This is a genomic window from Luteimicrobium album, from assembly GCF_030161555.1.
In the GTDB taxonomy this organism is placed as follows: Bacteria; Actinomycetota; Actinomycetes; order Actinomycetales; family Cellulomonadaceae; genus Luteimicrobium; species Luteimicrobium album.
This window is the reverse complement of sequence record NZ_BSUK01000001.1, coordinates 738,948-852,568: the sequence shown is the minus strand read 5'-3', so window position 1 is coordinate 852,568 and position 113,621 is coordinate 738,948. Positions and strand designations below refer to the sequence as shown.

Annotated in this window: 101 protein-coding genes, 1 tRNA gene and 14 pseudogenes (2 of these 116 cut by a window edge); 54 read left to right on the top strand and 62 right to left on the bottom strand. The window is 74.1% G+C overall.

Annotation, left to right across the window (positions count from 1 at the left end; genetic code table 11):
* From QQK45_RS04255 to QQK45_RS21895, 5 genes and pseudogenes are all read left to right on the top strand, one after another.
* Positions 1–637, top strand: partial view of a hypothetical protein gene (locus QQK45_RS04255; protein WP_284292197.1) — the 3' portion only. 86 nt of this gene lie to the left of the window's left edge; only the last 637 of its 723 coding nucleotides appear in the window; the start codon falls outside the window, past its left edge; the stop codon is at positions 635–637.
* 50 nt (positions 638–687) lie between these two features.
* Entirely contained in the window at positions 688–2,445 is a 1,758-nt protein-coding gene (locus QQK45_RS04250) for a hypothetical protein (RefSeq protein WP_284292196.1), read from the top strand.
* A gap of 266 nt (positions 2,446–2,711) precedes the next feature.
* Positions 2,712–3,455, top strand: coding sequence for a glutamine amidotransferase (locus QQK45_RS04245; RefSeq protein ID WP_284292195.1), 744 nt, complete (start codon positions 2,712–2,714; stop codon positions 3,453–3,455).
* Positions 3,456–3,742: 287 nt separating this feature from the next.
* Positions 3,743–4,540, top strand: a pseudogene (locus tag QQK45_RS04240) (3-deoxy-7-phosphoheptulonate synthase); the annotation flags it as partial.
* Positions 4,429–4,899 carry a DAHP synthetase I family protein gene (locus QQK45_RS21895; protein ID WP_348525331.1) on the top strand — a complete coding sequence of 157 codons (471 nt, stop codon included), beginning with the start codon at positions 4,429–4,431 and terminating at the stop codon, positions 4,897–4,899. The pseudogene QQK45_RS04240 and the gene QQK45_RS21895, both read left to right, overlap by 112 nt.
* A gap of 68 nt (positions 4,900–4,967) precedes the next feature.
* On the opposite strand, the gene QQK45_RS04230 is transcribed toward QQK45_RS21895, so the two are convergent.
* Positions 4,968–6,164: a DUF4232 domain-containing protein gene (locus QQK45_RS04230; protein WP_284292193.1), complete on the bottom strand. Its 1,197-nt coding sequence runs from the start codon at positions 6,162–6,164 to the stop codon at positions 4,968–4,970.
* A 165-nt stretch (positions 6,165–6,329) separates the two neighbouring features.
* Positions 6,330–7,055, bottom strand: coding sequence for an SDR family oxidoreductase (locus QQK45_RS04225; protein ID WP_284292192.1), 726 nt, complete (start codon positions 7,053–7,055; stop codon positions 6,330–6,332).
* On the opposite strand from QQK45_RS04225, the pseudogene QQK45_RS22890 reads away from it, so the two are divergent.
* Together QQK45_RS22890 and QQK45_RS22885 are read left to right on the top strand one after the other, a co-directional pair.
* A pseudogene (locus QQK45_RS22890) lies at positions 6,984–7,301 on the top strand (TetR/AcrR family transcriptional regulator); the annotation flags it as partial. The gene QQK45_RS04225 and the pseudogene QQK45_RS22890 sit on opposite strands and share 72 nt — an antisense overlap.
* A complete protein-coding gene (locus QQK45_RS22885; RefSeq protein WP_284292191.1) occupies positions 7,289–7,699 on the top strand; it encodes a TetR-like C-terminal domain-containing protein in 411 nt (136 codons plus the stop codon). The pseudogene QQK45_RS22890 and the gene QQK45_RS22885, both read left to right, overlap by 13 nt.
* Before the next feature lie 11 nt (positions 7,700–7,710).
* Here QQK45_RS22885 and QQK45_RS04215 read toward each other — a convergent pair whose 3' ends face one another.
* The 3 genes from QQK45_RS04215 to QQK45_RS04205 are packed head-to-tail and all read right to left on the bottom strand — an operon-like array spanning position 7,711 to position 9,187.
* Entirely contained in the window at positions 7,711–8,253 is a 543-nt protein-coding gene (locus QQK45_RS04215; protein ID WP_284294943.1) for a sigma factor-like helix-turn-helix DNA-binding protein, read from the bottom strand.
* A gap of 2 nt (positions 8,254–8,255) precedes the next feature.
* Positions 8,256–8,609 (bottom strand): sigma factor, encoded by a 354-nt coding sequence (locus QQK45_RS04210; RefSeq protein ID WP_284292190.1) that lies wholly within the window; start codon positions 8,607–8,609, stop codon positions 8,256–8,258.
* Complete coding sequence (locus tag QQK45_RS04205) at positions 8,606–9,187, bottom strand: SDR family oxidoreductase (protein WP_284292189.1); 582 nt, start codon at positions 9,185–9,187, stop codon at positions 8,606–8,608. Before QQK45_RS04205 ends, QQK45_RS04210 begins: the two co-directional genes overlap by 4 nt.
* 371 nt (positions 9,188–9,558) lie before the next feature.
* On the opposite strand from QQK45_RS04205, the gene QQK45_RS04200 reads away from it, so the two are divergent.
* From QQK45_RS04200 to QQK45_RS04185, 4 genes are all read left to right on the top strand, one after another.
* The gene (locus QQK45_RS04200; RefSeq protein WP_284292188.1) at positions 9,559–10,275 is read left to right on the top strand and encodes a GntR family transcriptional regulator; all 717 of its coding nucleotides are present in this window, start codon (positions 9,559–9,561) and stop codon (positions 10,273–10,275) included.
* A 21-nt stretch (positions 10,276–10,296) separates the two neighbouring features.
* Positions 10,297–11,829, top strand: coding sequence for an MmgE/PrpD family protein (locus tag QQK45_RS04195; protein ID WP_284292187.1), 1,533 nt, complete (start codon positions 10,297–10,299; stop codon positions 11,827–11,829).
* On the top strand, positions 11,829–12,746 hold the full coding sequence (gene prpB, locus QQK45_RS04190; RefSeq protein ID WP_284292186.1) for a methylisocitrate lyase: 918 nt from the start codon (positions 11,829–11,831) through the stop codon (positions 12,744–12,746). Before QQK45_RS04195 ends, prpB begins: the two co-directional genes overlap by 1 nt.
* An 86-nt stretch (positions 12,747–12,832) precedes the next feature.
* A complete protein-coding gene (locus QQK45_RS04185; protein ID WP_284292185.1) occupies positions 12,833–13,969 on the top strand; it encodes a bifunctional 2-methylcitrate synthase/citrate synthase in 1,137 nt (378 codons plus the stop codon).
* A gap of 22 nt (positions 13,970–13,991) precedes the next feature.
* On the opposite strand, the gene QQK45_RS04180 is transcribed toward QQK45_RS04185, so the two are convergent.
* The 6 genes and pseudogenes from QQK45_RS04180 to QQK45_RS04155 all read right to left on the bottom strand — a co-directional run bounded on the left by QQK45_RS04180 (position 13,992) and on the right by QQK45_RS04155 (position 21,079).
* The gene (locus QQK45_RS04180) at positions 13,992–14,735 is read right to left on the bottom strand and encodes a hypothetical protein (protein ID WP_284292184.1); all 744 of its coding nucleotides are present in this window, start codon (positions 14,733–14,735) and stop codon (positions 13,992–13,994) included.
* On the bottom strand, positions 14,732–15,340 hold the full coding sequence (locus QQK45_RS04175) for a hypothetical protein (protein ID WP_284292183.1): 609 nt from the start codon (positions 15,338–15,340) through the stop codon (positions 14,732–14,734). Before QQK45_RS04175 ends, QQK45_RS04180 begins: the two co-directional genes overlap by 4 nt.
* A 297-nt stretch (positions 15,341–15,637) precedes the next feature.
* Entirely contained in the window at positions 15,638–17,659 is a 2,022-nt protein-coding gene (locus tag QQK45_RS04170) for a glycogen debranching N-terminal domain-containing protein (protein WP_284292182.1), read from the bottom strand.
* Positions 17,656–18,503 (bottom strand): annotated as a pseudogene (locus QQK45_RS04165) (carbohydrate ABC transporter permease). Before QQK45_RS04165 ends, QQK45_RS04170 begins: the two are co-directional and overlap by 4 nt.
* Before the next feature lie 74 nt (positions 18,504–18,577).
* Positions 18,578–19,717 (bottom strand): carbohydrate ABC transporter permease, encoded by a 1,140-nt coding sequence (locus tag QQK45_RS04160; protein ID WP_284292181.1) that lies wholly within the window; start codon positions 19,715–19,717, stop codon positions 18,578–18,580.
* Between the two features lie 75 nt (positions 19,718–19,792).
* Entirely contained in the window at positions 19,793–21,079 is a 1,287-nt protein-coding gene (locus QQK45_RS04155; RefSeq protein ID WP_284292180.1) for a sugar ABC transporter substrate-binding protein, read from the bottom strand.
* Between the two features lie 198 nt (positions 21,080–21,277).
* On the opposite strand from QQK45_RS04155, the gene QQK45_RS04150 reads away from it, so the two are divergent.
* The 3 genes from QQK45_RS04150 to QQK45_RS04140 all read left to right on the top strand — a co-directional run bounded on the left by QQK45_RS04150 (position 21,278) and on the right by QQK45_RS04140 (position 24,610).
* Positions 21,278–22,318: a LacI family DNA-binding transcriptional regulator gene (locus tag QQK45_RS04150; protein ID WP_284292179.1), complete on the top strand. Its 1,041-nt coding sequence runs from the start codon at positions 21,278–21,280 to the stop codon at positions 22,316–22,318.
* Positions 22,319–22,406: 88 nt separating this feature from the next.
* The gene (locus QQK45_RS04145) at positions 22,407–23,909 is read left to right on the top strand and encodes an amino acid permease (protein WP_284292178.1); all 1,503 of its coding nucleotides are present in this window, start codon (positions 22,407–22,409) and stop codon (positions 23,907–23,909) included.
* Positions 23,910–23,944: 35 nt separating this feature from the next.
* On the top strand, positions 23,945–24,610 hold the full coding sequence (locus tag QQK45_RS04140) for an NADPH-dependent F420 reductase (protein ID WP_431310220.1): 666 nt from the start codon (positions 23,945–23,947) through the stop codon (positions 24,608–24,610).
* A gap of 88 nt (positions 24,611–24,698) precedes the next feature.
* On the opposite strand, the gene QQK45_RS04135 is transcribed toward QQK45_RS04140, so the two are convergent.
* A tRNA-Pro gene (locus QQK45_RS04135) sits at positions 24,699–24,775 on the bottom strand.
* A gap of 235 nt (positions 24,776–25,010) precedes the next feature.
* On the opposite strand from QQK45_RS04135, the gene QQK45_RS04130 reads away from it, so the two are divergent.
* The gene (locus QQK45_RS04130; RefSeq protein ID WP_284292176.1) at positions 25,011–25,868 is read left to right on the top strand and encodes an SCO4651 family lipoprotein; all 858 of its coding nucleotides are present in this window, start codon (positions 25,011–25,013) and stop codon (positions 25,866–25,868) included.
* Here the strand turns inward: QQK45_RS04130 and QQK45_RS04125 are convergent.
* The 3 genes and pseudogenes from QQK45_RS04125 to QQK45_RS04115 form a co-directional block, all read right to left on the bottom strand.
* Positions 25,854–26,216 (bottom strand): aminotransferase-like domain-containing protein, encoded by a 363-nt coding sequence (locus tag QQK45_RS04125; protein ID WP_348525148.1) that lies wholly within the window; start codon positions 26,214–26,216, stop codon positions 25,854–25,856. The genes QQK45_RS04130 and QQK45_RS04125 overlap by 15 nt on opposite strands.
* The gene (locus QQK45_RS04120; RefSeq protein WP_284295144.1) at positions 26,216–26,986 is read right to left on the bottom strand and encodes an aminotransferase class I/II-fold pyridoxal phosphate-dependent enzyme; all 771 of its coding nucleotides are present in this window, start codon (positions 26,984–26,986) and stop codon (positions 26,216–26,218) included. Before QQK45_RS04120 ends, QQK45_RS04125 begins: the two co-directional genes overlap by 1 nt.
* A gap of 167 nt (positions 26,987–27,153) precedes the next feature.
* Positions 27,154–27,375: pseudogene (locus tag QQK45_RS04115) on the bottom strand (GntR family transcriptional regulator); the annotation flags it as partial.
* Between the two features lie 122 nt (positions 27,376–27,497).
* Here QQK45_RS04115 and QQK45_RS04110 point away from each other — a divergent pair.
* Both QQK45_RS04110 and QQK45_RS04105 read left to right on the top strand, forming a co-directional pair.
* On the top strand, positions 27,498–27,686 hold the full coding sequence (locus tag QQK45_RS04110; RefSeq protein WP_284292174.1) for a hypothetical protein: 189 nt from the start codon (positions 27,498–27,500) through the stop codon (positions 27,684–27,686).
* A gap of 701 nt (positions 27,687–28,387) precedes the next feature.
* Positions 28,388–29,233, top strand: coding sequence for an SCO4651 family lipoprotein (locus QQK45_RS04105; RefSeq protein ID WP_284292173.1), 846 nt, complete (start codon positions 28,388–28,390; stop codon positions 29,231–29,233).
* 69 nt (positions 29,234–29,302) lie between these two features.
* On the opposite strand, the gene QQK45_RS04100 is transcribed toward QQK45_RS04105, so the two are convergent.
* The 3 genes and pseudogenes from QQK45_RS04100 to QQK45_RS04090 form a co-directional block, all read right to left on the bottom strand.
* On the bottom strand, positions 29,303–31,108 hold the full coding sequence (locus tag QQK45_RS04100) for a glycoside hydrolase family 3 protein (RefSeq protein ID WP_284292172.1): 1,806 nt from the start codon (positions 31,106–31,108) through the stop codon (positions 29,303–29,305).
* Positions 31,109–31,118: 10 nt separating this feature from the next.
* Positions 31,119–31,679 (bottom strand): MFS transporter, encoded by a 561-nt coding sequence (locus QQK45_RS04095; protein WP_284294942.1) that lies wholly within the window; start codon positions 31,677–31,679, stop codon positions 31,119–31,121.
* Positions 31,586–32,260: pseudogene (locus QQK45_RS04090) on the bottom strand (MFS transporter); the annotation flags it as partial. The pseudogene QQK45_RS04090 and the gene QQK45_RS04095, both read right to left, overlap by 94 nt.
* Before the next feature lie 292 nt (positions 32,261–32,552).
* Between QQK45_RS04090 and QQK45_RS04085 the strand changes: the two are divergent.
* Positions 32,553–33,824, top strand: a complete 1,272-nt coding sequence (locus tag QQK45_RS04085; RefSeq protein WP_284292171.1) for a TetR/AcrR family transcriptional regulator — start codon at positions 32,553–32,555, stop codon at positions 33,822–33,824.
* Positions 33,825–33,831: 7 nt separating this feature from the next.
* On the opposite strand, the gene QQK45_RS04080 is transcribed toward QQK45_RS04085, so the two are convergent.
* The 3 genes from QQK45_RS04080 to QQK45_RS04070 all read right to left on the bottom strand — a co-directional run bounded on the left by QQK45_RS04080 (position 33,832) and on the right by QQK45_RS04070 (position 37,303).
* The gene (locus QQK45_RS04080; protein WP_284292170.1) at positions 33,832–34,830 is read right to left on the bottom strand and encodes a metallophosphoesterase; all 999 of its coding nucleotides are present in this window, start codon (positions 34,828–34,830) and stop codon (positions 33,832–33,834) included.
* Between the two features lie 143 nt (positions 34,831–34,973).
* Positions 34,974–35,276 (bottom strand): hypothetical protein, encoded by a 303-nt coding sequence (locus QQK45_RS04075; protein WP_284292169.1) that lies wholly within the window; start codon positions 35,274–35,276, stop codon positions 34,974–34,976.
* Positions 35,231–37,303 carry a transglycosylase domain-containing protein gene (locus tag QQK45_RS04070; RefSeq protein ID WP_284292168.1) on the bottom strand — a complete coding sequence of 691 codons (2,073 nt, stop codon included), beginning with the start codon at positions 37,301–37,303 and terminating at the stop codon, positions 35,231–35,233. The genes QQK45_RS04075 and QQK45_RS04070 overlap by 46 nt, the downstream gene beginning before the upstream one ends.
* A 109-nt stretch (positions 37,304–37,412) precedes the next feature.
* Here QQK45_RS04070 and sp36 point away from each other — a divergent pair.
* Positions 37,413–37,565 (top strand): annotated as a pseudogene (gene sp36 / locus QQK45_RS23570) (Sp36 family protein); the annotation flags it as partial.
* Positions 37,566–37,578: 13 nt separating this feature from the next.
* Entirely contained in the window at positions 37,579–38,049 is a 471-nt protein-coding gene (locus tag QQK45_RS04065; protein WP_284292167.1) for a RidA family protein, read from the top strand.
* A gap of 244 nt (positions 38,050–38,293) precedes the next feature.
* On the opposite strand, the gene QQK45_RS04060 is transcribed toward QQK45_RS04065, so the two are convergent.
* On the bottom strand, positions 38,294–38,929 hold the full coding sequence (locus QQK45_RS04060; RefSeq protein WP_284292166.1) for a Crp/Fnr family transcriptional regulator: 636 nt from the start codon (positions 38,927–38,929) through the stop codon (positions 38,294–38,296).
* Between the two features lie 563 nt (positions 38,930–39,492).
* Between QQK45_RS04060 and QQK45_RS04055 the strand changes: the two are divergent.
* The 3 genes and pseudogenes from QQK45_RS04055 to nth all read left to right on the top strand — a co-directional run.
* Positions 39,493–39,702: pseudogene (locus QQK45_RS04055) on the top strand (FAD-binding protein); the annotation flags it as partial.
* A 264-nt stretch (positions 39,703–39,966) separates the two neighbouring features.
* A complete protein-coding gene (locus QQK45_RS21885) occupies positions 39,967–40,632 on the top strand; it encodes a BBE domain-containing protein (RefSeq protein ID WP_348525330.1) in 666 nt (221 codons plus the stop codon).
* A gap of 9 nt (positions 40,633–40,641) precedes the next feature.
* Positions 40,642–41,352 (top strand): endonuclease III, encoded by a 711-nt coding sequence (gene nth, locus QQK45_RS04045; RefSeq protein ID WP_284292165.1) that lies wholly within the window; start codon positions 40,642–40,644, stop codon positions 41,350–41,352.
* A gap of 30 nt (positions 41,353–41,382) precedes the next feature.
* Here nth and QQK45_RS21880 read toward each other — a convergent pair whose 3' ends face one another.
* From QQK45_RS21880 to QQK45_RS04025, 3 genes are all read right to left on the bottom strand, one after another.
* Entirely contained in the window at positions 41,383–41,814 is a 432-nt protein-coding gene (locus QQK45_RS21880) for an SRPBCC family protein (RefSeq protein ID WP_348525147.1), read from the bottom strand.
* 180 nt (positions 41,815–41,994) lie between these two features.
* Positions 41,995–42,243 carry a hypothetical protein gene (locus tag QQK45_RS04030; RefSeq protein WP_284292162.1) on the bottom strand — a complete coding sequence of 83 codons (249 nt, stop codon included), beginning with the start codon at positions 42,241–42,243 and terminating at the stop codon, positions 41,995–41,997.
* Positions 42,244–42,254: 11 nt separating this feature from the next.
* The gene (locus QQK45_RS04025; RefSeq protein ID WP_284292161.1) at positions 42,255–42,644 is read right to left on the bottom strand and encodes a DUF2510 domain-containing protein; all 390 of its coding nucleotides are present in this window, start codon (positions 42,642–42,644) and stop codon (positions 42,255–42,257) included.
* Between the two features lie 74 nt (positions 42,645–42,718).
* Between QQK45_RS04025 and QQK45_RS04020 the strand changes: the two genes are divergently transcribed.
* Positions 42,719–43,225, top strand: a complete 507-nt coding sequence (locus QQK45_RS04020; protein WP_284292160.1) for a heme-degrading domain-containing protein — start codon at positions 42,719–42,721, stop codon at positions 43,223–43,225.
* 41 nt (positions 43,226–43,266) lie between these two features.
* Here QQK45_RS04020 and QQK45_RS04015 read toward each other — a convergent pair whose 3' ends face one another.
* A complete protein-coding gene (locus QQK45_RS04015) occupies positions 43,267–43,917 on the bottom strand; it encodes a DUF6318 family protein (protein ID WP_284292158.1) in 651 nt (216 codons plus the stop codon).
* The gene (locus QQK45_RS04010) at positions 43,859–44,485 is read right to left on the bottom strand and encodes a hypothetical protein (protein ID WP_284292157.1); all 627 of its coding nucleotides are present in this window, start codon (positions 44,483–44,485) and stop codon (positions 43,859–43,861) included. The genes QQK45_RS04015 and QQK45_RS04010 overlap by 59 nt, the downstream gene beginning before the upstream one ends.
* Before the next feature lie 633 nt (positions 44,486–45,118).
* On the opposite strand from QQK45_RS04010, the gene QQK45_RS04005 reads away from it, so the two are divergent.
* Positions 45,119–45,472 carry an MBL fold metallo-hydrolase gene (locus QQK45_RS04005; RefSeq protein WP_284292156.1) on the top strand — a complete coding sequence of 118 codons (354 nt, stop codon included), beginning with the start codon at positions 45,119–45,121 and terminating at the stop codon, positions 45,470–45,472.
* A gap of 18 nt (positions 45,473–45,490) precedes the next feature.
* On the opposite strand, the gene recD is transcribed toward QQK45_RS04005, so the two are convergent.
* The 4 genes from recD to recC are packed head-to-tail and all read right to left on the bottom strand — an operon-like array spanning position 45,491 to position 54,490.
* Positions 45,491–47,422: an exodeoxyribonuclease V subunit alpha gene (recD, locus tag QQK45_RS04000; RefSeq protein ID WP_284292155.1), complete on the bottom strand. Its 1,932-nt coding sequence runs from the start codon at positions 47,420–47,422 to the stop codon at positions 45,491–45,493.
* Positions 47,419–47,667, bottom strand: a complete 249-nt coding sequence (locus QQK45_RS03995; protein WP_284292154.1) for a PDDEXK family nuclease — start codon at positions 47,665–47,667, stop codon at positions 47,419–47,421. The genes recD and QQK45_RS03995 overlap by 4 nt, the downstream gene beginning before the upstream one ends.
* Positions 47,664–50,981 carry a UvrD-helicase domain-containing protein gene (locus QQK45_RS03990; protein WP_284292153.1) on the bottom strand — a complete coding sequence of 1,106 codons (3,318 nt, stop codon included), beginning with the start codon at positions 50,979–50,981 and terminating at the stop codon, positions 47,664–47,666. Before QQK45_RS03990 ends, QQK45_RS03995 begins: the two co-directional genes overlap by 4 nt.
* On the bottom strand, positions 50,978–54,490 hold the full coding sequence (gene recC / locus QQK45_RS03985) for an exodeoxyribonuclease V subunit gamma (protein WP_284292152.1): 3,513 nt from the start codon (positions 54,488–54,490) through the stop codon (positions 50,978–50,980). Before recC ends, QQK45_RS03990 begins: the two co-directional genes overlap by 4 nt.
* A gap of 192 nt (positions 54,491–54,682) precedes the next feature.
* On the opposite strand from recC, the gene QQK45_RS03980 reads away from it, so the two are divergent.
* The 3 genes from QQK45_RS03980 to QQK45_RS03970 are packed head-to-tail and all read left to right on the top strand — an operon-like array spanning position 54,683 to position 58,797.
* A complete protein-coding gene (locus QQK45_RS03980; protein ID WP_284292151.1) occupies positions 54,683–56,242 on the top strand; it encodes an amidohydrolase family protein in 1,560 nt (519 codons plus the stop codon).
* Positions 56,243–56,248: 6 nt separating this feature from the next.
* On the top strand, positions 56,249–57,982 hold the full coding sequence (locus QQK45_RS03975; RefSeq protein WP_284292150.1) for a S41 family peptidase: 1,734 nt from the start codon (positions 56,249–56,251) through the stop codon (positions 57,980–57,982).
* A gap of 23 nt (positions 57,983–58,005) precedes the next feature.
* Positions 58,006–58,797, top strand: coding sequence for a uracil-DNA glycosylase family protein (locus QQK45_RS03970; protein ID WP_284292149.1), 792 nt, complete (start codon positions 58,006–58,008; stop codon positions 58,795–58,797).
* Positions 58,798–58,815: 18 nt separating this feature from the next.
* Here the strand turns inward: QQK45_RS03970 and QQK45_RS03965 are convergent, their stop codons facing one another.
* The 6 genes from QQK45_RS03965 to QQK45_RS03940 all read right to left on the bottom strand — a co-directional run bounded on the left by QQK45_RS03965 (position 58,816) and on the right by QQK45_RS03940 (position 62,018).
* Positions 58,816–59,220: a type II toxin-antitoxin system VapC family toxin gene (locus QQK45_RS03965; RefSeq protein WP_284292148.1), complete on the bottom strand. Its 405-nt coding sequence runs from the start codon at positions 59,218–59,220 to the stop codon at positions 58,816–58,818.
* A complete protein-coding gene (locus QQK45_RS03960) occupies positions 59,217–59,510 on the bottom strand; it encodes a FitA-like ribbon-helix-helix domain-containing protein (protein WP_284292147.1) in 294 nt (97 codons plus the stop codon). Before QQK45_RS03960 ends, QQK45_RS03965 begins: the two co-directional genes overlap by 4 nt.
* A gap of 223 nt (positions 59,511–59,733) precedes the next feature.
* On the bottom strand, positions 59,734–59,907 hold the full coding sequence (locus QQK45_RS03955; RefSeq protein ID WP_284292146.1) for a hypothetical protein: 174 nt from the start codon (positions 59,905–59,907) through the stop codon (positions 59,734–59,736).
* 29 nt (positions 59,908–59,936) lie between these two features.
* On the bottom strand, positions 59,937–61,055 hold the full coding sequence (locus tag QQK45_RS03950) for a ScyD/ScyE family protein (RefSeq protein ID WP_284292145.1): 1,119 nt from the start codon (positions 61,053–61,055) through the stop codon (positions 59,937–59,939).
* 211 nt (positions 61,056–61,266) lie between these two features.
* Entirely contained in the window at positions 61,267–61,791 is a 525-nt protein-coding gene (locus QQK45_RS03945; RefSeq protein ID WP_284292144.1) for a hypothetical protein, read from the bottom strand.
* A 17-nt stretch (positions 61,792–61,808) separates the two neighbouring features.
* Positions 61,809–62,018 carry a hypothetical protein gene (locus QQK45_RS03940; RefSeq protein WP_284292143.1) on the bottom strand — a complete coding sequence of 70 codons (210 nt, stop codon included), beginning with the start codon at positions 62,016–62,018 and terminating at the stop codon, positions 61,809–61,811.
* 153 nt (positions 62,019–62,171) lie between these two features.
* Between QQK45_RS03940 and QQK45_RS03935 the strand changes: the two genes are divergently transcribed.
* Positions 62,172–63,443, top strand: coding sequence for an ATP-binding protein (locus QQK45_RS03935; RefSeq protein WP_284292142.1), 1,272 nt, complete (start codon positions 62,172–62,174; stop codon positions 63,441–63,443).
* A 158-nt stretch (positions 63,444–63,601) separates the two neighbouring features.
* On the opposite strand, the gene QQK45_RS03930 is transcribed toward QQK45_RS03935, so the two are convergent.
* The gene (locus QQK45_RS03930) at positions 63,602–64,294 is read right to left on the bottom strand and encodes a hypothetical protein (protein ID WP_284292141.1); all 693 of its coding nucleotides are present in this window, start codon (positions 64,292–64,294) and stop codon (positions 63,602–63,604) included.
* Positions 64,295–64,593: 299 nt separating this feature from the next.
* Here QQK45_RS03930 and QQK45_RS03925 point away from each other — a divergent pair, with 299 nt between their 5' ends.
* From QQK45_RS03925 to QQK45_RS03915, 3 genes are read left to right on the top strand one after another with little or no spacing between them, the layout of a single operon-like run.
* Complete coding sequence (locus QQK45_RS03925) at positions 64,594–65,286, top strand: histidine phosphatase family protein (protein ID WP_284292140.1); 693 nt, start codon at positions 64,594–64,596, stop codon at positions 65,284–65,286.
* A gap of 32 nt (positions 65,287–65,318) precedes the next feature.
* Positions 65,319–65,867, top strand: a complete 549-nt coding sequence (locus tag QQK45_RS03920) for a DUF3090 domain-containing protein (RefSeq protein ID WP_284292139.1) — start codon at positions 65,319–65,321, stop codon at positions 65,865–65,867.
* Positions 65,864–66,670, top strand: a complete 807-nt coding sequence (locus QQK45_RS03915) for an SCO1664 family protein (protein WP_284292138.1) — start codon at positions 65,864–65,866, stop codon at positions 66,668–66,670. Before QQK45_RS03920 ends, QQK45_RS03915 begins: the two co-directional genes overlap by 4 nt.
* Positions 66,671–66,678: 8 nt before the next feature.
* On the opposite strand, the gene QQK45_RS03910 is transcribed toward QQK45_RS03915, so the two are convergent.
* Together QQK45_RS03910 and QQK45_RS03905 are read right to left on the bottom strand one after the other, a co-directional pair.
* Positions 66,679–68,730: a vWA domain-containing protein gene (locus QQK45_RS03910; RefSeq protein ID WP_284292137.1), complete on the bottom strand. Its 2,052-nt coding sequence runs from the start codon at positions 68,728–68,730 to the stop codon at positions 66,679–66,681.
* Between the two features lie 11 nt (positions 68,731–68,741).
* A complete protein-coding gene (locus tag QQK45_RS03905; protein WP_284292136.1) occupies positions 68,742–70,130 on the bottom strand; it encodes a sigma 54-interacting transcriptional regulator in 1,389 nt (462 codons plus the stop codon).
* A gap of 109 nt (positions 70,131–70,239) precedes the next feature.
* On the opposite strand from QQK45_RS03905, the gene QQK45_RS03900 reads away from it, so the two are divergent.
* Complete coding sequence (locus tag QQK45_RS03900; protein ID WP_284292135.1) at positions 70,240–70,854, top strand: GyrI-like domain-containing protein; 615 nt, start codon at positions 70,240–70,242, stop codon at positions 70,852–70,854.
* Positions 70,855–70,861: 7 nt separating this feature from the next.
* Here QQK45_RS03900 and mshD read toward each other — a convergent pair whose 3' ends face one another.
* From mshD to QQK45_RS03855, 9 genes are all read right to left on the bottom strand, one after another.
* Positions 70,862–71,902 (bottom strand): mycothiol synthase, encoded by a 1,041-nt coding sequence (gene mshD / locus QQK45_RS03895; protein ID WP_284292134.1) that lies wholly within the window; start codon positions 71,900–71,902, stop codon positions 70,862–70,864.
* A 12-nt stretch (positions 71,903–71,914) separates the two neighbouring features.
* Positions 71,915–72,475 (bottom strand): GNAT family N-acetyltransferase, encoded by a 561-nt coding sequence (locus QQK45_RS03890; RefSeq protein WP_284292133.1) that lies wholly within the window; start codon positions 72,473–72,475, stop codon positions 71,915–71,917.
* A 23-nt stretch (positions 72,476–72,498) separates the two neighbouring features.
* Entirely contained in the window at positions 72,499–73,401 is a 903-nt protein-coding gene (locus QQK45_RS03885; protein WP_284292132.1) for a hypothetical protein, read from the bottom strand.
* Positions 73,402–73,403: 2 nt separating this feature from the next.
* Positions 73,404–73,661 carry a hypothetical protein gene (locus QQK45_RS03880; protein ID WP_284292131.1) on the bottom strand — a complete coding sequence of 86 codons (258 nt, stop codon included), beginning with the start codon at positions 73,659–73,661 and terminating at the stop codon, positions 73,404–73,406.
* Between the two features lie 97 nt (positions 73,662–73,758).
* A complete protein-coding gene (locus QQK45_RS03875) occupies positions 73,759–74,400 on the bottom strand; it encodes a response regulator (RefSeq protein ID WP_284292130.1) in 642 nt (213 codons plus the stop codon).
* Positions 74,397–75,683, bottom strand: a complete 1,287-nt coding sequence (locus QQK45_RS03870) for a sensor histidine kinase (RefSeq protein WP_284292129.1) — start codon at positions 75,681–75,683, stop codon at positions 74,397–74,399. The genes QQK45_RS03875 and QQK45_RS03870 overlap by 4 nt, the downstream gene beginning before the upstream one ends.
* A 79-nt stretch (positions 75,684–75,762) precedes the next feature.
* Positions 75,763–76,092, bottom strand: coding sequence for a hypothetical protein (locus tag QQK45_RS03865; RefSeq protein WP_284292128.1), 330 nt, complete (start codon positions 76,090–76,092; stop codon positions 75,763–75,765).
* Positions 76,089–76,571 carry a hypothetical protein gene (locus QQK45_RS03860; protein ID WP_284292127.1) on the bottom strand — a complete coding sequence of 161 codons (483 nt, stop codon included), beginning with the start codon at positions 76,569–76,571 and terminating at the stop codon, positions 76,089–76,091. The genes QQK45_RS03865 and QQK45_RS03860 overlap by 4 nt, the downstream gene beginning before the upstream one ends.
* Positions 76,568–77,482 carry an ABC transporter ATP-binding protein gene (locus QQK45_RS03855; RefSeq protein WP_284292126.1) on the bottom strand — a complete coding sequence of 305 codons (915 nt, stop codon included), beginning with the start codon at positions 77,480–77,482 and terminating at the stop codon, positions 76,568–76,570. The genes QQK45_RS03860 and QQK45_RS03855 overlap by 4 nt, the downstream gene beginning before the upstream one ends.
* A 131-nt stretch (positions 77,483–77,613) precedes the next feature.
* On the opposite strand from QQK45_RS03855, the gene QQK45_RS03850 reads away from it, so the two are divergent.
* Positions 77,614–78,768 (top strand): sensor histidine kinase, encoded by a 1,155-nt coding sequence (locus QQK45_RS03850; RefSeq protein WP_284292125.1) that lies wholly within the window; start codon positions 77,614–77,616, stop codon positions 78,766–78,768.
* A pseudogene (locus tag QQK45_RS03845) lies at positions 78,747–79,413 on the top strand (response regulator). Before QQK45_RS03850 ends, QQK45_RS03845 begins: the two are co-directional and overlap by 22 nt.
* 46 nt (positions 79,414–79,459) lie before the next feature.
* Here the strand turns inward: QQK45_RS03845 and acs are convergent.
* Positions 79,460–81,562, bottom strand: a complete 2,103-nt coding sequence (gene acs / locus QQK45_RS03840) for an acetate--CoA ligase (protein WP_431310219.1) — start codon at positions 81,560–81,562, stop codon at positions 79,460–79,462.
* A gap of 85 nt (positions 81,563–81,647) precedes the next feature.
* Between acs and QQK45_RS03835 the strand changes: the two genes are divergently transcribed.
* Positions 81,648–82,259, top strand: a complete 612-nt coding sequence (locus QQK45_RS03835) for a class I SAM-dependent methyltransferase (RefSeq protein ID WP_284292123.1) — start codon at positions 81,648–81,650, stop codon at positions 82,257–82,259.
* 415 nt (positions 82,260–82,674) lie between these two features.
* On the opposite strand, the gene QQK45_RS03830 is transcribed toward QQK45_RS03835, so the two are convergent.
* Positions 82,675–83,349, bottom strand: coding sequence for an HAD family hydrolase (locus QQK45_RS03830; protein ID WP_348525146.1), 675 nt, complete (start codon positions 83,347–83,349; stop codon positions 82,675–82,677).
* Positions 83,350–83,466: 117 nt separating this feature from the next.
* Here QQK45_RS03830 and QQK45_RS03825 point away from each other — a divergent pair, with 117 nt between their 5' ends.
* The 8 genes and pseudogenes from QQK45_RS03825 (at position 83,467) to QQK45_RS03790 (ending at position 89,386) form a co-directional block, all read left to right on the top strand.
* A complete protein-coding gene (locus QQK45_RS03825) occupies positions 83,467–83,853 on the top strand; it encodes a hypothetical protein (protein ID WP_284292122.1) in 387 nt (128 codons plus the stop codon).
* Positions 83,838–84,233 carry a hypothetical protein gene (locus QQK45_RS03820; RefSeq protein ID WP_284292121.1) on the top strand — a complete coding sequence of 132 codons (396 nt, stop codon included), beginning with the start codon at positions 83,838–83,840 and terminating at the stop codon, positions 84,231–84,233. Before QQK45_RS03825 ends, QQK45_RS03820 begins: the two co-directional genes overlap by 16 nt.
* Entirely contained in the window at positions 84,230–85,387 is a 1,158-nt protein-coding gene (locus QQK45_RS03815) for a TadA family conjugal transfer-associated ATPase (protein WP_431310218.1), read from the top strand. The genes QQK45_RS03820 and QQK45_RS03815 overlap by 4 nt, the downstream gene beginning before the upstream one ends.
* A 645-nt stretch (positions 85,388–86,032) precedes the next feature.
* The gene (locus QQK45_RS03810) at positions 86,033–86,818 is read left to right on the top strand and encodes a type II secretion system F family protein (RefSeq protein ID WP_284292120.1); all 786 of its coding nucleotides are present in this window, start codon (positions 86,033–86,035) and stop codon (positions 86,816–86,818) included.
* 114 nt (positions 86,819–86,932) lie between these two features.
* On the top strand, positions 86,933–88,474 hold the full coding sequence (locus QQK45_RS03805) for an MFS transporter (protein WP_284292119.1): 1,542 nt from the start codon (positions 86,933–86,935) through the stop codon (positions 88,472–88,474).
* Between the two features lie 7 nt (positions 88,475–88,481).
* Positions 88,482–88,616, top strand: a complete 135-nt coding sequence (locus QQK45_RS03800; RefSeq protein WP_284292118.1) for a DUF4244 domain-containing protein — start codon at positions 88,482–88,484, stop codon at positions 88,614–88,616.
* Between the two features lie 66 nt (positions 88,617–88,682).
* A pseudogene (locus QQK45_RS03795) lies at positions 88,683–89,000 on the top strand (TadE family type IV pilus minor pilin); the annotation flags it as partial.
* Positions 88,997–89,386: an Rv3654c family TadE-like protein gene (locus tag QQK45_RS03790; protein WP_284292117.1), complete on the top strand. Its 390-nt coding sequence runs from the start codon at positions 88,997–88,999 to the stop codon at positions 89,384–89,386. The pseudogene QQK45_RS03795 and the gene QQK45_RS03790, both read left to right, overlap by 4 nt.
* Before the next feature lie 118 nt (positions 89,387–89,504).
* Here QQK45_RS03790 and QQK45_RS03785 read toward each other — a convergent pair.
* The 11 genes and pseudogenes from QQK45_RS03785 to QQK45_RS03735 form a co-directional block, all read right to left on the bottom strand.
* Positions 89,505–92,154 (bottom strand): annotated as a pseudogene (locus QQK45_RS03785) (DEAD/DEAH box helicase).
* 150 nt (positions 92,155–92,304) lie between these two features.
* Positions 92,305–93,519, bottom strand: coding sequence for an amidohydrolase (locus tag QQK45_RS03780; protein WP_284292116.1), 1,215 nt, complete (start codon positions 93,517–93,519; stop codon positions 92,305–92,307).
* Positions 93,516–94,247 (bottom strand): VOC family protein, encoded by a 732-nt coding sequence (locus QQK45_RS03775; protein ID WP_284292115.1) that lies wholly within the window; start codon positions 94,245–94,247, stop codon positions 93,516–93,518. The genes QQK45_RS03780 and QQK45_RS03775 overlap by 4 nt, the downstream gene beginning before the upstream one ends.
* Before the next feature lie 43 nt (positions 94,248–94,290).
* Positions 94,291–95,627, bottom strand: a pseudogene (locus QQK45_RS03770) (M18 family aminopeptidase).
* Positions 95,628–95,679: 52 nt separating this feature from the next.
* Positions 95,680–97,287 carry a hypothetical protein gene (locus QQK45_RS03765; RefSeq protein WP_284292114.1) on the bottom strand — a complete coding sequence of 536 codons (1,608 nt, stop codon included), beginning with the start codon at positions 97,285–97,287 and terminating at the stop codon, positions 95,680–95,682.
* A gap of 2 nt (positions 97,288–97,289) precedes the next feature.
* The gene (locus QQK45_RS03760) at positions 97,290–98,513 is read right to left on the bottom strand and encodes a hypothetical protein (RefSeq protein WP_284292113.1); all 1,224 of its coding nucleotides are present in this window, start codon (positions 98,511–98,513) and stop codon (positions 97,290–97,292) included.
* A gap of 391 nt (positions 98,514–98,904) precedes the next feature.
* Complete coding sequence (locus QQK45_RS03755) at positions 98,905–100,128, bottom strand: hypothetical protein (protein WP_284292112.1); 1,224 nt, start codon at positions 100,126–100,128, stop codon at positions 98,905–98,907.
* 616 nt (positions 100,129–100,744) lie between these two features.
* Positions 100,745–101,128, bottom strand: a complete 384-nt coding sequence (locus tag QQK45_RS03750) for a sigma factor-like helix-turn-helix DNA-binding protein (RefSeq protein ID WP_284292111.1) — start codon at positions 101,126–101,128, stop codon at positions 100,745–100,747.
* Between the two features lie 347 nt (positions 101,129–101,475).
* Positions 101,476–103,515, bottom strand: coding sequence for a hypothetical protein (locus QQK45_RS03745; protein WP_284292110.1), 2,040 nt, complete (start codon positions 103,513–103,515; stop codon positions 101,476–101,478).
* Between the two features lie 54 nt (positions 103,516–103,569).
* Positions 103,570–103,662, bottom strand: a complete 93-nt coding sequence (locus tag QQK45_RS03740; protein ID WP_284292109.1) for a zinc-binding dehydrogenase — start codon at positions 103,660–103,662, stop codon at positions 103,570–103,572.
* Positions 103,659–103,868, bottom strand: coding sequence for a hypothetical protein (locus QQK45_RS03735; protein WP_284292108.1), 210 nt, complete (start codon positions 103,866–103,868; stop codon positions 103,659–103,661). Before QQK45_RS03735 ends, QQK45_RS03740 begins: the two co-directional genes overlap by 4 nt.
* Positions 103,869–104,106: 238 nt before the next feature.
* On the opposite strand from QQK45_RS03735, the gene QQK45_RS03730 reads away from it, so the two are divergent.
* The 10 genes and pseudogenes from QQK45_RS03730 to QQK45_RS22875 all read left to right on the top strand — a co-directional run.
* Positions 104,107–106,461 carry a sodium-translocating pyrophosphatase gene (locus tag QQK45_RS03730; protein ID WP_284292107.1) on the top strand — a complete coding sequence of 785 codons (2,355 nt, stop codon included), beginning with the start codon at positions 104,107–104,109 and terminating at the stop codon, positions 106,459–106,461.
* A gap of 55 nt (positions 106,462–106,516) precedes the next feature.
* A complete protein-coding gene (locus QQK45_RS03725) occupies positions 106,517–108,163 on the top strand; it encodes an MFS transporter (RefSeq protein WP_284292106.1) in 1,647 nt (548 codons plus the stop codon).
* 244 nt (positions 108,164–108,407) lie between these two features.
* Positions 108,408–108,878, top strand: a pseudogene (locus tag QQK45_RS03720) (M20/M25/M40 family metallo-hydrolase); the annotation flags it as partial.
* Positions 108,761–109,213: pseudogene (locus tag QQK45_RS21875) on the top strand (hypothetical protein); the annotation flags it as partial. The pseudogenes QQK45_RS03720 and QQK45_RS21875, both read left to right, overlap by 118 nt.
* 48 nt (positions 109,214–109,261) lie before the next feature.
* The gene (locus QQK45_RS03710; protein ID WP_284295143.1) at positions 109,262–109,618 is read left to right on the top strand and encodes a zinc-binding metallopeptidase family protein; all 357 of its coding nucleotides are present in this window, start codon (positions 109,262–109,264) and stop codon (positions 109,616–109,618) included.
* A gap of 9 nt (positions 109,619–109,627) precedes the next feature.
* Positions 109,628–110,347, top strand: coding sequence for an endonuclease/exonuclease/phosphatase family protein (locus QQK45_RS03705; RefSeq protein WP_284292105.1), 720 nt, complete (start codon positions 109,628–109,630; stop codon positions 110,345–110,347).
* Between the two features lie 132 nt (positions 110,348–110,479).
* Positions 110,480–111,316, top strand: coding sequence for a hypothetical protein (locus QQK45_RS03700; RefSeq protein ID WP_284292104.1), 837 nt, complete (start codon positions 110,480–110,482; stop codon positions 111,314–111,316).
* Between the two features lie 216 nt (positions 111,317–111,532).
* Positions 111,533–111,961, top strand: coding sequence for a hypothetical protein (locus QQK45_RS03695; protein WP_284292103.1), 429 nt, complete (start codon positions 111,533–111,535; stop codon positions 111,959–111,961).
* 16 nt (positions 111,962–111,977) lie between these two features.
* A pseudogene (locus QQK45_RS22880) lies at positions 111,978–112,580 on the top strand (DUF7059 domain-containing protein); the annotation flags it as partial.
* Positions 112,581–112,681: 101 nt separating this feature from the next.
* Positions 112,682–113,621, top strand: the 5' portion of a protein-coding gene (locus tag QQK45_RS22875) for a class I SAM-dependent methyltransferase (protein WP_431310355.1). 26 nt of this gene lie beyond the right edge of the window; 940 of the gene's 966 nt are visible here — the first part of the coding sequence; its start codon is at positions 112,682–112,684; its stop codon lies beyond the right edge, outside the window.

Below are 113,621 nucleotides of genomic sequence, written 5' to 3'. Positions count from 1 at the left end.
GCCCTTCTCGGTTCAGAGTGTCGGGCGCCGCATCGCGGTCGAGCAGGAGCCTGACACCGGCATCCCCTTGCGGGTGACTGGGCGACCGCTTCTGACGCTCAAGGTCGTGATGCGCCTTGAGGGCGATACGTCCGGTCAGTACCTCGCTGTTGAGAGCTCGAGCTTCGTGGTCTACGAGGGCGACAGGGCCGCTGGCGAGCCACTGTTCCGCTATGACTACGTCCGGTCGCCGGTGTCGGAGATCCTGGCCGCCCACCTCCAACTGCACGCTCACCGCGATGCGATCGCCTACGTTATGGCACAGACCGGCACGTTGTCAGCCCGTGGGAAGCGCCGAGCGAAGAAGGCATCCGTACCGCATCTTGCTGAGCTGCACTTCCCGCTCGGTGGCCATCCGTTCCGCCCCTGCCTCGAGGACCTCCTCGAGATGCTGGTCTCCGAGTTCGGCGTCGACTGCTCGAAGGAGGGACGCGAGGCGCTTCGCCGGGGTCGTGAGAAGTGGCGACGACAACAGACGCGCAGCGTCGTCCGCGACGCGCCCCAGGATGCGGTCGACATCTTGAGGGAGCTGGGCTATCGAATCGAGCCTCCCGCACCGGCGCCGGCGAGCAACATCGCTCGGCTCCGCGCATTGTAGCGTCGCGGGGCGAGGTTCCCCGCCTGATGCCCCGCTCGTAGGCTCGACCCGTGCCGAAGTCCCGCCGCAACCGTCCGCACCCGCGCCCGCAGCGCCGTCGGGAGCCCGCGCACTTGAACCGGCAGATCTCGGGCACGGAGGAGCAGGCGCTGTTCGAGTCCATCCGTCGCGGCCTGCGCGCCGACGCCCCGGGTGAGCTGCTCATGCTGGTCAGCGGGATGCTCGCGCTCCATGATCCGCGCGTCGTCGCCCCGGACCGGTCGCCCGACGACGTGGCCGCGGCCCGCGCGTCGTTCGTCACGTCGTTCATCGACCTGACCGACGCGGAGACCACCGCGGCGCTCACCGTGATGCGTGTCCTCCTGCCCGACGACGCCGCCGACCTGGTCGCCGCCGTCGACACCGAGCTCCGGACCCGACGCCACCCCATGCCGGCCTGGCTGCCGACGCTCGCCCAGGCGCGCGTCGTCGGCGACGTGTGGAAGCTCGTGGAGGACACCCGCGACGGGGACGACTACGTCATCCCGCTCGTCCTGCCCACGGGCGAGCCGCTCACGACCGTCGTGTACGTCGACCACAACATGGGCGGGCTCGTGAAGGACGCGTTCGCTCTCGACGCCCCGCTCGACGACGTTCTCGACGCGATGCGCACCAACCTCGCCCCGAGCCAGACCCTGGCGCCCACCGACGCGGCCGAGGCGCGCGCCGTCGTCGACGACGCGAATCGCCTCAGCCTCAGCACGTACCCGCAGGTCGAGTCGGAGACCTGGCCGCTGAGCCGCCCGTTCGTCGAGTGGGTCCTCACCCTCCTGCCCGACGGCGGTCGCGCACCCGAGCTGCGCGAGTGGACGCCCGCGGAGCTCGAGTCGCTCGAGGGGGAGTTCTTCGCGTCGTCGTTCGGCCAGGAGCTGGGGAGCGACGCCACCGCGCGCGGCATGCCGCGGCTGCTGTTCGAGCTCGTCAGCAGTTACACCGGTGGAGACCCGCTGCGGTGGAGCGCCGTGAACGTCGAGATCCTGCTCGCCCAGCTCGTCCCGTCCAGGGTCATGGTGCCCGACGACGTCCTCGCCGTCGTCCCCGACCTGCTGCGGGCGATCATCCCGTTCGCGCACGCACGCCGGGGCGTCGCCGCGCAGAGCACGGTCGAGGCGCTCGAGTCGGTCGACGAGTTCGAACCTGTGTACCGGGAGCTCGTCGGCTCCGAGTACCGGAGCGAGGTTCTCGCCGCGCTGCGCGATCTCGCCGACCCCGAGGGCGTCCTGCTCGACGAGCTCGCCGCGCTCGTCGGCGGGCGCGAGGCGCTGGACACCCTCGACGACGAGCCGCTCCCCGACGAGCCGTTCGCGTGGGACGGGATCCCCGACGACGTGCACGAACGCGTCGGCGAGATGCTCGCTCTGTGCGACGACGTCGCGGACCGGCTCCTCGACGTCGAGCACCAGACGGCGATGCGGCGGTTCCTCGCGCGGGTCGCCGCCGCGGACCCTGCGATCTTCCGACGTCGGGCCTCCGTCGAGCGCGGAGCCGCGGCCGTCGCGTGGGCTGTGTGCCGGGCGAACGACACCGTCGGGCCGTATCACGGGCTCGAGGCGGGCGAGCTCATCGAGGCGTTCGGGACGGGCGGGTCGGTGTCCCAACGGGCCCAACCCCTGTTGAAGGCGCTCGGCGTCAATCCCTACGCGGCGCCCTCGTGGCGAGGTGGCTACGGGCTCGGGTCCGCAGATCTGCTTGTCTCGGAGCGTCGTCGTGCACTGATGGACGAGCGGGACATGCTGACAGGGGAGGGCGAGGGCGTCGACGACTGGTGAGCGTGTCGCCCCGACCACACGATCGACGCGTTCGGCTACCGCCTCGACGAGCCCTGCGGGCGACCGCTACTGCCCGACCGGCTGATCGCCGTCGGGCTCGTTGGCCCCGCCGTCGGGCGGATCGTCGCCGACGGTGTCGCTGTAGGTGCGGGCGGACGTTCGTGGAGAGTCGAGGTCCACCAACGACGAGATGCCCGGCGAAGCCGGGTTCTGCCCGGCACTGTGCTCCTCCTGCGAGCGCCGGCCGACCCGCCTACGCTCGCCGGGTGAGGCCGTTCGTCCTGCTGGCGACGCGCGCCGACGACGCCGTCGCCGACGCGGAGTACGAGGCGTTCCGGCGCTACGGCGGGCTCGAACCGGGCGAGCTTGTGCGGGTCCGCCTGGAGGAGACCCCGCTCGAGGACGCGCTCCCCGGCTTCGACCCGGCCGACCACTCGGGCGTGATCATCGGCGGCGGACCGTTCAACGCGAGCGACCCGCCGGAGCAGAAGTCCGCCGTCCAGCTCCGGGTCGAGGCCGAGCTGGGCAGGGTCCTCGATGACGTCGTGGCCCGTGACCTTCCGCTGCTCGGCGCGTGCTACGGGGTGGGGCTGCTGGGGACGCGGTTCGGCGGGGTCGTCGACGGCACGTACGCGGAGCCGATCGGCGCGGTCCCCGTGACGCTTACCGACGCGGGGCGTGCCGACCAGTTGCTCGAGAGACTCCCGCCGACGTTCGACGCGTTCGTCGGCCACAAGGAAGCCTGCACCGAGCTGCCGGCGGGCGCGGTGCTCCTGGCGAGCTCGCCGGCCTGCCCGGTGCAGCTGTTCCGCCTCGGCCGGAACGTGTACGCGACGCAGTTCCACCCCGAGCTGGACGTGCCCGGCATCGTCGAGCGGATCCGTGCGTACCAGTACGACGGCTACTACCCGCCGGCTGAGGTGGACGCAGTCGTCGCGTCGGTCGAGGGGCAGGACGTCACCGTGCCGGGCCGGATCGTGGCCAGGTTCGTCGAGCTCTTCGCCCGTTGACCCGCCTGGGCGCCGTGCCCACACCGTGGACGCACCGGCCGCCGTCGTGAGCGTCGTGCTACGGTGCTGGACGTGATCAACCGTTGGTATTGGCGCTTTACGCCGGCTCCGGGTGGAGCCTGGCGGGCCTGCGCCTGACCAACACCCCCGGAGCCAGCACAGGGCCTTGGACGCGACGCGTCCGGGCCCTTCGTCGTTCAGACGGGCCGGCTCGGGCGAGCCGGTGAGCGGATCCCGGCTGGACGGCACACGACCGACCAGCCCTGCCGCACCCGAAGGAGCCACCGATGTCCATCACTGCCGCGAGCACGAGCGCCAGTACCACGCCCGACGGCAGTACCGTCGACGACATGAGCGCGGACCCCACCCGTCCCGAGCTGCAGGCCAGCACCAGCGACCTGCGCATCCGGGAGATCGACGCCCTCGTCCCGCCCCGGGACATGCTCGACGAGCTGCCCCTCGGCACGGCGCGCTCGGACCTCGTGACGCAGTCGCGCCGCGAGATCCGTGACGTCCTCTCCGGCGACGACGACCGCCTCCTCGTGATCGTCGGCCCCTGCTCGATCCACGACCCCGTCGCCGCGCTCGACTACGCGGGGCGACTGGCCGCCGTCGCGCACGAGCTCGCGGACGACCTCCTCGTCGTCATGCGCGTGTACTTCGAGAAGCCGCGCACGACGGTCGGGTGGAAGGGTCTCATCAACGACCCGCACCTCGACGGCTCGCACGACGTGCGCCACGGGCTCGAGCTGGCGCGGAAGGTCCTGCTCGGCGTCCTCGACGCGGGCGTGCCGGCGGCCACGGAGTTCCTCGAGCCGACCAGCCCCCAGTACATCGCCGACGCCGTGTCGTGGGGCGCGATCGGCGCGCGCAACGTCGAGAGCCAGGTGCACCGCCAGCTCGCGTCGGGCCTGTCGATGCCGGTCGGCATGAAGAACGCGACCGACGGCGACGTGCAGACGGCCGTCGACGCGTGCATCGCCGCGTCGAGCGAGCACACGTTCTTCGGGCTCGCCGCGGACGGGCGTGCCGCCGCCGTCGAGACCACCGGGAACCCCGACTGCCACGTCATCCTCCGTGGCGGGCGGGGTGGCCCCAACTACGCCGCCGACGACGTCGCGTCCGCCCTCGACGTCGCGCGCGCCTCGCACCTGGGGGCGCCGTGGAGCAGGGGGTCGTCGTCGACGCGTCGCACGGGAACTCGGGCAAGGACCACGTCCGGCAGGCGGAGGTCGTGCGTGAGCTGGCCGCGCGTCTGGCGACGGGGGAGCGCGGGATCACGGGTCTCATGATGGAGAGCTTCATCGAGGCGGGCGCCCAGGCTCCGGCGCCGAGCGGCCTCGTGTACGGCAAGTCCGTCACGGACAAGTGCATCGACTGGCCGACGACGGCGGACCTGCTCCGCGAGCTCGCGGGCTCGGTCCGCGCGCGTCGGGCGCTCTGAGCTCGCCCGCCCGTCGAGCTGTCAGAACGTCGTGCACACAGAGGGGCACCACGTTCTGACAGGTCGGGTCAGCCGAAGTGCGACGTGCCGGGCGCCCAGGCCGTCACGGTGCCGTGGCCGCCGGCGAGCAGGTCGAGGTCGGTCGGCGGGTCGCTGACGGCCCCGGGTTCCGGGGCGATCGAGGTGACGGGCCGGGTCGTCGTCGGCGCACCGGGTCCGACGGCGAGCCGGACCTCGGCGGTGGTCGCGGGGACGTGCCCGGTCGAGTCGGGCGCGGTCGACGACGCGTCCCACGACACCACCGCCAACGCCCGCCCGCGCGGGGGCACGACGACACGGTGCGCTCCCGGGTCCTGGGCCATGTACGAGTTCCCGTGGCTCACCTGTACATCGAGCTTCGCGTGGGTCAGGGTGGCGAACCCGATCTCCGGGTAGCCGTCGAGCGCGCAGGGCGCGTCCGACGCATTGGTCGCCCCGACGACGAGCGCCCGGTGCCCGAGCCCGGCGTCCTGCCCGACGAGCGTGAGGTCGAGGTCCGCTGGGCGGCACGCCGAGGCGTCTGGGTCGTCGGCCCAGCGGGCGCCCGCGTCCACGGTGGCGTGCCCGGGGGCGTCGGCGACCGGGAGCGACTTCCCGCCGCCGCGCACCGTGACCCGCTCGACAGGCATGCCGTTGGCCCGCGCGACGTCCGCGACGGGCACGAGGTCGGACGCTCGCGCGACCGCCACCTCGACGGGCCCGGTGCCGTCGGCGCGGACCCCGACGACGCCCGGCGTCAGCGCGAGCCGGTACGCGGCGCGCATCGCCTCCGACGCGAGCGGCACGCCCGCCGGGCCCGTCGTCGCGTCGCCTGTGGGGGTCCACGCCAGAACGCGCACGTCGGCACCCGCCGGGGTCGTCGGGGCCACCCAGATCTCGGGCACCTCGGGATCGGTGGTCGCCGACGTGCCGGACGGGTCGGCCGCTTCGGCGACGAGCGTGCCGACCAGCTCCGCCGTCCCCTGCGCCCCGCGGGTCGCGTCGTTGACGACGACGACGCGCGGCCGCCCCGACGGCCGTTCCACCGTCGCGTCGGTGACGCCGGACAGGGTGCGCGCCCGCGCGGCGAGCCGGTCCGCCAGGTCGGTCGGGGCGGCCTGCGCTGCGGACGGGCCGCTCACGGTCCCACCGTGCGTCGTCGCCGGCTCGGCCGCGCAACCCGCGAGCACCAGGGCAGCGACGGCGACGACGGTTCCACCTGCGAGGACGGTCGGGGAGCGGCGCACCCGCCCACCCTAGGGAGGCGAGCGCCGCCGTCGTCGGCGGGACTTGTCAGAACCTCGTGACGGTATAGCGGGTTCAGGTTCTGACAAGCCCGGGTCCCACATGAGTTGTCAGAAGCTGGTGACGGTATAGCGGGTTCAGGTTCTGACAAGCCCGGGTGGTGAGGGTCAGAGCGCCACGAGCCGCGCGCCGCCGTCCGCCTCCACGACCGTGCCGCTGAGGTTGCGGTTCGTCGCGACGAGCGTGACGACCTCCGCGACCTCGTCGGCGGTCGCGACGTGCCGCACGGGGACCGCGGCGGCGGTGGCGTCGAAGAACGCGGCGCGGGCGTCGTCGGGCAGGCCGGACCACCAGCCCGTGTCGACGACGCCGGGCGAGACGGCGTTGACGCGGATCGGTGCGAGCTCGACGGCGAGGGGCCGGACGAGCCCTTCGACCGCGGCGTTGAGCGCGCTGAGCCCTGCGGTCCCGGGCATGGCGGCGTGCGCGGAGATCGCCCCGAGCAGGGTGACGGACGCGTCGGGCGCGAGGTGGGGGAGCGCCGCCTGGAGCGTGGCGAGGTGCGCCCAGAACTTGGCGTCGAACGCCTGGCGGAGGACGTCGAGGTCGAGCTCGGCGAGCGTGCCCATGCCGAGCGACCCGCTGAGCGTGACGACGAGGACGTCGAGCGGCGCGAGCTGCGCGGCGAGGTCGGCGACGGTGGCGCGGTCGCTGCCGTCGGCCTGGTGGGCGGTGATCCGGGGGTCGAGGTCGGTGACGGCCTTGACACGTTCGGCGGACCGGCCGGCGACGTGGACGTCGTAGCCGCGGTCGGCGAGCAGATGCGCAGTCGCGAGGCCGATCCCGGAGGTGCCCCCGACGACGAGGGCGGTGCGTGCGATGCGGTCGGACATGGGGTGCTCCTGGAGGACGAGAAAGCGAGACGAACCGTCTCGGTTCGCTTTACGCTAGCATCGACGCATGGACGACGCCACCCCTCCCGCCCCGGGCGCCGCCGCAGCGAGGACAGCCGCCGCGCGATCCTGACCGCCGCCGTCGAGCTCGTGGCCGAGCACGGCTACGGGCCGCTGACCGTCGAGAAGATCGCCGCCCGCGCCGGCACCGGCAAGCAGACGATCTACCGCTGGTGGCCCACCAAGGCGGACGTCGTGATGGAGGCGCTCGTCGAGAAGGCGGACCTCCACATCCCCGTGCCCGACGACGGCTCCCTCCGCGCCGACCTGCGCGCCTTCCTCGATGCGAGCGTCGCGCTCGGCCGCGCCCCCAGGTCGTCGCCATCCTGCGGGCGCTCATGGCGGAGGCGCAGCTCGACGAGGCGTTCAGTCACCGGTTCTGGGACGGCTTCATCGAGAACCGCCGCGCTGCGCTGCGGACGGTGCTCGAGCGGGCCGCGGGGCGCGGCGAGCTCCCGGTCGGGGTGTCGGCGGACACGCTGCTCGACGTGGTGTTCGGGGTGATCTGGTACCGCGTGCTGACGGGCCGGGTGCTCGGGTCCGACGCGGTCGCCGACGAGCTGGTCGCGCTGATCACCCGCTGACGCGCACGGGCTCAGGGCGCGACGACACCGCGCAGCTTGTCCGGGTTCCGGACGACGTCGATCGCGGTGATCACGCCGTCGCGCACGGTGAGCGCCACGACCGACAGGACGTCCTGGGCGTCGCGGAGCACGAGCCCAGGGGCGCCGTTGACCAGCGCGGGCTCGACGGCGTGCGGAAGCCGCCAGCCGAGCAGGACCTGGGCGACCGCGTCCGCCCCCGCGACCGGGGCCCGTAGCGCGGGGACGCGTCCTCCGCCGTCGCCGCGCAGCACGACGTCGGGCGCCAGGACGTGCACGAGCGCGGCCGCGTCCCCCTCGGCGCAGGCGCGGACGAACGCGTCGAGCGCGGCCCGTTGGTCGGCCGCCGTCGGCTCGAACCTCGGCACGCCCGAGCCCACGTCGCGGCGCGCTCGTGCCGCGAGCTGCCGCACCGCCGCGGGCGTCCGTCCGACGATCTCCGCGACCTCCTCGAACGCGAGGCCGAACACATCGTGCAGGACGAACGCCACGCGCTGCGCCGGCGACAGCCGCTCGAGCACCACGAGCAGCGCCATGCTCACGGACTCGTCGAGGTGACGCGGTCGGCGGGGTCCGCCACGTCGGCGCCGGCTGCCGTCCCGCCCGACGACGGCGCGAGCGGCGCGACGACGGGCTCCGGCAGCCACGTGCCCACGTACCGCTCGCGCCGGACCCGCGCGGAACCCAGCACGTCGAGCGCGAGGTGCGCGACCGTCGTCGTGAGCCACGCCGCCAGGTTTTCGATCGCGTCGGTGTCGGTGCGTCGTAGCCGGAGCCACGCCTCCTGGACGCAGTCCTCGGCGTCCGACCACGAGCCCGTCGTCGTGTACGCGAGGCGGAGCAGGCGCGGCCGCTCGGCCTCGAAGGCGTGCGCGAGGTCGTCGTCGCTCATGCGCGTCCGTCGCTCGCGAGCCACTGCTCGAAGGTCGTGCGTCCGATGACGTCCGCCTCGTCCGAGGTGAGCGCCCCGTCACGGAGCGCGCGCCCGGCCGCGCCTGGAAGCACGACGGGCGTGACGAGCGAGTGCCGTCCGGTGCCGCGCTTCCAGGCCCGCGCCAGGTCGCGCAGCTCGCGGACCTCGGGTCCGGTCACGACGGTCCGCGTGCCCGACGACGCGCGCTGGGCGACCCCTGCGACGACCGCCGCGACCTCGGCGGACGCGACCGGCTGCACCCGCATGGGCGGCGCGAACGTCAGGCCCAGGTGGGTGTAGCTCGTGAGGGTCGCCACCGCGAACTCGTGGAACTGCGTCGCGCTGACGGTGCTCCACGGGACGGGGCCGGACTCGACGAGGTGCTGCTGGGCCGTCTTCAGCTCGAAGTAGGCCATGGGCACAGCCTCGCACCCGACGATGTCGATCGACACGTGGTGCCCGACCCCGGCCGCGGCCTCGGCGTCGAGCAGCCGCTCGGTGCCGTCGACGAGCGTCCCGGAGGCGCGCTTGGTGCCGCCCGCGTTCGCAGCGTCCACGACGACGTCGCAGCCCGCGAGCGCGGCGGCGAGCCCCGGCCGGTCAGGAGGTCGACGGGGTGGTCGGAGTGGCGTGAGAGCGGGCGGACGTCGTGCCCGGCGGCACGCAGGACCGCGGCGACCTGGCGGCCGAGCGTCCCGGTGCCGCCGACGACGGCGACGGTGAGGGTGCGAGTGCCCCCGGTGGAGGGCCGAGCGGTGCTGGTGGTGGTGTCGGTGGTGTCCATGCCCTTCCGACGACGCAGCCCCGGCCCGTGTGACATCGGGGGCGCGTGAACGATGGTGGTGGCGAAGAATCCCGCACGCGATGCGGGAAGATTCCGGCATCGCCTGTTGTATACACGTGCACATCACCGTGCGAGGATGGGTTCATGACGACGACGCTCAGCCCCCGGCAGTCCGGGGCGCGGGCCGTCTACGACGCCCTGCGGACCGAGATCATCGACGGCACGCTCGCGCCCGACGAGCGGCTCTCCGAACCTGCGCTCGCGGCCCGGCTCGGGGTGTCGCGAACCCCCGTGCGCGAGGCGTTGCGCCGGCTCGAGGCGGAGACGCTCGTCGTCGAGCAGCCGACGGGCGGGGTGCGGGTCGCGCCGCTCGACGTCGCCGACGCCCGTCAGGTCTACGAGGTCCGGGCGCGGCTCGAGGGGCTGCTCGCGCGCCGTGCCGCCGAGCGTGTGGCCGGCTCCATGGCCGAAGCGCCCGACGACGGTGCCCCCGACCCCGCGGACGTCGCCCGCCTGGTCCGGCTCGTCGAGCTCATGGACGCGGTCCGCGACCACGACGACGAGGTCCTGCGGATCGGCGCGGAGTTCCACGCCGTCGTCGAGCGGCTCGCCGACGACCGGCTGTGCGCCGCGCTGCTCCGGCAGATCCGCGGCCACGTGGACCGCTACCGCACGCTCGCCACCCGGGAGCGCGTCGGGACCACCGCCCACGTCGACGAGCACCGCGCGGTGGCGCGCGCCGTCGTCGGGGGCGACCCGGACGCCGCCGAGGACGCGATGCGCGCCCACATCGACCAGAGCGCCGCGATGGCGACCCGCGCGCTCGCGCGTACCACGACGCCCGACGACCCCAGGCTCTAGCACCACCGGAAGAGAGGCACCATGCCCACCACCCACACCGTCCGCGTGCACCCCAGCGCGGACGACCTGCCCCGCGAGGACCAGCTCGCCTGGAAGCTCGCGGAGCTCGCCGCCGACCCCGTCGAGGTCACCCCCGAGGTGACGGACATGGTGATCAACCGGGTCATCGACAACGCGTCGGTGGCGGTCGCGAGCCTGACCCGCGCCCCCGTCGTCGCGGCCCGCGGGCAGGCGCTCGCCCACCCGTACGTGCCGGGCGCGACCGTGTTCGGCAGCCCGCTGACCACCCGCACGAGCCCTGAGTGGGCGGCCTGGGCGAACGGGGTCGCGGTGCGCGAGCTCGACTTCCACGACACGTTCCTCGCCGCCGAGTACTCGCACCCGGGCGACAACATCCCGCCGGTGCTCGCGGTCGCGCAGCACGCGGGGACGTCGGGTCGCGACTTCGTGCGCGGCGTCGCGACGGGCTACGAGATCCAGGTCGACCTGGCCCGCACCATCAGCCTGCACGCGCACAAGATCGACCACGTCGCGCACCTCGGGCCGTCGGCGGCCGCGGGCATCGGGACGTTGCTGGGCCTCCCGGCGCAGGTGATCTTCCAGGCGATCGGCCAGGCCCTGCACACGACGACGGCGACCCGCCAGTCGCGCAAGGGCCGCATCTCCACGTGGAAGGCCTACGCCCCGGCGTTCGCGGGCAAGGTCGCGGTCGAGGCCGTGGACCGGGCGATGCGCGGCCAGACCAGCCCCGAGCCCATCTACGAGGGCGAGGACGGCGTGATCGCCTGGCTCCTCGACGGCCCCGACGCGTCGTACGAGGTCACGCTCCCGGGCGTGGGCGAACCCAAGACCGCGATCCTCGACACGTTCACCAAGGAGCACTCGGCCGAGTACCAGGCCCAGGCGCTCATCGACCTGGCCCGTGCGCTGCACGCCGAGCACCCCTACCTCGCGGACCCGGCGAACGTCGCGCGGGTCGTCATCCACACGAGCCACCACACGCACTACGTCATCGGCTCGGGTGCGAACGACCCGCAGAAGTACGACCCGAAGGCGTCCCGCGAGACCCTCGACCACTCGGTGCCGTACATCTTCACGGTCGCCCTGCAGGACGGCGGCTGGCACCACGTCGTGTCCTACGCACCCGAGCGCGCCGCGCGTCCCGACACGGTCGAGCTGTGGCAGAAGGTCACGACCGCCGAGGACGCCGAGTGGACCCGTCGGTACCACGCGACGGACCCGGCCGAGAAGGCGTTCGGCGCGCGCGTCGAGATCGAGCTCGCCGACGGCGGCCGGATCGTCCGCGAGCTCGCCGTCGCCGACGCCCACCCCCTGGGTGCGCGCCCGTTCGCCCGCGCCGACTACGTCCGCAAGTTCCGCACCCTCGCCGACGGGCTCGTCGAGCCCGAGGAGGTCGAGCGGTTCCTCGACCTCGCGCAGCGGCTGCCCGAGCTGGCGGCCGGCGAGCTGCGCGAGCTGACCGTCGTGGCGGCGCCCGGCGTGCTGGAGTCCGTCCCGAGCCCGCGCGGGCTCTTCGAGCTGGGAGGCAACTGATGCTGTACGCGACGACGACGGCGTCCGACAAGCGGGTCGCGTTCCGTGACGCCCTCGCTGCGGCCGGGAGCGAGGGGCGCGTCCTGCGGTTCCCGGGCGCGTTCAACCCGCTGTCCGCGCGCCTCATCGAGGACAAGGGCTTCGACGGCGTGTACGTCTCGGGAGCCGTGCTGTCCGCGGACCTCGGCCTGCCCGACATCGGCCTGACGACGCTGACCGAGGTCGCGCAGCGTTCCGGGCAGATCGCGCGCATGACGAGCCTGCCCGCGCTCGTCGACGCCGACACCGGGTTCGGCGAGCCCATGAACGTGGCGCGCACGGTCCAGGAGCTCGAGGACGCCGGGCTCGCGGGCTGCCACATCGAGGACCAGGTCAACCCCAAGCGATGCGGTCACCTCGACGGGAAGTCCGTCGTGGACCTGGAGACCGCGCTCAAGCGGGTCCGCGCCGCCGCCGACGCCCGCCGCGACCCCAGCTTCCTCGTCATGGCCCGCACCGACGTGCGCGGGTCGCTCGACGGCGAGGCCGGGATGCGGGCCGCCGTCGACCGGGCCCGGGCCCTCGTCGACGCGGGCGCGGACGCGATCTTCCCCGAGGCCATGAAGGACCTGAAGGAGTTCGAGGCCGTCGCGTCCGCCGTCGACGTCCCCGTGCTCGCGAACATGACCGAGTTCGGCAAGTCCGAGCTCTTCACGACGCGCCAGCTCGCCGACGCTGGCGTCCGGATGGTCATCTACCCGGTGACGCTCCTGCGGATCGCGATGGGCGCCGTCGAGCGGGGGCTCGAGGAGATCGCCGCCGAGGGCACGCAGACCGGCCTCGTCGACGGCATGCAGACCCGCGCGCGGCTGTACGAGCTGATCGACTACGCCGGCTACAACACGTTCGACACCAGCATCTTCACCTACCGCCCCTGACCCCCTGCGAGTTGTCAGAACGAGGGTCCCGTATCCAGGCACCTCGTTCTGACAACCCGGGAACCACGAAGGAGTGACCACCACCCATGAGCACCACCACCCCCGCCGACCCGCCCGCGATCCGCAAGGGTCTCGTCGGCGTGATCGCCGACGAGACCGCGATCTCCAAGGTCAACCCCGACACCAACTCCCTGCTCTACCGCGGGTACCCGGTCCAGGACCTCGCGGCCCGCGCGTCGTTCGAGGAGGTCGCCTACCTGCTGTGGCACGGCGAGCTCCCGACGACGGCGCAGCTCGCCGAGCAGACCGCCACCGAGCGGGCGTCGCGCGCCCTGGCATCGGTGGTCCGCGACGCCGTCCTCGCGCTCCCGACGACGTGCCACCCCATGGACGTCGTCCGCACCGCGGTCTCCGTGCATGGCGCGAACGACCCGCACGCCGAGGACTCCTCGCCCGAGGCCGAGCAGGCCAAGGCGCTGCGGCTGTGGGCCGTGCTGCCCGCCGTCGTCGCGCTCGACCAGCGCCGTCGGCACGGGCTCGACGAGGTCGAGCCCCGCGACGACCTCACGTACGCCGAGAACTTCCTGTGGCTGACGTTCGGCGAGGTGCCCGACCCGGTCGTGGTGCGGGCCTTCGAGGTGTCGATGGTCCTGTACGCGGAGCACTCGTTCAACGCGTCGACGTTCACGGCACGAGTCATCGCGTCGACGCTGTCGGACCTGCACTCGGCCGTGACCGGCGCCGTCGGGGCACTCAAGGGCGCGCTCCACGGCGGGGCCAACGAGGCCGTCATGGCGACCTTCGAGGAGATCGGCACCGCCGACCGCGCCGAGACCTGGCTCGACGAGGCGCTCGCGGAGCGGCGCAAGATCATGGGCTTCGGGCACCGCGTGTACAAGCACGGCGACTCGCGCGTCCCCACGATGAAGGCGTCCCTCGACGAGCTCCTCGAGCACACCGGCCGCCAGGACCTCGCGGAGCTCTATGACGCGCTCGAGTCCGCGATGACCGAGCGCAAGGGCATCCTGCCGAACCTCGACTACCCGACCGGCCCCGCTTACCACGTCATGGGCTTCGACACCCCGACGTTCACGCCGCTGTTCGTCGCGTCGCGCGTCGTCGGGTGGACCGCGCACGTCATGGAGCAGCACGCGAGCAACGCGCTCATCCGGCCGCTGTCCGCGTACTCCGGGCCCGACCAGCGCGAGGTGCCGGAGCGCTGAGCCGCTCGTCGGGCGGTCCGGGTCAGTCGGTCGGCGGGCCGCAGAGGTCGTCGGCGAACGGCCACGGCGTCCCAGTGTCCGTCTCGTTCGAGGACCGGCCCGAGTCGACCGACCCCAGCACCGCGATCCGCGTCGTCAGCGGTACCTCGCGGGTCGTCGTGACGCCGAGAGTCGTGACCCGCAGGACCACCGACGACACCCAGACGAGCCCGGAGCCGCCGCGTGCGCCGGTCACGGTCGGCCCCGTCGTCACGAGCCGGAGTCGCGCGCTCGCGCCCGCCGGGACGACGACGTGATCCGCCGTCGCGACCCGGTCCGGGCTCGGGGCGCCTGGGGCGGTCCCGACGACGACGTGACGCTCGAACGCCCCGAACGCCGGGTCCGCGAGGCGGAGAGTTGCCGTCCGGGCGCCCATGTTCGTGAGCGTGACGATGTCCTGCGGCTCGTCACCGAGGCTCGCTGCATCTGCCGGATCGCCCGTGCTGTCGTGATCTGCCGCCCAGTGCACGATCGACTGGCTGCCGCCCGAACAGCTCAGCGTGAAGCCGGACGTCCAGCCCAGGCCCGCGTCGACGACGTCGACCTCACGTCCCAGCCGCTGCCACTGCACGGCGCCGAGGGGCAGGGCGACGACCACGACCAGCGCCGTCGTCCAGCGCCACGGGTGCTTGACCCGGCGCGGGGGCGGATCCGCGTGTGTGCCGCCGTCGTCGGGCTCGACGACGACCTCGACGGTGCCGTCCCCACGGCCGCTTCTACGGCTCACGAGCAGCTGTATCCCTGGGGTGGTGTGTCGCCTGCGTAGATCATCACCTGGTCGGGGAGCTCGAACGACTGCGACGTCGTCGTGCCGAGGGTGGTGGTGTGGAGCTTGACCTGCTCGGCGACCGTGCCCCCGCCGTCCAGCGTCTCGGGGAGCGGTGACGCAGCCGAGACGACCAGGTAGGCGAGTTGTCCGGTGGGCAGCGAGAGCGTGTCGGTCGTGGCCTTCGGCACCTCGCCTCGGGGCGCCTGCGCGTCGACGACTCCGCTGAACGTCACCCGGAAACCGGCCGGTGAGTCTGTCGAGAGCTTGACGGGGAACTGCGAGGCGTTCCGGACGAGCACCGCGTAGAGCGGCGACCCGTCGGTGACGTTCTCGTCGTCGGACGCGTGGAGGGAGACGCCCCGATCGCCACAGGTGACGGTGGTGGGCGAGCTCCACGTCGTGCCCTCGGCCTCCAGCGACGGGTTGCGCGAGACGACCTGCCACCCGACCACCACGACGACGGCGAGCAGCGCGGCGAGCCACGGCGTGAACCGGCGCCAGCCGGTCCGGGGCGCGGGCTCGGTCGGGACGTCTCCGGCGAGCGGGTCGGGGGTGGTGGTCACGGTGGGTCTCCGGGCGGTCGGGCGGTCAGAACGAGGAGCTGGCGATCACCGGGACACCCTAGCGGCGCCCGTGTCGGGCTCTCGGTCTGTCGTAGCGGCACCGACCACCACAGCGCCCCCGCCGATGCACCGCCCAGCTCCCGAACTTCACTCCAATTCGGGCAAGCTCGGCAGACCGGGGGCCGGGCTGTGGTGGTGGGTGTTGCTACGCCGGGCCGACCTCCTCGACGTGCACCGCCTCGTCCGGCTCGACGCGGACCCGCACTGCCCGGCCCCCGGCGCGGAGGCCCTGAACGGTCAGCCCGTGCGACCCCCGACGCCGCCGACGGGGTCGGCGACGAGCTCCCCGGCCCCGTCGACGTCGAGCCCGAGCAGCGTGCCGAGGACCGCGGCGGACGCCGTCGCCGACCACGCCTGCGGCCGGCACGCGGCGGGGTAGGGGAGCGGCTCGGGGACGTCGGTCCGCGCGTCACCGGCGTGGAGCTCGGGCATCCGGTAGCCGAACGCCTCGGCGGCGTCGACGAGCCCTCGCGCGAGGCGGGCCGCCTCGTCGACGAAGCCCTCGCGGCGCAGCCCGGTGACGGCGATCGCGGTGTCGTGCGCCCACACCGACCCGCCGTGGTAGCTGAGCGGCCAGAACCCGGCGTCGTCCGACGAGAGCGTGCGCAGCCCGTACCCGCCCGCGAGCGGCGGCGAGGCGAGCCGCGCCGCGACGAGCCGTGCGTCGTCGGGGTCGAGGATCCCGGTCCCGAGCAGGTGCCCGATGTTGCTGGTCAGGGAGTCGACGCGGCGCTTGTGGACGTCGAGCGCGACGGCCGGGTAGGGGCCGGCCGGGTCGTCGACCCAGAACGCGGCCGCGAACCGCTCCTTGAGCAGGGTCGCCCACTCGCGCCACGCGGCGGCGCCCGGGCGGCCGAACCGCTCGAGCAGCGCCGCGCCGCCGACGGCGGCCTCGTACGCGTAGCCCTGCACCTCGCACAGCGCGATGGGCCCCTCGGCGAGCGTGCCGTCGCGCCACTGGATGGAGTCGCCGGAGTCCTTCCAGCCCTGGTTGGCGAGGGCCTGGCCGGTCGTGTCGACGTACTCGAGGAACCCGTCGCCGTCGCAGTCGCCGTGGTCGCGCATCCAGGCGAGCGCGGCCTCGAGATGGGGCAGGAGGGCTTCGACCTCGGCGTCGGGCAGGCCCCAGCGCCAGGCGTCGTGGAGCAGAACGATCCACAGCGCGGTCGCGTCGACCGTGCCGTAGTAGAGCGGCGGCAGGGTCACGCCCTCGCCGGGGATGGTCTGGGTGCGCGGGCGGAGCTCGTGCATGACCTTGCCCGGCTGCTCGCCGGTCGCGGCGTCGTCACGGGTGCCCTGGAGGCCCGCGAGCACCCGCAAGGTGCCTGCGGCGATCTCGGTCCCGAACGGCAGCAGCATGCGCGCCGCCCAGAGCGAGTCCCGTCCGAACAGCGTGAAGAACCACGGCGCGCCGGCCGCGAGGAACACGTCGGCCGGGCGGTCCACGGTGACCATGCGCAGCCCGCGCAGGTCGCGCAGCGCCGCATCGACCCAGGCCGCGAGCCGGGGGTCGCCGCCGGTGACCCGCGCGTCGTCCCAGGCGTCCGCGGCGGCCGGGTCGGGCCCGACGACCGCGTCGTCGTCCGTGGCGTCGAGCCGCCACCCCACGCGGGCGGTCCCGTGCGCGGGCACGGTCACGTCCCACCGCACGACGACGTCCGGCCCGGTCGCCTCGACCCGCGCCCCGGGTGCGTTCAGCGTCGCCCGCACGCCGCCGCCGTCCACGTGCGCGGCGCCGTCGCGCACGACGACGTCCGGCCGGGCCTGTCCGGCGCCGCCCGGGAGCCCCGCCTTGACGAGGTGCATGGGGCTGAGGTCGGCGCGGGCAACGAGCTCGAGGGTCGTGACGAGGGGCCCATCGAGTGCGTTCTCGAGCGTGACGTCCTCGCGCAGCGCGCCCGGCTCGACGACGCGTCGCCGCACGACCCGGACGCGCGGGTCGGCGGTGTGGTCGTCGACGGCCCGCGCGAGCGAGGTGAACGTCGCCGTCCCCGCGTCGACGAGCGCGTGCCCGATCGCCTCGAGCCCGGCCCCGCCGACGGTCAGCGCGAGCCGGTCGAGCACCCGCACGTCGGAGTGGTAGAACCCGTGGATCGCGCGCGTCCCCGCGTCGCCGTCGTCGGCGGACCACGCCTGGCTGGGCGCGGCGAGCAGGACGACGCTGTCGTGGAGCAGGGGCTGGAGCGGGCGGGGGTCGGGCACGGGCGGGGTTCTCCTCGGAGTGGTGGCGGTCGGGTCGTCGTCGGGCCGGGTGCTCATTCCTTGACCGCCCCCTCGCTGGTGTTCATGATCCGGCGCTGGAACACGAAGAAGACGGCCGCGACGGGGATGGTCATGATGAGCGCGGCGGCGAGCTTGAGCGGGTACTGGTTGCCCTGCCCGAGCTGGCCGGCGGTGAGCGACGCGACGCCCTTGGTGAGCGTCGTGAGGGCCGGGTTCTGCGCCGACACGATGAAGTGCGACAGCTCGTTCCACGACCCCTGGAACGACAGGATGATGATCGTCACGAGCGCGGGCCGGGCCATCGGCAGCACGACGGACCAGAACACCCGGAACGTCCCGGCGCCGTCGATCCGCGCCTGCTCCTCGACGCTCGCGGGGATGGACTCGAAGAAGCCCTTCATGATCACGACGCCCGCCGCGTCGACCAGCAGCGGCAGGATCATGCCCGCGTACGAGTCGTAGAGGGCGAGCTGGTTGAGCACGAGGAACTTCGGGATCAGCAGCACGACCGCGGGCACGCTCATCACGGCCAGCAGCCCGGCGAACACGACGCTGCGCCCCTTGAACGGCAGCCGCGCGAGCGCGTACCCGGCGAGGAGTCGAAGAACACCCGGCCCGCCGTGACGAACAGGGTGACGATCACCGAGTTCTTGAACCACGTCGGGAAGTCGGAGTTCTGGAAGAGGTCGTGGTACGCGGCCGTGGTCCACGTCGTCGGGACGAGCGACAGCGGGTGCGCGGTCGCGTCCGCGTTGGTCTTGAACGACGTCGCGATCTGCACGAGGAACGGGAAGATGTACACGATCGCGGTGACGACGAGCACCGCGTAGAGGAACGACCGTCCCGCGAGGCGCCCCGGCGTGGTCCCGCGCCCGCGCAGCCGCGGCGGCTTCGTGGTCCGCTTCCCGCCGCCCGACGACGTCGCGAGGGTCGGGGTGGGTTCGGTCGCCGTGGTCACGGGGTCACCTCCGAGGCGGTGGCGGGCGCGGCAGGGGTCGCACCGGGGGTCGCGGGGCCGGGCGTCACGGGTCCGAACCGCTTGCGGCGCGGTACCCCGCGCTCGCGCAGCACCCAGCGCTGCAGGAGCGTGAATGCCACGATGATGACGAACAGGATGAACGCGATCGCGGCGCCCTGACCCCACTGCTGGTTGGTGAACGCAGTCTGGTACGACAGGTACGCGGGCGACAGCGTCGTCTTCGCGGGGCCGCCCTGGGTGCCGGTGTAGATCTGGTCGAAGATCTGCCAGCCGCCGATGAGCCCGAGCGTCAGCACGGTGAAGAGCGTGGGCCGGAGCTGGGGGAGCGTGATGCGCCAGAACCGCTGCCAGCCGTTCGCGCCGTCGACCATCGCGGCCTCGGTGACCTCGGACGACAGGTTCTGCAGCGCGGCGAGGAACACGAGCATGAACGTGCCGCTCGTCGTGAAGATCGCCATGAGGATGAAGGCGGTCATCGCGACGGACGGGCCGCCGATCCAGTCCCACCACGAGACGCCCAGGAAGCCGTGCTGGGTGAGCGCGGCCGGGCCCTGGTCGACGCCGAGCGGCTGGAGCGCGTCGTGGATCACGCCGCTGGGGTCGCTGAACCAGTTGGGCCCGTGGACGCCGAACCACGAGAGCACCTGGTTGACGGCCCCGCTCGCGCTGAACAGGAACAGCCACAGGACCGTGATCGCCACCGAGCTCGTCACGGACGGGAAGTAGAACGCCGTGCGGAAGAACCCGCGGCCGCGCAGCATCCGCCGGTCCACGAGGACCGCGAGGTAGAGCGAGAGCGCGGTCTGCAGCGGGACCACGAGCACGACGTACCAGGCGTTGTTGCGCAGCGCGGTGCCGAAGTCCTGCTCGGCGAGCCCGCCGCCTGCGAGGATCGCGTGGTAGTTGTCGGTCCCGACGAAGCTCACGCCCGACGCGAAGGGGCTGCCGTTGCCGTTCCAGTCCGAGAAGCTCACCCACAGCGCCATGAGCACGGGGATCACGAGGAACAGGCCGAGCAGCACGATCATCGGGGCGGTGAAGAGCCAGCCGGAGGCGGCCTCGCCGCGGTGGATCCCACCGTGGCGACGGCGCAGGGCCGGAGCGGTCGTCGTCATGACGTGCCTTCCTGACGTGTCCTAACCGGGGCGGCCGGGCGGAGTGCCCGGCCCGACCGCCGTCCGGTGGTCTCGTTACGGGCCGAGCGCCTCGAGGTTCTTCTGGACGGTGTCCAGGATCGTCTTCGGGCCGCTCTTCGCGAGGTTCGTCAGCTGGGAGTTGAAGTCGGCGACGACGTCAGAGGCGCCCTTGGCGGTCGGGACGCCCTTCGCGTAGTTCGCGCCGTCGAGGAAGGGGACGAGCGTCGGGTTGTCCGTCTTCCAGGCGTCGGCCGCGGACTGGATGGACGGCAGCACGCCGAACGCCTTCGAGAACGCGAGCTGGTCGTCGGTCGACGTGAGCTGCTCGACGAGCTTGAGGGCGGCCGCCTGGTTGGGGCTGTCCTTCGCGATGCCCCAGCAGTTGGAGAACTGGAGGGTGCCCTGGCCCGCGGGGCCGGACGGCAGCGGGACGACGGTGTACTTGACGTCCGGGAAGTCGTTCTTCAGCTCGCCGGTCACCCAGTTGCCCTCGATGGTCATCGCGGCCTTGCCCGAGCCGAGCGCCTGGCCGCCGTCGCCCTCGCCGAGGCCTTCCTTCGCGTACTTGTAGACGCCCTCGTCGAGCAGCTTCTTGACGAAGGTGAGCGCCTGCACGTTGGCGTCGCTGTTCGCGGTGGCCTGGGTCGAGTCGTCGTTCATGAGGTTCCCGCCGGCCTGGACCATGAACGCGCCGATGCGGGCGTACTCGCCGTTGGTGCTGAGGCCGACGGTCTTGCCGGTCGTGAGCTTCTTGGCGAGGGCCTCGAGGTCGTCCCAGGACTTCGGGTAGTCCTTGTCGGTGAGCCCGGCGGCCTTCCAGTCGTCGTCGCGGATGACGAGCTGGAGCGTCGAGAAGTCCTTGGGTGCGCAGTAGAGCTGGCCCTGGTAGGTGAACGAGCTCACGAGCGACGGGTAGAAGTCCGCCTTGTTCTGGAGCAGGTCGCCGTAGGGGAGCAGCGAGCCGTTGGAGGCGTAGCCGGCGAGCGCGTCGGTCGACAGGTAGAACACGTCGGCGGGCTTCTTGGCCGCGAAGCCTTGGGCGAGCTGCTGGTTGAGGTCGGTGGCCGCGACGACGCTCGCCTTGGTGCCCGACGACGCCGACCAGTCCGAGACGGCCTTCTTCACCGCGGTGGCCTCGGCGTCGCCGCTCGAGCCGATCATGACGGTGAGGGCGCTGTCGGACGACGTGAGGTTCGCGGTCGAGGTCGCGCCACCGGTGCTGCCGCCGGTGGTGTCATCGTTCCCGCTGAACCCGGATCCGGACCCGCAGGCGCTGAGGGCGAGGGCGGCGGTCGCGGCGACGGCGCAGCCGCCGAGCCAGCGCGAGGTGCTTCGTTGCATCGTTGTCTCCTCGTTCGGGTGGGCACCGGTGGTGGAGTTTGGATCGATCAAACCGTCGGGCACCCCGGTGGGTTTGATCGATCAAATGCCCATGCCTGCCACCGTAGGCAGCGTCGTCCGACGGTGTCAACCGGTTGCGGCGGCGCTAGGGTGGGCGCGTCTTTGAACGATCCATCCGCGCGCCGAGGGGAGGCCCGCATGACCCGTCTGCCGACGGTGTCCGACGTCGCCACCGCGGCCGGCGTCTCGCGCCAGACCGTCTCCAACGTGCTCAACGCCCCCGACGTCGTGCGGCCCGAGACGCGCGAGCGCGTCCTCGCCGCCGTCTCCGAGCTCGGCTACCGCCCGCACGCCTCGGCCCGGCGCCTGCGCACCCAGCAGAGCTCGACCATCGGCATCCGGCTGGACCCCATGACCGACGGTATCTCCGGCGTCGTCCTCGACCGGTTCCTCCACGCCCTCACCGCCCAGGCCGACGCGCTCGGGCTCCGGGTCATGCTGTTCACCGCGGCCGGGCCGGAGGAGGAGATCGCGCAGTTCCGCCGCCTCTCGGACGGTGCCGACGTCGACGCGTTCGTCCTCACCTCGACGTTCGAAGGCGACCCCCGCACCGAGTGGCTCATCGAGCACGGGCAGCGGTTCGTGACCTTCGGCCGGCCGTGGGGCGTCGACGACATGGAGGACCCGCAGCACCTCTGGGTGGACGTCGACGGGCGTGCCGGCCTGCGGGCCGCGACGCGGCACCTGCTCGACGAGGGGCTGCGCCGGATCGCGTACGTCGGGTGGCCGAGCCCGTCGGGCACCGGTGACGACCGGCACGCCGGCTGGCGGGAGACCATGCGAGAGGCCGGCCTCGACGACGACGAGCTCGACGCCCTCGAGGCACGGACGCCCGAGGGCGTGCCGCACGGGGCGGAGGCGCTGCGAGCCGTCGAGGCGGCGACCGGCGGCGCCGTCGAGGGCGTCGTCTGCTCGAGCGACTCGCTCGCCCTCGGCGCGCTGCTCGCCGCGCGCGGCCGGTACCCCGTGATCGGGTACGACAACACGCCCGTCGCCGCGTCGATCGGCATGTCGAGCGTCGACCAGCCGCTCGAGCAGGTTGCGACCGGCGTCCTCGAGCTCCTCACCGGCGCGCACGGCGGGCGGGTCCGGCACGACGGCGAGCCCGTCGGCGACCCGCGGCACCGGCTGCTCGAACCCCGGCTCGTGCCCCGCGAGCTGCAGGTCGCCCCCGCGTAGCGCGCCGCCGAGCGTTTGCCGACGTCAGGCGTCCGCGTGACAGTGGAACGGCAGGACACCGTCGACCGGCGCGGTTCGAAGGAGTGCCATGAGCGTCTTCCGCACGAAGTCCGTCGAGGCGTCGATGGCCGACGCCGACGATTCCGAGCACCAGCTCAAACGTGACCTGTCCGCCCTCGACCTCACCGTCTTCGGGGTGGGCGTGATCATCGGGACCGGGATCTTCGTGCTCACCGGCCTCGCGGCCAAGGAGCACGCCGGCCCCGCGGTCGCGCTGTCCTTCGTCGTCGCCGGGATCGTGTGCGGGCTCGCGGCCCTGTGCTACGCCGAGCTCGCCTCGACGGTGCCCGTCGCCGGCAGCGCGTACACCTTCGCGTACGCGACGTCGGGCGAGATCGTCGCGTGGATCATCGGCTGGGACCTGCTGCTCGAGATGGCGTTCGGTGCGGCGGTGGTCGCAGTCGGCTGGTCGCAGTACTTCTCGAGCCTCCTCGACACGATCGGGTGGCACCTGCCCACCTCGATCGCGGGCGGTGACGACGCGTTCATGGACCTGCCCGCCCTGCTCGTGGTCGCGGTCCTCACGGTGGTACTCGTGCTCGGGGTGAAGCTCTCCGCGCGCGTCAACTCGGTGATCGTCGCGATCAAGGTCGCAATCGTGCTCTTCGTCATCGTCGCCGGCCTGTTCTTCGTCAAGGCCGCCAACTACCACCCCTTCGTCCCGCCGTCGAAGCCCGCCCCCGGCACCACCGGCCTCCAGGCCACGCTCTGGCAGACGATCCTCGGCAGCGCGCCCGCGAACTTCGGGATCGTCGGGGTCTTCACCGCAGCCGCGATCGTGTTCTTCGCGTTCATCGGGTTCGACGTCGTCGCGACCGCCGCCGAGGAGACGCGCAAGCCCCAGCGCGACGTGCCGCGCGGGATCATCGGGTCGCTCGTCATCTGCACGGCGCTGTACGTCGGGGTGTCGCTCGTCGTCGTCGGCATGCAGAAGTACTCCGAGCTCGACCCCGACGCGCCGCTCGCCCAGGCCTTCAAGGCCGTCGGCGCGGACTGGGCCGCCACGATCATCACGATCGGCGCGCTCGCGGGCCTCACGACCGTCGTCATGATCCTCATGCTCGGGCAGTCGCGCGTGCTGTTCGCGATGTCGCGCGACAACCTCGTCCCGCGCGGCCTGGCCGCCGTCCACCCGACGTTCCGCACCCCGTACCGGATCACCATCCTCATCGGCGCGGTCGTCGCGGTGCTGGCAGCGTTCATCCCGCTCTCGGCGCTCGCCGAGCTCGTCAACATCGGCACGTTGTTCGCGTTCGTCGTCGTGTCGATCGGGGTCATCGTGCTCCGGCGCACCCGGCCCGACCTCGACCGTGCGTTCCGTGTCCCGTGGGTGCCCGTGCTGCCGATCGCGTCCGTGCTCGCGTGCCTCTACCTCATGCTCAACCTGCCGGTCGAGACGTGGCTGCGGTTCCTCGTCTGGATGGCGATCGGCTTCGTCGTCTACTTCTGGTACGGGCGGCGGCACTCGCGCGTGCCCGACGAGGCCGAGAGCGAGGACGCTCCGATCGGAACATCGCCGCGCCTGTCGTGATTGCAGGAGGTGACCTCGACGAGAAGGAGCGCATCATGCGGATCGGCATCATCGGAGCAGGCAAGATCGGCGGGACCCTCACGCGGAAGCTGACCGCGCTGGGGCACGACGTGCGGGTCGCGAACTCGCGCGCGCCCGAGACGCTGGCCGAGCTCGCGGCGGAGACGGGCGCCACGCCCGTCTGGGCGAAGGACGCGGCCGACGACGCCGAGCTGGTGATCATCAGCATCCCCGAGCGGGCCGTACCGGACCTCGCACCGGGGATCGTCGACGCGCGGCGCCCGGACGCACCGGTGATCGATACGAACAACTACTACTGGCAGCGCGACGGGCGCATCGACGGCATCGAGGACCCCGACGTCCCCGAGAGCGTGTGGGTGTCGTCCGTCATCGGGGCACCGGTCTTCAAGATCTTCAACGGCATCAACTGGACGCACCTGCGCGACCGCGGCACCGCGCCCGGGACCGAGGGCCGGATCGCCCTGCCGATCGCGGGCGACGACGACGCCGGGAGGCGGCTCGTCTCGGAGGTCGTCGACGCGCTGGGGTTCGACCCCGTCGACGCCGGCCCGCTCGCCGAGTCGTGGCGCCAGCAGCCTGGGACGCCCGTGTACGGGGCGGACCTGGACGCTGACGGCGTCGTGCGGGCGCTCGCCGACGCCCCGCGCGAGCGACCCGAGCAGTTCCGCGCGCCGCGCTGAGCCGGCCGCGCCGCGTCGTCGGCACCGGACCGGACGGCGCGGGAAACGGCAGAAGGCCCGGAACCGTTGCGGTTCCGGGCCTTCCGGCTGGTCGGGGTGACAGGATTTGAACCTGCGACCTCCTCGTCCCGAACGAGGCGCGCTACCAAGCTGCGCCACACCCCGAGGTCGTGCGCCGGGCGCGCGTCGCGAACGACGAACCGCTTCCGGAGCCTGCTCAGGATAGCCGACGCGTGACCGCTCCGCGAAATTCGCTCCGACGGGCGAATCGCGGGTGATTCGACCGCGGACAGCGGACCAGGAGCAGACGAGTCGGTTCGCGGCACGATATCTTCGTGTCAACCCACTCGGAGTTCGCCTGGAGGTAGCTGTGCGTCGTGGTCCCCTTTCCGGTTTGGTCGTGACTGCGGTCGCTGCCGCGCTCACCGTCGCCGGCTGCTCGGGTGGTGACAGCGACTCGCCGAAGAGCTCTGCGCCGTCCGCCGCGGCCGCTTCGGACGCCGCCACGACCTCGGTGGACACGACGGCCCCCAGCGCCGCCGCGAACGCGGACGACCAGTCCGAAGCGGGAGCGGGCTCGGGCGGTGACCTCACTGCGGAGAACTTCGCCGAGCGCACGGCGACCGCCATGCGGGATGCGAAGACGGCGAAGATCTCGATGACGACGACGGCCGCCGGGCAGAAGATCTCCGTCGAGGGCGCGATGAAGATGACCGGTTCCACGCCGGAGGCCACCGAGAAGGTCACCGCTGCGGGCAAGGGCTTCGAGATCCGCATGGTCGACGGACTCATGTACATGAACCTCGGGGCCACATCGAAGAACAAGTGGATCAAGATCGACCCGTCCGACACCAGCAACCCGCTCGCCGTGCAGTTCGGGTCGACCGCGCAGAGCACCGACCTCGCGGCGCAGGTCGACCAGCTCAAGAAGGCCATCACCTCGGTCAAGAAGATCGGCGCGCCGGCGACGGTCGACGGCGTGAAGGCGCAGGAGTACGACCTCGTCGTCGACACCGCCAAGGTGACCGGCGAGGCCAAGGAACAGCTGGACGCGGCAGGGTCCGCGGTGCCGGACAGCTTCACGTACAAGTACTGGGTCGACGACAAGGACCTCGTCCGCAAGGTCTCGACATCGGTGGCGGGCTCCGACGTCGAGATGAAGTTCTCCGACTGGGGTGCTCCGGTCGAGGTCAAGGCTCCGGCCGAGAGCGAGCTGCTGCCGGGCGGTCTCGGCGCGCTGTCGTCAGCGGCCGGCTGACGCCGACCGGAGCTGTCGGGCGGTGAGAGCCAGTCGGCTGATTCCCTCGTCGACCCTGCGTGCCCCCGTCGCTCCGTAGCCGAGGACGACGCCCGGCGTCTCCGGCCGCAGACGGTGCCACGAGAGCGGATGGAGCGCCACGCCATGGTTCAGGGCGGCGCGCGCCAATGCCACGTCGTCGAGGCCGGGTATGTCGTCGAACGTCGCGGTGAGGTGCAGGCCCGCGGCTGCCCCGTGCACCCGCGCGCGGGGCAGCTCGCGCGCGAAGGCGGCGACCGCGGCGTCCCGACGGCGACGGTACCGTGCACGGGCGAGCCGCAGGTGCCGCTCGAGCTCGCCGGAGCGCATCAGCGAAGCGAGAACCAGCTGCGGGACGACCGGGTTGCCGAGGTCGGTCTGGCGCTTCGCCTCCACGACGGCCTCGTGCCACCGCGGCGGGACGACCAGCCACCCGAGCCGTAGCGCCCCGGGGCGAGGAGCTTCGACACGCTGCCGGTGTAGAAGACCGAGCCGGGGAGAGTGGCCGCGACGGCGGCTACGGGGCGACGGTCGTAACGGTGCTCGGCGTCGTAGTCGTCCTCGATGACGAGCCCGCCGCCCGCAGTCCAGGCCGCGAGCTCACGTCGCCTGCCGCCGTCGAGCACGACCCCGAGGGGGAACTGGTGCGCGGGGGTCGTCAGCACGACGTCGGCCCCGGTCGGTCGCAGCTCGTCGACCCGGAGGCCGCGGTCGTCGACCCCGACGGGTGGGGTGGCGAGACCCCACGAGGTCAGGAGCTCGCGCGCACCGAGTGAGCCCGGGTCCTCGACGGCGACCGTGCCGTGTCCTGCTGCCTGCAGGACACGGGCCAGCAGTGAGAGCGCCTGAGCGACGCCCTCCACCACGACCACGAGCTCGGGGTCGACCCGCAGGCCCCGGAAGCGTGCGAGCCAGGCCGCGACCTCGCTCCGGAGCGCACGCTCGCCGCGCGGGTCGCCGTACGCGAGCGCCCTCGCCGGAAGGTCGGCGAGCACACGACGTTCCGCGCGCAGCCAGGCGGAGCGGGGGAAGGCGGCGACGTCGGGCACGCCGGGTGCGAGCTCGATCTCCGCATGCGCAGCGCGCAGCTCGTCGAACACGGAGCCGTGCCATGCGCGGGCGTCGTCGGCCGGTCCCCGAGCCGCGAGCGCGCGCGGCCTCGGCTGCGGCGGCCCCGAGGTGTCCGCGGGGGCCGTGCGGCACCGACGACGACGGTCCCTGCCCGTCCGCGGCCCTCGACCTCGCCGGTCTCCTCGAGCCGGCGGTAGGCCTCGGTCACCGTGCCGCGGGCCACGCCGAGCTCGGCGGCCAGCGTGCGGGTCGCGGGGAGGGTCGCACCTGCGGGGAGCCGCCCGTCGAGGACCGCCTCCCGGACCGCCGCGGCGAGCCAGCCCGCGAGATCGCCGGGGCGGGCGGCGGACCGGTCGAGCTGGAGGAAGTCCGTCGCACCATTGGACCAGTCCGCGGGCGCGTCTTTGGACCTGTTCACCGGTCCATCCTGCCCGCAGGCTCGAAGCGTGACCACGCAGAGCACCGGCCCCCACGTCGGCCGCCCCTGGGCGGGCGACGTCGCCCGACACACCTCCTCGCGGCCGGCGACGGCTCGGGCCGGTGACGTCGGGCGCCGTCGCGATGGTGTTCGTCGGAGGGAGTGCGGCCGTCTCGCACGTCCTCGTCGACGCACCGCTGTTCACGGCGCAGGCGCTGCGGTACGCGGCTGCGGCGGTCGTGCTGCTCCTCGTGGCCCGGGTCCGGGGGTCCGGGTCGTCCGGCCCCGGGGCGTCGAATGGGTCTGGCTGACTGCGGTCGCCGCGACCGGCCTCGTGCTGTTCAACGTCGCCCTCGTTCGCGGCAGCGCCCACGCCGAGCCCGCCGTGCTCGCGGTCGCGGTGGCCTGCGCACCCGTGCTGCTCGGCGTCGTCGGCCCGTTGTTGGAGCACCGCAGGCCGCGGTCCCGGGTGGTGCTGGCCGCCGTCGTCGTCACCGTCGGCGCCGTGGTGGTGGAAGGGACCGGACGAGCCGACGCCGTCGGGGTGGGCTGGGCGGTGGTCGCGCTCGCCTGCGAGGGGGCTTCACGCTGCTCGCCGTCCCCGTGCTCGGCAGGCACGGCGCGTGGGGCGTGTCCCTCCACGCCGTCTGGATCGGCGCAGCCCTCTTCGCAGCCCTCTTCGCGGCGCTCGCGGTGCCGGCGGAGGGCTGGGCCGCGGCCTCCCGGCTCGACGCGCGCCACCTCGCCGCCGTCGCCTTCCTGGCCGTCCTCGTGACGGCCGCCGCCTTCGTGCTCTGGTACGGCGCGGTCGGTGCGCTCGGCGCCGACCGAGCCGGGCTGCTCACGGGGATCGCTCCCGTGTCCGCCGCGCTGGCCGGGGTGGTGGCGGGCTCGGTGCCTCGAGCGGCGGGGTGTGGGTCGGTGTCGCGGTCGTGGGTGCCGGCCTGGGCCTGGGGCTGCGCGCCGGTAGGGTGTGACGACCATTCCGCTCCGTGCTTCCCCGGAGGTCCCTGTGCGTCGTCGTTCCTTCTACGGCCTGACTGCCCTCGCGCTCGGCGCGACGCTGACCCTCGCCGGCTGCGCCGGGAACACCGACGACGGCGCGTCCCCTGCGGCGTCATCGGCCGCGTCGGTGAACGGCAAGACCCCGGCCGCCGGTGGCGGCACGGCGGCGACGACCGCTCTCACCGCTGACAACTTCTCCGTGCGTCTCACGGCCGCGCAGCATGCGATGAAGTCCGTCGAGCTGGACATGATGACCGTCGCAGCGGGCCAGCAGATCAGCGTGCACGGCTCGGTCGACATGGGCGGCTCGTCGATCGCCATGGACGAGGTGGTGAACATGCCGGGCACGCTCTCGGAGATGAGGGTGAGGACCGCCGACGGCCTGGTCTACATGAACGTCGGCGAGGCCTCTCACGGCAAGTGGATCGAGTTCGATCCCTCTGACGCCAGTGATCCGATCGCCTCCCAGTTCAAGGGTCTGCTCGACGGCGGTGATCCCACGCAGCAGGTCGAGGCGCTCAAGGGCGCTGTCACGTCGCTCGAGCCGAGCGGCTCGTTCGAGACTATCGACGGTGTGAAGGCGCAGCGGTACGCGGTGACCGTCGACTCTGCGAAGATCGGTGCCGCACTGAAGAACCAGATCGGTGCGGCGGCGGCGAACCTGCCGAAGTCCGTCACCTACACCTACTGGATCGGGGACGACGATCTCGTCCGAAAGATCGAGTCCGACGTCTCCGGGACGCAGGTTCGGGTGACCTTCAGCCACTGGGGCGAGCCGGTCACGATCGCCGCGCCGCCGAAGAGCGACATCCTCCCCGGTGGGATCGACTCGCTCACGGCGCTCGAGAGCTGACGCGGACGCGCTCCGGCCTGCCACCCGTACGGGGTGACGAGCCGGGGCACGGCGGTCGACTGACCGGCGTCAGAGCGTGAGGCCGTGACCGAAGCGGAACAGCGGGTCCGCGGTGTCGAACGGGACGTCGGGGCGTGACGCGTCGACGGCCGCGGTCGAGCGGGGGACGTCGAACGGGAGCCGGCCGCCGGCTGGTGAGGCACCGCTGAGGACGTCGAGCAGCGCGGGACCGCTCACGCCCCAGGTCGCGACGACGGACGCCGCGGCGTCCACGACCGGCGCGAGGATCGCCGGCCGGTCGAGGAACACGTCGACGACCGTCGGCACCGCGGCGGCGACCTCGCGGACGTGGTCGAGCACCTCGCCCGTGAACTCGAGCGAGCCGGCGTGGAAGAAGTTCTCGAACACCGAGCCGCGGTCCTCGTAAGGCGCCTGCACGCGCAGGATCGCGAGGTCGGCCTCGGCGGGCGTCGCGACGACCGTGCCGTACCGGCCAGCGACCTCGGGGTCGACGCCCTCCACGTAGAGCCTGGTCGTGGGCGCGAACGGCAGGACGCCGCCCGCGTTGGTGAGGACCGTGACGGACGCGCGCTGCGCGGCCTCGCCCGCGGCGACGAGCTCGGGCGCGCCGACGACGGCGGCCGCCGCCTCGACGTCGACGTACGGGTTCTCGAAGAGCCCGAGCTCGAACTTCTCGCGTAGCAGGCGGCGGGCGGACACGTCGAGGCGGTCCTCGGTGACCCGGCCGTCGCGGACGAGCCCCACGAGCAGCTCGACGCACGACTCGCCGCCGAGCTGGTCGGCGCCGGCGTCGAGGATCTTGACGATCCGCTCCTCGGGGGTGAGGTGCTCGACGCCCCACGCCCGCGCAGGGAAGGGCGTGCCGAAGATCTCCGCGTCGGTGACGAGGCCCCAGTCGGTGCAGACGATGCCGTCGAAGCCGAGCTGCTCGCGCAGGATGCCGGTCAGGACGGACCGGTTGAAGCCGAAGCCGACCTCCTCGTGCTCGGTGCCGACCGGCATGCCGTAGTAGGGCATGACCTGGCGGGCGCCGGCCGCGAACACGGCCTTGAACGGCTCGAGGTGCAGGTCGAACTTCCCGCCGGGGTAGACCTGCTCGCGCCCGTAGGCGAAGTGCGGGTCCTCGCCGTCCTTCTGCGGGCCGCCGCCCGGGAAGTGCTTGACCATCGTCGCGACGGAGCCCGGCCCGAACGTCTCGCCCTGGAACCCGCGCACGTAGGCGGCGCCGAGCTCGCCGGTGAGGTCGGCGTCCTCGCCGGACGTCTGGAGCGCGCGCGACCAGCGGGGCTCGGTCGCGAGGTCGACCTGGGGGTGCAGGGCCACACGGATGCCGACGGCGGTGTACTCGCGGCGGGCGACGTCGCCGTGCTGCCGGACGAGCTCGGCGTCGCGGGTCGCGGCCAGGCCGAGCGGCTCGGGCCACTTGGAGAACGGGCCGGCCATGAGCGCGGCGCCCGGGTTGTCGGTGAACGAGTGCCGCGGGTCGGTCGAGATCGTGACCGGGATCCCGAGGCGGGTGGACGCCGCGAGCTCCTGGAGCCTGTTGTGCCAGGTGGCCATCGTCCGGCCGTCGGGTGCCACGCTGAGCAGGTTGAAGTGCGTCATCTGCTTGTCGACGACGTACTCGCGGTTCGAGGGGAGGCCGAACTGCGGGTTCGCCTCGGCGAGCTCGCCGTCGGGGCTCATCGTGATCATCGTGTGGAAGAAGAGCCCGGCCTTCTCCTCGACGGTCATCGCGTCGAGCAGGAGCTCGACCCGCTCGGCCACCGGAAGGCCGGCGTCGAGCCAGGGGCGCGCGGGCCCGGCGACGTCGTCGGACACGGGTGTCTCAGCGGCGGTGGCGGCTGTGGGCATGGTGGTCATCTCACTTCACTCCCTTGATGCGGTAGACGAGCACGGCACCGGCGAGCGCGACGACCGCGCCCACGAGGTACCAGAAGGTGTAGCCGCCGAGGCCGATCGCGTTGCCGACGGCGAGGATCGCGGGGGCGATCGCCGGGGCGATGGACTGCGGCAGGGCGTTGGCGATGTTGAGGACGCCGAGGTCCTTGGCGGTGTCGTCGGGGTTGGGCAGGACCTGCGTGGCGAGCGCGAGGTCGACCGACAGGAACGACCCGGCGCCGAAGCCGATGATCGCCTCCGCGAGGACGAGCGTGCCGATGTTCGGCGCGAACGCGAGGACGGCGAGCCCGACGACCATGACGAGCCCGGCGATCGCGACGAACGGCCGGCGCTTGCCGAATCGGTCGGACAGGACGCCGCCGAGGGGCTCGAGATCATCATCCCGGCCATGGACGCGACGTTGGCGACGAGGATCGTCGAGATCGTCTTGTCCTCGCTGAGGCCGAAGTCGTCCTGCAGGTAGTACGGCAGGTACGTCGCGACGCCCGCGTAGCCGAAGAAGATGAGGAACTTCGTCAGCCACGTCCACCCGAAGTCGGGGTGCTTGCGCGGGTCGAAGACGAACGAGCCGAAGAACTGGCGGACGGTGAACCGCTGCGCGGGCTTCTCGGCCAGGACGCGGTCCTGGAGGCGGACCACGAAGACGACCGCCAGGACGGTCGCGATGAGCGCCGGGACCACGAACCGCAAGAGGTCGCTCGAGATGAAGTTCATGAGGAAGCTGCCGGCCAGGATGCCGATCGGGGTGGTGATCCCGACGATCCCCGAGACTTTGCCGCGGCCCGCGACGGGCACCTGGTCGGGCAGGGTCGCGTTCGCGGCCGCGAGGAGGGCGTTCATGGCCGTCTGAGCGAGGCACCACCCGACCAGCACCACCCACACCGAGGTGGCGGCGCCGATCAGGACGAACGAGCCGAGCCCGACGAGCGCGCCGCCGAGGATCCACGGCCGGCGCATGCCCCAGCGGGACATCGTGCGGTCGGACAGCCGCCCGACCAGCGGGTTCGCGACGAGCGCGAAGAACGCGCCCACGCCGAGCACGAGGCCGAGCTGGCTCGAGGCCTCGGAGTCGGTCGACGTGAGGTGCTGGATCTTGAACGCCATCGAGACCAGGACGGGCGTGAGCAGCGCGAGGTAGACGCCGAAGTTGGCGCTCGCGAGGGCCGGGGCGTAGCCCCGAGGTGTGCGCTCGGGTGCCCCGCCGGGAGCGGTGGCGCCGGCCGACACGGGGTCGGTCGGCAGGGGGTCGGCGTAGGCCGGGTGTGGGGAGACGTCGTCGTCATGGTGGTTCCTTCGTCCGGTGCTGCGGGTGCGTGCGCAGCGTCGCGGTCTGACGGTACCAGCACATCCCGACCGATCGGTAACACAAGCCCGACCTCTTGGTAACATCACAGGTGTGGCGACGGAGGCAGCAGCACCGACCGGCGAGCGACACGCTCCACGGAGCGCGCGCGGCGCCGTCACGCGGAGCGCGATCCTCGACGCCGCCCAGGACCTCTTCGTCACCCCCGGCTACCGGGCGACCTCCCTGCGCGACATAGCCGCCGCCGTCGGGCTGTCCCACCAGGCCGTTCGCCGTCACTTCGAGTCGAAGGACGAGATCCTCCTCGCCGTCGTCGAGCGGTACGGCAGCATCGACCTCGACGCTCCCGCGGACGTCTCCGAGGGCCTCGGGGTCGTCACGATCGCCGAACGCAACGCCGCGCGACCCGGGTATCTCGAGCTGTTCTCGGCGCTCGCGGGAGAGGCCGCCGTCGCGACGCACCCCGCCCACGAGCGCATGCGCGCCCGGTACGCCGAGATCGTGAGCGTCGCGACGGACTGGCTGGCCTGGTCGCAGTCCGAGGGGACGGTCGGGGCGGGACGCGACCTGCGTGCGGAGGCCCTCCGGCTCACCGCCGCCTGGGACGGGCTCCAGCTCCTCCAGCTCTACCTCCCGGAATGCGTCCAGGTGGTCCCCGCGCTCGCCCGGCACGAGACGCTGCTGGCGTGGCCGCCGGGCTTCGGGGCCGCCACCGCACCCCGTCCCGACGCCCCTGCCCCGCTCCCGGCGGTCGGACTCGTCGCCGAGGACGACGTCGTCGAGGGGTATGCGAAGGGGCGCGAACGGCGGGCGCGGATCATCGCCGACGCCACGCGGCTGTTCGCCGCCGTGGGCTACGGCGACACGAGCATGCGGGACGTCGCCGAGCGCGTCGGGGTGTCCAAGTCGACGCTGTTCCACCACTTCGCGTCCAAGGAGGACCTGCTGGGCGCGGTCCTGACCGCGCGCGACGCCCAGATCGCCGACTCGGTGGCCCTCGCGTCCGCGGGATCGGCGCGCGAGCTGCTCGAGTCGATCGCCGACGGCGCCCGGTCCAACGCGGCCGACGAGCCCGGGCTGGTCGAGGTGTACGCGGTCCTGTCGTGCGAGGCGACGGCGTCGGACCATCCGGCCCACCCCTACTTCCGGCGGCGCTACAGACGCACGCTCGACGCGTTCACCGGTGTGTTCGAGGCGGCGCAGACCGACGGCGACCTGCCCGCGCACCGCGACCCGGTCGACGAGGCGGTCTGGCTCGTCGCGCTCTGGGACGGCCTGCAGATCCAGTGGATGTACGACCGGACGCTCGACGTCGGCGCGCACCTCGCCGCGCACGTCGCGGACGTGCTGCCGCCCCGCCCCTGACGGGCGCTCAGGCGCGGGCGGTGAGCCGCAGCAGGACCGCCTCAGGGCGGCAGGCGAAACGGACCGGCGTGTAGGGGCTCGTGCCGAGCCCCGCGCAGACGTTGAGCCACGTCGAGCCGGCACCCGCCGGGGTGTCCGGGCGGGCCCCCGGCCAGCCGTGGAGGCCCTTCGCGCGCTCGCGGTCGACGTCGCAGTTGGTGACGAGCGCGCCGTAGCCCGGGACGCAGAGCTGCCCACCATGCGTGTGGCCGGCGAGGATCAGCTCGGCGCCGTCGTCGTACATCTGGTCGAGGACCCGCGCGTACGGCGCGTGCGTCACCCCGAGCCGGACGAGGGGCTCGGCGTCGGGCGGCGAGTCAGAGCCGGGCGCGTCGGTCCACGCGTCGTGGAGCAGCTCGGCCGGCACGCGGGGCGGAAAGACGTCGCGGTCCAGGTGCGGGTCGTCGACGCCCACCAGCTCGATCCGGCGCGCGGCGCCCTCGGGCCGGCCGTCCAGGTCGACGACGTCGCGCCGGTTCGTCAGGTCCTTCCAGCCCGCTCCCCGCAGGGCCGCGGCCAGGGCGGCTGCCGGGAGGTTCGGCGGGTTGACGACGGGCCCCTTGCGAGCGTCCCGCTTGAGGTACCGCGCCGGGTTCTTCGGCATGGGCGCGTAGTAGTCGTTCGAACCCATGACGAACGCGCCGGGCGTCCCGAGAAGCGGTTCGAGCGCGTGCAGCAACGGTCGCAGCGCGTCGCGGTGCGCCATGTTGTCGCCCGTGTCCACGACGAAGTCCGGGCGCAGCGCCGCCAGGTCTCGCACCCACGCGATCTTGTCCGCCTGGCTGGGGACCAGGTGCAGGTCCGAGAAGTGGAGGATCGTCAGGTCGGGCTGGCCCGGCGCCAGGACCGGGACGGTCCTGTCCCGCAGCGTGTACTGGCGCGCCTCCCACAGCGCGTACCCCAGCCCAGCCGCCTCCGACGCCGCCACGAGCCCCAGCGCGCCGAGCGCGCGTCGTCCCGTGGTCACCGGCTACTTGCCCCCGCCGTGCTTGTCGCCATTGCCGGGGCTCGACGTGCTGCCACCACCGGATCCGCCGCTGTCGCTGCCCGACTTGTCGCCGTTGCCGTTGCCGTTGCCGTTGCCGTTGTCGTCCTTCGATCCGCCGCCGTTCAGGAGGTCCTTGATGCGGTCGCCGAGATCGCTCTTGTCGTCGCCGCCCTTGCTCGAGTCCTTGCCCTTGTCGTCGTCCCCGGACGTCTTGGGGGCGTGACCTTCTTCGGCTGGCCGACAAGGGACTGGTCGGGCGACGGGAACGCCTCGTTCGGCTCACCCTTGAGAGCCTCATCCATGTAGGCCTTCCAGGTGGGCGCGGCGAGCGTGCCGCCGTAGAGCCACTCCTGCTTGGTCGGCGCGTACTTCGAGCCCTTCACGGTGACGTTGTGGAGGTCGATGTCGCCTTCGGCATTACCCACCCAGACGGCTGTGGAGAGCTGGGGGTGTAGCCGACGAACCAGGTCTGCCGGGACGACTGGGCGGTACCCGTCTTGCCGACCGCGGGGCGTCCGCCGTCCAAGCCCTGTCCGGGTGCGGTACCGCCCGGCTGCAGGACGCCCTTGAGCGCGTACGTGATCGTCGAAGCGATCCTGGGGTCGAGCGCGCTGGAGTCGCAGTGAGCGCTCGGGACCTGGATCTTCTTGCCCTTGGCGTTCTTGATCGACGTGATGGCGATCGGCTCGCAGTAGGTCCCGCCCGACGCGAACGTGGCGTACGCCGCGGCCTGGGAGAGCGGCGACGTCTGCTGGGGGCCGAGGATCATCGACGGGTAGACGCCGATCTTGCCCTTGAACTGGTCGTTCGGGTTCGACCCGCGCCAGCCGATCGACACCGCCATCTTGCCGATCTCGCACAGGTCGAGCTTGGTAGCCATCGCCGCGTAGGCGCGGTTCACGGAGTCCGCGGTCGCCTGCTCGACGGAGATGTTGCCCTTGGCCCCGCCCTCGGAGTTGCTGACGGTCCACGTCTTCCCGCCGACGGACCCGCACGTGGTGTGGAAGGTCGACGGCGCGAACGCGGGGATGTCACCGCTGATGCCCTGGTTGAGAGAGTGCCCGGTCGCCAACCACTCGGCCAGGACGTACGGCTTGAAGCTCGAACCAGGGGAGAACCCCTTCGAGCCGCCGTGGTTGTAGTCCGCGCTGTAGTTCAAGGACGTGGCGCCCTTGATCGGATCCGACGACGCATCGAACGGGCGGTTCTGGGCCATCGCGATGATCTTGCCCGTGCCGGGCTCGACCGACGAGATCGCGCTCTCCATCTGGAGCTTGACGTGATCGCCGTTCTTGTCCGTCGTGGTGCTGAGCTTGTTGATGGGTACCGCGTTCCGCGCCTTCTGGGTCGCGTTCTTCTGGTCGGCGAGGTCAAGCGTCGTGACGATGTCGAAGCCGCCGGTCTTGAGGGTGTCGAGGCGGGCGGTGGAGGTCTTCCCCCAGGCGGTGAACGCGCCGTCGTCGTTGTTGGCGATCACGCGCGTGACGTAGTCGCAGAAGACGGCCGAGATCTGCGCAGGCTGGCAGCCGTTGGTGATCGCCGTGTTGTCGATCTTCAGCGACTTCTCGATCGGGGTCGCGACGGCTTCGTCGTACTGCTTCTTCGTGATGTACGACTGCTGGTACATGTCGTTGAGCACGACGTTGCGGCGACGCTGCGACTCCTTCGGGTCGACGGTCGGGTCGTAGTCGCCGGGGCGCTGCGTGATGCCTGCGATCGTCGCCGCCTGGATCGGCGTGAGCTTCGCGGCCGTCGTCGAGAAGTAGTACTCGGCCGCCGCCTCGACGCCGTAGACCTTGAGACCGAACTGGGCGATGTTGAGGTAGCCCTCGAGGATCTGGTCCTTGGTCATGTTCTTCTCGAGCGAGATCGAGAGCTTCGCCTCGCGGAGCTTGCGCTCGTTGGTCTTGCCGCGCGCGGCCTCGAGCGCGGCCGCCTTCTTGGCCGGGTCGGTCTCCGCGAGCGCGTTCTGGATCAGCACGTTCTTGACGTACTGCTGCGTCAGCGTCGACGCACCCTGCGTGTCGTCCGACGTTGCGTTGTTGACCAGGGCGCGGAGCGTGCCCTCGACGTCGATGCCGCCGTGCTGGTAGAAGCGCTTGTCCTCGATCGCGACCATCGCGTGCTGCATGTACGGCGAGATCTGCTTGAGGGAGACGTCCGTGCGGTTCTGGTCGTAGAACCTGGCAAGGACGGTCTTGCCGTCGCTCGCGTAGACCGTCGAGGTCTGCGGCAGCGGCTTCTGCTCGAGCTCCGTCGGGAGGTCGTTGAAGACCTCGATCGACGTGTCGGTCACGGCCTTCGCGCCTGCCACGGCGGGGATGAACAGCCCGGCCGCGAGCACGCCGCCGACCGCCGCGACGAGCACGAAAGCGAGCAGCAAGGCGATGAGCTGGAAGGCGTTGACCTTGTGGCCGCGGGGGCGAGGAGGCGGAGCCGCAGGAGAAGCCATAATGCCTAGGCTACGTGAGGCACCTGCGCCTCCCCGGGCGGTGAACGCGACGGGGTTGTGCGGGTTTCGTGTGAGGCGCGTCCTGGCACGGCGCGGCTACGCTCGGGTCATGGCGAAGACCTGGGAGTACGCGACGATCCCCCTCATCATCCACAACACCAAGGCTGTGCTCGACCAGTGGGGCGCGGACGGGTGGGAACTGGTCCAGGTGGTGACCGGCCCCGACGGCAACGGCCTGGTCGCCTACCTCAAGCGCCCGACGGGGAGTGAGCCGCGTGGCGTCGGTCGAGGCCCGCCTCGCGGAGCTCGGCATCACCCTGCCCGTCGTCGCCCCGCCGGTCGCGGCGTACGTCCCGGCGGTCCGCAGCGGTCACCACGTGTACGTGTCCGGCCAGCTCCCGTTCGTGGACGGCGCACTACCGGTCACGGGGAAGGTCGGCGAGGGCGAGGGCCTGGTCCCGCCCGCCGACGCCGCAGCCCTGGCCCGCGTGTGCGTCCTCAACGCGCTCGCCGCGGTCCGGTCGATCACGGGCTCGCTCGACGGCGTCCGCATCGTCAAGCTCACGGGTTTCGTGGCGTCCGACCCGTCCTTCACCGGGCAGCCGGGCGTGATCAACGGCGCGAGCCTGGCGCTGGGCGAGCTGTTCGACGACGCGGGCATCCATGCCCGCAGCGCGGTCGGCGTCTCGGTCCTCCCGCTCGACTCCCCGGTCGAGGTCGAGCTGATCGCAGAGCTCCCGGCCTGACCGGCCACCGGCTCCCCGAGCACCCCAGCGAGAGACGGCGGTCGCCCACGAAGGGCGACCGCCGTCGTCGTGCGTGCAGAGAGCCGCAGAGGTGACCGGACCGCAGAGCCGGGAGCCGGGAGCCGGGGAGTGTTGTCGCGGATCGTGGCGGGTCTGGCGGGAGCGGCCCGAGGAACGAGGGACGCGGATGGAAGATCCGCGACAACACTCCCCGGGGCCCGGTGGAGGCGACCCGAACGACGACTCAGCGCGCCCGACGCTCCAGGCGGTCCACGTCGAGGAGGACGACCGCCCGGCCCTCGCGCCTCACCCAGTGCCGCTGCGTGAAGTCCGCCAGGGCCTTGTTGACGGTCTCGCGGGACGCCCCGACGAGCTGCGCGAGCTCCTCCTGCGTGAGGTCGTGGGCGACGCGGACGCCGTCGGCGGTGGGTTCGCCGAACTTGCTCGCGAGGTCGAGGAGCGCCTTGGCGACGCGGCCGGGGACGTCGGAGAAGACGAGGTCGGCGAGGGAGTCGTTGGTGCGGCGCAGTCGCTGCGCGAGGGCGCGGAGCAGGTGGCCGGAGACGCCGGGGTGCTCGGTGAGCCACGCGATGAGCTGCTTGTTGTGGAGCTCGTAGAGCAGGGCGTCGGACACGGCGGACGCGGTGGCGGTGCGGGGGCCGGGGTCGAAGAGCGAGAGCTCGCCGAACATCTCTCCGGGGCCGAGCACGGACAGGAGGTTCTCGCGCCCGTCGGGTGCTCGGCGTCCGAGCTTGATCTTGCCTCGCGCGATCACGTAGAGGCGGTCGCCGGGTTCGCCCTCGTGGAAGAGGACGTCGCCACGACCGAGCGTGACCTTCTGCATCGACTCGAAGAGCTTGCGCGTCTCTTCGGGTTCCATGGTTGCGAAGAGGGGGCTTTGAGAACAACCTCGTCGTCCACGCCGTTGGTCCTTCGTCGTCGTCGCCGGTGCTTCTGGGGGCCGGCTGGGGGTGGCCGCTGTCCGGCGCGACGCCGTCGCGGTCACCTACAGTCTGCCGCATCCTGCGAGGTCATGCGGCCAGGCGGGAAGCGAGGAGTGTCGGGTCGGGTCGGTCGGTCGGCCTGGTCGGTCGTCACGTCGCACGGCTCGCGCGCGTCATCCTGGCATCGGACGCACGCCTGCGGCCGAAGCCCGCGCACCACCGGTGGCGGGGTGACGACTCTCAGGAGCGAACTCATGGATCTGCCGCTCGAATCCTTTGGCCGTGACTTCCCGGGCGTGGTCGCCGCACCCGGCTCGCCCGAGTACGAGACCGGGCGTCGTGCGCTGCTCTCGCTGGGGAGCCCCGCGGTCGTGCTCCGGCCCCGTGCCGTCGAGGGGGTGCGGGCGGCGCTCGGTCTCGCCTCCGACACCGGGGTGCCGTTGTCGGTGCGCGGGGCGGCCACGGCTTCGCCGGGCTCTGCACGAACGACGGCGGTGTCGTCGTCGACCTGGCGGACTTCGGGGACGTCGAGGTCGTCGACGTGGAGCGGCACACCGTCCGGGTCGGGGGCGGCGCGACCTGGGGTGCGGTCGCGGACGCGCTGGCGCCCTACGGGTTGGCGATCTCGTCGGGCGACACCCGGTCCGTCGGCGTCGGCGGTCTCACCCTGGGCGGCGGGATCGGCTGGAAGGTCAGGAACCGGGGGCTGGCGCTGGACAGCCTCGTCGCGGCGGACGTCGTCACGGCGGACGGGCGTGTGCTGCGCGCGAGCGCGACGGACCACCCGGAGCTGTTCTGGGCTCTGCGGGGTGGTGGCGGGAACTTCGGGATCGTGACCGCGTTCGAGTTCCGGGCTCACCCGTCGACCGAGGTCTTCCACGGGACGATCCGCTTCCCCGCGGCAGAGGCGTACGGCGTGCTCTACGGCTGGGCGGAATACCTGCGTGATGCTCCGTTCGAGCTGACGTCGATCATGGAGCTCGCGAACCCGTTCGCCGGTGGTCCGGACGCGCCGGTCGCCGTCGGTGTGGTGTTCGACGGGGACGACACGGACCTCGCGGCGGAGGCGCTCGACCCCATCCGCGCGCTCGGCACGGTGCTCGCGGACGACGTCGCGCTCGTGCCCTACGGGGAGGTCCTGGTCGACGGTGTGCTGCCGCCGCTGGGGGTGCGGTTCGTCAGCCGGAACGCGTTCGTCGACCGAGCCGGGGTCGACGAGGTCGTGCGGGTCCTCGCCGATGCGGCGACGTCGCCCGGTGCGCCGGCCGTGTCCGTGCGGAGCATCGGGGGAGCGGTGTCGAGGATCGCCGACGACGCCACGGCCTACGCGCACCGTGGCGCCGAGCTCATGGTCGCCACGACCGTCGGCGGCCCGCCCCCGATGGTGGAGGCTGCCGTCCCCGGTCTCGACTCGCTGTGGGCGACGCTGGCACCGCACGTCCGCGGGTCGTACGCGAACTTCCTCACGGCCGCGACCGAGGGCGACGTGTCCGCCTCCTACCCGGGGGCGACCTACGAGCGGCTCGCGCAGGTCAAGCGCCGCTACGACCCCGGCAACCTGTTCGCGCGGAACCACAACGTCCGGCCCGCCGAGGAGCACCGAGCCGCCCGACGGGAGGCGTCGGAGGTCGCACCGTAGGGTGACGCCATGGCCGCTTCCCCGAAGGGTTCCTCGTCCGCCGCGGTGCCGCGGATCGTCCCGGCCAAGCCGCCGACGACGCACCTGGGCCTGGTGCGTCGGGCGCGGCGGGTGGACCGGGAGCTCGCGGAGACGTACCCGGACGCGCGGTGCGAGCTGGACTTCACGAACCCGTTGGAGCTGCTGGTCGCGACGGTGCTGTCGGCGCAGACGACGGACGTGCGGGTGAACCAGGTGACGCCGGGTCTGTTCCGCCGGTATCCGGACGCGGCGGCGTACGCGGCCGCGGACCGGGAAGAGCTCGAGGGGATCTTGAAGCCGCTGGGCTTCTTCCGGGCGAAGTCGGCGTCGCTCATGGGGCTCGGGCAGGCGCTCGTCGAGCGGTTCGGCGGCGAGGTGCCGGGGCGGCTGGAGGACCTGGTGACCTTGCCCGGGGTGGGTCGCAAGACGGCGAACGTCGTGCTGGGGAACGCGTTCGGGGTGCCGGGGATCACGGTGGACACGCACGTGAAGCGGGTGTCGCGCCGGCTCGGCTGGACCGAGGAGACCGACCCGGTGAAGATCGAGACCGCCCTGGGGGACCTGATCGAGCGACCGGAGTGGACGATGATGTCGCACCGGCTGATCTTCCACGGGCGGCGGTGCTGCTTCGCGCGCAAGCCGAACTGTGGTGGGTGCTCGGTGGCGGCGTGGTGCCCGTCGGCGGGGACGGCAGGCTGAGCCGGTCTGTCCCCGGCCGGCCCGGCCTCGTCAGGCGTCGGTCCGGGCGACCGGCTCGTCCGTGCGCAGGAGGTCGGCGAGGCGGCCGGTCGACGTGACGAGCTGACGACGCAGGGCGCGCGCGACGAGGGGGCGCAGGACGGTCTCGAGGGCGCCGCTCGGGCGCGAGACGGTGCGGAGCACCACGCGGCAGCGGCCCGGCCCCGACGGCACGACGGTCCGTGTACCGTCGGCGTCCGTGCCGCTCACGGTGCGCCACGCGAAGCTGCGCCCGGGGTCGACGTCGAAGATGCGCGCGACGTTCACGGTGCGGGTCCCGAGGATCCGGTAGTGCTCGACGGTGCGGGTGCCGTCGAGGACGGTGCCCCCGTTCGCCCCGACGCCGCGGGCAGCTCCTGGGTCATGGACCGGACGCCGGCCCGCCAGGCGGTGTCGTACCGGTAGTTCGCGACGACCTGCCACGCGCGCTCGGCCGGCACGTCGACGTCGACGGACACCTCGATCTCGATCGGTCGCGCCACGGGGGCTCCGTCCTGTAGGAGGGCGCCGGCGTGGAACAGCCGACCTGGGGAGGGAGGGCGGGCGGCCGGGTTCCTGACGCGCCGGTCGACGCGGGCCGGCTGCTGGGACCCGTCCGGTCCTTCAGTCGACCTGGACCTCGAGGCCGCCGTCCGGGTACAGCAGCACTTCCGCCCACACGTCCGCGGTGCGCCCGGCATTGAACGTCGCGTCGAACCGGCAGTCGAGCACCCAGACGGGAGGCTCACCCGGGGCCGGGACGTCGGTGGTGAGCTGGCGATCCTGGACGACCTCGGGGTTCGTCACGGTCAGCGGGCGCAGCTCGGGCTGCTCCCAGTAGTCGTCGGCGTGGTTCACGATCTCGGAACGCACGTCGTCGCACGTCACGATCCCGACGTCGGCCGGGGACTCGGGTTCCGGGCTGTCGGCGCCGTGGGGGCGCCGCCCTGCTGGTCCTGGGCCGTGACGACCGCACGATCCCATGCCTGGCCGAACTCCCTGGCCACGACCGCCCCGAGCGCGCAGACCAGGACGACGACCGCGAGCGCGCCGAGGGCGATCAGGGCGCGGACGTGGTCGGTCAGGCGCCTCGGCGTCGGGGAGACGGTGGCTGCGCCGCCGGGCGGGATCGGTGGGCTCTCGAACGGATCCGCGCCGGGGTGCGAGGCGGCTGGAAGGGGAGCGACGTGCTCGGTCCACCCGTGACCGTCGAACCAGCGCAGCATCCCGGGGCGGTAGGGGTCGGGGTACCACCCCGGTGCCGGGACCGTCATGTTCCTCCGTCGATGCTTCGCTGGAGCGAGTGGTCGGAGCATACCGGTGTGCCGACCAGTGGCACGATGCGTCCATGACCACGGACGCGCACGCCACCCCGATGCCCGACGCCGACCTGTCCGCGACGATCGCCGCGCTGCAGGAGCAGGAGCGCGAGCTGGTGTTCCGGACCTTCACGAACGACGACGCCTGGCGCCTCGGCTGCCTGCTCGTCGAGCGTGCCCGCGCCGAGGGCCTGGCCGTCGTCGTGGACGTCCGGCGCGGGGAGCAGCAGCTCTTCCACGCCGCCCTCGAGGGCACGAGCGCGCACAACGACTCGTGGGTCCAGCGCAAGGCGCGGGTCGTCGCCCGGTTCGGCGTGTCGACGTACCTCGCGAACCTGCGCGAGGTGGCGCGCGGTCGCACGTTCGGGCAGGCGCACGAGCTGCCGTTCCTCGAGTACGCGGCGGCCGGCGGCGCCTTCCCGGTGCGGGTGGCCGGGGCGGGCGTCGTCGGCTCGGTCGCCGTCTCCGGGCTCACGCAGCACGAGGACCACGAGCTCGTGGTCGCCGGGATGCGTGCGTTCCTCGCCGCCGCCTGACGTCGGGCTCCCGCGGGTCACGCGGTCACGCGGTCACGCGGTCACGCGAGGCTTGCGCGCACCACCTGCCAGCCGTCGCCACCGTGCCGCACCGTGATGTCGAGGAGGTCGGGCGGGGAGTCCGGGTCGTCGTTCCCGCCGTAGACGTCGACGCCGTCGCCCCCGGGTACCGGGTCGCCGGTCGGCGGGTCGGTGCTCGGCCTGCTGCTCGCCGTCTCGTGCCGCACGCAGGCCTCCTGCCGCTGAGCCACCGTCACCACGAACGTGTCCGGCGCGTCGGTCGGGGTCGTCCGCACCGCCTCGGCCCGCATCGCGCACCCCGCGTACCGCACCGTCCCCGCCTCGACCAGACGCATCGACGTGGTCTTGTCCCGGCACCAGCCGCTCGCGGTCGAGCACAGGGCGGCGAAGTCGTGCCAGTCGCCGCTGAGCAGGCCGTACGGCTCGAGCTCGAGCACGTAGACGGCGGCCGCTGACGCCCCGCGCTCGTCGGAGCGTTCGAGAGCCGCTGGCCGTGCCGGGGCGGAGACCGCCACGGTCGCCGGCCGTGCGGGGCCGTCGTGCGCCGCGAACGCCGCCACCGTCAGCACCCCTACGACGAGGGCCGCACCCGCAACGCCGGCGGCCAGCCGGTCACGGCGCCGCGCTCGCCCGGTGAGCCCCCGCCACGTCGTGCGCGTCAGTCCCACCACAGCCGCCACCACCGCTCGTCGTCCGCCCGGTACACCGAGGAGATCTCGTCCGGGCGGCGTGCGCCGTCGAGACCCAGCTCGTCGACCACGTACGACCACAGGCGCTCGCAGTCGCACCCGTCGTCGTGGCGGCGGGGAGCCGGACGTCGTCGTCGAACCGGACGTGGACGCCCTCCGCAGTCAGGCGCTCGTCGCAGCGACCGGGCCCGACGGCGTAGCCGTGCACGTCCAGACGGTCGGGGTGGCTGGCGGTCGCCTCGAGGATCGCGCGGAGCGTCGGGGCGTCGTTCTGCCGGCCGTCGAGGTCAGGCGGGGCGAGCACGTCGAGCAGCTCGGCGGCCGCGTCCCCGTCGAGCCGGGTGAAGGGGACGATGTCCGTCGGGCCCGGCAGGTCGACCAGCAGGCCGCGCACGAACGGCTCGACGAGCTCGGGGACGGTAGACCCGAGGAGGTGCCCGTGGTGGTGGTCCGGCGCGGGCGTCCCGAAGCGGCCGCAGTCGTCGGGGTCGTGCTCGTCGAGGTGCGACTGCCAGACCGCCCGGAGCGAGGGCACCCGTGGTGCGTGCATGGAGCGATGGTCGGGGCGGCCTGTGCCGCGGTCGGGCGGCCGGCGCCGCGCGGCGGGCCTCGTCGTGGTCGGTGTCATGCGGGGAGTCTGGTGCGCCACGGCGGTGCGTGCGTCGGGCCGGACGGGCGTTGTGCAGAGCCGCCCCGCGCGCGGGTCGGTGGGTGGCGCCCGAACGTTGTGCGCGCTACGTTCGCGCCGTGCCACGGGAGCTCGTCGAGGTCGCGCCCGGGGTGCTCGTCGCGACCAGTCGGACCATGACGACCACCTCGACCGTCGTCGCGCGTGGTCACGACGCGCTCCTGGTCGACCCCGCCTGGCACCCCGACGAGCTCGGGGGCTCGCCGACGCGCTCGACGCGCGGGGACTCCGCGTCGTCGCCGGGATCGCGACCCACGTCCACCACGACCATCTGCTCTGGCACCCGCGGTTCGGTGACGTCCCGAGATGGGCGTCGGCCCGGACGGTCGAGCTGGCGCGAGCGGGCCGTGCCGAGATTCGGGCCGCGGTCGCCGACGGCGAGGGTTCCGAGGACGTCGGCTCCCAGCCCTGGACGCCGGAGCTGCTGGCCCTCGGCGGGGAGGTGATCCCGGCGCCCTCGCCCACAGCGGGGCTGCCGGGGAGCCGGAGCTCGTCGTGCACGACGCCCACGCACCCGGCCACGCGGCCGTCTGGCTCAGCGGCGCCCGGGTGCTGCTCGCCGGCGACATGCTGAGCGACGTCGAGCTGCCGCTCCCGTTCGACCCCGACGACCTGCCCGCCTACCTCGCCGGGCTCGACCGCCTCGCGCCGTACGTGGCGCGTGCGCGCGTCGTCGTGCCGGGGCACGGGCGCCCGACGTCGGACGGTGCGGCCCGTCTTGACGCCGACCGCCGGTACCTCGACGCGCTGCTCGCCGGACGAGCCCCCGAGGACCCGCGGCGCGCCAACCCGGGGATGGCCGAGGTGCACGCTCGCCTCACGGCGCTGGCGGCGGCGCTCTGCGGCTGACCGCTCGTCGCGGCTCCGTCAGCGGGCGAACCGCAGGCCGCTCGCCCGGCGGACGGGCCGCGCCACCGCCGCCCGCACGGCGTCGGCCGTCCCGACGACCCGCACCAGCTCCTGCGCACGCGTGACCGCCGTGTAGAGGAGCTCGCGGGTCAGCAGGGGCGAATCGGCGCCGGGCAGCACCACGGTGACGCGCGTGAACTGGCTGCCCTGCGCCCGGTGCACCGTCATCGCGTGCACCGGTTCGACCGCGGGCAGCCGGTGCGGTCGGACCAGGCGCGGGTTCCCGGGCTCGCCGAACGCGACGACGACCCCGCCCTCGCCGTCGTCGACGACCACCCCGGTGTCGCCGTTGGAGAGACCCGTCGTGCGGTCGTTCGTCGTCACGAGCACGGGGCGACCGACGGGCCAGGGACCCGTCTCGCGCAGCCCTGTGGCCTCCGCGACCCAGCCCTGCGCGAGCGCCGCCCACCGGACGACGCCCGCCGGGCCGCGCCGGTGCGCGACGAGCAGCCGGTGCGTACCCAGCGCGGTGAGCGCCGCGGCGGCGTCGCCCGCCTGGGCGGCCGAGGTCAGCGCGGACCCGGCGGCGGCGACGTCGTCCCGCACCTGCGGCATGTCCGTCTCGCGGACCACGTCCTCCACCACCTCGACGAGCTCCACGTGTGTGCCGCCGGCACGCAGCAGTGCGAGCGCGTCGTCGGCGCGGCCCGCGTTGATCGCGTCGGCGAGCGCCCCGAGCTCCTCGCCGAACCGGTGCCGCACCACCAGCTCGACGACCGCCCCCGGATGCGCGCCAGCTGCCGGGGTGCCCGGCTCGAGGTCGAGGTCGGTCAGCGTGCCGGGCACGTGGGCCGTGTCGACGGGCGACGCGAGCCGGTCCACGAGGTCACCCAGGACGGCGCCGACCTCGACCGACGCGAGCTGATGACGGTCGCCGACGAGGACGAGCCGCGCGTCGGGCCGCAGCGCCTCGAGGACGCGCGCGAGCAGCGGCAACGACACCATCGACGCCTCGTCCATGACGACGACGTCGTGCGGGAGGCGGTTCGTCCGGTCGTGCCGGAACCGGGTCCGGAAGCCGGGCCGTGACCCGAGCAGCCGGTGGATCGTGGTCGCATGCACCGACCCGGCGCCCAGCCGGGCGAGCTCGGTGTCGACCGCCTCCTGGAGCCGCGCGGCCGCCTTGCCGGTGGGCGCGCAGAACGCCACCCGCAGCGGGGCGGGGGCGTCGCCGCCGCGCGCGGCCGGCTCGTCGAGCACGTCCCGGAGCGTCGCGACCAGGCGCGCGACCGTCGTGGTCTTGCCCGTGCCGGGACCACCCGTCAGGACGGTGAGCCGGGACCGGGCGGCCGTGGCGGCGGCGAGCCGCTGCCGGTCGTCGGCCTCGCCCGGGAAGTACCGCGTGAGCGCGGCCTGGAGCGCAGGCTCGTCGACGGGGAGCGGAGACGCCAGCCGCTCCTCGACCGCCGCGCGGACGACCTGCTCGTCGCGCCAGTACCGGTCGAGGTAGAGGCGGTGGTCCACGAGGCGCACCGGCCGGTCCGACGGGCCGTCGACGCCGTCCGCGACCATCGGGCTGCGCCGCAGGGCGGTCTCCCACGTGGCGTCGTCGGGCCAGGGGAGGTCTGCAACGGCAGGCGCGTCGTCATCGGCGGTGGCGCCGGAGCCCGTGACGCCGCTCTCGCCCGCGTCGTCGGTGACGTCCTCGGCGACGAGCGTCCGCACGTCGCGGACGTCCACGCACGCCGACCCGGACCGCACCGCCCGGACCGCGAGGGCAGCGGCCAGGTGCACGGCCTCGTCGGCCTCGCCCGTGAGCCGCCCGAGCCGTTCGGCCGTGCGGACGTCCGCGGACGTCAGCACACCCGCCCGAGCGAACTCCCCGAGCAGCGGACCCGCCCGCCACGGGACGCGGGGGTCGCCGTCGACCTCGGCCGTGACCACGCTCATGACCGTCCTCCGTCCAGCAGCGCCGACAGCGCGACGACGAGCGAGGTCGGCGGTCGCCACGACAGCACCCCGCACGGCCAGCCGTCCACCACGGGCGTGTCCGGCCCGCACATGCCGCGCACGTACAGGTAGACGCCCCCTCCGAGGTTCCGGTCGGGGTCGTAGCCGGGCAGCCGCCAGCGCAGGTACCGGTGCAGCGCGACCGTGTAGAGGAGGAGCTGCAGCGGGTAGTGGGAGTCGATCATCCCCGCCACCAGCGCACCCGGCCGGTAGTGCCACGCCGTGACCGGTTCGTCGGGCGGCGCGAGCCGGTTCGTCTTGTAGTCGACGACGACGTAGCGGCAGTCCGCGGGGTGCGTCGCCCCGGGCGGGGTCCGGTGGGGGCGCCGGTGGCCGGTGGCTCGGCGGCGACACGCAGGACCGCGTCGATGCTTCCGGTGAGGTAGCCGCGGACCTCCTCGGTGCCGAGCTCGTCGAGCCGCTCGGCGTAGGGCGCGAAGACGTCGTCCGGGTCGAGGTGGGTGCGCAGCAGGTCGGCGACGTCGCGCAGCCGCGGGGCGCGCTGGCCCCCGGCACCCCGGGGACTCGCGGCGTCCCCTCGACCGCCCAGGTCGCCGCCCGCGAGCGGCAGCTCGAAGTCGAGCTCGGCGAGCCGGTCGGACGGCGCGAGGTCCGCGAGCGACCGCCCGCCCAGCAGCGGACCGCACGGCGTGTGCAGGACGGGCAGCAGCGCCTCGGCGAGCCGCGTCGGCTGGACGCCGATGCCCGGCGCGAGGCCGGTCTCCTCGCAGCGCGCGCGGACCTCGGCGAGCAGGTCGGCGGCGGTCGTGTCGGTGTGCTCGAGGACGGCGTGGACGAGCGTCCCGAACGCCGTGCCGCCGGGGAGGTCCGTGAGCGGCGAGGGCACGGAGCGCAGGGCCCCCTCGGCCTCGTCGCGGGCCTCCGGCAGCCCAGGGACCAGCGCCTCGACGGCCTCGGTCGGCTCGTCCGGCTCGTCGGTGATGCCGGGGTTCTCGGGCTCGTCCGCGACCCCGGCCCGCGCCGGTGTGCCTGCTCCCGCGGGACCGGCGTCGTGCGCGGCGGCGGTGAGCCCCGAGTACGAGGTCCGCCGCCACGCCGTGTCGACGGCACGCCCCAGGCGGCCCACCGCGAGATCGGGACGGTCGCTCGCCGGCGGCGCCCAGTGCGGCGCCGGAGGGCGGGCGTCCACGGTCTCGTGCCGGACGGTGCCGCCGCTCGCCGCGGCGAGGGCGTCGAACGCCCGCCCCGCGTCCGCGTCGGAGGGCACCGGCGCGGTGGCTGCGGGGGTCCCGTCGAGGTCCCGTTCGGCGAGCACCAGGCGCCCGACGGCACCGGCCCCCGAGACCGTGCTCGGCGCCCACCACACCACCACCTGGCTCGACGCGCGGGTCAGCGCGACGTACGCGAGGCGCAGGTCCTCGCCGGCCTCCTCGGTGCGGTGCAGGCCCAGAGCGTCGTCATAGCCGGAGCTCCCGCTCCCTCCCACGTGCAGGCGCCGCGTTCCTTCGGCGTCGTGAAAGTGCAGGACGTCGGGGTCTCGCTTGACGAACCTGTCCCACCCGAACGGCACGAGCACGACCGGGTACTCGAGGCCCTTCGCGGCGTGCACGGTCACGACCTGGACGGCGGCCGCGTCCGTCTCGAGGCGGCGGCTGCGCTCCTCCGCGTAGTCCGACGACGCGTCGTCGATGCGGCCGCGCAGCCACTCGACGAGCGCCGCCGCGCCGAGCCCTGCGTCGCGGGCCGCGGCGTGCAGGACCTCCGCGACGTGCCGCACGTCGGTGAGCGTGCGCTCGCCGTCGACCCGGCGCAGGAGCCGCTCGTGGAGCCCGTGCGCCGTCGTCGCCTCGACGAGCGCTGCGACGCCCTGCTCGTCGAGCACGTGCGACCACGCCCGCAGGAGGTCGGCGAGGTCCTCGCGGGCCGCGTCGTCGGCCGAGGCCAGCCGGTCCGCGTCCCACCCGACGAACGGCGTGAGGGCCACGGCCGCGACCTTCGCGGCGTCGCCCGTGCTTGCGAGCGCGCTGAGCAGGACGAGCCAGTCCCGTGCCGCCGGCGCCCCGAAGACGCTCGACAGGCCGGAGATCACCGCGGGCACCCCGGCGCCCGTCAGCGCCTCGCGCACGGCCAGCGCCTGGCCGTTGGTGCGGACCAGCACGGCCACGTCCCCGGGGACGGTCGGCCGCCAGCCCGTTCCGGTCGGGCCGCTCCCGTCCGCCGGGCCGGTCGTCCCGGCGTCCCGGAGGTGCGCCCTCTCGAGCGTCCGCACGACCTGCGCCGCCACGTCGGCGACGACGAGCTCGCGCAGAGGGTCGACGCGCGGCGCCTTCCCGCTCGGGCTCGCACCGACCGCCGTCCGGGCTACGCGCCGCACCAGGACCGGCGGGCCGCCGTCGAGCCGACGGCCCTGACGTGCAGCATCGACCGGGTGCACGACGATGCGCGGGTCGCCGAGCGCGGCGCCCCCGAACAGGTGCGACAGTCCCTCGAGCACCGGCGCGTCGGTGCGCCAGTTCCGCCCGAGCGTCGACGTGGTCGCGTCGGCGCGTGCCGCCAGGTACGTGTGGACGTCGGCGCCGCGGAACGCGTAGATCGCCTGCTTGGGGTCGCCGACGAGGACGAGGGCGCTCGCCGTCTCGGGGCGCTCGTGGAACGCGGCGCGCAGGATCTCCCACTGCACCGGGTCCGTGTCCTGGAACTCGTCGACGAGCACGATCCGGTACCGGTCGCGCACCCGTTCCACGGCGGCCGCGCCCGAGACGGGGTCGGTGAGCGCGTCTCGCAGAAGCACGAGCAGGTCGTCGTAGTCGAGGAGATGGGCGACCCGCTTGCGTCGGTCCAGCTCCCTGCGCGCGGCCCCGGCGATGCCGAACCGGTCGGCAGCCGCGCTGCCCGGCGGGGCGTCGTCGGGCGCGAGGACGGCCGCATGGTCCGAGATCGCGTTCCGCACGACGGCGCGCGCGTCCTTGACGGTGAGCGCGGCCTGGTCCGTGCCCGCGTACTTGCGCAGGTACAGGTCGTCGACGACCTCGGCCTCGAGGTCCGCGACGTCCGGCAGGAGCGGCGTCCCGGGCTCGACGACGCCTCCGGACGTCGACGTCCCCAGGGCGGCGAGCATCTGTTGGCAGAACCCGTGCGTCGTCGTGATGGTGGCCGCGTCGACCTGAGTGAGCGTGAGCGCGAGCCTTGCCTGGCGCCGGGCCAGCTCGTCGTCGTCGACGTCGGCGAGCAGCCGCACGACCGGGTCCTCGCTCGTCCGCGCCCTCGGGTCTCGCAGGGCGCGCTCGGTGGCGACGAGGCGCTCGCGCACCCGGTCCCGCAGCTCGCTCGTCGCCATCCGCCCGAACGTCACCACGAGGAGCTGGGGGAGCTCCGCGAGCCCCTCCGCGACGTACCGGGTGACCAGGGCCGCGATGGTGAAGGTCTTGCCGGTGCCCGCGCTCGCCTCCAGGACAGTCGTGCCGCGGGGCAGCGGCCCGCACACGTCGAAGACGTCCGGGAGGCCCACGGAGCCGAGCCCGGTGGTCGGGTCGCTCATGCCGACCCCTCCGCCCGCTCGTGCGCCAGCAGCGGGTCCCACACGGCGCGCGCGAGCGTCCCGAACCGGGTCGGCTCGCCACGGACGAGTCCGCTCTCGGCGCCGGACGAGAGCCCCGCGACCGTAGTCAGCCGCCAGCCGTCCCCCCAGGCGAGCACCTCGTACGCGTCGGGTTCCCGGAACCGGCGGTCGCCGACCATCCGGTCGTCGAGGTCGCGCAGGAGCACGCCCGGTTCCTCGCCGTCGGCGCGGCGGCTCGCGTACCGCTCCGCCTGGTCGACGGGCAGCGGCAAGGGCTCGCGGAGCGCGAGGTCGCGCACGGCGACGAGGCGTGCGAGCAGCTCGCGAGCCTCGTCGCGGCTCGGGGCGACCAGCCGTCGCGCGACCGCCGACGGCCGACGACCCTGACCACGGCCGATCGTGACCGCGGAGGTCACGGGCGCACCGCTCGCCACCAGGGCGAGGAGCTGGACCCAGGCACGCAGCCGGTGCTTGGCGGCGAGGCGCGAGTACAGCGCGCGCACGACCGTGCCGCCGCCCTCGCCGGCCCTGACCCCCGGCACCGTGCCGACGACCGTGCGGCCATCGGGCAGCGACGCCGTGACGTCCAGCGTCGCCGCCGTGGCACGCACGAACGGCGTCGCCTCCGCGGCGACGGCCGCCACGTTGTCCGCGATGCCCTGCAGCGCCGCCGAGCCGAGGCGCCCCGGGGGCATCCGGCCGCGCAGACGCTCGGCGCTCGCGGCGACCGCGAGGTCGGCGCCGTCCAGGACGGCCGCGAGGATGCGGTCACCCGCGACCCACCCGTCGAGGCCGTCGAGCTCGAGCGGCAGCCGGTCCTCGAGGTCGTCCTCGTCGCGGGGGAGCGACACCCCCAGCCGTCCGCGGACGAAGGCCCTCACGGGGTGCTCGAGAGTCGGGACCAGCCCGGTCGTGCCCTCGAGACCCACCGTCGCGTCGTCGTCGAGGACCGGAGGCAGGGGTGACTCGAGCAGCGGCCGACGGCCGGTCCGCTCACGGCGGCCCACGAGCGCCGCACGCCGTTCCAGGTCGTCGAAGCTGAACGGCCCACGACGCCCCAGCGCGCCGGGCACGAAGTTGCGCTCGTCCACGGTCTGCAGCGGGTGGTGCACGACGAGCGCCGCGCGCGCGTCGCGCGTCGCGCCGCCCGGTCCCGCGGGGAAGACGACGCACTCGTCGACCGCGTCCAGCAGCTCGCCCACCGGGACGGCCGGCGGCAGTGGGCGGCCGGTCCGCTCGTCGGCGCCCGAGTGGACGACGACGAGGTGGTCCGTGGCGGCGAGCACGGCGTCGAGGAAGAGCTGGCGGTCCTCGGACCGGCGGTCACGCTCGCCGACGAGGGGATCGCGTGCGAGCGCGTCGTCGCCGCTGACCGCGCCGACCCGCGGGAACGCGGTGTCGTCGAGACCCAGCAGGCACACGACGCGGTGCGGGACGGCGCGCATGGGCTCGAGCGAGCACACCGTGAGCGCCCCCGTGCGGAACCCGGCCCGCGTGGGGCGCCCAGCGAGCCGCCGCTCGAGCAGTGCGACGACGTCGGGCAGGCGCAGGAGCGCGCCGCCGTCCGACGACGCGGCGCCCGTCGACACGGTGCCCGCCGCCGCGCGAGCGTCCGCCAGGACGCTGCGGGCCTCGACGCGCTGCCACTGGTCCGCCGGAACCGTGTCGGTGAGCAGGACGAGCGCCCGGTCGAGCGCGTCGAACCACGCCGCCGCGGGCCGCGGACCCTCGAGCTCCGCCAGCAGGCCCGTGAGCCGGTCGACGAGCTCCGCGAACCGGCCCGCGAGGTCCACCTCGGTGCTGCCGACGTCGTCGAGCGGGAGCGTCGCGTCGAGGTGGCGGTAGTCGTCGTCGGACATCGCGACGCCCAGCAGCAGACGGTCCATGGCCGCCGCCCAGGTCCCCTGCCCGACGCGCACCCCGAACCGGCTGCGTCGGCCCGCGTCCTCACCCCACCGCACCCCCGACTCGAGGGTCCACGCGCGGAGCCGCTCGAGGGCGTCGTCGTCGAACCCGAACCGGCGGCGCACCGCGTCGAGGCCCGCGAGGTCGACGACCGCCGACGCCGTCACGCGCGACCCCGCGAGGGTCAGCAGGTCCGAGACCACGCGCAGCAGCGGGTTGGTGCGTGCCGGTGACCGGTCCGCGATCCGGACGCGCAGCGTGCGGCCGGGGTGCGGGTCGGCGTCGTCGGTCGCGGCAGCTCCGAACGTGGCTGTGACCAGCGGCGCGAACGCCTCGACGTCCGGGCACAGCACGACGACGTCGCGCGGCTGGAGCGTCGGGTCGTCGGCCATCAGCCCGACGACCGCCTCGCGGAGCACCTCGACCTGCCGCGACCGGCCGTGGCACGCGTGCACCTGGACGGTCCGGTCGTCGGCGGCGGCGAGGGACCGTGACCCGGGCGCGGGGCGCTCGTCGGCGCGGAGCGCGCCCTGGAGAGCCCCGAGGACCGTCGCCGGGGGCACCGGCGCGGGGTGGTGCGTCGCCTCGACCCCGCGGGCGGCCAGCCGCAGGCTCAGCTCGGTCGCGTCGCGGCCCAGCGAGCCGAGCAACGGGTGCGACGCCGAGACCGTGACGTCGGCCCGGCGCGGCGCCGGGTGCGACCCGTCCGGCGCGTCGTGGCCGAGGTCCGCGGTCGCCCGGCGCCACAGCGCCGGCGAGGGGTGGGGGAGCCACAGGTGCACCTCGCGGTGCGCGGCGAGCGCATCGAGGACGTCGAGCTCCGCCTCCGGGAGCCGCGTCGGTCCGAACACCGACAGCCGCGCCGGCAGGTCCACGACCCCCGGGTCGTCGCGTAGCACGGCCGTCGCGGAGGCCAGCCGCTCGGCGGGGCTGGGCACCCCGGTGGCCTCGCGCACCGCACGCCAGAGCGGTGGCTGCCACGCCAGGTCCGGCGGGAGCGGCCCGCCCGCGCCGTCGTCGTCGAGCCTGTCGGCCCACGACGCGACCAGGGACGGGCGCTGCGACCCGTATGCCGCGAACAGGGCGGCGACCCGCTGGGCGAGGCGCATGCGTCGGGCCTCGCGGACGCCGTCGGACGCCGACTGCCCCGGCGGGTCCGTGAGGAAGCGGGCCAGCGGCGCGGCCCACGCCTCACCCGACGCGACCGCGGCGTCGACCACGCGCAGCACGTGCCACGCGAGGCGCTCGCGGTCCCACGGGTCGGCGTCGGGGTCGATGCCGCTCGCGGTCGCCACGACCCGGTGCAGCACGCGCGACGGCGAGTCGAAGACGACGTTCGCGCACACGCCCGCCTCGGACCCGAGCGCCCCGAGCCGGTGCGACAGCCGCTGCGCGACCCACCGCTCGACGCCCCGCGTCGGCACGGCCACGACCTCGGCCGCGAACGGGTCGGCGGGAGGATCGGCGGCCAGGACCGCAGCCAGCTCACCGACCAGCACGTCTGCGCGCTCCGACGTGTGGACGAGAAGACGACCCGCGCGCGGCACCTCGAGGAGAGGCGGGGGCTGCGCCGTGGTCGTCATGTCCCGGACCGTAGCAGCGACCGCCGACGCGTGGCTGCGGGACCCGCGCGAGAACCGACCCCTGTGCACAGGCCCCCGCCGGGCGGTCGTGTGGACGGCCTGCGCGCGCCTGTTTCACCCGCAGCAGCGGTCCCGAGCGCGTCCGTGCACGACTCTCTCCCCACAAGGAGTGCTGTGCCGAAGGAGGCGCACATGTCGGGCTGGGCGATCCACGGACGCATCGTCACGATGGCCGACGACGGCCCCGCCGCGTTCAGCGGCCGCGTCTGGGTCCGCGACGACGGGACGATCGCGGCCGTCACGCACGGCACCGCGAAGGGGCCGGCGGAGCTGAAGGGCGCGCCCGTCGTCGACGTGGGGCACTCGCTCGTCCTGCCCGGCCTCGTCGACCTGCACAACCACCTCGCGTACGACACCCTGCCGCTGTGGGCCGAGCCGACCCGCGCGACCCCGTGGGCGCACCACGACGCCTGGCCGCGAGCCGCGTCGTACGCCGCGTCCACGACCTGGCCCGCGTACGCGTTCATCACGGCCTGCCCCGCCGAGCTGCTCGCGTACGTCGAGGTCAAGGCGCTCGTCGGCGGCACGACGTCGACCCAGGGCTCGCCCCCGAGCAACCGCCCGCGCGACGGCTGGCTCGTGCGCAACGTCGACGACGAGTCCTTCGGCACGGGGAACCGCAACCTCGTCCTCGCGTCCGTCCTCACCGCGACGCCCGCCGTGCTCGCGGACCGCGCGAACAAGATGCGTGCCGGGTCGGCGTTCGTCTACCACTGCGGCGAGGGTCAGCAGGGCAGCGTCGTCGCGCGCGAGTACGACGACGCCGAGGCCGCAGGATGCCTCCAACCCCGGTTCGTCGCGGTGCACGCGACCTCGGTGCCCGCCGGCCGCTTCGCCGACTGGACCGACGCGGGCGCCGTCGCGTGGAGCCCGTTCTCCAACCTCTGGCTCTACGGCCAGACCACCGACGTCCCCGCCGCACGCGCCGCCGGGCTGAGCGTCTGCCTCGGAGCCGACTGGGCGCCGTCGGGCAGCAAGAACGTGCTCGGCGAGCTCAAGGTCGCGCGGCTCGTGAGCGACCACCTCGGCTGGGGGCTCACCGACGAGGACCTCGCCCGCATGGTCACGTCCGCACCCGGCGACGTCCTGTTCCGCGCGTGGGGGCGGCAGGTCGGGCGGCTCGAGCCGGGGGCGCTCGCCGACCTGCTGGTCCTCGACGCGACGGCCCGCGCCACCCCGTACCGGGCGCTCGTCCGCGCGACCGAGGACGACGTCCGACTCGTCGCCGTCGCGGGCCGTCCCGCGTACGGGGAGCCGGCGCTCCTCACGACGGCGCTCGCGGCCGCGGGCCCGGCCGGTGCGCCCGCGCCCACCACGGTCCGCGTCGGCGCGCGCGCCATGGGCCTCGTCCTCACCGACCCCACCGACGGCACGACCCCGTGGACGTGGGACCAGGTCGTCGCGCGCCTCGAGGCCGTGCGTGTCGACCCCAAGCACGAGATCGAGGTGGCGCAGCAGCGCGGGTCGGCGTTCGGGGCCGACGGCCTCGACGCGACCCCCGACCTCGGCCTCCAGCTCGCCCTCGACATGCCGACGGGCGTCGGCCCGGTCGGCGGCCTCCCGCACGACCTCGGGCAGGTCGTCGTCCCGCCCCTGCAGTCCCTCGTGCACGACGCCGACTGGCTGGCCTCGGTGCACGGCCGCGGGTTCCACGGTGGCCTGCTCGACGGGCTCGGGACGTTCTACGGGTGACCGGCCATGACTGCCACCACCCACGCCCGTGCCGTCCGCAGCGCTGATGCCCTGCGCGGCACGCTCCTCGCCGACGCCGCCCCTCGCCTCGCCGCCGCGGCCCACCTCGACGGCGGCGAGCGGCTCCAGGTGATCGACGCGCTCGCGACCGTCCTCGACGGCGTCTACGCCCACCTGCCGGCCAAGCGCGCCGCGTACGCGACGGACCCGGTGCAGGCGCTCACGCTGCTGCGCCGTCGGGCGGGGGACCTGAGCGACGCGGAGTTCCACCTGGCCCTGACGCGCATCGTGGCGGGGCTGCGCGACCGGCACACCCGGTACACCGGCCCGACGCCGCTCCACGGCCGGGTCGCCGCGCTCCCGTTCCTCGTCGAGGCGTACGGGGCGGGGCCGACGTTCGTCGTCTCGAAGGTCACGTCGCCCACCCCCGCCACCTCCGCCGAGTCAGCGGGTTTCCCGCGAGTCGGCGGCGAATCCCCGCTGAGTCGCGGGGAAGGCGCTGACTCGGCGGGTCGGGCGGTGGGCGAGCTGCCGGGCGACTTCCGCGCCGGCGCCGAGATCGTGTCGTGGAACGGGGTGCCGATCGCGCGCGCCGTCGAGCTGCACGCCGACGTGGAGACGGGTGGCCGGCCGGACGCGCGCCGCGCTCGGGCGCTCGAGTCGCTCACGTTCCGGGCGCTCGACTTCGGTCCGCCGCCGGACGAGTGGTGGGTGGTCGTGGGGTACCGGCCGGTCGGTGCGCGCGGCGGGCTGGGCGCCGTGCGCGAGGCGCGGTTCGACTGGCGCGTGCTGGCCCCGGGCCGCGCGGCGACGGCCGTGAGCGACGCGCGGCTGGCCCGCAAGCTCGCCGTCGACCCGGCCGGTGAGGCCGTCCGCCGGGCGAAGAAGATGCAGTTCTCGACCGACCTCTGGCTGGCCGACGCGGGCGACGCCGCGACGGCCCCGATGCAGGACGCCGTGTCGGCCCGCGCGCTCGACGACCGCACCGGGTACCTGCGCCTGTGGTCGTTCGACGTGCAGGACGACGACGCCTACCTCGACGAGGTGAGCCGCCTCCTGCAGGGACTCCCGCAGGAGCAGGTGGTGGTCGACCTGCGCGGCAACCCGGGCGGGCTCGTGTGGGCGGCCGAGCGGCTCCTGCAGCTCTTCACGGACGGCCCGGTGCTGCCGGTCCGGTTCAGCCTCGTCGCGACGCCGCTCACCCGGCAGCTCGCCGACAGCCCCTTCAACCGCCTCGAGCTCGAGGCGTGGAGCCCGTCCCTGCAGGACGCCGTCACCACGGGCGACGTGTACGCGCAGCCGCTGCCCGTGACCGACCCCGGCTGGTGCCGCGACCGGGGGCGCGTGTACCCGGGGCGCGCGGTCGCCGTCGTCGACGCGACGACCTACTCGTCCGGCGACCTGTTCGCCGCGGGGTGGGTGGACAACGGCGTCGGACCGCTCGTCGCGGTCGGCGCCGGGCCCGGCACGCACGCCACGGGCGGCGGCGGGGCGACCGTCTGGACGTACGCGCAGCTCCGCGACGCGTCCGCCGGGACGGACGACCCGCTGCCCGCGCTCCCGGCCGGCTGCGGGCTGACGGTCGCCGTCCGACGCGCCGTACGGTCCGCCGCGGGCGACGGGATCCCGCTCGAGGACCTCGGCGTCGCCGGACGGCCCTACACGATGACCAAGCGGGACCTGCTCGACGGCAACGTCGACCTGCTGCGCTTCTGCGCCCAGGTCCTCGGCGACGAGTGACCCCGCGAACCCGAGGAGGAACGATGACCACCCCGACCTTCGACCCCGGCCCGCCCAGCGCGGTGGCCCGGCACTTCGCGGCGCTGCCGTCGTACGCGGCGCACGCCGGCCTGTTCTGGTACGACTGGGGGCCGATCCTCTACCGCGGCCGCCTCAACGGCTCGGCGCGCGTGCTGTGCCTCGCGTCCGACCCCGGCCCGACCGAGCGCGTCGCGCACCGCACGCTCGTCGGCGACGCCGGGCAGCGCGTCCAGGGCTTCCTCGCCAAGCTCGGGCTGACGTCGTCGTACGTGTGCGTGAACGCCTATGCGTACGCGCTGCTGCCGTCGAAGGCGTCGCGCGCCCTGACGGAGGTGCTGCCCCTGCCCGAGCAGGTCGCGTGGCGCGCGACGCTCCTGTCGCTGATCACGGGACCGAAGCTCCAGGCGGTCGTGGCGTTCGGTGAGCAGGCCCAGGGCGCGCTCGACCTGTGGGCCGGGCTCCCCGCCGGGGTCCACGTGGAGCGCGTGCCGCACCCGTCGTCGCGGAGCGCGTCCGCACTGCTCACGGCCTGGCGGGCGGCGGTCCTGCGGCTGCGTGCCGTCGTCACCCCCGATCCCGACGGCGCCGCCGGGCTCGCCCTCCCGAACTACGGCACGTCGTTCCTCGAGTCGGACTACGCGCGGATCCCGCGCGGCGACCTGCCGTTCGGGGTGCCCGACTTCCTGGGCGACGACGCGTGGGGGAGGAAGGCGAAGCCGCGGCACAACAACGGCGTCAGCCGGTCGTCGAAGGACCTGCTCCACACGATCGAGTGGATCGCGCCGCGGTCGTGACCACGCCCCGCTCGGACCTCAGGACCCCGGGACGACCGTCGGCACGTCGAGGTCGGACGCCGCACGTGCCAGTCGCGAGTCGATCGTGACGAGCGCCGCGTCGAACCGTCGGGCCAGGACGACGTACGGAGCGTCGTACGGGCTGACGGTGTAGCGCAGCTCCCACACTTCGGCGAGAAGCCAGGGTTCGGGCCCGACGACGCGAAGCTGGGTCGCGACGACGGCGTCCCCGAACGACTGCGCGGCGTCCCGGCCGAGCACCCCCGCCTGCTCGTAGCGTCGCACGGTCCGCAGCGTCTCGATCGGGCCGTGGGCCGGGACCAGCCAGTCGGGGTCGGCCTCGAGGACGGCGCGCGACGCGTCGCCCTGGTCCCCGGCGTCGACGAGGGCACACACCCAGGCGCTCGCGTCGAGGACGATCACCGTGCGGACCGGCGGCGTCCACGCGGTGCCGGGAGGTCGTCCCCACCACGATCCACCGTGAAGCCCCCGTCGCGGCCCTCACGGACGACGTGCGCGAGCGTCGACGCGTCAGGGATCTCGACGCGGAGCCCGGCGGTCGCGTGGAACAGGTCGATGTTCCCGACGGCCCGCGCTTCGCGTCGCACGACGTCGAGGAGGTACGCCTGGAGCGACTGCCCGCGTGCGGCCGCGGTGCGGGCGAGGACGTCGCGGACGTCGTCGGGCACGTCGCGGATCTGCAGAGCCACCATGCATGCAGTTTACATGCACGTGCCACGCGACTACGCGACGGGCAGGTCGTCGGGATAGACCACGTCGACCTCGGTGATCGAGCGAGGGAAGTCCTTGCGGTTGTTCGTGAGGACGGCGCCGTCGTCGGGCGGGGGTCGAACAGCGGCGCGATCCGCGCGCCGAGCGGATGCGCGGGGGCCGCCGCATAGACGAGGACGTCGGCGTCGAAGGCGGTCGTCATCCTCAGCGGGCGTCGCGGTCGGCGCGGATCCGGGTCACGAGCTCGTCGGCGCGCTCGGGTGTGAGCCCGGCCGTCGCGACTTCCGGGGTACGTCGATGGACAAGCACGTACATCAAGGGGAGTGCCGAGACGGGGAATCCGTTCTTCGGGAGGTTCCCGAAGAACGGATTCCCCATCTCGAGGAGCCGGTCGGCCCGACGAGCGATCAGCGGTGGACCGAGCCCCGCCAGTGCGTGTGACCCTTCGTGATCTGGACGATCGTGCCGGGGGCCGGCGGGTCGTCGTTCGCCAGGGTCGCGGCCCACACGGACCCGTCCTTCGCCGTCTCGACGGCGACGACGCCCGGCAGCGTCACGAACGAGGACACCCGGCCGTGGTCGACCTTGGAGATCTTCCCGCCGAACAGCTCGGCGACGTAGACCTCGCCGCGCGACCCGATCGCCAGGTTCGTCGCGCCGAGGAACCCGCCGGCGAGCTTCGTCACGTGGCCGGTGCGCGGGTCGACGCGCCACAGCGCGCCGCGGGCGCCGAGCTGCGGGCCCTCCGGCCCGCCCGGCAGCGTGGTCACGTACAGCTGGCCGTCGCGGCCGACCTCGACGTCCGTCGGGACCGGCTCGAACGCGTACGTCACGCCGGCGACGCACGACGGCAGCCCGAGCGCGGCCGCCGCGGCGGCGGTGACCCGGTGCGGCTGCGGGGGCAGGACCGCGAGGGTCCGGATCGTGCCCGTCGAGCTGATCTTGAACAGCACGTTCGCGCCGGCGTCGGCGACGACCCAGTCACGCCCGTACGACGCCACCGAGTAGGCGTGCGAGTCGACCTGCCCCGTGTACGAGACGGGGAGACCGGCGGCCGTCAGGGCGTCGGTGACGCACTGGCTCGGGTTCGTCACGCCGTAGTGGTTGACCTTGTCCGGGTTGTTCGCGACCTCGAACGCGTGGGTGTCCGCGTAGAGGCGGCTGCCGAGCGGGCCCCAGATGTCGAGGCCGCTGGCCGAGTTCTCGAACGTCTCCTCGTTCGTGACGGTCGTCGTGAACGCGAGGTAGTCGGCGGAGCGTGCGACGCCGGACGCGCCCGGCTGGTCCGCGGCGATCGTGACCGGAGCCCCGCCCTTGCCGAGGCTGCCGACCAGGTTGAGGCCGCCGTCGGCGAAGTAGACCTTGCCGGACGAGAGGTCGAGGTTGAAGGGTGCCGCGAGCTGGTCGGACTGGACCACCGGGTTCGGCGTGTGCACGGGTTTGCCGTGCGCGGACGCGACCGCTGCCGGGGTCGCGAAGGCGAGCGCGACGACGCCGAGCGCCGCCAGCTTCTTGGAGGTACGCATGAGCTCTCCCCGTCGAGAGTGTGACGAGATGCAGGGATGGCGGCGCGCCGAGACGCGCGGGACGCGTGAGAGGCGCGAGAGGGGGCGCGTCGTCCATGCGGGATGGTTGCCAAGTGTGACTCAGATCACCATGGGGCAGGCACTCATCGTGCGGCGGGCGCTCAGCGGTGTCAACGCGGGGTCACAGGCGTGACGGATGAAGTCGGCGGGCTCAGTCACCCGTCGTCACGACGCGCACCTGGCGCGTGACCCCGGCCTGCCGGCCGACCAGGATCATCGTCACGGCCTCGTCGGGCAGACCGCCGGCGACGGCGCGGTACCGGGGCCGGACGAGGTCGACCACGAGCTGAGGGCTCGAGCCGTCCGCGAGCCGGAAGCCCCGGTCCGCGACCGCCGACGCCGCGAGCGCGAGCGCCAGCCGCGGCCACCGGGTCAGCGGGGTCGACGCCGGGTCGACGGGCTGGAGCGCGAGCATGAGCGCCGCGGCGCCGCCGCCCGCACCGGCGACGGCGAGGCCGCTCGGCCCGCTCGACAGCGGCCCGGCCGCGGCGATCGCCCCGGCGAGCGCCCCGTCGGAGGGCCACGCGGTGGCGCCGCTCGTCACCGACTCGAGGCGGCGGACCTCACGCTCGAGCGTCGCCGCGACCGTCAGCACGTGGCCCGCGCCCGGCAGGCGCACCTCGACGTGAAGCCGCACGTCCGTGAGCGGCGCCGACGCGCGGTCCAGCTCGGCCACCGCGGTGAACGCCTCGCTCAGCAGGAACCGGTCGACGCCTCGCGTCGTGAACGCCGAGTCCGAGCCGCGCAGCGCCAGCGGCTCGGGCTCCGCCGTGCCCGACGGCGCCGGCGCCCCCAGGCACTCGCCTCGCCGCCGTCGGCGGCGAGCACGTCGAACAGGTCGAGCTGGGTGCCGTCGAGGGCGAGCGCGCCCTGCCCGACGGGCGCCCCGTGCGTCGTGCTCACCCTCGACCCTCCTCTGCTCGTTGCGCGGTGACAGTACAGGGTGCGCGTGAGGCACAGTGCGCCGTGCGCGCGAGGGAAGTTTGGCGATGCGCGTCAGGTATAGTAGAGGGTGCGCGCCAGGTATGATGGAGTCCCGCACACCGGAGGTCCGACGTGTCTCCCTACGCCCCGCGAGTCGTCGACGAGCTGCTCGACGAGCTGCAGCCGCATCTTCCGGCCACCTCGATCTATGGGCCCAAGGGCGTCGGCAAGACGGAGACCGCTCGCCGACGGGCGACCTCGGTGCTTGCTCTTGACGAGCCGGCGGACGCCGAGCGGCTTCGTGCGGCCCCGCAGCTCCTCCGCGATCTTCCCGGCCCGCTCCTCGTCGACGAGTGGCAGCGCTGGCCCTCCTCGTGGGACCTGATCCGGCGCGCCGTCGACGACGGCGCAGCACCCGGGCGCTTTCTGGTCACGGGCAGCTCGGCACCGCGGGGCGTGGCGGTGCACTCGGGCGCCGGGCGGATCGTCGGGATCCGGATGAGGCCGATGAGCCTGTCGGAGCGCGGGGTCGAGATCCCGACGGTCAGCCTCGGTGCGATGCTCGCCGGGACTGCGACGATCGACGGAGAGACGGACGTGGCGCTCGCCGGCTACGTCGAAGAGATCACTGCGTCCGGCTTCCCCGGCATTCGTGGGGCGGCGACCGCGAGGCTCCGACGGTTCGCGCTCGACACCTACATCGACAACATCGTGCAGCGAGAGTTCCCGGAGGCCGGTTATCCGGTGCGCCGTCCGGAATCGCTCCGGGCCTGGCTCGCGGCCTACGCTGCGGCCAGCTCGACGACCGCGAAGTACTCCGAGATCCTCGACGCCGCCACACCCAACCAGGGCGAGAAGCCCACCAAGGTCACCACCCTCACCTACCGCGACGCGCTGTCGGGTCTGTGGCTGCTCGACCCCACGCCGGCCTGGATGCCTGTCTCCAACCACCTGTCGCGGCTCGGTCAGGCGGCGAAGCACCAGCTCGCCGACCCCGCGCTCGCGGCCCGGCTGCTGAACCTGGACGCGGACGCCCTGCTGGCCGGCCAGCAGGGCTCCCCGGCGATCGACCACCGCACGATCCTCGGGGCTCTCTTCGAGTCCCTGATCACGCTCGAGGCCCAGGTCTTCGCCCAGGGCGCCGAAGCGCGGGTCCACCACCTGCGCGACCGCGACGGTCGGCACGAGGTCGACCTCGTCATCGAGGGCCGCGGCGGTCGGGTGGTCGCTCTCGAGGTCAAGCTCGCCGCGGTCCCGACGGACAAGGACGCGCGTCACCTGCTGTGGCTGAAGGAACGACTCGGCCCCCAGCTCGTCGACATGGCGGTGATCTGCACCGGACGGCACGCCTACCGACGCCGTGACGGTGTCGCGGTCGTACCGGCTGCGCTGCTCGGTCCGTAAGGCCGCAGGGTTCCGCCGGGACAGTTGCTCCTGTGCCACTATCTCGCGGGGCGACGAGGTCCCCCGCTGGAGTGCTACTCGCCGAGGACCCGGAGCTGCACATGAGCACGTGCGTGCGCGACCTCGAGCGGTGTCGTGGTCTAGGCCGCGAACGAGCCTCAGCGTGCGCGAATGTCCCTGTCCTTCGCCCACCAGAGGAACTTGGCGGCATGGTGGACTGTCGCGAACCCGTCGCCCGCGAGCACGAGCAGAAGGCGGTTGCTCCACACGATCAGCCGGCCGATCGTCCAGGTGACGCGATGGGGATCAGGAAGAGCGAGCCCCCACACGTCCTGGGCGACCTCACGCTTCCCGGCGCTCGCTGGGCTGGTGTAGGTGAGGATCGGCAGGTACTCCCTGTCCTCCACCACGCAGAGCACTTTGGTCAAGAGCGACTCCCTGAAGCCCTTCATCCCGGCGTCGCGGTCGGTGATGAGGGTCGTGAGGCGATCCTCGAGGGGGACGTCCCGAGGTCCGCGAAGGAGGTACTCGATGACGCCGCGGAGCTTGTCGGCCGCGTCGGAGTCGCCCAGCTCGTTCCAGGCCCGGTTGAAGACGGACATGTTTCCGGGGTGCGCGCCGAGCCGGATATTGGCGAATGCCTTGAGGTCCGCGGGGCTCGCTCGGACCGGACCGTCTGCGCTGAAGATCTGCTGATACGTCGCCCAGTGCCGTGCGACGGCGGGGTCGGGGTGCGGCTGAACCCGTTCGAGGAACTCGTGCTTGAGCTGCTCGACCCGGGCGAGACGCGCGGGCTCGACGTCGCCCGGTCCCGGGAACCTCTCCCTGAGCTGCTCCAACGTCGGCAGCACGGGATGGTGATCGACGCGTCGTTCCGTAGCCCTGCCGCGTGTCCACTCGCCCCCACACCGGGTGCAACGTACCTGGATACGTCCGTCCTCGGCCCGACCGACCGCCTCGACGTCCGCGTCCGTCGAGCAGGTGCTGCAGATCAGATCGGCGATCATTCGACGCTCCATAGTCCGGCTCTGGACGGGTCTGCCTCACCGTGCGGTCGCCGTGCGCCGGTTGTCACGGCTGTGCTCGCACCATTCTCGCGCCGGCGGCTGCACGCGCGCGGCGACGGTCGACGACGTGGCAGGCTCCACCCATGGCCACCGTCCTCCTCGTCCGCCACGGCCGCACCGCCGCGAACACCCAGGGCATCCTCGCGGGCCGCACCCCGGGCGTCCGGCTCGACACGACCGGGCGCGCCCAGGCCGAGGCGACGGCGCGCCGCCTCGCGGCCGTCCCCCTGGTCGCGGTGGTGACCAGCCCGTTGGTGAGGTGCCGGGAGACCGCGCGGGCCGTCGTCGGGCAGCAGGAAGGGAAGCCGTCGCTCACCGTGGAGCCCGGGATCACCGAGTGCGACTACGGCGACTGGCAGGGCCGTGCCCTCGCGGAGCTCGCGAAGGAGCCGCTGTGGACGGTGGTCCAGGGCCAGCCGTCGGCGGCCGCGTTCCCGGGCGGCGAGTCGCTCGCGGCGATGCAGGCACGGTCGGTGGAGGCGGTCCGCCGGCACGACGCCGACCTCGAGGCCCGGCACGGCACGGGGGCGGTGTGGGCGGCGGTCGCGCACGGCGACATCATCAAGGCCGTCCTCGCCGACGCGCTCGGCATGCACCTCGATCTGTTCCAGCGGATCGCGGTCGGTCCGGCGTCGGTCTCGGTCGTGCGCTACGGGCCGCACCGGCCCGAGGTGGTCGCCGTGAACACGGACGCGGGCGACCTGTCGTGGCTGCGCGCCGCGGCACCGGTCGGGGACGCGCCCGTCGGCGGCGGTTCCGGGCACGCACCCTCCTGACAGCGGGCGCGTCCGCTCCTTAGGGTGGAGGCATGCCCACCCTCGTGCACGAGTTCGACTGGCCCGACCGGGTCGTCGTCGGGACGGTCGGCCGACCCGGCGAACGCACCTTCTACCTCCAGGCGCGCACCGGTACCCGCACGACGAGCGTCGCCATGGAGAAGCAGCAGTCCGCCGTGCTCGCCGAGACGATCGACGAGATGCTCGACGAGCTCGCGACGCAGGACGGGCTCACCGTCCCGGCCGAGGTGCCGCCCGAGCTCCTCGACGAGGACCCGCTCGACCAGCCCGTCGAGGAGGACTTCCGCACCGGGGCGATCCACCTGGGCTGGGACCCGCGGACCGCGCAGGTGCTCATCGAGGCGTTCTCGCTCGACGACGACGCCGACCCCGACGAGGGGGACGAGCCGAGCGAGATGCTGCGCGTGCGGATCCCGGTCGGTGCCGCACGCGCGTTCGTCCGGCGCACCATGGCCGTGGTCCAGGCGGGGCGGCCGACCTGCCCGAGGTGCGGCGAGCCCATCGACCCGGAGGGTCACGACTGCGCGGTGCCCGACGACGCCCAGCCGGGCGCTGCGTGACCGACCAGGACACCGGGGTCGGGGCAGGCTCCGACGAGCTCGAGTCCGCCCCGCTCGAGGTCGTCGGCCGCATCCAGGTGGCGTCCAACGCGACGTTCTTCGCCCGGATCGGCGAGGTCGACGTCGTCTACAAGCCGGTCGCCGGCGAGAAGCCGCTCTGGGACTTCCCGGACGGGACGCTCGCCGACCGGGAGGTCGCCGCGTACCTCGTGTCGGAGGCGACGGGGTGGAACGTCGTGCCACGCACGTGGCTGCGGGACGGCCCGCTCGGGCCCGGCATGGTGCAGCTCTGGCAGGTCCAGGACGAGGGAGCGGACCCGGTCAACGTGGTCCCCGCTCGGCGGGCGGGTCGGGACGGCTGGCGCACCGTCCTCGAGGGCGCCGACGAGGACGACCGGCCCGTCTGCCTGGTCCACGAGGACTCCGCCGCGCTGCGCCGGATGGCGGTGCTCGACGTCGTCCTGAACAACGCGGACCGCAAGGGCGGGCACGTGCTGCCGATGCCCGACGGCCGCCGGCTCGGCGTCGACCACGGCGTCACGTTCCACGTCGAGCCCAAGCTCCGGACGGTGCTGTGGGGCTGGCTGGGCGAGAACCTCGACGCGTCGGAGCTGGCCGGCGTCGAGCGGGTCCGGACCGGGCTGGGCCCGGACCTGGACGGGCCGCTCGCCCGGGCGCTCGGCCCGCTGCTGAGCGACGACGAGCTCGTGGCGCTCGCCCTGCGCTGCGAGCGGCTGCTCCGCACCCGGACGTTCCCCGCGCCGGAGGGCGACATGCCGTCCGTGCCCTGGCCGTTGTTCTGACCCGGTCCTCACCAGGGCCGGTCGTCGTCGCCCCAGCCGCCGAACGCGCCGCCCTGCCGCGACCCCAGGTACGACTCGACGACGGCGGCACCGAGGTCGTCCGCCTCGGGCGCGACGACCGTGCCGTCGACCCGCCGGGCCATGGCGTCGACGAACCGCGCGAGCCCGGGGTCGTCGCCCAGCCGGAAGAACGTCGTGCGCGCGCCGAGGCGGGCCGAGGCGTCGAGCTCCTGGACCGTGCGGGCGATCGTCACCGGGGCCGGCGGGTAGTCGAACCACGGCTCGCCGTCGGGCTCGAGGTGCGAGGTCGGCTCGCCGTCGGTGACGACGAGGAGCACCGGCTGCGCGTTCGGGTGCCGCCGGAACAGACGGTTCGCGAGCAGCAGCGCGTGGTGCAGGTTGGTGCCTTTCTCCCACAGCGCGTCGAGGTCCACGAGCTCCTCGATCTCCATCGCCTGCGCCGTCCGTCCGAACGCGACGAGCTGGAGGTCGTCACCGCGGAACCGGGTCGAGACGAGCGTGTGCAGCGCGAGCGCGGTGCGCTTCATCGGCACCCAGCGCCCCTCCATCGCCATCGAGAACGACGTGTCCACGAGCAGCGCGACGCACGCCTGGGTCCGCGCCTCGCTCTCCTGGACCTCGACGTCGTCCAGCCCGACGACGACGCGCGGTCCGCTCCCGGCCGTTCCCCCGGGCGCGGTCCGCCCCGCGTCCGAGGCGGACCGGCGCGTGAGGGCGTTCGTGAGCGTGCGCGTGACGTCCCACGGCTCGGTGTCCCCGAACGACCACGGCCTCGTCGCGCCGGACAGGTCGCCCGCGGAACCGGCCCGCCGCAGGTCGTGGGCGCCGGCCCGGCCGGACATCCGCTCGGCGATGTCGCGCAGCAGGGTCCGGCCCAGCCGGCGCATCGCCTGCGGCGTCAGCATGAGCCTGCCGTCGCTCGCACGCCGCATCGTGTCCGAGTCGCGCAGCGCGCGCTCGAGCCGCTGGAGGGCTCGGGCGTCGACCGCGGCGTCCGGGCCGAGCTGGCGCACGAGCGCGTCGAGGTCGACGTCGTCGAGCTGTGAGCCGGGGTACGACTGCGCGAGCTGCTCGGCGAGCGCGTCCAGGTCCGCGAGATCCTGGAGGACGCCCGTGCCGTCGCCCAGCCCGAGGCCCTCCTCGCCGTCGAGCCGCTCCGAGCCGCCCCAGTCCTCGCTGGGGCGCAGGGTCTGCAGCGCCTGGTCCAGCCGGGCGAGCGAGGACATCAGCTCGGGCGAGCCGAACGCCTGCTGGGCCAGCGCGTCCAGCTCGCGCCGCTGGTCCGGACTCAGCGAGTTGCGCAGGCGCTGCGCCGCGGCCGCCCGGCTCGCGAGCGCGTCGAGGAGCTCGTCGACGTCACGCGGACCCTCGGGGAAGAAGTCGCCGTGCCGCTCCATGAACGCCTCGAACTGCTCCGGAGTGTCCTCCCCGCGGGCGTGCGCCTCCAGCAGCGCGTTCAGGTCCTCGAGCATCTGCCCGACGGCGGCCCGGTCGGCGTCCGTCGCGCCCTCGAGCGCCTGCTTCATGCCCGCGAAGCGCTGGTCGAGCAGCTCGCGGCCGAGCAGGTCCTTGATCCGCTCGAAGTCCGCACGGGCCTCGCTCGAGCGCCACGGGTAGTCGTTCAGCTCGCCGACTGCCGCCGCGGGCGAGGACGGCAGGGCGTCGAGCCGCAGCTGCGAGAGCGCCCGGTCGCCCTCGTCCAGGTCGATGTCACGGGCCAGCTGCTTCCGCTCGGCGAGCACCGCCCGGTCGAGCAGCTCCTTGACCTCCTGCAACGTCCCGTCGAGGTGGTGGCGGTCGGTGAGCTCACGGCGGCGCTCGGCGACGCGGCGGGCCAGGTCGTCGAGACCGGCGCGGTCGCCCGTGCCGCGGCGCAGGAGCTCGCGGAGCGCCGCCTCGGGCGACGACCCAGCCATGACGTCCTCGCCGATCGCCTCGAGCGCCGACGACAGGTCGACCGGGGGAGCGAGCGGGTCGGGCCCGTCCGTGTACGCGACGTAGCGCGTGCGGCGGGTGAGCCGCCGGTTCGGCCTAGCCATGGAGCGGCTCCCTAGCCGTAGATCGTCTCGCCGTCGCCGGCCTCCTTGCTGATCCGGCGCGCCAGGTACAGGCCTTCGAGCGCGAGCTCGATCGCCCCCGCGCGCTCGCCGTCCGTCGTCGCGCCCAGGCGCTCGCAGACGTCGTCGTACAGCTCGGACTCGCCCAGCGCGGGCAGGCTCGCGAGGAAGTCGCGCGCCGTGACCTGCTCGCCCGTGGTGACCATGCGGCCGCCGGCGAGCGCGTCCACGAGCAGCCCGAGGTCGACGCCGCGCAGGTGCGAACGGACCGTCTCCGCGGTCGACGTCCGCAGCAGGTGGTCGAGGATCTCGTCCTCGCGGCCCTCCTCGGCCGCCTCGAACTCGACCTTGCCGCCCAGCACGTCGACCGCCGTCTCCAGGTCGACAGGCCGTGCGACGGCCTCGGCCTCACCCTGCCGGGTGGCGCGGTGCAGCGCAGCCGCGGCGATCGTCTCAGCGCCCGCGATCGTGAAGCGCGCACTGACGCCGCTGCGCTGGTCCACGGCGCTCGACTCGCGCAGCGCGCGCGTGAACCGGGCCAGGATCTCCAGCAGGTGGTCGGGCACGTCCGCGACGAGGTCCGCCTCCTGCCGGACGATCGCCACCTCGTCCTCGAGCCGGACCGGGTAGTGCGTGCGGATCTCCGCGCCGAAGCGGTCCTTGAGGGGCGTGATGATGCGCCCGCGGTTCGTGTAGTCCTCGGGGTTCGCGCTCGCGACGACCAGCACGTCGAGCGGGAGACGCAGCACGTAGCCGCGAACCTGGATGTCGCGCTCCTCCATGACGTTGAGCAGGGCGACCTGGATGCGCTCGGCGAGGTCGGGCAGCTCGTTGATGGCGACGATGCCGCGGTGGCTGCGCGGCACGAGACCGAAGTGGATGGTCTCGGGGTCGCCCAGGCTGCGGCCCTCCGCGACCTTCATCGGGTCGACGTCGCCGATCAGGTCCGCGACCGAGGTGTCGGGGGTCGCGAGCTTCTCGACGTAGCGCTCGTCGCGGTGACGCCACGCGACGGGGAGCGCGTCGCCCAGCTCCGCCGCGCGTCTCCGGCTCGCCGCCGTGATCGGGTCGTAGGGGTGCTCGCCGAGCTCCGAGCCCGCGATCACGGGCGTCCACTCGTCGAGCAGGCCGGCGAGCGTGCGCAGCACGCGCGTCTTGCCCTGGCCGCGTTCGCCCAGCAGCACGACGTCGTGGCCCGCGAGCAGGGCGCGTTCGAGCTGGGGGACGACCGTCGACTCGAAGCCGTGCAGGCCTGGCCAGGGGTCGCGGCCCTCACGCAGCGCGGAGAGCAGGTTGGTCCGGATCTCGTCACGCACCGACCGCTGGACGTGCCCGGAGGCACGGAGCTCACCGACCGTCGTGACGTCAGCTGGAAGCGTCATCCCTGCGAGCCTACGCGCGCCGAGGTCGCCCTGGGGGCGAGACGTTCCGGTGCTCGTCGTCCAGACTGTGGTCCACCCGGCGCGCGGACCGACCCGACAGGAGCGACCCATGAAGGTGGACCTCAAGCGCGAGCTCCCGACCTACACGGCCCGGCGCGGACGGTTCGACGTCGTGACCGTCCCGCCGCTGTGGTTCCTCATGGTGGACGGTCACGGCGACCCGAACACGGCCCCGGCGTACCGGGACGCGCTCGCGTCGCTGTACCCGCTCGCGTACGCGCTGAAGTTCCTGAGCAAGATCGAGGTGGGCCGCGACTACGCGGTGATGCCGCTCGAGGCGCTGTGGTGGGCCGACGACCTGGCGACGTTCACCTCGGCCCGCGACAAGTCCCGCTGGGACTGGACGCTGATGATCCTCGTGCCGGACTGGCTCGGGCCGGGCCACGTGGAGGCCGCACGCGCCAAGGTCCGCTCGAAGGGCGGCGCACCCGTCCTCGACGAGGTCCGTCGTGAGCGTCTCGACGAGGGCCTGTGCGTTCAGACCCTCCACGTCGGTCCGTACGACGACGAAGGTCCGGTCCTCGCGGACCTCCACGACCGGTTCGTCCCCGAGCAGGGGCTGCGTCCGACCGGCAAGCACCACGAGATCTACCTGAGCGACCCGCGCCGCGCGGACCCGGCGAGGCTCCGCACGATCCTGCGCCAGCCGGTCGCCCCGGCCTAGCCGAGCGCTACCCGACGGCGAGCTGCACGTCGGCGGCGGCGCGCTTGAACCCGGCGCGCTCGTAGACGGCGACGGCGGCCTCGTTGTCCCCGTCGACGTACAGCTCGACCGTGGTCGTGCCGCGCCCGGCGAGCTTCTCGAGACCGGCCCGCAGCAGCCACCCGCCGAGTCCGGTCCCGCGCGCGGACGCGTCGACGCCGAGCACGTAGATCTCGCCGGTCCGCGGGGTCTCGGGTGGGACCTTGGTCCAGCAGTAGCCGACGAGCTCACCGTCGGAGGCGCGCTCGACGAGCACGAAGCCGTCCGCGTCGAACCAGTCCTCGGCCTCCCGGGCCCGGACGTCGGCCATCGTGACGCGGCCCTGCTCGGGGTGCTCCGCGAAGACGCGCGAGTTGAGGCGCACCCAGGCCGGCTCGTCCTGGCCGGGAACGAAGGCGCGTGCCCGGTAGCCGTCCGGGGCGTCGCCCGCCGCGAGCCCCTCGGCCGCGAGATCGTCGAGCGCCGGCAGGGGCCGTTCCATGCGCCACAGCTCGCGCACGACGGCGAGGTTGCGGCTCCGCGCGAGCCGGCGCGCGGCGGGAAGGTCGCCGTGCGCCCAGAGTGCGAGGCTGCGGTCACGCGCCGCGGCGACGTGCATGGCGCGCGAGAGGACGGCGAGACCGATGCCGCGCCGCCGGACGAGCGGGTGCACGACTAGCTCCGCACCGGCGCGCGAGGTGCCGCCGAGGTCGACCTGCGCGTAGGCGAGGAGCGCAGGGAGCCGTTGGCCGCGCGGGCCGCGGGCACCCCGCTGCCCGGCGGGCCGGTTCTCCGCGGACGACGACGCCCGCGCGAGGACGTGCCGCACGGGAGCCTCGGCGGTCTCGAGCGAGAGGAGGGGCTGTTCGGAGAGGGGCGCGACGCCGTCGTTGGACTCGGCCTCGCGGGCGAGGGCGCGCACCGCCAGCGCGTCTTCGGGGGACAGGGGGCCTCGCCGGTCCTCGACGGTGAACTCGAGGGTGCGTCCGACCGCGAACATCGAGGCGACGGCGGACGTGAAGTCATTCATGTCACGATTCCATCACGATTCGCTGTGAATGCGGTCCCCCTGGGGACGGACTTCGCCCTGCCCGGTTCCCACCCGCCGGTAGTAGACGACGGTGGCGTGGAGCGTCCCGTCCGTCTGCACCGAGAAGTCGGGGATCGCACCCACGCGCTGGTAGCCCGACCGGACGTACAGGCGCTCGGCGTCGCTGCCCTCGTTGGTGTCGAGGACGAGGAGCGACCGCCCGGCCGCCCGGGCACCGTCCTCGACCGCGCCCAGCAGCGCCCGGGCGAGCCCGCGCCGTCGGGCACGGGGATGCACGAGGACCTTGACGACCTCGGCCCGGTGCAGGCCGTTCTCCTGGCCCGCCAGGACGAGCGACGCGGTCCCGACGACCCGGCCGGCCTCGTCGCGGGCGACCCACGTCCGGGTCGACGCGTCGGCGAGGAAGGCGTTCCACCATGCCGCGGCGGCGTCCGGTCCGGGAGGTGCGACCCACCCGACGCTCGCGCTGTCCGTCACGCATGCGATCAGGACCTCGCTGAGCTGCGCGACGTCGTCGGGGGTGGGGAGGACAAGAGGCTCGGCGTGGGTCACGACGCGAGCCTAGGGGTCGTCGCTCAACCGCGGTGGCAGACCTGGCAGGTGCCGCGGCGGCGCAGCCAGTACGCGTAGGTCGCGGCGCCGAGCAGGACGCTCCAGGCAGGCCACAGGAACGCGGGCCCGAACGCGGCCAGCCCGCCGCCGCCGAGCTTCAGCTCGGCGTCCAGGACCCCGCCGATCAGCGTGAACCCCGCCGGCATGACCGCGACCGCGACGGCGGTCGCGGGGACGACGGCGAGCGAGACGGGCACCCGACGGCCGGCGAGGCCGACCGCCCAGCGGGGGAACCGCTCGCCCCAGCGCTGCGTGAGGCCGAGCGTCAGGACCGCACCGACCACGGCGAACGAGCCGAGCCCGAGGGCGGCGATCCAGCCGTCGGAGTTCCGCAGCTCGCCGAGGTCGTCGAATCCGAGCGAGATCCCGAGGACCCACGCGAGTCGTGTCGCCGCGTACACCAGGGGCACCGCGGCAGCGGCGACCGTGACGCGTCGGCCCCACCGGGCCGCGGAGGCGGGCGTCGTCCAGGCGGGGTCACGGCCGTCGTCGTGCCTGCCGCACGACGCGCACGCGGCCCGCGCGGCCCGCGCGGCCCGGTCGAACCGCACGACCGCGACGGCGAGGAGCGCACCTCCGACCAGGACCGCCGTCTGGAACACCGACACCCCCGTGACCGTCTTGTGCAGCAGGGCGTCCCGGAAGTCGTCGTCGAACGGCGCGAGGATCAGCATCGCGGGGAGATAGCCGAGGCGCGCCAGGACGGTGAGATCGGTGCTCGCGACCACCCCGGCCAGGACGGCGCCGCCGGCCGCGAGCACCGCCGCGCGAGTGCGCCGGGTCACCACGGCGCCGGGGAGCCCGGGCAGGCGCAGGGACGCCGTCGCGACGAGCGCACCGACGACGGCCAGCACGCCGGTCCACACGGTCAGCGTGCCGCCGTCGAGGTGCGCGAGAGGGTGCCTTCCTCGCCGCTGGCAGCGCCCACGGGCAGCGAGTGCCCGGTGAGCGCGACGACGAGCGCGACGGCTGCCGCGGCGGCCCACCACCCGGCGGCGACGCGGGCGACGACGGCGCCACGGCCGATGCGCAGGGACCCGGGGTCCGGCGTCGGGCGCGGCGGGTCCGGTGGGTCGGTGTCGGAGCGGAGGACGGGTGCGGGGGAGGAAAGGGTTCGGGTGCTCATGTCTCGACCCTCGTCGCGGCGCGGTGCCGCCGGATCACCCGCGGCGGGGAACTCTCCCGAGGGGACGTCACCCGCGCGGGTGAGCCGGCACGAGGGGTCAGCCGGGGACGACGAACCCCGACGCGTACGCCCGGACGACGGCCTGGGTCCGGTCCCGCACCCCCAGCTTCGCGAGGACGTTCGCGACGTGGGTGCGGACGGTCTCGACGCCGAGGAACAGGTCGTCCGCGATCTCCTGGTTCGACCGGCCCGTCGCGACGAGCTGCAGCACCTCGGCCTCGCGGTCGGTGAGCCGGGCCTCCGCGCGCAGGTCGCCCGACGGCGGCCGGCCGACCGCGAGCCGGCGCACCGTCGCGGGGACGACGAGCGAGTCCCCGCGCGCGACGACGCGCACCGCGTGCACGATCTCCTCGGGGCGGGCGCGCTTGAGCAGGAAGCCGTGGGCGCCCGCCGCGAGCGCGTCGAGGACGTGGTCGTCGTTCTCGAACGTCGTCACGACGAGGACGCGCGCGTCCGGGTACCGGGCGAGCAGCGCCCGCAGCGCGGTGATGCCGTCCACGTGAGGCATCCGGACGTCGAGGAGCAGCACGTCGGGCCGCGTCTCGGCGACGAGCGCGAGCACCTCCGACCCGTCGCCGGCCTCGCCGACGACCTCCAGGTCGTCCTCCGCGACGATGATCGCGCGCAGGCCCGCGCGGACGAGGGACTCGTCGTCGACGAGCGCGACACGGGTCGTCATGGTGCCTCCGGGACGCGGAAGGTGGCGCGGACGACCCATCGTCCGCCACCGGCGTCGTCGGGCTCGGGTCCCATGCCGAGCCGGCCGCCGAGCGCCTCGACGCGGGCCGCCATGCCGGTGACGCCGCGGCCGCCGGCGCTGCGGCTCCGCGACCGGTCCTCGCCCGCGACGCCGTCGAGCGTGTTGGCGACCTCGACCACGAGCGCGCCGCCGTCGGACGTCGCCCGGACGGCGACCGCCGCTCCGGGCGCGTGCCGGACGGCGTTCGTGAGGGCCTCCTGCACGACGCGGTACGCCTCGTGCGACACGGCCCGGGGCGGCGCCGACCGTCCGGGAGGCAGTCCGTCGAACGTGACGTCCGTCCCGCCCGCGCGCACCTGCGCGACCAGGGCCGGGACGTCGTCGAGGGTGCCGGGCGTGCGCCGGGTGTCGGGCGCTGGCGTGCGCGGGTCCGCGCGGAGCAGCCCGAGGACGTGGTCGAGGTCGGCGAGCGCCGACCGCCCCGTCTCCTCGATCGCGGTGAGCGCCCGACGCGCGGCCTCGGGGTCGCGGTCGAGGCTGCGCGCGGCCGCGGCCGCCTGGAGGGTGGTGACGGTGAGGGCGTGCCCGACGCTGTCGTGGAGCTCCTGCGCGAGCCGCCCGCGCTCGGCGAGGCGGCGCCCGCCCGCCTCGAGCTCGGCGATCCGCTCGGCCTGGTCGGGGCCGAGGAGCGCGGGGGCGGCCTGACGCAGGACGGCGGCGCTCGCGACCGTGACGAGGGGGACGGCGAGGACCATCGCGGCGGCGACCGCGACCAGTCCGGCCGGCGGGAGCGAGTCCCAGGGCAAGGTCGTGTCGTCGCCGAGCAGGTCGACGCCCAGAGCGCTGAACCCGAGCTCGAGGGCGATGGGGACCAGGATGAGCAGCCCGCCCACGACGGCGGCCCCGAGGACCAGATGCAGCCCGTACCAGCAGGCGGCGCGCCACCGGGTCGCGGGGGTCGGGGTGCCGGACGGGACGGGGACGTCGACGTCGAGGAAGGTGCGGACCGCCATGACCTCGAGCGTCCGGACGGACGCGAGGAACGGCGGGACGGCCCCCAGCACGGCGGTGACCGCGGCGAGGACGGCGACCGCGACGACGGGGTTCTCGGGCCGGGACAGCATCGAGACGAACGCCTGCGCGAGCAGGACGTACGCGGCCGCGACGATGCCGCCGAGCAGCAGGAGCACGCTCGCCCGCACGGTGCGCGCTCCCCACCGCGGGCGCGCGGCGGGCGCGGCGTCAGGCGGCGCGGTGGGCATCGTCCCAGTCTGCCGACGACGACGGCCGCACGTCATCCCCCAGCGGGTGGCGTGCGGCCGTCGTCGGGCGGGCACGGATCTACTTGACCTCGGAGCGCAGGACGCGCCAGGTGCCGATCACGCCCGGCACGACGATCCACAGGAGCGCGCCCGTCCCGATGTGCGCCCAGTCGGAACCCGTCATGGAGTCCGTCCCGTACAGCGCCGAGCTGGACTGGTTCAGGTCGAACCAGATGATCTTGTCGCTGAGGCTGCTCCAGATCCCGCCTACGATGCTGATCAGGGTCGGCACCAGGAAGTAGGCGACGATCGCCAGCGCTGAGTTGAGCAGCGCGGCACCGAAGGCGAGGCCCCAGGCGACGCCGAGCACGAACGCCAGCAGGACACGGCCCAGCATCCCGACGCTCACGTCGGCCCAGGGTCTGCCGCGCCGCCGACGAGCGCGAGGACCGCAGCAGGGATCGCGGCGACCACGATCGCGCTGAGAGCGAAGAGCAGGGCTGCGGCGACCTTGGCGCCGAGCACGCGGCCCCGGTGCGGGGTGAGCGTGAACGTGACGAGGGCCGTCCGCTGACCCCACTCGGAGCAGACCAGCAGGATGCCGAGGACCGGGAGCATGAAGCTCAACGGCACGGACGCGACACCGAGCAGGTTGAAGAACGTCCGGTCCTCCTCGTCGCCGAAGACGAAGACGCCCACCATGACGGCGACGGCGACCACACCGACGACGGCCAGGAGCCACGTCCCGGCTCGGGTGTCCCGCATCTTGCGCATCTCGACCCGGATGAGACGGGTCAGCGGAACGGTGGGGGTCGAGGACAGGTCGAGCGTGTCTCGGGCCCCGCCGTTGGTCGCGGGGAAGTTCGGGTTGGTGGCGACGGAGGTCATGCCGAGGCTCCTTGGGTGGTCACGGACTCACGGGCGTCGGACGCGGTGAGCTGGAGGAACATCTCCTCCAGACCGGCGCCCTCGGCGGGGCGCAGCTCGAGGAGGACGGCTCCCACGGCAGCAGCCGCCCGGCCGACTGCGATCGGTTCGGCATCGGTGCGCAGCCCGCCGTCGCCCGAGGCCGAGGCGGAGATGCCGGCACCGACCAGCGCCTTGGCCAGGAGCGCCGGGTCTTCAGCGCGGACGAATGTCCCCGCCGTCCGCAGCAGCTCGTGCTTCGCGCCCTGCGCGACAATGCGGCCGCGACCGATGAGGACCATGTCGTCTGCGATCATCTCGACCTCGTGCAAGAGGTGCGACGACAGCAGGACCGTCCCGCCGTCGGCGGCGAAGTCGCGCAAGAGGCCGCGCATCCAGTGGATGCCGGCAGGGTCGAGCCCGTTGGCCGGCTCATCGAGGATGAGGACGGACGGCTTGCCGATGAGGGCGTTCGCGATGCCGAGCCGCTGCCGCATGCCGAGCGAGTAGTTCCTGACGCGGCGCTTGGCCTCAGCGGGCGTGAGCCCGACGGTCTCGAGCATCTCGTCAACGTGGGACTCCGGGAGGCCCATCGTCATCGCCGAGATGGTCAGGACCTCGCGGCCCGTGCGGCCCACGTGCTGGGCGGACGCGTCGAGCAGGATGCCCACGTGCCGACCGGGATTGGGGATGTCGGCGTACTTGTGCCCGCCGATCGTCGCGATGCCACGGTCCGGCAGGGTGAGTCCCGCCATGATGCGCATGCTCGTCGACTTCCCCGCGCCGTTCGGGCCGAGGAAGCCTGTCACCCGACCTGACCGGGCGACGAACGAGACGTCGTCGACGGCGGTGAAGCCGCCGTATCTCTTGCTCACGTTCTCGAAGCTGATCATGCGTCCAGCCTCGTGGCCCGGCACGGGTCGGCGCATCGGACCACGGGCTGGACGTGTCCGATACCAAAGTCGCAGCCCTCCCGAGACCTGCGATCGCTGCCGCGGGCGGACGGCGCTCCTAGGGTGTGAGGGTGCCCGCCCCTCCTGACCAGTACGCCCCGCCGCTGACGCGGTGGGGTCAGACGTGGCGGCTCGTCCTTGCGTTCCTCGTCTCGCTCCTGACCTGGTCTCAGGTCGCCGACGCCGAGGCCACGCACCGGCCGTGGGTGTTCTGGGCCGACCTCGTGCTCGGGCTCTTGTCCTTCGTCCTCGTGGTGAACCGGCGACGGAACCCCTTCGCCATCGCGCTCCTGCTGGCCTGCTTCGGAGTGCTGTCGGCGTCGTCCGTCGGTCCTGCGTCGCTCGCGCTCGTGTCGCTCGCGACGCGGCGCGAGGTCCCGCGCCTCGTCGGCGTCGGTCTCGTGAGCGTCGCCTCCGGGCTCGTGTTCAACCTCGTCGTGCCGCACACGACCGACGACTCCTGGTGGGTCAACCTCGTGTTCGCCGTCGTGGTGACCGCCGCGTTCGTCGTCTGGGGTCTGTACGTCGGTTCGCGGCGCGAGCTTCTCTGGTCGCTGCGGGATCGCGCCGACCAGGCCGAACGCCAGCAGGAGCTGCAGGTCGAGCGGGCGCGCGCCCTCGAGCGCGAGCGGATCGCGCGCGAGATGCACGACGTCCTCGCGCACCGGATCTCGCTCATCAGCATGCACGCCGGGGCGCTCGCCTACCGGACTGACCTGCCGCCCGAGCGGGTCCACGAGACCGCGGCGCTGATCTCCTCGACCTCCCACGAGGCGCTCGTCGAGCTGCGGGAGGTGCTCGGCGTGCTGCGGGAGAGCGAGCCGACCCGCCCCCAGCCGACCCTCGCCGACCTGCGCGAGCTCGCCGACGAGGCCACGGCGGCCGGGGTCCGGGTCCTGCTCGACGTCGACGTCCCCGACGGGCCGGCCGTGCCCGACCGCATCGGCCGCACCGTGTACCGGCTCGTCCAGGAGGGGCTGACCAACGCCCGGAAGCACGCGCCCGGCTCGCCCGTCACCGTCGCGGTCGGCGGGGCACCGGACGGCTGGCTGCGCGTCGTCGTGCGCAACGGCCGCAACGGCCTCGCCGACCCGACCGCCGCGACCGGCGCGGGGCTCGGGCTCGTCGGCATGCGCGAGCGCGTCGAGCTCGCGGGCGGGCGGCTCGAGGTCCGGGAGGACCCCGGGGCGTTCGTCCTGGAAGCATGGCTGCCGTGGCAGCAGTGATCCGGGTCGTCCTCGTCGACGACGACCCCCTCGTCCGCAGCGGTCTCGGCCTCATCCTCGGCGGGGCCTCCGACCTGGAGATCGTCGGGCAGGCCGACGACGGCCGCGCGGCACTCGCGCTCGTCGAGCAGCAGCGGCCCGACGTCGTGCTCATGGACATCCGGATGCCCGTCATGGACGGGATCGAGGCCACCGCGCGCCTGCGGTCGGTGCCCATGCCGCCGCGCGTCATCGTGCTCACGACGTTCGGGGCCGACGACCACGTCGTCCGGGCGCTCAGCGCCGGCGCCGCCGGGTTCCTGCTCAAGGACACGCCGCCCGCGGACATCGTCGACGCCGTGCGTCGGGTCGCCTCGGGGAGCCGATGCTCTCGCCCGCCGTCGTCCGGACCCTGATCGAGCGGGTCACGACGCAGCAGGGGCCGGGCCGGGCCGCGCACGCGCGCGAGCGGCTCGCCCTCCTCACGGACCGCGAGCGGGAGATCGCCGACGCCGTCGCCCGGGGCTCAGCAACGCGCAGATCGCGCAGGAGCTGTACCTGAGCGTGCCGACCGTGAAGGCGCACGTCGGGCACGTGTTCACCAAGCTCGGCGTCGACAACCGGGTGCAGGTCGCGATCTGCGTCCTCGACGCCGCGGGGAGCTGAACCGCCGAGGACGCGGATCCCGTGGTCGGCCAGGGGCGGGGAGCGGTCAGTCCTCCGACGACGCCGCGGGTCCCGCGAGCCCGGCCGAGATGAGGTCCATGACGGACGAGTCGGCGAGGGTGGTCGCGTCGCCGACGGTGCGGTTCTCCGCGACGTCGCGCAGCAGGCGGCGCATGATCTTGCCGGACCGGGTCTTGGGGAGCTCCGGGACGACGAGGATGCGGCGCGGCTTCGCGATCGGCCCGATCTCCTTGGCGACGTGGTTGCGCAGCGCCGTCTGGACCTCGGTCGAGCCGTCCTCGGTCGCGGCCCGGTCGGCGTGCTCGCCGCGCAGGATCACGAACGCGACGACGGCCTGGCCGGTGGTCTCGTCCGCGGCGCCCACGACGGCGGCCTCGGCGACGATCTCGTGCGACACGAGCGCCGACTCGATCTCGGTGGTCGAGAGCCGGTGCCCGGACACGTTCATGACGTCGTCGACCCGGCCGAGCAGCCAGATGTCGCCGTCGTCGTCCTTCTTGGCGCCGTCGCCCGCGAAGTAGATGCCGGGGAACCGCGACCAGTACGTGTCCTTGTAGCGCTCGAGGTCGCCCCAGATGCCGCGCAGCATGGAAGGCCACGGCTCGGACAGGACGAGGTACCCGCCGCCGCCGTTCGGGACGGAGTGCGCCTCGTCGTCGACGACGTCCGCGACGATGCCGGGCAGCGGCACCTGGGCGGAGCCGGGCTTCGTCGCGGTGACGCCGGGGAGCGGGGAGATCATGATGGCGCCGGTCTCGGTCTGCCACCACGTGTCGACGATCGGCGCCTTGTCGCCGCCGATGACGCGGCGGTACCACATCCACGCCTCGGGGTTGATGGGCTCGCCCACCGAGCCGAGGACCCGCAGCGACGACAGGTCGAACTTCGCGGGGATGTCCTCGCCCCACTTCATGCACGTGCGGATGGCTGTCGGAGCCGTGTACAGGATCGAGACCTTGTACTTCTCGACGAGCTCCCACCAGCGGCCGCGGTGCGGGGTGTCGGGGGTGCCCTCGTAGATGAGCTGGGTCGCGCCGTTGATGAGCGGCCCGTAGACGACGTACGAGTGGCCGGTGACCCAGCCGATGTCCGCGGTGCACCAGTAGACGTCGGTCTCGGCCTTGAGGTCGAACACGTTCTTGTGCGTGAACGCGGCCTGCGTGAGGTAGCCGCCGGTCGTGTGGAGGATGCCCTTCGGCTTCCCCGTCGTCCCCGACGTGTGGAGGATGTACAGCGGGTGCTCGGCCTCGACCCACACAGGTTCGTGACGCACGTCGGCGGACTCGAGCGCGTCGTCCCACCAGATGTCGCGGCCCTCGGTCCAGGCCGTGTCCTGGCCGGTGCGCTTGACGACGAGGACGTGCTCGACGGTCGTCGGTGCCTCGCCGTCGCGGGGCTCGAGCGCCTCGTCGACCGCGGGCTTGAGGGCGGACGGTGCGCCGCGCCGGTAGCCGCCGTCGGCGGTGATGACGAGCTTGGCCTCGGCGTCGGCGATGCGGCTGCGCAGGGCGTCCGCGGAGAACCCGCCGAACACGACGGAGTGCGGGGCGCCGAGGCGCGCGCACGCGAGCATCGCGACGACCGACTCGACGAGCATCGGCAGGTAGATGACCACGCGGTCGCCCGACTCGACGCCCAGCGCGGCGATCGCGTTCGCGGCCCGCGAGACCTCGCGCTGCAGGTCGGCGTAGGTGACGGTGCGGGTGTCGCCGGGCTCGCCCTCGAAGTGGATCGCGACCCGGTCGCCCCGGCCCGCCTCGACGTGCCGGTCGACCGCGTTGTACGCGGCGTTCAGCGTGCCGTCGGCGAACCAGCGTGCGACGGGCGCATCGGACCAGTCGAGGGTCTGGGTGAACGGGGTCTTCCAGGTGAGCAGCTCGTTGGCCTGCTTCGCCCAGAACGCGAGCCGGTCGGCGCGCGCCTCGTCGTACATGCCTGCCTGGGCGTTCGCCTGCGCGGCGAACTCGGGGCTGGGTGGGAAGCTCCGGGTCTCCGTGAGCAGGTTCTCGAGGCTCGAGTTCTCGGGCACGTCGTCCTCCGTATTCGCATCGACTCTGGTGCGGTCGTCGTCCCGCGAGCGTAGTGCGCCCGGGTGACGGCGGTCACGTCGCCTGCACTGTACCTGCATTCGGTCGGGGTGGTCGCAAATGCCGGTGGTCGACGGACCGCGCCTCATCGCGCGACGATGGTCGCGTCACGGGCGAGGAGGCCGCATGGGATGGTGGGACGACCAGGTCGTCGCGCGCGTCGCCGCGCGGCTGCTCGGCTCGCGCACGGTGTCGTCGTACCGCGAGCGTGTGTGCGCGGGGCTGGCGGGAACGGTCCTCGAGATCGGGTTCGGGACCGGGACGAACGTGCCTTGGTATCCGGCGGGCGTGCGGCGCGTCCTGGCCGTCGACCCCTCGGACGCGGCGTGGAGCCGGTCCGGGACGCTGCGAGCAGCGTCCCCCGTGCAGGTCCTCCGGGCCGGAGCGGACGCCCAATCCATCCCGCTCGACGACGCGAGCGTCGACTTCGCGCTCACGACGTTCACGCTGTGCACGGTCCCCGATCCCGTTGCCGCGCTGTGCGAGGTGGCAAGGGTGCTCCGACCGGGCGGGACGCTGCACCTGCTCGAGCACGGTCTCGCGGGTGAGGAGCGGGTCGCGCGTCGGCAGCGGAGCACCACCAGGTGGTGGCCCCACCTCGCCGGTGGCTGCCATCTGGACCGCGACGTCCCGGCTATGTGCGAGGAGGCAGGGCTGCACGTCGTCCGCATGGCAACGTCGGAGCCTGCGATGCCCCGGGTCTTCTTCCACCTCTATGAAGGCGAGGTCTCCGCCTGAGACACGAAGGCGGCGCCCCGGACCGGGGACGCCGACGTCGCCAGCGTTGCGGGGCGGGGATCAGGCGCCGTGTCGTCGAAGCCGTCGCGACGGGTGGCCGTGGAACGTGTCCTGGCGTCCCGGTCGACGTGTCACGTAGACGGACAGGTCGGGCGTGGGTCCCGCTCCCGCTCTGTGGTGCTGTCCCTCCATGGGACGCCGACGGCGCGCGGAACTCAACCCGTGGCCGGGTGGAAGCACGAACGTGCACACCGTGTTCGAGCGCACAGCGTGTTCGACCGTTGCCCAGGCGTCCCGGTGCGGTCTCAGGCGCTCCGTCGGCGCAGCGCCCGCCAGACGACGGCGCCCACCCCGGCGAGCGTCATCGCTCCGGCCACGGCGAGCGCGGGTCGGGACGTGAGGGCTGACCGGAGGGTCACGGCACGCCCGAACGCGAGGACCCCCAGCCACGTTCGAGCGCGGCGGCCCGCAGCGCCTTGTCGGGGTTCACGGCGAACGCGTGCCCGACGACGCCCAGCATCGGCAGGTCGGTGATGGAGTCCGAGTAGGCGTAGCTGGCGCCGAGGTCGTAGCCGCGCCGCGCGGCGAGCTCCCGGATCGCCTCACCCTTGTGCTCGCCGTACGCGTAGAAGTCGATCTTGCCGGTGTAGTGGCCGCGGGCGATCTCCATGCGGGTCGCGACGAACCCGTCCGCGCCGAGGACCGCGGCGATCGGCTCGACGAGCTCCGACGCCGACGCGGACACGATGATCACGTCGAGCCCGGCGTCGTGGTGGCGGCGGATCAGCTCGACGGCCTCCTGGTAGACGTGCGGGTTGATCGTCGAGTCGAGGGCGTCGGCGACGATCTCCTTGACCTGCGCGACGTCCCACCCGGCAACGAGGGTGCTGAGCTGGGCGCGCAGGCGCTCGGTCTGGTCGGCGTCTGCGCTCCCGACGAGGTACAGGAAGTGCGCGTAGGCGCTGCGCAGGGCGTCGGCGCGCGAGACGAGGCCGTGGGCGTAGAAGTCACGGGCGAACGCCGAGGTGGAGGTCGTCGCGATGATCGTCTTGTCGAGGTCGAAGAACGCCGCCGCCGTCGCTTTCGTCACGATGCGAGGGTATCCGGGTACCCACCGTCGACCACAGGGCGAAGCGCGGGGGATCCTGTGCACATCCGTGCGCCGACCTGAGGAGGCGGCGGGGCTGGGTGGGTCAGGCTGTCGCGCATGGTGCTCGCTCCCGGAACCGTCTCGTCGCTGCTCGGCCGGTCGTCCTCGACGCGCGGGGAGCCGAGCGGCGGGCTCGTCCTCGCGGTCGTCGGTGCGGTCGGCGGGGTCGGGGCGTCGAGCCTCGCCGTCGCGCTGGCGGTGGCCGCGCGCGACGGCGCCGCGCTCGTCGACCTCGCGGGGGCGGCGGGATCGACGTCCTCCTCGGGCTCGAGGGCAGCGAGGGGGCGCGCTGGCCCGACCTCGCGGCCGCCCGCGGCGACGTCGACCCGGACCTGCTGGCGTCGTCGCTCCCGCACCGACGCGGCGTCGGCGTCCTCAGCGCCGACCGCCGGCGCCCTGCGCCGCCTGACCGAACGGTGGCCGCGGACGTGCTCCGTGCTCTGACCGCGCGGCACCGGACGGTCGTCGTGGACGCCGGCCGGGGCGAGGTGCCCGACGCCGCGACGCACGTGGTGCTCGTCGTGCCGTTGACCGTGCCCGGGCTCGCCGGAGCGCTCGCGTGGCGCGCCGTGCGGACGGGTGCGCCCGTCGGTGCCGTCGAGCCGGTCGAGCTCGTCGTCACCTGCGGGCCTGCGCCCGGGCGCCTCGCCCCCGACGACGTCGCCACCGCTCTCGACATCCCCGTCGCCGCGCACGTCGGCCGGGTCCGCGGGGCGCGGGCCGCCGTCGAACGGGGTGACGGACCGCCCGTCGGGCACGGCACCGCGCTGCGTCGTGCGGCCGAGCGGGTGCTGGACGTAGCCGTCGCGAGGGTGGACCGGTGAGCGTGGACACCGGGCCGGACGGGGCGCTCGTCGACCAGGTGCGGGCAGCCCTCGGCGACGCCGGGGGCACACCCACGCTCGGCGAGGTCGAGGACGCGCTGCGCCGCAGCGGCCGGGTCGTCGGGTCCCAGGTGCTCGCGGGGCTGGCCCGGCAGGTGCGGGCCGAGCTCGTCGGGGCGGGCGCCGTCCAGCCGCTGCTCGACGACGCGGACGTGACCGACGTCCTCGTCAACCCCGACGGCACGGTCTGGTTCGACCGCGGCGCAGGCCTCGCCCGCTGGGCGCACCGCCTCGGCGGGCCTCGGGACGTGCGGGCGCTCGCGGTCCGGCTCGCGGCGGCGTCGGGGACGAGGCTCGACGACCAGCAGCCCACGGTCGACGCGCGCCTGCCCGACGGGACGCGACTCCATGCGGTGGTCGCGCCGCTGTGCGAGGACGGCGCCGCGATCTCGCTGCGGACGCACCGGCCGCGGTCGTTCACGCTCGACGAGCTCGTCGCCCGAGGCGCGCTGCCGTGCTCCTGGGCGCCCGCGCTGGAGGGGCTCGTGCGGCGTCGGGCGAACGTCCTCGTGTCCGGGGCGACCGGCACGGGCAAGACGACGCTGCTCGCCGCGCTCCTCGGGCTCGTCCCGGCGTCCGAGCGGGTGGTGTGCGTCGAGGAGGCCCGCGAGCTCGCGCCCGGGCACCCGCACGTCGTCCACCTGTGCACCCGGCGCGCCAACGTCGAGGGGTCGGGGGCCGTCGGGCTCGACGAGCTCGTGCGCAACGCGCTCCGGATGCGGCCCGACCGGATCGTCCTGGGCGAGTGCCGCGGCGTCGAGGTCCGGGACGTGCTGCTCGCGCTCAACACCGGGCACGACGGCGGCATGGCCACGGTGCACGCCAACACCGCCGCCGACGTCCCCGCACGCCTCGAGGCGCTCGCCGCGCTCGCAGGGCTCGGCCGCGACGCGGTGGCCGCGCAGGCCGCGAGCGCCCTCGACGTCGTCGTGCACCTGCGCCGCGACCCCGTGACGCGGGTGCGCTACGTCGCCGAGCTGGGTGCCGTGGGGCGCGACGGGCGCGGGGAGCTCGTCGTCGAGGCCGCCGCGACCTGGGGCGGCGGCGCGAGCGTCCCGCGGCGCGGCCCGCGGTGGGAGGTGGTCGAGCCGTGACGGCGGTGCTCGTGGGGGTCCTGGTCGCCGTCGCGGTCCGCGCCCTGCTCGGGAGGCATGGACGCGGGGCGGACATGCTCGTGGACGACGCGACGCCGGGGGCGATCGGTGCCGTCCGGCGCCGGCGGCGGGTCGACGCGACCGCGGGTGACGCGGTGGTCGTCGTGACCCAGGTCGCCGCGCTGCTGCGGTCCGGGCTGCCGCCGGGTCGTGCGTGGGACGCCGTCGGGGTGCGGTGCGACGCGCAGGGCGTCCCCGACGCCCGGGACGCGGTCCGCGTCCTCGGGGCGCCGCGCGTGGTGCCCGCGGTGGTCGCGGGGGTGCGGCTGGCCGTCGACGTCGGGGCACCGCTCGCCGCCGTGCTCGACGACGTCGTCGAGGCGACCCTCGCCGAGGACGCCGCACGGGTCGCGCGAGAGACGGCGCTCGCCGGGCCGCGGGCCACGGCGCGCGTCCTCGCCTGGCTGCCCGGCGCGGGGCTGCTGCTCGGATACGCGCTCGGCGCCGACCCCGTCGGGGTGCTGCTCGGGGGCGGGATCGGGACGCTCGCGCTCCTCGCCGCGGCAGCGCTCGTGCTCGTCGGGCGCCGGTGGACCGGCGCGCTCGTGGGGCTGCGCGCGCGGCGGGCGAGGAGGCGTGAGCGGGATGGGGGCGGGTGTCGCGACCGCTGTCCTCGCGCTCGTGGCGCTCGCGCCGTGGTGGGTGCGCGGCGACGCCGCCGTGGAGCGTGCGAGAGCGTTGGTCGGCGGCGGGCCAGACGGCGGCGTGCCCGACGGCGGCGTGCCCGACGGCGGCGTGCCCGACGGCGGCGGGTCAGGTGGCGCCGGCGGGCCAGGCGCGCGGGGGCTGGGCGGGGGACGTGGGGCGGACGGGGTGCGTGGCCCGGGCGAGGTGGGTGGGCCGGACGGCCGGGTCGACGGCGAGGTCGTGCTCGCGCTCGTCGCGGCCGCGTGCCGGTCGGGTGCGAGCGTTGTGCGGGCCCTCGACGCGGTGGGGGCAGCGCTCGTCGGGCCGGACGGGGAGGCCCTGCGGTCCGCGGCGTCGCGGCTCGCCCTCGGCGCCGGGTGGGACGACGCGTGGTCGGCGGACCGGCCGGTCCCGCGCGGCTCTGTCCCGCGTGGCACCGGCCCGCGGGGCGCAGGTCGAGGCGGAGCGCACCCTGGCCGGCGAGCCGCGGGGGCCGGAGTCGCGCGCGTGGTGTGCGACGCGTTGCGCCCCACGTGGGAGCACGGGTCGCCGCCCGAGCCTGCGCTGCGCGCGGCGACGGATCGGCTCCGGCGCGACCGGGCCGAACGGTCCGCGACGGCGGCAGGCCGGCTGGGGGTCCGTCTCGTCCTCCCGCTCGGGCTCTGCTACCTGCCGGCGTTCGTGCTCGTGGGGCTGGTGCCGGTGCTCGTGTCGTACGGCGCCGGGCTGCTGCGGAGCGGGTGAAGCGAGGATGTTTCGCTCGTCAGAAGGCCCGAGATTCCGCGGGCCCTTCTCCTGGCGTCTCACATAGTGAGCGTAAATGTATCGCCACACGGACGGCGGGTGTAGACAAGGGGAGTGACCGCACCGAGCCTCGAGACCCCCACCGCTGAGCATCCCTCCTGGCGTCGCAACCTCGCGGTCGCGACCGTCGGCGCGTTCACCACGATCGTCGCCATGACGCTCCTCGTGCCGTTCCTGCCCGTCTTCGTGCGCGAGCTCGGGGTCGAGAGCGACGCGGCCGTCGTGCGCTGGTCGGGCATCGCGTACGGGGCGTGCTTCCTGACCGCCGCGCTCACCGCGCCCCTCTGGGGCAGGCTCGGCGACCGGTTCGGCCGCAAGTCGATGCTGGTCCGGGCCAGTCTCGGGATGTCCGTCGCGATCTCGCTGCTCGGGTTCGTCCAGACCGTCGACCAGCTCGTCGCGGTCCGCCTGCTCGTCGGTGTCCTCGGCGGGTACGCGTCGGGCGCCACGATCCTCGTCGCTGCGCAGACCCCGTCCCACCGCAGCGCCTGGGCGCTCGGCGTCGTGTCCTCGGGCGTGCTCGCGGGCAACGTCGTCGGGCCGCTGGTCGGTGGGTTCGTGCCCGGCTGGGTCGGGGTGCGGCCGACGTTCCTCGTCGCGGGAGGCCTCATCTTCCTCGCGTTCCTGGCGACCCTCTTCCTGCTCCGCGAGGACCGGCCGGCCGCCCGTGCGCCCCGGGTGCGCGGGCGCCGTCGGGCCGGGGTCTGGGCGCAGGTCGACCACCGCGGCGCCGTCCTCGTCCTGCTCGCCACCTCGAGCCTGCTGCTGCTCGCGACGATGTCGATCGAACCCGTCGTCACCGTGTACGTCGGGGACCTGGGGCAGCGCACCCACGCCGCAGGCGTCGCCGGGATCCTCGTCGCCCTCACCAGCGTGGGCAGCATCCTCGCCGCACCCCGGGTCGGACGGCTCGCCGACCGCATCGGCCACGTGCGCGTCGTCGTCGGCTGCCTGCTCGCGGCCGGGCTGCTCGCGTTCGTGCAGGCCGTGGTGACGAACGTCGTCGAGCTCGGGGTGGCGCGGGTCCTGCTGGGGCTGAGCCTCGGCGGGCTGCTGCCGTCCGTGACCGCCGCGGTCCGGCACCTCGCCCCACCCGACGCCGTCGGCGGACTCCTCGGCTACGGCGTGTCCGCGCAGTACGTGGGGCAGGGCGCCGGGCCGGTGCTCGGGGGATCGTCGCCGCACAGCTCGGCCTCCGGTCCGTGTTCGTGGCCACCGGCGTCGTCCTGCTCGCGGCCGCTGCGCTCAACCTCGTCGCGCTCCGGCGCGCCCACAGCCCGGTCGCCGCCGTCGGGGAGCCACCCACAGTGCCCGCCTGACCGGCGTCGTGCACAGCGGCCGGTCGCCCGCACGCAGGGGGTGCGGGCGACCCGCCAGTCTGGCCGTCCCGCGGCACGCCGTGCCGCCCGACGGAAGGACACCCATGCACGCCCTCGACACCCCGCCCACACGGCGACCACGGCCGGCGGTCGACGCCGCGCGTCGAACCCGGACCCCGCTCGAGACGCTCACGGCGGCCGTCCGGGCCCGGCTCACCCGCGCCCGCAGGAGGCTCGCCATACCCACGTCGGGCCGCCTGCGCGCCGCCGGTCGTGAAGCCGGGATGGCGACCGCCGAGTACGCCATTGCGACCCTCGCGGCCGTCGGCTTCGCCGGTCTGCTCCTCGTGATCCTCAAGTCCGCCGAGGTGCGCGGACTGCTCCTCGGCATCATCACGTCCGCCCTGTCGGTCGGCTGAGGCGGGCGCCATGACGGGACGAGCGGCCACGACACGAGCGCCGGGGCGTGAGCGGGGAGCGTCACCGCGGAGCTCGCGGTGGCGCTGCCCGCGGTCGTGCTGGTGCTGGCGCTCGTCCTCACGGTCGGCGCGGCGTCCGTCGCGCGGCTGCGCGCGGTGGACGCCGCGTCGGCTGCCGCCCGCAGCGCCGCGCTCGGTGAGGACGCCGCCGCCCAGCGGGCCGCCGCGGTGCGGGTCGGCGGCTCAGGGACCTCCGTCCGTCTCGCGCACGACGGCGACTGGGTCACGGCCGACGTCGAGGTCCCGGTCGTCGGACGCCTGGGTCCCCTGGGTGCCGGGCCGCTGCGCGCGACGGGGCACGCCGTCGCGCGGGTCGAACCATGACCGCTCCCCGATCCTCCGGCCCGGTTGCCGAGCGCGGATCAGGCACGGTGCTGATGCTCGGGCTTGCCGCCGTCGTCGTGCTGCTCGGCACGGTGCTCGCAGGTCTCGGCCAGGCTCAGGCGGCGCACGCCTCCGCTCAGGGCGCGGCCGACCTCGCGGCGCTCGCGGGCGCCGACGCGCTGCGGCACGGTGCGGACGCGTGCGCCGTCGTCCGGGACGTGGCAGCGCGCAACGGCGGGACCGTCGACGCGTGCGTCGACGAGGGCGGCGGCGTCCTGCGGGTCGGGGTGCACCGGGACGTTCCCGGGGTGGCTCGGCTCGTCGGCTCCGGTGCCCGCGCGACCGCCGCAGCCCGCGCCGGCCCCGCCTCCGCCCGTTGCGCGTGACAGGGACCGGCGACCTCGGTGCCTTCGGCCTGGCGGATTCCGTTGCCGGCTCGGCGTCTCGGCAACGGAATCCGCCAGGTCGACGTGATTGCAGGCGAGAGCTCGAGGACGTCGAGGGTCAGTCTGGCGGCGCGAGGGCGAGGACGGCGTCGAGGAGGCGGAGCGCACCGTGCTTGTCGAGGGGGTTGTTGTAGTTCCCGCACTTGGGGGACTGCACGCACGCGGGGCAGCCGTCGGGGCACGGGCAGGACCGGATCGCGTCGCGCGTGGCGCGGAGCCAGGTCGCCCCGAGGTGGTAGCCGCGCTCCGCGAATCCGGCACCGCCCGCGAGGCCGTCGTAGACGAAGACCGTCGCCCGCTCGGTGTCCACGTGGAGCGCCGTCGACACGCCGCCCAGATCCCACCGGTCGCACGTCGCGAGCAGCGGCAGCAGCCCGATCGACGCGTGCTCCGCCGCGTGCAGCGCTCCCGGGACGCTCTCGTCCGTGAGGCCGGCGTCCCCGAGCAGCCCGGTGGGGACCGACCACCACACCGCCATCGTGGGCAGCGTGCGCTCGGGCAGGTCGAGCTCCTCGGTCGACAGGATCCGCAGGTCCGGGAGGTGTCGGCGCTGGAAGCTCACGACCTGGCTCGTCACCTCGACCGGACCGTAGCCCCAGCGAACGTCACCCCCTGCCGACGGTGCGTCACCGTCGACAGAGGGCGGCGCGGGGGCCCAGGTGCGGGCGAGCAGCGGCTCCTCGGTCGCGAGGCGGATGGTCGTCGTCGTGCGGGACCACGTGCCGTAGTCGACGGTCCCGGGCTCCGCGATCGCGACCTCCAGGTCGCCCGACGGCCCGGCCTCGAGCGCCGTGACGACGAACGTCCTCCCCTGGTGCACATACACGGCGCCGGGGTGGACGGACCCGTCGGCCGACGCCGCGTCCACGGTGCCGAGCAGCCGTCCGGTCTCCTCCTCGACGACCCGCACGGGCGGGCCGCCGGACCCCGCAGGTCGGCCATCGCGGCGGCGGAGCGTGCGTGCGTCCAGTACCACCCGGACGTCCGACGGCGCAGCGCGCCCCGGGCGACCAGGACGTCGAGGAGCTCGCGCACGTGGGCGGGGTCGCCGAACCTCATCAGCTCGTCGGCGCGCAGCGGGAGCTCCGCGGCGGCCGCGCACAGGTGCGGCGCGAGCACGTACGGGTTCGAGGGGTCGAACACCGTCGCCTCGAGCGACGCGTCGAAGATCGCCTCGGGATGGTGCACGAGGTAGGTGTCGAGGGGGTCCTCGCGCGCCACGAACGCGACGAGCCCCTCGGCGCCGGCCCGCCCCGCGCGGCCGGCCTGCTGCCACAGCGACATCCGCGTCCCGGGCCACCCCGCGACGAGCACCGCGTCGAGGCCCGACACGTCGACGCCCAGCTCGAGCGCGTTCGTCGTCGCGAGCCCGCGCACGAGGCCGGTGCGGAGCGCCTCCTCGAGCTCGCGCCGCTCCTCGGGGAGGAACCCGCCGCGGTAGGCGGCGACGGACGCGGCTGCCACCTCGCCGTCGCTCCCCGACCCGCTCCCCAGTGCGTGGCGGAGATGGTCCTGCGTCGCGGACGCGACGGACTCCGCGCCGCGGCGTGACCGCGTGAACGCGAGGGTCCGCGCCCCGGACGCCACGAGGTCGGCGAGCAGGTGCGCGGCCTCGGCGGTCGCGGACCGTCGCGGCCGGTCGGGCGCGTCCCCGACGACGGCGGGCGCGTCGGGCTCGTCGACGAGCCCGAGGTCGTCGTGCGCCGTCGGGTCGACGACGAGCGACTCGACGAGCGCCGCATCCGCTTCGCCCGCGTGCCGGAGCGCGGCCGCGGCCTCGAGCGGGTCGCCACCGGGCAGCTCGGGCGGCTCCCACAGGACGAACGTCTTGCGCCCGACGGGGCTGGCGTCGTCGTCGACCGTGAGCACGTCCTCGGGGGCGACGCCGATGAGCCGGGCGGCGGTCGCGGACGGGTCGGCCGTCGTCGCCGACGCGACCGCGAACGTCGGACCGGAGGTGCCGGGCGCGCCCGGGACACGCGTGTAGTACGCGGCGAGCCGCCCCAGCCGACGCAGGACGAGCGCCACGTGCGCCCCGAACACGCCGCGGTACGCGTGCCCTTCGTCGACGACGACGTACCGCAGGCTCCGGAGCAGACGCGCCCACCGCTTGTGGTCGGGCAGGAGCGCGAAGTGCAGGAAGTCGGGGTTGGTGAGCACGACGTCGGCGTGCTCACGCACCCACTGCCGTTCCTCGAAGCCCGTGTCGCCGTCGCACGTCGCGACCCGCAGGTCGACCTTGGCCCCGCCCCCGGCGCGGCGCGACGCCTCGAGGACCCGGTCGAGCGCGGACAGCTGGTCGGCGGCGAGCGCCTTGGTCGGGCAGAGGTAGAGCACGGACCCGCGGCGGGCGGCGGTCTCGATCCGCCCGGCCTCGAGCACCGACGCCGCAGCCCGGTCGAGGGCGTCCTCACGGACGGCGGTCAGCGCGGGCAGCCAGAACGCGAGCGACTTGCCCGACCCCGTCGACGTCGCGAGCGCCACGTGCCGACGGTCGTGCAGGGCGTCGGCAGCGGTGGCCTGGTGCGCCCACGGGCGTTCGACGCCGAGCTCGCGGTATCCCGCGACGAGCTGGGGTCCGCCCAGGAAGGCCAGTCGGCGCGCACGCCCTCGCGTGCCGGCAGCACTTCGACGTGACGCACCGACTCGGCGCGGCGACCCCCGCCGAGGAGCACGTCGAGCAGGGGGCTGGGGGCGCCGTCGGGCATGGTCTCGACCCTACGTGAGCCGGTAGCGACACCCAGCACCACAGCCCCGGCCGCAGGGCGTCGAAATGTCCGTTGCATCCGCGTGTCGCCCGAGACGCGCCGCCTGCTCCAGGGCGCTGTGGTGGTGGGTGTCGCTACGGCGAGCCGCCGTCAGCCCAGCCACTCCTTCGCCGCGACGACGAGCGCCTCGACCCCGTGCTCGAGCGTCGGGTGGAGCTGCGGCGCGAAGTGCGGGGAGTGGTTGGAGGGGATGTCGCGGTCCAGGGTCCCGGCGGCGAAAGCGGCCGCGAACTTCTGCGGGTCCTCGCTGCCCAACAGCCAGAACACGAGCGGCACACCGGCGGCGGTCGCGAGCGCGGGGACGTCCTCGCTGCCGGTGACGAGGCCGGGGTCGGTGACGCCCTGGTCCCCGAACGCGGCGCGGAAGGCGGCACCCGTGCGGTCGGTCGCCGCCGGGTCGCTGACGAGCGCGGCGAGCGAGTAGCGGACCGTGACCTCGGGGGCGGTGGGCGCGCCCGCCGCGGCGGCCTCCCCGGCGGTGATCCGCCGGATCGCGCCGAGGAGGCGCTCGCGGACCTCCGGGGTGTAGCTGCGGAGGCTGAGGCCGAGGGTGGCCTCGTCCGGGATGATGTTCTCCTTGGTGCCCGCGTGCACGGTCCCGACGGTCAGCACCGCGGTGTCGGTCGCGGCGATCTCGCGGGCGACGACGGTCTGCAGCCGCATGATGATCGACGCCGCGAGGACGACGGGGTCCACGGTCGTCTCGGGCCGGGACCCGTGCCCGCCGCGCCCGAAGATCCGGACGCGGACCGCGTCGGCGCCCGCGAACGACGGCCCGGGCCGCAGCCCGATCACCCCGGCGGGGAGCGGGGAGACGTGCTGCCCGAGGACGACGTCGGGCCGGGGCGCGTGCTCGTAGAGGCCGTCGTCGACCATCGCCTGGGCGCCGGTGCCGAGCTCCTCGGCGGGCTGGAACACCGCGACGACGGTCCCCGCCCACGACGCGCGGTCCGCGACGAGCGCGTCGACGGCGCCGAGCAGACAGGTCACGTGCACGTCGTGGCCGCACGCGTGCATGACGGGGACGTCGTTGCCGTCGGGGTCGGTGCCGCGCGCGGTGCTGGCGTAGGGGAGGCCGGTCTCCTCCTGGACGGGGAGGGCGTCCATGTCGGCGCGGAGCAGCACGGTGGGTCCGTCGCCGTTCGCGAGGACCCCGACGACGCCGGTGCCGCCGACCCCGGTGCGTACGTCGAGGCCGAGCGCGGTCAGGTGGTCGGCGACGACGCCCGCGGTGCGGTGCTCGGCGTACGAGAGCTCAGGGTTGCGGTGCAGGTCGGTGTAGATCGACTCGAGGTCCAGGGTCATGACGTGACAGTAGCTGCACGCTCCGGGTGCACGTGGAACACCTGGCCGTCGGGGTCGGCGAGCACGACGACGTCGCTCGCCGGGTCGGGGTTGGTGTCGACCCGCGACGCGCCGAGAGCCACCAGACGGTCGACCGCGGCGGCGAGGTCGCCGGTCGTCGCCACCTCGAGGAGCTGCCGCTGCGGCGGCGCGTCAGGGTCGACGGGCTCGCCGCCCCAGGAGACCTTGGTGCCGCCGTCGGGCGACTGGACGGCCGTCTCCTCGTCGTGGTCCCACACGAGCGGCCAGCCGAGCGCCGCACTCCAGAACAGCCCGACGGCGCGCGTCCCGCGGCAGGTGACCTCGCCGAGGAACCCGGTCCCGGCGAGGAACGCGTCGCCCGGCTCGATCACGCACAGCTCGTTGCCGCCGGGGTCGCCGAGGACGACGTGCCCCTCCTCGGGTCGCTGTCCGACGTCGACGTGCCGCCCGCCGAGCTCGAGCGCCCGCGCGACGGTCGCCTGCTGGTCGGCGAGGCCCGTGCTCGTCAGGTGCAGGTGGGCGGGGTTCTGCGTGACCTTCGGCTCGGAGCTGGGCACGAACCGGAGACCGACCTGCGTCCCGTCGCCGGGCAGCAGGGTCCCCGCCGGCTCGACGACGGCCGCGCGCCCGAGCAGCCCAGACCAGAACGCCGCGGGCACCGACGGGTCCGGCGCGTCGAGCTGGAGGGCGAGGAGGCGGACGTCCATCTTCCCGACAGTACGCGCGGGCGGCGGCGCACCGACAAGGAATTCAGACGAGGCTGACGTCGAGCGCCGCACGCATCGCGCGGCTCAGGTACCACGGGTCGACGGCTGCGCACAGCTCGCGTGCCGAGTGCATCGAGAGGATGGCCGCGCCGACGTCGACGGTGCGGATGCCGAGCCGCGTCGCGGTGATCGGGCCGATCGTCGAGCCGCACGGCACCGCGTTGTTCGACACGAACGCCTGGCTCGGCACGCCGGCCGTCCGGCAGGCGGCCTGCCACAGCGCGGACCCGACGGCGTCGGACGCGTAGCGCTGGTTCGCGTTGAGCTTGAGGATCGGCCCGCCGCCGGCGACCGGGTGGTTGGCGGGGTCGTGACGCTCCGGGTAGTTGGGGTGGACGGCGTGCCCGACGTCGCTCGACACGCACCACGACGCCGCGATCGCCCGGTGGCGGTCCTCGGCGGTGGCGCCGAGCCCGGCGTAGACCCGGTCGAGGACGTCCGCGAGGAACGGTCCCGCCGCACCCGAGCGCGACTCCGACCCGAGCTCCTCGTGGTCGAACGCCGCGACCATCCGGATCCGCGCGGCGTCACCGCCGGCGAACCCGGCGTCACCGCCGGCGGAGAGCAGCGCCGTCAGGGCCGCGTGCGTGGAGAGCAGGTTGTCGAGGCGCCCGGACGCGAACAGGGCGCCGCGCGCCCCGAACCGGCGCGGCGGCTGGGTGTCCGCGACGACGACGTCGAACCCGTCGACCGCGTCCGGCGCCACGCCCGCGGCCTCGGCGAGCGCCGCCACGACGTCGCCCTCGGGGTCGGACCCGGGGACGCCGGGCGTCGCGAGCCCCCAGACGGGCTGGGTGTGGCGCTGCTTGTCGAGCGCGAGCCCGTCGTTGACGGCGCGGTCGAGGTGTATCGCGAGCTGCGGGACCCGCAGCATCGGTCCGGTCCGGACGAGGTGCTCGGTGACCGTGCCGTCGGCGCCGCGCACCGCGACCCGGCCCGCGAGCTCGAGCTCGCGGTCGAGCCACGAGTTGAGAAGCGGCCCGCCGTAGACCTCGACGCCGGCCTGGAGCCAGCCGTGCGCGCTCGTCGTCGGGCGGGGCTTGAGCTTGAACCCGGGGAGTCGGTGTGGGTGCCGATCACGGTGACGGGCGTCGTCGGCGTCGCTCCCGCGGGGACCGTCCAGGCGATCGCGGCCCCGTCGCGCACGACGACGTAGCGCCCGCCCGCGGCCGGGTCCGGCCACGCGTCGGTCTCCGCGAGCCGCACGAACCCGGCGGCCTCGGCGCGCCGGGCGACCTCCTCGGCGGCGTGGTACGACGACGGCGACGCGACGACGAACGCGGCGAGGTCGTCGAGGTGGGCGGTGGCGTCGGGGCTCAGGACGGTGGGGGCGGGGCTGTCGGGCACCCCGATCCTCGCACCTCGGGCGCCGTCAGCCGTCCTGCGCCGGGGCGTCGTGCACAGTGCCGTCGGGCCGGACGACGACGGCGCGCGGTACCCCGACGAGCCAGCCCAGCGTGCTGCGTGCGCGTTCGGCGGCGGAGCCCGACGCGACCGTGCGGTCGGTGACGACCTGCGCGTACGGGACCGCGAGGTAGGTCCCGGCCGGCAGACGGCGCGGCGAGCGTCCGTCGTCGGGCCCGCAGCTGTCCGTCGGGTCGAGGCGCGCACGGATGGTGATCTGGCCTCCGACGGGCACGACCCGGGTGACGGGGTCGGCGAGGACGTCGGGCCCCACGCTCACGACCCGGCCGTCCCGGACCCACGCGACCGCGGCCCGCCGTCCGGTCGTGACGGGCGCCGGGCCGCCCGCAGCGTTGAGGACGACGATGCCGAGGGGCTGGTCGGCCGGCGTCGCGAGGTCGTCGAGGTACTGCGGGAAGTAGCCGGGAAGGTCCGCGAGCGACGCCGCCGGGATGCCGCACGCGAGGGCCGTGCCCGCGAGCCACGACGGTTGTCCGGCTTCCGCGTCGGCGCTCGGGGCGGCCGCGCGGGACACCGTGAGCCGGACCGGCGGGCTCGTCGCGGTGAGGACCGGGCCGTAGGGTCCGTCCGACCGGTCCTGGTAGCTCTGGACCGCGACCAGGTCGTAGGTGCCGGGGCGGAGCTGCTGTGGCCCCCCGCACTCCGTGAACCGGACCGCCGCCTGCACGGTTGGCCGCGTGCTCAGATCGATCTTGGGTACGTCGCCCGCTCCGACGGCCGCGACCGAGGCGCCGTGCACGTCCACGAGGACGACCTGCGGCGGCCCGGCGAGGACGGCGTGGGATCGGATCGAGTCGTTCGTCTCGATCGACAGCCGGCCCGTCCAGAGGTCTGAGGGCCTGATCTTCGGCGCGCTGTCGCGCACGTGCAGCGGGAGAGCGCCGGTGCCCGAGCCACGCACGGCCAGCTCGGACGTGCACCCGACCGGAGTCCACTGCGGGTAGGCGGGCATCGCGGCGAGGTCGGCCACGTCCTCCGCGACGGTCGCCGTCGGAGCCGGTGAGCCGTGGCCCGGCCCGTACCCGGCACCCCAGACCAGCCCGGCGACGAGCGCCGCAACCGCGCCGGCCGCCGCGAGGCCGAGGACCCGTCGCCGCCCGGCCCGTCGACGCCGCTCGGCCGCGACCCTCGGCTCGACCGCGGCGGCCACGTCGGACGGCGCCGGCCGGTTCGCGTCCGAGTCGTCCGGGGCGCCGTCGGACGGGTCTGGTTCGTCGGCGTCCGTGCCGGTCGGCGCTCCTCGCTCAGCGGGACCGGCCCCGGCACGATTCCGGGCCCAGGACGCGAGCACCGCCGTGACCGCGGTCTCGAGGCCGTCGAGGTCGGCGTCGTCGTCGACCACGACCACCGTCTGCGACCCGCGGACCGCACCGTCGCCCGGACGCGTCGGCCGGTATGGGACGAAGACCTTCACGAGCGCCTCGACGAGCGTGGTCTCGGCCGCGTCCGGGTCGTCCCCGCCGTCCGCCGCCCGCACGGCGAGCGCCCACAGCTGCGCGCCCCGGCGGTCGAGCAGGGTGTGCAGGTCGTGGCGCCACGCCTCGTCGTCGGGCACGGTCACCTCCCGAGCACGGCGCCGTGCGCGTCGACGCGGACGTAGGTGGGACCGGTCGTCTGGACGAACCAGGCGGTGCTGTCGGGGAGGTCGCTCGGCGGTGTGATGCGCGCGTACACGTACACCTCGTAGGCGCCGGCGGGCAGGTGGTGCGGGTAGGTGCGCCCGTCGGCCGCGGGGCGGCAGTAGTCCGTCGTGTCCCAGCGGGCGGACAGCCGCAGCGTCGTCTGGCCGTGGACCGTCACCGTGCCGTCGCTCGGGGACAGGTCGTGCCCGACGGACCGCACGACGCCGTCCTGGAGCCAGAGCAGGCCGAGCTCCCGGTTCCCGCTGTAGGTGACGTCGGCGGCGCCCGGGTTGCGGAACGCCCACGTGATGCCCGTGGCGTCGACGTAGGCGCTGTCGACGAGGAGCCGAGCCGGGGTGGTCCCGCCAGCACGCACGCCGAGGTCCTCGAGGGTCGACCCGCACGCGATCGGGCTGCCGTCGAGCCACGCGGGCCGGTACCCCGCGGGCTTCGCGGTCACGACGTGCACCGGGACCGTGTTGCTCACGACCCGGTACGTGGCGCCGCCGACCTGGACCGGCTGGTCGACGACGACCTCGTAGGTCCCGGGCGCGAGCGACGCTCCCGGGCAGGGCGCGAAGGGAGCCTCCGCGAACGAGGGACCTTCCGCGAGCGGGCTCGCCGGGTCGGCCGCGGTCCCGACGACGACCCCGTCCCGGAGGAGCAGCGGCCGGGGCGCGAGCCGCCCGAGGTCCACCGTCGTGTCGTCCGGCGGCGCGGCGCCCGCGATGACGGTCCCGACCCAGGTCGCGCCCGGGGTGAGCACCTCCGTCTGGCTGGTCAGGCTCACGGGCAGGGTGCGGGCTCCGTCGTCGGGAAGCGTCGTGCCCGACGACGTCCCGCACGGCGAGGAGGTGAGCGGCACCGCGGTCGGGGAGGCGTCGGTGACGGTGGGGCCCGCAGCGGACGGGCCGAGGAGTGCGGTGAGCACCAGCGCGACGACGGCCGCCGACGTGACGCCCGCCGCCGTCCACCCGACCACGGCACGGCGGTGCCGGGCGCGGACGACACGTGCCTCGACGGCGGCGACGTCGACCGTCGCCGGCTCCTCCGTGTCCGCTCCCTGGTCGTCGGACGCGGGCCCGTCCGGCTGGATGTCGGGGGGCGTCTCGGCGTTCCGGGTACGGCTCTCCGCGGCACGCGCGAGCGCCGCCTCCACGAGCGTCGCCGGACCGTCGAGCTCGTCGTCGATCTCGAGCGCGACCTGGCCCGCCGACGCGCGGCGCCCCGCGAGGCGAGGTCGCTCGCGGGGAGTCGGGGCTCCCGGTGCGGCGCGGCCGCGTACACCTCGACCAGCGCGTCCTCGAGCGCGGCCACGTCGCCGTGGGCGGCGTCGAGGAGCACGCCGGAGCGCTCGTCGACCAGCCGTCGCAGCTCGTCCTGCCACCGCGCCATGGCGCCTCCACGACCGTCCGGACCGGCGGGCGCCGCGCGGCGTCCCCGTGGTCCGACGATGCGGACCGCCCGGCGGTTCACCGGGCGGTCCGTCTGGCTCCGAGCCTACTGAGCGCGTGCGTGCTCGGCTCGGCGGCCGGGCGTCGCGTGGCCGCTCAGCGCTCGGTGGCCGCCCCGTCCGCGTCCACCGTGACGCCCATCGCGGCGCTGTCGGTCAGCCACGGGTGTCCGCCGTCGGCGGTGGTCAGCCGGACGTAGAGCTCGATCCAGTAGTCGCCTGCGGGCAGGTGCTGCGTGTACGCGCCGTCGGCGTCGGGTGCGCAGCTGTCCGGCGCCTCGAGGGAGCCGTCGAGCACGAGGCCCTGCTTCGTGACGGTGGTCGTGCGGTCGGGCCCGGGGTCCGCGCCGAACGACACGAGCTTTCCCGGCTCGTCGTCCGGCGTGGTGGTGAACCAGGCGATCCCGACGTCGCGCGACGTCGTGACGCGCGCGCTGCTGCCCTCCGTGAGGCTCAGCTCGCCACCGACCTGCCCGTCCCCGGGTCGGACGAACCCCGAGATCGTCAGAGGTTCGTCGGGCCAGGACTGGCCTGCGAACGACGACGCCGTCATCCCGCAGCTGAGGCCGCTGCCGGTGCCCTCGATCCACGAGGGCTGGTGCCCGGTGGTCGTCAGGGCGAGCGCCGCGGCCGCGTCGCCGACGTCGCCCAGGTCGGTGGTCACCGACCCGTCGTGACGCACCCGCACCTCGGGCCCGGAGCCGTAGAGGAAGGCGATGGAGCCGTCCGCCGCGCCCTCGGGGACCCGCGTGTAGACCACGAGCTCGTAGAGCCCGGGCGGTACCGGCGGCGAGGCGCCGTCGTCGGGTGTGGCGCAGTAGTCCGTCGGGTCGTAGCCGGTCGTCCGGTAGTCGAGCGCCCCTCCGCTCGGGACCGTCAGCGTGCGCGTGGAGGCGAGCTCGTCCGGGCCGAACGTGACGACCTTCTTCGTGCTGGCGTCGATCCACGCGATCACCGGGTGCTTGCCGACCGTCACGCTGGCGTCGTGGGGGCCGAGGTTCTGCAGCCTGATGCCCGGCCGTGCGAGGTCGCTCGGGTCGTCGACGTCGCTCACGGGTGACGGGCTCATGGTCACGGAGGCGTCCGTGAGGACGGGCATCGCCCGGAACAGGTCCGTCTCGCTCATGCCGCACCAGAGCGACGTGCCGTCGAGCCAGGCCGGTCGGGTGGTGCCCTCGGGTGTGCTCTTCGGCTCGCGGACGGTGAGGGGGAGCGCCTGCGACGTCCGCTCGACGCCCTTGAGCCCGGTGAGCCGCGTCGCGGCGGCGCGCACAGGGTCGACGAGGTCCACGACGACCGCGCGGTACTGCCCGGCGGGCACGGGCTCGCCGTCGCAGCCGACGAACCCCGTCGAGTTGTGGGCGCGCACGCCCCCGTGCCGTCGGCGGTGTCGAAGCCGCCGCCCCGCTGGAGCGGCACGCTCCCGACACCCACGACGCGGCCTGCGTCGGCGCCCTGCGTCGCGAGGAGCGTGAGCTCGGTGTCGCCCCACGTCAGCGTCTCCGTGACCGACGTCGGGTCGTCGCCGGGAAGGACGCCGTGCGTGACGTCGGCGGACCAGGTCTCGTCGGTGGTCACGGTCGTGCGTTCGCCGGCGACGGAGAGCGCGATCGGCGCCGAGCCCGGCGCGTCGTACCCGGGGGTGAGCGCGAGGCCGCACAGCCCGTCCACGCCGACGCCCGCCGTGGTGGCGGGCTGCGGCGCGGGCCGGTCGAGCAGCGCGGCGGGCGAGCCGGGCACGAGGACGAGCGCGGCCGCGACGGCGGACGCGACGGCCGCCCCCGAGCCGAGGGCGCGCTGCCGACGGCGACGACGCACGCGCGCCGTCAGACCGGCGGTCACGCCCGCGAGCGGGCCGTCGGTCGTGTCGTCGGCCGAGCCGAGCCGGTGGAGCCGTGTCGCGAGGTCGCCACGGCGGGGGTCGAGATCGTGCGGGGTCATCGGGCGCTCCCCTCGGTCGGTGCGGGCGAGGCGGTCAGGTGCGCCGCGGCGCGCCGGCCGGGCGGGTCGTCGTCGAGGACGCCGAGCCGGCCACGCAGCGTGGCGTTCGCGTCGTGCAGGTGCCGTTTCACGGTGCCCTCGGCGCACCCGAGCTCGGCGGCGACCTGCGGCACCGTGAGGTCGGAGTAGAAGCGCAGGACGACGCACGCGCGCTGCGTCGGGGTGAGCGCGGCGAGAGCCGCGGTGACGTCGGCGCGGTCGCCGACGCCGTCCTCGGTCCCGGCGACGTGGTCCGGGCGGGCGGACAGGTGCCGGATCCCGGCCCAGCGCCGTCGGCGGCGGTAGGTGTCCAGGTAGCCGGTGAGGATCGCGCGCCGCACGCCTCGAGGTTCGTGAGCGCGGTGTCGGTGACGAGGGTGACGGCCCCGGGCTCCGCGTGCCCGTCGGAGCGCCCGGCGGGCCCGCGCAACCGCGAGAAGACCTTCACCACGGCGTCCTGGACGAGGTCCTCGGCGTCGCGCGGGTTCCCGCACAGCATCGTCGCGTACCGCAGCAGCGCGGCGCCCCGGTGCTCGACCAGCCCGGCGAGCTCCGACTCCCAAGCCCTCATGGAACCCCTTCGATACCTACCTCACGGCGTCAGCGGCTCCTGTGAGCACGCTTCGACGTCGTCATGCTGGGTGACGCGCGACGGTACCGGATCGTTGGGGGCGGGCTTCTCAGCGGCTCACGACCGAGCCGTCATCGCGGACGGTGACGCCCTGCATGCCGTCGTCGACGAGCCACTGGCGTTCGCCGCCGGGCTCCGCGACCCAGGTGTAGTGGGCCAACAGGTAGTTCCCGGCGGGCAGCTTCCGCGTGGAAGTCCCGTGGGCCGCTGGTGCGCACGAGTCGGTCGCGTCGAACATCGCCTGCTGCTCGGTGTCCCCGTCGAGCTTCGTCCGGCGCCCCGGCCCGGGGTCAGCGCCGAAAGAGACGAGCCGGTCGGTCCGGCTCCCCGGAAGTCCGTGAACCACGCGAGGCCGGCTCTCCGAGGGGTGGTGACCGTCACCGTCTTCCCGTCCCGTTCGGCGAGCAGCACGCCGGTCGAGCCCTCCTCGTCCACGCTGAAGGTCCCGTCGATCCCGACCACCGCGTCAGCGGTGGCCGCCTCGGTGAACTCTTCGTCGGTCATCCGGCAGACGAGCGGGCCACCGCGTACCCACGAGGGCTGGTAGCCGGTCTTCGCCAACGCGAGCGCCTCGGTGCTGGTCGAGTCGTCGTAGCCGACCGTGCCGTCGTCGTGGACGAGAAGGTCGTTGCCGCGATCGTCCTCGACGACCCACTCGTCGGGCTGTGACGGGTCGTCTGCGGGGATGCGGCCGTAGAAGATCGCCTGATACGTGCCCGCGGGCAGATGCCCGGGCTCGCCCCCGGACGTGGGGGCGCAGTAGTTCGTCGTGTCCCATCGCCGCACCGAGACCTCGACCTGCTTGCCGCGACCGATCGTGGTGGCGGTGGTGGCGCGCTCGTCCGGCCCCACACCGACGATCCGGCCGTCCTGCACCCACGCGACGGCGCCCCGCGGCACCTTGACCTTGCGCGCCGTCCTGCCGTTGTTCCGCAGGAGGACGGCCTCGCCGTCGTCGTAGAGGGCGCTCCCGGTCTGGTCGAGCTGGTCGACCGGGTACGCCGCGGCCCGCGCGACGAAGTCGTCGGCCTTCTCGCCGCACGCGAGCGGTGAGCCCGCGAGCCATGTCGGCTGGTATCCGTCTGCCTCGGCGGACGGGTCGAGGACGGTCAGCGTCGTCGCGTCGGAGAGGACGTGGGTGCGCTGGTCGTCCGTGGTCGCGAAGGCGTAGGCCTGGTAGGTGCCCGGCTCGACGTCGCCCCCGTCGCAGGCCGCGAACCGGACCGGGACGTAGAGCGGCGAGTCCGGCGCCAGGTCGGCGAAGGTCGGCCGTGCGTCGCCGGTGCCGCCGTCGCCGGAGGACGCTGTCGCGTCGACGCCGAGGGCGACGATGGTGCCGTCGCCGGAGGACGCTGTCGCGTCGACGCCGAGGGCGACGATGGTGCCGTCGCGCACCAGCACGACCTCGGGCTTGAGGTGGTCGAGCACGTCGAGCTCGTCGCTGGTGGGGTCCGTTAGACCGCCGACGTAGGCGGGTGCCCACCAGCCGTCGGGAACGACCGTGTTACCGGTGACGCTGGCAGAGCTGTCGTAGGTGACGGGGGCGAGCGATCGTCCGCTGGGCAGCCGGGAACCGCACGCCCCGGCGTACGGGGTGGTGGTCGGCGCGGGGTCGGGCGTGGGTCGGTCCCAGGGGCGCGCGGCGAAGGCGGTGGTCGCCAGGGCCGCGACGACGACGACGGCCGCGGACCCGACGAGCCCGCGTCGCCGTCCGCGTCGCCGAGCCTCCCGGACGTGGGTGACCATCGTGGCAAGGTGTGCGGTGAGAGCTTCGGACGGGCCGTCGTCGGGCCTCGAAGCGGAGGGTGCGGGGCCCGCCGCGTCGCCGCGGGAACGCGCGAGGCGCTCCTGCTCGCGCCGGACGAGCGCCGCGAGGGCGTCGAGCTCGTCGTCGGAGACGAGCCGCACGCTCCCGTGCTCACCGGTCGGCCTGCGCCCGCCGCGCCGGAACGCGGCTTCGAGCGCGGCGGCGGTGAGCGCCACGGCCGGGTCGGGCCCGTCCGGCTCGGGTGCCGCGACGAGGCCGCGCGCGTGCTCCACCAGGGCGGCGCCCCGGTGCTCGACGACGACCCGGAGGTCGTCCTCCCACTGCGCCACGCCGCCCCCCTCACCTCGACCTCAGGCACGGGAGTCTACGGGCGGACGCGGGGTTCACGGCACGACGACGACCTTGCCGCGCGTGTGCCCGTCGCAGCCGGCGCGGTGCGCGTCGGCGGTGCGGTCGAGCGGGTAGGTCGCGGTCACGGCGACGCGCAGCCGGCCTTCCCCGCGAGGCGCAGCAGCACGGGGACGGAGGCCTGTCGCACGTCGGTGCCCGGGTCGGAGCCGGGCCCGCCGCCGAGCGCCCGGACGCCCGCCTCGCGGGACGCGGCGCCCTGGACGATCGTCACGACCCGGTCGTGGTCCGCGACGAGGTCGAGCGACGTCGCGACCGCCTCATCGGTGCCCACAAGGTCGGCCGCCGCGTCGACGCCCGACGGTGCGTGCGCCCGTCCTCGTCGAGCAGCTGCAGCACCTCGGGTCCGCCGAACGTCGTCGGCCGCACGATCCTCATGCCGGTCGAACCGTGCCGCGACCGGACGGATTCCCCCGCTCCCTCTGTTACCCCTCCTACCGATCTGCGTACACTCGGCGCACATGCGGGGGCAGCGAGGCCCGCCGCTTCTCAGCAGTCGTCGAGGAGGACGGATGCTCGATCTGGGTTCTTCCAGCGTCACGATCGTCGTCGTGATCGGGGTGATCGCGCTGGCGTCGCTCGCTGTCGCGTACACGTTGCGCAGACAGGTCCTCGAGGCGGCCGAGGGCACCACCAAGATGCAGGAGATCGCGCAGGCGGTCCAGGAGGGCGCCAGCGCGTACCTGAGCCGGCAGTTCCGGACCCTCGCGATCTTCGCGGTCGTGGTCTTCGGGCTGCTGTTCCTGCTGCCGGGCGACGCGGGCATCCGGGTCGGCCGGTCGGTCGCGTTCCTGTTCGGCGCGTGCTTCTCCGCCGCGATCGGCTACCTCGGCATGTGGCTCGCGACCCGCGCCAACCTTCGGGTCGCGGCCGCAGCCACCAAGCCCGGCGGACGCACCGAGGGCGCGCGCATCGCGTTCCGGACCGGTGGGGTCGTCGGGATGTCGGTGGTCGGCCTCGGGCTGCTCGGGGCGGCGGTCGTCGTGCTGATCTTCCAGGGCGACGCACCGAGCGTCCTCGAGGGCTTCGGGTTCGGTGCCGCGCTGCTCGCGATGTTCATGCGCGTCGGCGGCGGCATCTTCACCAAGGCCGCGGACGTCGGCGCCGACCTGGTCGGCAAGGTCGAGCAGGGCATCCCCGAGGACGACCCCCGCAACGCCGCGACCATCGCCGACAACGTGGGCGACAACGTCGGCGACTGCGCCGGCATGGCCGCCGACCTCTTCGAGTCGTACGCCGTGACCCTCGTCGCGGCGCTCATCCTCGGCAAGGCCGTGATGGGGGAGAAGGGGCTCGTCTTCCCGCTGATCGTCACCGCGGTCGGGGCGTTCGTCGCCGTCATCGGGGTGCTCATCACGCGCGTGCGGGGCACCGAGAACGGGCTTCGGGCCATCTACCGCGGCTTCTACATCTCCGCGCTGGTCGGCGCGGTCCTCGCGGCGGTCGCCGCGTTCGTGTACCTGCCCGACTCGTTCGCGGGCCTCGGCGGGACCGCGGACCTTACCGGCGTCACCGCCGACCCGCGCATCGTCGCCAGCCTGGCGGTCGTCGTCGGGGTCGTGCTCGCTGGCGTCATCCTGTGGCTGACCGGGTACTTCACCGGCACGACGTCGAAGCCCACGCTCCACGTGGCCGCCACCTCCCGCACGGGTGCGGCGACCGTCGTGCTCTCGGGCATCGGGGTCGGGTTCGAGTCCGCCGTCTACACGGCGGGCGTCGTCGCGGCCGCGATCCTCGCCGCGTTCCTGCTCGCCGGCGGGTCGGTGTGGCTCGCGCTCTTCCTCGTCGCGCTCGCCGGCTGCGGCCTGCTCACCACGGTGGGCGTCATCGTCGCGATGGACACCTTCGGCCCCGTGAGCGACAACGCGCAGGGCATCTACGAGATGGCTGTCGGCACCGACTCCGAGAACCCCGAGGCCGCGGAGGACAACGACGCCGCCCAGACCCTCACCGACCTCGACGCCGTCGGTAACACGACCAAGGCGATCACCAAGGGCATCGCGATCGCGACGGCCGTCCTCGCCGCGACCGCGCTCTTCGGGTCCTACGCCGACGCCGTCGGGCGGGCGCTCGCGGACGACAAGGTCGACGTCGGCGGGCTCGGGAGCATCGTGTCGTCGATGCTCAGCTACGAGATCATCTCGCCGGTGACCCTCGTCGGGGTCATCCTCGGAGCCGCGACGGTCTTCCTGTTCTCGGGTCTCGCGATCGACGCCGTCACCCGGGCCGCGGGGGCGATCGTCTACGAGGTGCGCCGCCAGTTCCGCGACCACCCCGGCATCATGACGTTCGACGAGCGCCCCGAGTACGGCAAGGTCGTCGACATCTGCACCCGTGACTCACTGCGCGAGCTCGCCACCCCCGGCCTGCTGGCCGCGTGCGCGCCGATCGCCGTCGGGTTCGGGCTCGGCGTCGGGCCGCTCGCCGGCTTCCTCGCGGGGGCCATCGCGGCGGGCGTCCTCATGGCCGTGTTCCTCGCCAACTCGGGCGGCGCCTGGGACAACGCGAAGAAGATCGTCGAGGACGGCAACCACGGCGGCAAGGGTTCCGAGGCCCACGCCGCGACCGTCATCGGCGACACCGTCGGCGACCCGTTCAAGGACACCGCCGGGCCCGCGATCAACCCGCTCATCAAGGTCATGAACCTGGTGTCGCTGCTGATCGCGCCTGCCGTCGTGATGCTGAGCGCGGGGCACGACGCGAACCACGTGCTCCGCATCGGCATCGCGTGCGTCGCGGCGATCGTCGCGTTCGGCGCGATCATCATGTCGCGGCTGCGGGCGTCCAGGGCCGACGAGGCCGAGCTCGCCGAGGCCGAGGCGCAGGACGCGCGGGACGCGGAGCCGGAGGTCACGCGCGTCCCCTGAGGTCGTCCGGTCCAGCAGCGCCGAACAGGGGGTCGTGCACCGTTCTCTCCTCGAGATGGTGCACGACCCCTGGTCGACGCCGGTCCGGTGCACCGCAAGAAGATGGAACCCGGGGTCTCAGGTACTCTGCTCGCGTGACAGAGAGGTCCGCGCCCGTGGCGCCCCCGACCCCGCGGGTCCCCGCGCGCCCGGCGACCGCCGCAGCCGCCTCGCCGCGCTGGGCGGGATCGTCGGCTTCCTGGTGTTCGTCGAGCTGACGAGCGGCATCATCCAGGGCTACTACACGCCTCTCCTCACGGACGTCGCGCGCCACCTCGGCATCCACGACGCCGACGTCAACTGGTTCCAGGCCGCCCAGCTCCTCTTCTCGGGGCTGTGCGTGCCGGTCCTCGCGAAGGCGGGCGACGTCGTCGGGTACCGGCGGGTCCTCCTGTGGACGACGGCGGCCACGGCCCTCGCGGCGTGGGGCGTCGCCTTCGCGCCGTCGTTCGTGACCTACCTAATCGCCTGGACGCTCATGGGCACGTACACCGTGTGGCTGCCCCTCGAGGTCGCGCTCATCCACCACCGCGCCCGCGGCAAGGCCGACGCCCGCGGCCTCACCCGGCGGGCCACCGGGCTCATCGTCGCCGCGCTGCAGGCCGGGGCGATCGTCGGGGCGCTGCTCGCGGGCCAGCTCGGCGACGCGCTCGGCCGCGACCGGCTGTGGATCACCCTCTCCGTCCCCGCGCTCGCCGTGACCGCGGCGTTCGTCGTCGTGCTGCTCAAGGTGCCGGAGAGCCCAGACGTCGCGGGCGGCCGCATCGACACGGGCGGCGCCGTCCTGCTGACGCTCGCGCTGCTCGGTGTGAGCGCCGGGCTCATGTACCTGCGGGTCGAAGGCCCGGGGACGTGGTGGGTGTGGGCGTTCATGGCCGTCGGGCTGGCGCTGCTGTGGCCGTTCGGCCGCTGGGAGCTGCGCCAGGACGACCCGCTCGTCGACCTCCGCGTGATGCGTCGGGCCACCCTCTGGCCCGTGCTCGTGACGTCGGGCCTCTTCGGCATCAGCGTGCTCGGCGCGCAGGACGCCCTCTCGACGTTCGCGCGCACCGACCGCGCCGACTACGGCTACGGGCTCGGCGCGGACGCCGCGACTGTGTCCTACCTGATCGGCGGGTACGTGATCTCGTGCCTCGTCGGCGCTCTCCTGTTCGCGCGGGTCTCCGCGGTCCTCACGCCGCGTCGCACGCTCATCGGGGCCGCGCTCCTCGTCGCCGTCGGGTACCTGCTGTTCGTGCCGTTCCACGACTCGGTGGCGCAGGTCGTCGTCAACATGGTCGTCGCCGGGCTCGGGTCCGGGGCGCTCGTCGCGGCCCTGCCCGCCGCGGCGGCCGCGGCCGCACCCCGCGAGCGCACCGCCGTCGCGACCGGCCTCACCAACACGACCAAGACCATCGGCGGGTCGTTCGCGTCCGCGGTCTTCGCGCTCGCGCTCGTGACCGGCACGACGGCGACGCTCACCGGCGGCGAGGGGACCGCCGGCTCGCTCGGCGGGTACCACGCCGTGTGGCTGATCTGCGGGCTGACCGCCCTCGTCTCGGCCGTGCTGCTCGCGTTCGTCCCGCGCCTCGCGTTCAGCGACACCGACCCGGCCGACGACGCCGGGGCGGGCGCTGTCGCGGGCCCCGGCCCCACCGTCCCCGTCCCTGGAGCGACCCCGTGACCCAGCCCGCAGCGTCTGCCGAAGCACCCGTCCTGCCCGCCGCCGACGACGTCGCCGCCCGCCTGTCCGCCCTCGTCCGCGTGCCGACGGTCTCCTCGCGCGTGCCGGACGAGGTCGACGGGGCGCGGTTCGACGAGCTCGTCGCGCTCCTCGAGACGCTGTACCCGCACGTCCACCGCGTCCTCGAGCGCGAGCTCGTCTCGCGCGCGCCCGACGTCACCGACGGCCGGAGCGTCCTCTTCCGGTGGCGCGGGACCGGCGGCGAGGAGGGCGAGCGGCACCCCGTGGTCCTCATGGCGCACTACGACGTCGTCGCCGTCCCGGGGCTGCCCGTGCCCGTCGACGACGTCGAGACCGCGGTGCCGGGCTGGAGCCACCCCCGTTCGCGGGCGTCGTCGAGGACGGCGTCGTCTGGGGGAGGGGCACGCTCGACGACAAGGGGGCGCTCGTCGTCGTGCTCGAGGCCGTCGAGGCGCTCGCGGCGTCCGGCTGGACCCCGCCACGCGACGTGTACCTGTCGTTCGGGCACAACGAGGAGACCGCCGGCGACGGTGCCCGGACCGCCGTCTCCCGCCTCGCCGGACGCGGGATCAGCCCGTGGCTCGTGCTCGACGAGGGCGGCGCCGTCGTGCAGGGAGCCATGCCCGGCGTCGCGGCCCCGACGGCCGTCGTCGGGATCGCGGAGAAGGGGATCCTCGACCTCGAGCTGTCCACGCGCGACGACGGCGGCCACGCGTCCACGCCCGCCGCGAACGGCGCCACGGTGCGCCTCGCCCGCGCGATCACGCGCATCGACGACCACCCGTTCCCGCCGCGGCTGTCCGAGCCGGTCCGCGCGCTCCTCGCGACGCTGGCGGACCACGCCGACGGGCCCATGCGTCGCGTGTTCGCGAACGCGGGCCGGCTCGCCCCCTGGTCGCGAGGGCCTTCACGCGCCTCGGCGTCGAGCCCAACGCGCTCGTCCGGACGACGGTCGCGGTCACCCAGCTCGAGGGCAGCCCCGGCGCGAACGTCCTCGCGCAGACGGCCCGGGCCAACGCGAACGTCCGGATCCTGCCGGGCGAGACCGTCGCGTCCGTCGTCGCGCGCCTGACCCGTGTGATCGACGACCCGACCATCACGCTGCGCGTCGTCTCGGGCGAGGACCCGTCGCCCGTCTCGCCTGCCGAAGGCCCGCAGTGGGAGCTGCTGCGCACGGCGCTGGCCGCGTCCTACCCGGACGCCGTCCTCACCCCGTACGTGCAGCTCGGGGCGTCGGACTCGCGGCGCTACTGCGCGATCTCCGACCACGTGTACCGGTTCTCGCCGTTCGACCTGACGACGGCGCAGCGTGGGTCGATCCACGGCATCGACGAGCACGTCACGGTCGCCGCGCTCGGCCGCGGCGTCGCGTTCACGGCCGCGCTGCTCGAGGCGGTCCCGGCGCCGACAGCAGCCCCGGCCTCGCATCCCTAAGCTGGCATCGTGCGGATCCTCAGCTACAACGTGCGCTCGCTCAAGCAGGACCGGCACGCCGTGCTCGGCGTCCTGCGCGACACCGAGGCCGACGTCGTCGCGCTCCAGGAGCCGCCCAAGTGGTGGGCGTCGACCGTGCGGCTGCAGGCGCTCGCCCGCGACGCGGGGCTCAAGGTCGCGGTGCCCGGCGGGATCGCAGGCGCGCGCACGACGGCGCTCCTCGTCCGCCCGGGGGTCGAGGTCCTCGGTGCACGGGCGCTGCGGCTCCCGCTCCGGCTCGTGCGGCGCAGCCACTGGTTCCCGACGCTCCGGGGCGTTGCCGTCGCGCGGCTGCGGTTCCCCGAGACGGAGCACGGGGGCGCCTTGGAGGCGACCGTCGCCTCCGTCCACCTGTCGCTGGACGTCGACGAGCGCGCCGGGCACCTGCCGCGCATCGAGGCCGCGGTCGCCGGACTGGCACCGGAGGGTTGGGGCGACGTCGTCGTCGCGGGCGACCTCAACGAGGAACCGGGCGGACCCGCCTGGCAGGCGCTGGAGTCGCACGACCTCGCGGACGCCGGCGCCGGTGACGGACGTCCCACCTTCTCGACCACGAGCCCGCGCAAGCGGCTCGACGTCGTCCTGACGGGGGAGCGGCTGAGCGCGGTCGCGCGGCGTGTCGACCTCGACGGCGTCGCCCGGGCCAGCGACCACTTCCCCGTCGTGGCGGAGGTCCTGCCGCTCGGCTGACGCCGGCCCGCAGACCCGGGACGGGGAGACCTCCCCGTCTCGGACGCTGGACGTGCAGCGTCCTCACAGGGAATCATGCGAGGCGCGTCGTGCGTCCGCACGGCTGACGCGCTTCACGAGGAACGAGCACGCATGTCCCAGCAGGACCCGAACCAGCCGGCCCCCGACCCGTACGCCCCGCCCACACCCGAAGGGACTCCCGCCGGCGGAGCCGCGCCGACACCGCCGCCCTACGCGGGCTACGAGGGCGGCTACCCGGGCCAGGAGGGCTCTGGTCAGCCGGTTCAGCCCGGATATCCGACACAGCCCGGATATCCCGCGCAGCCCGGCTACCCGGGTGCACCCGTCTACCCCGGCCGGCCGGGTGACGTCGACCCGGGCCGCGGGATCGGGATCGCCGGCTTCGTGTGCGCGTTCTTCGTGCCCGTCGTGGGCATCATCCTGAGCGCGATCGGCCTCTCGAAGTCCAGGGGTGCCGGGCGGAAGAACCCGCTCGCCGCCTGGGGCCTCGGGCTCAGCATCTTCTTCACGGTGGCCTTCGCGGCGATCGTCGTCAGCGTCTTCGCCAGCCACGGGGACGACATCGCCGACGCCGTCAAGGGCGCCAACGACCCGACGACCCGTAGGTTCTGCCAGGCGGACGCCCGGCTCACCAAGGAGATGAACGTGCTCCAGGACCCGTCCTCGATGGAGACCCAGGACTACGCCCAGGGGCTCCTCGACGCGAAGGACGACCTCGACGGCGTCGTGGCGCCCGACGAGATCGCCACGGACTGGAAGGCCGTCGTGTCGTTCTTCGACAAGATCGTCGCGCCCCTTGAGGGCGTGGACACGAGCGACGAGGCGGCCGTCAAGCAGGCACTCGGCTCGTCGGGCCTGACGCAGGCCGACCTCACGACCGTCCAGGGCGCGGGCTCGCGCGTCGACGACTGGGCTTCCACGCACTGCGCGGCCGTCCCGGTCGACTGACGCTGTTGGGTCCGTCACGGCGCCTGTCCCGGTCGTCCGGGACGGGCGCCGTCCCGTCGGATCCGTTCGGTGGGAAGCCCTCCGAGGGGGACGTGCACCGTGCCGTGGGGTGGACACGTAGCAGCGGGGCGGGGCGGGGTCGATGGGGAGGTCTCTCCGGGTGAAGGTGCGTGTCGGTGGTAGACCCACGCCGTCGTCATAGGGAACCATCAGGTCGTGATCAGCAACCGCATCCTCCGTACTGCACTTCCCGTCGCCGTCCTCGCGCTGAGCGCGCCGCTCTTCGCCGCGTGCTCGTCCGGCGGCGACGACGCCAAGTCGCAGTTCTGCAACCTCAACAAGGACGACAACCTCGAGAAGACCCTGAGCGGCGCCGACCTGGACGACCCTCAGGCCGCGGTCGACGCGATCGCGAAGGTCAACGACAAGATCAAGGACGTCGACGCGCCCGACGAGATCAAGACCGAGTGGACGAACGTCAAGAAGTTCTTCGGCGACTACGTCAAGGCCCTCGACGGCGTGGACGTCAGCGACACCGCCGCCTACGCGAAGGCGCTGACCGACTCGGACATCCAGTCCGAGGCAGCGGACATGTCGAGCGCGTCCACGAAGATCTCGTCCTACGTGTCGAAGAACTGCAGCTGACCGGGAGGATGGGGGCATGAGCCCCCGCACCGCCCCCAGTGCCGAATCGCGTCTGCTCGACGCGCTCCGTGCCGACCTCGACGCCGCCCACTTCACCGTGGGCGGCGTCGAGTCGGTCCTGGGACCTCTCGCCGCGGCCGCGCTGCACCGTGAGCAGGACGTCCCCGCCGTCCGGGCGACCACGGCCGCCCTGGCCCGTCCACGCCCCGACGCAGTCGCCGTCCTCACCCACGCGTTCGTCCTCGGCCGTCGCGTCCCGCGGCGCCTGCTCGACGACGCACTCCCGGGTCTGGGCGTCGAGGGTGCCGTGCGGCTGGGGCTGGCCGCGGCGTCGGGCGCGGACGCCGACGACGAGGTGCGCGCCGCCGTCGACCTGCGGCCCTACGAGGCCGTGGACGCGGCCGGTGACGCGAGGTGGTGGCTCGCGTCGGACCTCGGCGAGCTCCAGACGGGCGAGCGGCTCGCCGGCGACCACGTCCTCGGCGCGGGCGGAGCGTCGACGACGCTCGCCCAGGTCACGATGCGCACCCCCGTCGGGCGCGTGCTCGACCTCGGCACCGGCTGCGGCATCCAGGCGCTCCACGCGGCCCGCCACGCGCGTCACGTCGTCGCGACCGACATCTCGACGCGGGCGCTCGCCTTCGCCGCGTTCAACGTCGCCCTCAACCGCACCCCTGCCGCCGAAGTTCCCCGCCCGGAGGCCTGCTTCGGCGAGGGGGCGTGGCCGACGTCGAGCTGCGCGAGGGCTCGATGCTCGAGCCGGCCGCCGGCGAGCTGTTCGACCTCGTGGTCTCCAACCCGCCGTTCGTCATCACCCCGCACGCCGGCTCGCCGCTGCCCGACTACGAGTACCGTGACGGCGGGCGCGCGGGGGACGCCGTGGTGCGGGACCTGGTGCGCGACGTCGGGAGCGTGCTCGCCCCCGGTGGCGTGGCGCAGCTCCTCGGCAACTGGGAGCACCGGCGCGGAGAGCCCTGGACCGAGCGGGTCGGCGCGTGGTTGGACGAGGCGGGGCTCGACGGCTGGGTCGTGCAGCGCGAGGTCCAGGACCCGGCTGAGTACGCGGAGACGTGGATCCGCGACGGCGGCACCACGCCCGAGCGCGAGCCCGCGGCCTGGGCGCAGGCCTACGGCGCGTGGCTCGACGACTTCGCGAGCCGCGACGTCGAGGCGATCGGCTTCGGCATCGTGACGCTGCGGCGCCCCGACCCGGCCGGGCCGGCGGGCGGGCGCGTCACGCTGCGTCGTCTCGAGGAGCACACCGGCTCCGTCCGCCAGCCGCTGGGCGGCCACCTCGCTGCGACGCTCCGGGCGCACGACTGGCTCGTCGGGCTCGGGTCGGCCGGGACGCCGTCGGGCGGGCCCGACGACGCGGCCTCGCTCGCGGCTCTCGCCGGCGCGCGGCTGGTGGTCGCCGCGGACGTGACGGAGGAGCGCTACCTGACGCCCGGCGCCGCCGACCCGAACGTGGTGCTGCTGCGCCAGGGCGACGGCTTCGGGAGGGCGGTGCACGCCTCGACGGCGCTCGCCGCCCTGGCCGGTGCGTGCGACGGCGAGCTCACGGTCGGGCAGATCGCGTCGGCGATCGCTGCGCTCTTCGACGTCCCGGCCGGCGACCTCGCGGGTGAGCTGTTCCCCGCGGTCCGGGGACTCGTCGAGG

Coding starts and splice junctions, on each gene's coding strand:
- QQK45_RS04225 (WP_284292192.1), bottom strand. CDS start 7,055: ATGTCCGACCGCATCGCACGCACCGCCCTCGTCGTCGGGGGCACCTCC.
- QQK45_RS04215 (WP_284294943.1), bottom strand. CDS start 8,253: ATGGCGCTGCTCGTGGTGCTCGAGCGGCTGTCGCCGGCGCAGCGCGTG.
- QQK45_RS04210 (WP_284292190.1), bottom strand. CDS start 8,609: ATGAGCGACGACGACCTCGCGCACGCCTTCGAGGCCGAGCGGCCGCGC.
- QQK45_RS04200 (WP_284292188.1), top strand. CDS start 9,559: ATGACGACGACGCTCAGCCCCCGGCAGTCCGGGGCGCGGGCCGTCTAC.
- QQK45_RS04195 (WP_284292187.1), top strand. CDS start 10,297: ATGCCCACCACCCACACCGTCCGCGTGCACCCCAGCGCGGACGACCTG.
- prpB (WP_284292186.1), top strand. CDS start 11,829: ATGCTGTACGCGACGACGACGGCGTCCGACAAGCGGGTCGCGTTCCGT.
- QQK45_RS04185 (WP_284292185.1), top strand. CDS start 12,833: ATGAGCACCACCACCCCCGCCGACCCGCCCGCGATCCGCAAGGGTCTC.
- QQK45_RS04170 (WP_284292182.1), bottom strand. CDS start 17,659: ATGAGCACCCGGCCCGACGACGACCCGACCGCCACCACTCCGAGGAGA.
- QQK45_RS04160 (WP_284292181.1), bottom strand. CDS start 19,717: ATGACGACGACCGCTCCGGCCCTGCGCCGTCGCCACGGTGGGATCCAC.
- QQK45_RS04155 (WP_284292180.1), bottom strand. CDS start 21,079: ATGCAACGAAGCACCTCGCGCTGGCTCGGCGGCTGCGCCGTCGCCGCG.
- QQK45_RS04150 (WP_284292179.1), top strand. CDS start 21,278: ATGACCCGTCTGCCGACGGTGTCCGACGTCGCCACCGCGGCCGGCGTC.
- QQK45_RS04145 (WP_284292178.1), top strand. CDS start 22,407: ATGAGCGTCTTCCGCACGAAGTCCGTCGAGGCGTCGATGGCCGACGCC.
- QQK45_RS04140 (WP_431310220.1), top strand. CDS start 23,945: ATGCGGATCGGCATCATCGGAGCAGGCAAGATCGGCGGGACCCTCACG.
- QQK45_RS04125 (WP_348525148.1), bottom strand. CDS start 26,216: ATGCGCTCCGGCGAGCTCGAGCGGCACCTGCGGCTCGCCCGTGCACGG.
- QQK45_RS04100 (WP_284292172.1), bottom strand. CDS start 31,108: ATGCCCACAGCCGCCACCGCCGCTGAGACACCCGTGTCCGACGACGTC.
- QQK45_RS04070 (WP_284292168.1), bottom strand. CDS start 37,303: ATGGCTTCTCCTGCGGCTCCGCCTCCTCGCCCCCGCGGCCACAAGGTC.
- QQK45_RS04060 (WP_284292166.1), bottom strand. CDS start 38,929: ATGGAACCCGAAGAGACGCGCAAGCTCTTCGAGTCGATGCAGAAGGTC.
- QQK45_RS21885 (WP_348525330.1), top strand. CDS start 39,967: ATGGAGCTCGCGAACCCGTTCGCCGGTGGTCCGGACGCGCCGGTCGCC.
- nth (WP_284292165.1), top strand. CDS start 40,642: ATGGCCGCTTCCCCGAAGGGTTCCTCGTCCGCCGCGGTGCCGCGGATC.
- QQK45_RS04025 (WP_284292161.1), bottom strand. CDS start 42,644: ATGACGGTCCCGGCACCGGGGTGGTACCCCGACCCCTACCGCCCCGGG.
- QQK45_RS04020 (WP_284292160.1), top strand. CDS start 42,719: ATGACCACGGACGCGCACGCCACCCCGATGCCCGACGCCGACCTGTCC.
- QQK45_RS04010 (WP_284292157.1), bottom strand. CDS start 44,485: ATGCACGCACCACGGGTGCCCTCGCTCCGGGCGGTCTGGCAGTCGCAC.
- recD (WP_284292155.1), bottom strand. CDS start 47,422: ATGAGCGTGGTCACGGCCGAGGTCGACGGCGACCCCCGCGTCCCGTGG.
- QQK45_RS03995 (WP_284292154.1), bottom strand. CDS start 47,667: ATGATCGACTCCCACTACCCGCTGCAGCTCCTCCTCTACACGGTCGCG.
- QQK45_RS03990 (WP_284292153.1), bottom strand. CDS start 50,981: ATGAGCGACCCGACCACCGGGCTCGGCTCCGTGGGCCTCCCGGACGTC.
- recC (WP_284292152.1), bottom strand. CDS start 54,490: ATGACGACCACGGCGCAGCCCCCGCCTCTCCTCGAGGTGCCGCGCGCG.
- QQK45_RS03980 (WP_284292151.1), top strand. CDS start 54,683: ATGTCGGGCTGGGCGATCCACGGACGCATCGTCACGATGGCCGACGAC.
- QQK45_RS03975 (WP_284292150.1), top strand. CDS start 56,249: ATGACTGCCACCACCCACGCCCGTGCCGTCCGCAGCGCTGATGCCCTG.
- QQK45_RS03970 (WP_284292149.1), top strand. CDS start 58,006: ATGACCACCCCGACCTTCGACCCCGGCCCGCCCAGCGCGGTGGCCCGG.
- QQK45_RS03960 (WP_284292147.1), bottom strand. CDS start 59,510: ATGGTGGCTCTGCAGATCCGCGACGTGCCCGACGACGTCCGCGACGTC.
- QQK45_RS03955 (WP_284292146.1), bottom strand. CDS start 59,907: ATGGGGAATCCGTTCTTCGGGAACCTCCCGAAGAACGGATTCCCCGTC.
- QQK45_RS03950 (WP_284292145.1), bottom strand. CDS start 61,055: ATGCGTACCTCCAAGAAGCTGGCGGCGCTCGGCGTCGTCGCGCTCGCC.
- QQK45_RS03925 (WP_284292140.1), top strand. CDS start 64,594: ATGGCCACCGTCCTCCTCGTCCGCCACGGCCGCACCGCCGCGAACACC.
- QQK45_RS03920 (WP_284292139.1), top strand. CDS start 65,319: ATGCCCACCCTCGTGCACGAGTTCGACTGGCCCGACCGGGTCGTCGTC.
- QQK45_RS03910 (WP_284292137.1), bottom strand. CDS start 68,730: ATGGCTAGGCCGAACCGGCGGCTCACCCGCCGCACGCGCTACGTCGCG.
- QQK45_RS03905 (WP_284292136.1), bottom strand. CDS start 70,130: ATGACGCTTCCAGCTGACGTCACGACGGTCGGTGAGCTCCGTGCCTCC.
- QQK45_RS03900 (WP_284292135.1), top strand. CDS start 70,240: ATGAAGGTGGACCTCAAGCGCGAGCTCCCGACCTACACGGCCCGGCGC.
- mshD (WP_284292134.1), bottom strand. CDS start 71,902: ATGAATGACTTCACGTCCGCCGTCGCCTCGATGTTCGCGGTCGGACGC.
- QQK45_RS03880 (WP_284292131.1), bottom strand. CDS start 73,661: ATGAGCACCCGAACCCTTTCCTCCCCCGCACCCGTCCTCCGCTCCGAC.
- QQK45_RS03875 (WP_284292130.1), bottom strand. CDS start 74,400: ATGACGACCCGTGTCGCGCTCGTCGACGACGAGTCCCTCGTCCGCGCG.
- QQK45_RS03870 (WP_284292129.1), bottom strand. CDS start 75,683: ATGCCCACCGCGCCGCCTGACGCCGCGCCCGCCGCGCGCCCGCGGTGG.
- QQK45_RS03860 (WP_284292127.1), bottom strand. CDS start 76,571: ATGACCTCCGTCGCCACCAACCCGAACTTCCCCGCGACCAACGGCGGG.
- QQK45_RS03855 (WP_284292126.1), bottom strand. CDS start 77,482: ATGATCAGCTTCGAGAACGTGAGCAAGAGATACGGCGGCTTCACCGCC.
- acs (WP_431310219.1), bottom strand. CDS start 81,562: ATGCAGGTACAGTGCAGGCGACGTGACCGCCGTCACCCGGGCGCACTA.
- QQK45_RS03835 (WP_284292123.1), top strand. CDS start 81,648: ATGGGATGGTGGGACGACCAGGTCGTCGCGCGCGTCGCCGCGCGGCTG.
- QQK45_RS03825 (WP_284292122.1), top strand. CDS start 83,467: ATGGTGCTCGCTCCCGGAACCGTCTCGTCGCTGCTCGGCCGGTCGTCC.
- QQK45_RS03810 (WP_284292120.1), top strand. CDS start 86,033: ATGGGGGCGGGTGTCGCGACCGCTGTCCTCGCGCTCGTGGCGCTCGCG.
- QQK45_RS03800 (WP_284292118.1), top strand. CDS start 88,482: ATGGCGACCGCCGAGTACGCCATTGCGACCCTCGCGGCCGTCGGCTTC.
- QQK45_RS03790 (WP_284292117.1), top strand. CDS start 88,997: ATGACCGCTCCCCGATCCTCCGGCCCGGTTGCCGAGCGCGGATCAGGC.
- QQK45_RS03780 (WP_284292116.1), bottom strand. CDS start 93,519: ATGACCCTGGACCTCGAGTCGATCTACACCGACCTGCACCGCAACCCT.
- QQK45_RS03775 (WP_284292115.1), bottom strand. CDS start 94,247: ATGGACGTCCGCCTCCTCGCCCTCCAGCTCGACGCGCCGGACCCGTCG.
- QQK45_RS03730 (WP_284292107.1), top strand. CDS start 104,107: ATGCTCGATCTGGGTTCTTCCAGCGTCACGATCGTCGTCGTGATCGGG.
- QQK45_RS03725 (WP_284292106.1), top strand. CDS start 106,517: ATGGTGCACGACCCCTGGTCGACGCCGGTCCGGTGCACCGCAAGAAGA.
- QQK45_RS03700 (WP_284292104.1), top strand. CDS start 110,480: ATGTCCCAGCAGGACCCGAACCAGCCGGCCCCCGACCCGTACGCCCCG.